Below are 115343 nucleotides of genomic sequence, written 5' to 3' on the forward strand. Positions count from 1 at the left end.
TGCCACCGGTGATCTTGAGCGTCGCTTCGGAATTTGCCCAGCGAGCTGTCAGATTGCGGGCATGTGATCCTGGCCCTGATGAGTGCGTGACCTTGAATGTCAGGTCATCTTCAAAGGCTTCGCCTTGTCGTCACCTTCAGGCGGTCGGCATTGATCGGTTTGACCTTGGCAATCGGCCAGGTGCCTGTCATTTGCTCGAGTAGTGCCTGGACAGCAGGCGTGTAGGGAATCTCAACGGTGCGCCACTTCTTCGTCAAACCGGTGAACGGTTCGCCAATCAGCTGAACTATCTCGGTCGCTTCTGCTGGTGTGACCGTGCGCCGGTTCTGGGCTAGCAACACGAACAACGAGCGAGGCGAGGCAGATGTGGTCACTAGGTGCCTGAATTGGAGATCGGTGCATCTGCGATTGCGCCGAACCGCCCACTCCACGAGCGCGGGATAGGCCGGGTTGGAATCGCCGAGGATGTCTTCCATCTGAGAAAAGACGGCATCGCGAACTGTGTGTGACAAGACTCGACTTTGAAAGAAGCGGATCCAGTCGGCTCTACTCAGAAGGTCCGACGAGACGATTGACGGAAATGATTTTGACGAAACCTTGATCGCTCGCTCCTTTACGGACCACTCAGCCGAGGCGAGATGTTCGAATAGGAGAGCGTCAAGCTTGACGAGGTGGGTCCGAAGGGCCTCACCTATCAGCGCTGGTGGTCCCAGCGGCAGAGTTGACGCCGGCATCGGGCGAGAAGGTTGCGCAGAGCGGGCTAGCCGAACCACGACCCGCGCGCCACCGCGTATGCGGCCGTCAGATTGCAGGACGGCTCGTGCGAAGGTGTTTCGCACGTCGGGGTCGATCGCTGAAACGCCGATGTCGCTCGGGCGCCCGCCGTTCAAGAACTTGATGATCGTGTCATCTAGACCAAATCGATGCACGTAGAGGGCTGCATTCGCGACAGTGAATCGGAGGCGGGAGTGTTCGACTAGCGCCGGCCAATACGTCGAGTCGACGGCGGTGAGTCGACCAACTTGGCAACGATGATTTGAGTAGCGGACGATGGCGTCGACCTCGGGCGCGACCCGCCGGATGTCGGAGAGCACTGACTCGAATTCCTTCGGGTCTCGAATCGAGTGCCAGCGTGGATTGAGACTGCGAGCCGACTTTATGAACGACGAAAGATCTTCGAGGATGACCGAATACACGGCGGGCTTCTTGTCGCGAATTGTTTCGAGGGCGAGGTCGGAGTGCTCTCCGAGGGCATACGTCAAGTTTGACGGGTTGATCTCGTAATGCCCCGAGTCGACGAGGCCATCTGCGATCGCAGCGTCAAGGCGCGCGAGCTCTAGTGGTTTCAGGTCCAAAATCTGGATCATCTGAAGCAGCGATTGGGAATCGGCCCCACCGTCAGCTTCCGGTGGAGATGGGACGGCGATATCCGGCAGCATGCGCGAGAGCAGGTCGCGGGTGGGATCGCCCAACTCGTACGCTGTTTCGGCTGCGGCGCCGGCGAGCAATGCGCCGAGGAACTCTGTTCGGCGAGGTTCCGCGACACCGTCGGAGTGAGCGAGGAATTCGAATCCGGCGGCCCACCTCGGCGCTAGGGCAGTGACGAGAGCCAATGGTCGGGCACCATTTCTCAAATAGTCTGTGGTGAAACCCGATTCACGTTCACCGCCCGCGCACAGCCGGTCCGCGGCCATTTCCAAGAGCCTGGATTGGGGTTGACTGAGGAGCTGATCGAAGATCGAAACGTTCAAGACCCCGTCACCATCGTCCTCCTGACGCTCCATTCGCTCGATAACGGCTGCGGCATCAGCCGGAGTAAGTTCGAAGAATGGGTCGAAAAGGTTCTGACGCACGTTGTGGATGAGGTATCGCTTCGCAGTGGTACTTACCCGGCTGTCGTTGTATCGAGAGACGTACAGCGTGAAGTTGTCGTCGATGTAGCCTCGCGCGAGGAGTTCGAAAGCCAATGAGTCGGGCAGCGTTCGGCGGCAATACTCCGCGTAGGTGATCTGCTCACCTTCGTGCTCAGCGTCGGGATCCTCAGTGGTGATCGAAAGGGTGCTGTCGCCGATCAGGTCGCGCATCGCGGAGTGGGACAGCTTCGCTTTGCGAGCAACGAGCTTCTCTCGCTCCTCAATCCAATCGGTCTCCTCCGCGGCGGTTGGGGCCAGGGACCGCGGGTCGAATCCGAGCAAGTCGACCATGTCGTCCACTGTGATCGAAAGGGATGCTTCATCATCTCCCAGGGTGACTCCGAGCAGACCCTCATTCGTGACGCCCTCCCAGAACGCGGTGGTATCGGTGTCGTCCGGCTCGAACGTTTGGTCTCCGACCGTGAACTCGATCTGGGAGTCCGAATCGAGCCCGAGTTGGCGCTTCATCCGGACCAGATGGGTGTGCAGTTCGTCGCTGAACGTCACAGCGCGATCACGAGACGTTTCAGCGTTCTGGATCGATGCGAGGTCTCGATCGATCCGACGGATCGCTGCGCCGGAAACGATACGGCTCATCCTGTACACCTCGTCGAGGTCTGACGTTCCGTTGCGGATTTGTTCGTAGTCGGACAAATAGAGGTTCTTGTACACGACCATTGCGAACAAGCCGGCCGAAGTGAGGGTGGTAAGCGCCTGTGTACCGGAACTCGTGACTTCACGGAACATCAGAAATTCGTTTCGGATGTTCTTGATAAGCCGCATGTCGACCAGACTGGACGACACGAGATCGATCAGGTCGTTAGGTATATCCGAGGCCGCCTGGCGGACAGTTGCCCATACGTGGTCGGTTGAACTCTCGTGCGTCAAGAAGGGAACGACCGGCACTATCAAGTCAAAGAACTTCGCTCTATCGACCGCAGCGCCTTGACTGGCGGATCCCCTTTCGAAATCAAAAACGCTGTCTCGGATTGCATAGACGAACTGGACTCGCCTAGCCCTCCTTAGGCGGCTGCCGCCATGCACCTGTTGAGCGTTGTTGAGCACCGTGTTCAAGTCTCGAAGATCATCAAAGATCGCAGGGTTGTCGAATCGGTCGAGGTCTTCGAAAATAACGAGTTCTGTCTTGCTGATCTCGAAGATGTAGACGATTTCGTCGAGCCAATCATCGAAGTAGTTCCCTGCGGGGTCCTCAAGCTTGAGTGTCGCAGGGCCAGCGCGAAACTGGACTGATCGATTCCGGTATGCGATGAAGCCTGAGAGAGAAACGAGGGCGTTGGCGCCAAGCAGGAACGCCCCAGCGATGGCGGCAGCCTGAAACCTTTTCGGCCAATCGTCGATGATTTGGGTCGGGTCGTAATTGCGGAGTAGGCATGTGAGTCCTGCAGCCAAGGTGCCTATGGAGAGGACGTCCCTCGCCAGACGCCAGGAGGACTGACGTCCGGGCCTGCGAAATCTCGACGCCGGTGCCTTTCTCGGAGCGATTCGAAATAGGAGCTGTTTGAGGATCTCCTTCTGGAGGAGATTGGTTGGGTACCGAGGGGGACCCGTGTCTTCAGTTAAACCAACGGACGCCAGCGAGACCGTGAACGCCCGCTTCGATTCCCTCCTCGCGACTTCGCGAAGGATGCTGCTCTTGCCGCTGCCATACGAACCTGAGAGCGCGATATTTCGAAGGAGTTCGTCGTCGCTCTTGGTCGCATCAACGAGCGCTTTCACGTAGGGCTCGTGATCGTCGGAACTGAACGACGGTGTCAGTGGGTCCAGTGCGGGCGCGTTGGGATCTCGTTCGTTGCCGAGAAACGTCAGCTTGGCTCGAATACCTGACACTCGGTGATCATAGGGAATGTGCGCGACCAATTGTGAGAATAACGCGTTGATGGATCGCTCCATCGGCCGCGACCAAGGCGCCTTTGTAGCGCTAGCGACCCGTGGCGCGCGTTCCTCTATGCGCGAATGGCCTTCGCGGCCGGCTTCGGGTTGAATCTCGAACCGCTACTAGAAGCGGCGGGCTGACTTATACACCGCATCGAAGAGCCCATTTCGTACTGCGCTCAATGTTGAATCCCACTTCGGCTCTGACTGCAGTGTTCCTTTCCGGGCTAGCCTGGCCAGCTCGTACACCACACGACGGCACCCGGCCGGTGACGCCAGCGTTCGGTCGACGCAGGTGCCGATCGGGTGCTCGAGGGTCTGAATACGGTCGACTACTTCGACTGCGATCGCACCTTGAGCGGACGCGCGGCGTTCCTCGTACGCGGCTCTCCGGCATGCCTGCGAGCACCAGATTCGCGGTCGCCCGATGGGCTTCCTCTGCACATCGTTGCCGCATCGGGGGCATGTTCCCCCTGCGAGCTTCCGGCGATTCTCCTCGCGCATTTCGCGCTTCTCGTATGCACTCATGCCCCCTAAGGCCTTTCGTACGGACGCAAGGGGACACCGAGAATGCAAGAGGTGTGTGGATGTTGGCGGACACTTCGCGTTGAGGGGGAACGTCGTCGATCGTCTCTACGGACAGGCTTTTGGCAATGACGGACACGGGTCCGCCGTTCACGACCTCAAGGAGACCCATTGTGGCTCCGGAGCGGCGTCCCAGCTGGGCTCGCTGGCCTCGCGCTTGACGAAGCCGCTACGACGTACTCGGACACCACGCGCCCACTGGACGCGATCGCGCGCGGGCCCAGAAAGCAGCGGTTCTCAATACGAACGACAAGCGGGCGAGTACCAAGTTCACCCGGCACGTAGGTGGGCGTCCAGAGCCTTGAGCGCCCAGCGAGAATCTGCTCGAACGTCCTGGTGCAGCATATGGACGGCCAACCCGTCGAGCAACGCGTGCAGGCGCGCCACCTCGACGTGTGAGGCCGGCCGGCCCAGCGACCTCAAGGCCTTGGCACAGACCTTGCGAGTCGCCGCGAAGGCGCGTTCGAACGCCGCACCCAGATCCTCGCTCGTGAGAGCCGCCGCTCCGAGAGAGACGAACACCCGGACCTCAAGACGACGCTCGTCATCCAAGGGCAGCAGTTCCGCCAAGGCCGCTCTCGCCCAGTCCTCCCGAGAGCGGTCTAGAGCGTTGATCCGCTCGGAAAATCGTTCGACCACCAGCTCGATCGCGTGAACTCGAACGCTGGCCTGCGTCGGCAGCACGTACCGCAGCGAGCTGGGGGCGAGACCCGCTTCGGCAGCGACGTTGCGCACCGAGAGGGCTTCGATGCCTTGCCGCGACAAGACCCTCCATGCTGCCTGAGAAACGGCAGCCAGCCTTTCGTCTCTGTCCAGGGAGCGAGGCATGGATTGATTGTGGCACACCTGTACGGTTACACTGCCGAACGAATTCGTACAGTCGTGCGAAAATAAGTGGGAGCCGATATGAGTTGGACGATCCTTCTGTTGTCCGGAGTGCTGGAAGCTGTTTGGGCGACCGCGATTGCGGCATCCGATGGCTTCCGGCGCATCGTCCCCACGATCGTGTTCCTGACGGCCGGCGGACTGAGCATGGCAGGACTGGCGTACGCGATGCAGGAGATCTCCGTAGGCACTGCCTATGCAGTCTGGGTCGGGGTCGGTGCGGTTCTGACGGTCTTGGTCGCCGTATGTCGTGGTGAGGAGCGTCTGACGGCTGTGAGGACCGCCCTCTTGGCTGGTCTCATCGTGTGTGTCATCGGCCTGAAGGCGGTTGCCTGATGCCATGGCTGGTGCTGTTGGTGAGCGCCGTGCTCGAGGCTGTATGGGCCACGGCGCTCGACCACAGCGACGGACTGACACAACTCAGTCCGTCGATCGTCTTTGCTGTTGCTTGCCTGGCGAGCATGGGTGCCCTTGCCTACGTCGCCCGGCACATACCGATGAGCGTTGCCTACGCCTCCTGGGCTGGCCTGGGTGCCGGGTTCACAGTTGTGTGGTCGATGATCAGTGGAGTTGAGTCCGTCTCGCCAGCAAAGGTGGTGCTTCTTGCCGGTTTGATCGGCTGTGTGGTCGGCCTCAAGTTGGTGCATCTCCCGGCATCCGACGGACGCTAGGGAAAATCGAGGACACGATTACCGCCGAACCACTTGACGAACCTACTAGACACTCGTAGGTTCCGGGGAAGTCATGGAGGTCCCGTGGCCGTACGAGCCCCCAAGGGGATGCGATGTCGAACCAAGCACCGCGGCAGCTGAACGCCGCACATCTGTTGTTCTTCGTGATTGCGGCAGCGGCTCCTCTGGGCTTCTCGGTCGGAACCATTCCCCTGGCCCTGGGACGGGGAAGCACCGCGTACGCCCTGGCCATCGCCGTCACCGCGGTAGTCCTTGCCATCTTCGCCGTGGGCTATGTCGCGATGTCACGGCACATCGACCGGCGCGGAGGCCTGTACGAGTTCGTGAGGGCGGGGCTCGGACGAAGTGCCGGGACCGGGGCCGCTTTCATGGCGGCGCTGACCTACGCGGCGGCAGGCACTGGGGCGATCGGTGTTCTTGCGGTGCTGGCGGATGGATTCGCCACTGACACCCTTCACGTGAACGCGCCTTGGTGGGTGTGGGGGCTCATCGGGACGGCGCTTATGGGACTTCTCGGAGTTCTCAACGTCGAGCTCAACGCGCGGGTTCTTGGTGTGGTCATCGTGATCGAGGTTGTCATTCTGCTCACGGTCTGCACGGCGGTGCTTGTCCAAGGTGGCGCAAGCGGTCTGACCCTCGAGCCGTTCAAACCGAGCGTGCTCCTTGATGGATCGGTCGGGACTGCATTTGCCCTCGCAATCGTCGCCTTTGCCGGGTTCGAGGCAAGCGTCATCTATTCGTCTGAGACCAAGGACCGCGAGCGGTCGATCCGCCGCGCCGCCATCGGTGCGCTGGTGCTCATGGCGGTCATGTACGCGTTCGTGAGCTGGGCGATCGTGGTGGCCTTGGGAAGCGGCCAGACCGTCGAGATGGCGAATGCCAATCCAGTGGCTGTGTTCTTCGCTGTCACCCAGGAGTATGTCGGCAGCTGGATGCGGCACGTCGTCGAGCTGATGGTGGTGTTCAGCTGGTTCGCATCGGTCCTGGCTTTCCACAACGCGACATCCCGCTATCTCGCCGCGATGGGATCGGACGGCATGATTCCGCGCTGGTTCAGCGTGGCCAATGCGAAGACGCGGGCACCGTGGCACGCCAGTGTGGCCCACACGGCACTGACCGCGGCCGCTGTGCTGCTCACCATCATCATCGGCGCAGATCCCTACCTCGATCTGTTCGTTCTGGGCAGCACTCCGGCGCTGATGGGCATTCCAGCCCTGGAGATCGCGGCCAGCGTGGCCATCTTCGTCTTCTTTGCCAGGAATCGACGTGGCCACAGCGTGTGGGAGGTCTCAGTGGCGCCGGCGTTGGCGGCAATCCTGCTGTCGGTGTTCCTCTGGCAGATCGTCGCTCAGCTCGACTTGTTCACCGGGCGCGGCGCAGGTGTGAACACCGTCCTCTGGGGATCTGTGGCCAGCGCCTTCGTCATCGGTTTGATGCGCGGGGCATGGCTGAATCGGCATGAGCCGCACGACGAGGAGCTCGTCGACGCAGTCTGAAGGTCACCGACCGGCCTGGTTCCTTGATGAGCCGGGCCGGGTCGGCGGCGCATGCCGGACCTCCCAGCGCTGGGCCACGCGTGGGAGCGACGACCTCGGCCTACGGGAGCTGAGCGCGTGTCTCGAGTTCCTGGACGTGCGGATCCGACCACGACCCTGGCGCAATCGTCTCCACCCAGATGATCCGCGCCTCCGTCTTGGCTGGGTTGGACCACGAGAATCGGGTTCTGGTCGGCACCAGCAGAGAGTCCTCCTCGTCAAGAATCACGTCGCGCCCCGCGACCGTGAACCGGACCTGCCCGGCGAGTACGAAGGCGAAGGTGTCACCGCCGCGCGAGTACTCGCCGCCGCTGTCCTCTCCGGGTGGCACGGTGACGAGGGACGGGGCAATGCCGTGCCCGGGATAGGCTAGTTCCTCCCACGTGACATTGCCACGGCCGGTCGGACGCTCATCTCGCCGCATGACCATCTGATCCGACGGTCCGTAGGCAGTCAGCGCGGCCATGGGCATCTCATAGGCGTCGGCGATACGTGAGAACAGCTCGGTCGAGACCGCTGCCTGTCCTCGCTCGACAGACGACAAGAGAGCGGGGGACACCCCGATGGCAGCGGCGGCTTTTCGAAGGCTGAGCCCACGTCGATTGCGGGCTGCGCGGAGCATGCGGTTCTCGCGATCAAACTCCGGTTGCGTTGTGCCGCCCGAATCGCCGAGCGCTGTGCGTATCGCGGCAGGATTCCACCCGTGCTGGCGGCGCAGTGCGGCGATGTGAGCGGCCCGCTCGGCCTGGGACTTCGAATAGCGTCGCTGCCCGCCCGTGGTGCGCTCCGACGTGATCAGACCCTGGGTCTCCCATGTCCGAAGTGTCTGCGGGCTCACTCCGACCCGGGTGGCTAACTCGCCGACGCCCACCACGTCGAGAGCATTCTGTTCGCTCATGCCGCTCAAACTAGCGCATGCCGCCGACAAAGCCTCATGGACAAATGTAGGGACAGCTCTCGACAAACCTACTAGAACTATGTAGGTTTCTGGAATGTCGTACTCACACCGGAGTGCGGATCGATACGGAGGCGTTACCGATGACCGATGCAGCGAAGATCTGGACCCACGAACGAGGTACTCGGGCTGTGACGGTCCGTCGTCCCTTCGCAGTGGTTGCCAGGCTTCTGGCTGATCCGTCGCGGTACTCGGAGTGGGCGATCGACTACTTCACGAGTCCAGTTGCGAAGGTCGACGTCTCGACCTATCGCGTCTCGACTCCTCCGGGCGACCGCCGTTTCCGCGTCGACGCCGATGTCGATCGCGGGACGTTCGATCTCTACCTCGCGCCGCTGGACGGGCCCTTCAGCTATCCGATTCCGATCCGCGTCCTTCACAACGGCGAGGGAGCCGACGTCATCTTCACAGTGACGCGGGAACCAGAGCTTTCGGACGAGGACTGGCGCCTGTCTCTGCTGTCACTCGAGAACGAGCTGAACGCCCTCAAGCGTCTGCTCGAGTCCTGACCACACCCTGCGTCTCATCGCACTTCCACAAGGAGCACCCATGTCATACAGGCTAGGAATCGATGTCGGCGGCACGTTCACTGACTTCGTCGCAACCGATGGGGACCATCCCTTCAAGGGCAAGGTCCCGACTGTACGCGGTGACGAGTCAGTCAGCGTCCTTCAGGCCGTCGACGCCGCGGCGGCGCACTACGGTCTGACGCGACCAGATCTGCTGGCGGACATGGAACTGATCGTGCTCGGCACCACGGTCGTCACCAACACGATGCTCGAGTACAACGGATGCAAGACCGGTCTGATCACGACTGAGGGCTTCCGCGACGTCATCGAGCTTCGTCGCGGCTACCGGGAGAGTCTGTTCGATCTCAGTCTGCCTGCGCCCCACCCGATCGTTCCGCGTCGTTTCCGTGTCGGCGTGCCCGAGCGAATCGACGAGAACGGGTTGATCGTGAAGGCCCTCGACGAGGAAGCGGTTCGCCAGACCCTCCGGGAGTTCGGCGAAGCCGGCGTCGAGGCGATCGCCGTCATGCTCCTGTTCTCCTTCGTCAATCCAGAACACGAACGCCGGGTGAAGGAAATCGCCGCCGAGGAGCTGCCGGACGTCTTCGTGACACTGTCCTCCGACGTGCTGCCGCAGATCCGCGAATTCGAGCGGGTCAGCACGACGGTCGTCAACGCGTACACCAGCCCCCAGCTGAAGGAGTACCTGAACAAGCTCGAGGGCAGCCTTCGCGACGCAGGCCTGGCTGGGTCCCTCCTGATCATGCAGTCAAACGGCGGCGTGATGGATGTGGCCTATTCGGGTGACCACGGCGTGGATGCCGTGCTGTCCGGCCCTGCCGGCGGTGTGGTGGCGGCGACCCGTCTGGGCGAGCAGTCGGGCTACCGGAACGTGATCACAGCCGACATGGGCGGCACCAGCTACGACGTGTGCTTGATCCACGACGGACGCCCGGAAGTGGCGACGGACCAGTGGCTCAGCCGCTACCGCATCGCCGTGCCGCTGATCGACGTCCACACGATCGGTTCCGGCGGTGGCTCTGTCGCTTGGGTCGACAGCGCGGGAGCACTGCGCGTCGGTCCGGAAAGTGCCGGGGCCTTCCCCGGACCAGCCTGCTACGGCCGAGGTGGCGAGCGTCCGACCATCACGGACGCGAATGTCGTGCTCGGTTACATCGAGCCCAGCTTCTTTGTCGGCGGCGCGATCGAGCTGGACGTCGAAGCCGCTCGGAGCGCCATCGAGGAGCACGTCGCCAAGCCGCTCGGCATGTCGATCGAGGAGGCGGCGGTTGGCATCAGTCGCATCGCGAACCATGCCATGTCCGACGCGCTTCGATTCGTGTCGGTGTCCCGCGGACGGGATCCTCGTGACTACGCCCTCATGGCTTTCGGTGGCGGCGGTGCCATCAGCGCTGGAGTTCAGGCACTCGACGTCGGCATCAAGACGATCCTGGTGCCCAAGAACGCTTCCGTGCTCAGCGCGCAAGGCGGGCTGATGGCTGACTTCAAGGTGTCGAGGATTCGAACGGTGCTGCAGAACAGCGAGAAGCTCGAGCTGGACCTCCTCAGCGACGTGCTAGTCGGGATGCAGGACGAAGCTGAAGGTCTGCTGGACAAGGCCGGATCGACGCTGGGTGTGCAGGTCGACCGATTCCTCGACATTCGCTACCCGGGACAGGTTCAGGAGGTGATCGTCCCGCTCAAGAGCCGGACGCGTCGGATCACCAAGGTGAACCTGTCGCGGGCCATTCGCGACTTCCACGATCTGCACCACCAGCTGTACAAGTTCTCCCGTCCCGGCGAGCCGGTCGAGATCGTGTCGGCACGTCTGGAGCTCACCGGCGAGCGTGAACCAGTCGTTCGCAAGGCGCTCCCATTCGATGGGGAGAGCTCGGACGCGGCGCTCGTTGGAGAGCGAACGGTCTACTTCGAGAGCCTGGGGTTCAACGACACTCGGGTGTACGACGGCAGCAAGCTGAAGCCAGGCAACCTCATCCTCGGACCTGCGGTCATCCATGAGCCTGACACCACAATCGTCGTGCTGCCCAACCAAGAAGCAGTGCTCGACCAGTTCGAGACGTACGTCATCGAGGTCGTGGAGTGACCACGTCCGCGAACGGGGTCGTCGACCTGGAGATCCTGCGGCACAAGCTGCAGGCGGTCACCGTGGAGATGGCGGCGACGCTGTCGAGTGGTGCACTTGCACCGAGCATCAATGAAGAGCGTGACTTCGCTGTCGGGATCGTCAGCCCAGCTGGCGAGGTGGTGGCCCTCGACAACCCGATGCGACTCGGCGCGCTGGAGCACACTGCCCGCGGCCTGACGCGGTACTTCAAGTTCGACATGCAGGACGGTGACGTGGCTCTGGCGAGCGATCCGCACCGCGGACCGCGAACCGTGCATGACTGGACCGTCCTGATGCCACTCATCATCAACAGCACGACAGTTCTTCACCTGATCGCCGTCGGGCATGTGCGAGATGTCGGCGGCATGTTGGGCGGCAGCTACTACCCGCCGGCCGAAGACGTGTGGGGGGAGGGTGTCCCCGTATCCCCGGTCAAGGTGCGTCGTTACGGGCAACCGGTGCGCGACATCGTGCAGACGGTGCTGCTGAACAGCCGACTGGAGGACGAGGTCGCCCGTGATCTGGAGACCCTCGTGGCCAGCCTGCACGTCGGGCGCGACAGGCTGAATGACCTCGTCCAGACGTATGGGCTTGAGCTCGTCAGGGCGGCTGCCGACTACACCCTGGACTACACCGAGCGTCGGGTGCGGTCGTTGGTCGCTGACTGGCCGGACGCCTCAGGTCGGGGGGAGGCTGTCCTGACCCACAACGGTGTGGACTCCATTCGGGCGAGCGTCAAGGCACAGTGCACGATCGACGGCGACACCATGACGATCGATCTCACGGACACAGATCCGCAGCAGATCGGCTTCGTCAACAGCACGGCAGGCAATACGACCGGCCTTGCGCTGGTGCCGTTGCTCTCGGTCCTGGACCGTGACATCGGGGTGAACTCTGGATTGACCCGCGCGGTCAAGATCGTCTTGGTGCCGGGCTCCCTGGTCAACGCGGATCACCCCGCTGCTGTGGGTTGGTCCCCGTATCACTGTGGATCCGAGATCGTCGAAGCGGTCTCCGAGGCGTTCGCAGGTGCTCTGTCTGCTGTGGCCGTGAATCCCGGTGCCTCGCGCCCGCTGGTCGTCATCGCACCGAATGTCGATGTGATGCAGCGCGTCGACCCGGGGCAGTTCGCCATTGGACGCGGTTGCGCGATCGAGGGCGTCGACGGCTGGGGCAGCGCTGCGACATTGGCCCGTGCTTCCTTCCCGTCGATCGAGGCGTGGAACTCCACCTGCGATCTGCCGATCCGGCGTATGGAGATGGTGGAAGACAGCGCGGGATCGGGTGAATGGCGAGGAGCGGCGGCGGTCGAGGTCGTCATCGACATCCCAGTCAACCGCCCCATCACGTTGTTCGCGCCGGCCTCCGACTCTGGCGAACGTCGAGGAACTGGGGGCTTCGTTCACTTCTCGGACGACGGGGTCGACCTGCCGACACCCGCAGTAGTTGTCAACGAGCCGATGCAATACCAGTCGTTGAGGCTGGTGTCCGCCGGCGGGTCCGGCTACGGAGATCCTCTCCTTCGTGATCAATCGGCTGTACGAGACGACGTCCTGGACGGGCTCGTCTCATCGGAGGCCGCAACCCGCACGTACGGACTCAACTCATCTGACCCCATACCGTCTGCCTCGAACGATCGAGCGGCGACGTCGACCCCGAGGGGGAATCATGGCCGCTGATCCGGTGACAACGGAGATCATCCGAAACTACATGGAAACCGTCGCTGCAGAGGTCGTGCAGACCATGGTGCGCACGGCAGTTCAGCCGATCTTCAACGAGGCGCACGACTGCTCCGGAGGACTCTTCTACTACAACAACGACGAGGTCAGCCTGATCGCTCGAGCAGACGCCGTCCCCAACCAGGTCTTCCCGAGCCTCCAGTCGGTCGAGGAATGCCTTCGATTCTTCGCCGGTGACCTGAGCGAGGGCGACGTCATCATCGTCAGCGATCCGTACTACGGGGGAAGTCACATTCCCGACTACACCGTGGTCAAGCCAGTCTTCTTCGACGGCGAGCCGCTGTTCTTCCCAGCGGTTCGTGGCCACGTGCTCGACGCGGGCGGTCCGGTCGCCAGCTCCATGAATCCCAATGCCACCGAGATCTGGCAGGAGGGCTTCCGGTTCGCTCCGCTCAAGCTCTACGAGAAGGGCCATCTGCGGCGCGAGGTCTGGTCGTTGATGCTGTCCAACACGCGCATGCCCAAGATGATGGAAGGCGATTTCGGCGCCATGATCGGCGGCTGCGCCGTGGGGGAGACCCGTCTGAGGGAGCTGGTCGGAAAGTACGGCGTCGAGACCGTTCGCGACTCGGTCGAGGACCTCCTCGACTACACGGAGCGACGATTTCGCGACATCGTCCGAGAATGGCCCGACGGCGTCTATCACGGCGAAAGCTCACTCGACACGGACTACCAGGGGAATGAAAACATCACTGTCCGGGTGACCGTCGAGATCGACGGTGATCGGATCCGAGCAGACTTCTCCGGCAGCGATCTGCAGACACCGAGCGTCATCAACAGCACCCGGGCAAACACCCTGTCCTACCTTTACAGCGGGTTGTCCGCGCTGGCGCCGGATCTGCCGATCAACTCAGGCGTCTACCGGTCCGTCGAATCGGTGACGGTGCCCGGTTCCGTCGTGCACTCCCTGCCGCCTGTTGGAGCGGGTCTTGCGACGACAGCGATCGGTGCCGACGTGGGCGAGGCCGTCATGGCCGCGTTCGAGCAGTTCGCGCCACGAAGTGTGGCGACCACTGTCATCGACCTCGCGGATCTCTGGTCTGTCGGCAAGGACGGTCGCAGTGGCGAGGACGAGGACTTCATCCAGTTCGACTACCACGCGTCGCCGTGCTCCGCCGGGGGCACGTACGGCGTGGATGGCTGGGGGGCGTGGACGCCGATCTTCTCTGCACTCCAGATCAACTCGATCGAGATGAGCGAGATCCAGTACCCGTGCCTGTACTGGCAGGCTGAGTACACCACGGACACCGCTGCGCCAGGACAGTGGCGAGGGAGCCCGGCCTACATGTTGCGGCGCCAGCCGTACAAGGCCAGCGGATCGACGTTCCACACGGGCATCGTGCAGGCGACGATCAATCCGCTCAGGGGCTTCCAGGGTGGGAGCCCGGGCGTCGGCAACTACATGGTGTTCCGTGACGGCGCAGACGACGAGCTGATGATCTCCAGCGCCGAGATGCAGATCGCGGTCGAGGAAGGCGAGATGGTCGTCGCCCAGAGCGGCGGTGGAGGCGGGTGGGGCGACCCACTCGATCGCGATGTCGACATGGTGCTGTCGGACGTCGTCGACGGGTACGTTTCGGTTGACGGAGCGCGGCACGACTACGGCGTGGTGATCGACGATTCACAGGATGTTGATGTTGCCGCCACGCTGGAGGAGCGCGAGAAATTGAAGATCCAGCGCGCTGACCAACCCTGGACGTCACTGGGTCGTCAGCAGACGCTCAAGCGAATCGGCCTGTTGCCGGAAACGGTCGAATAGGTCCACCCATGTCTCACGACGAGAGGCCGGTGGTTCGAGAGCCGTGCGACCTGCTGATCCATGGCGCGGTGATCGTCACGGCCAACCCACAGCAACACGTCTTCCACGACGGGGCCGTGGCGATCACCGCGGGGCGGATCGCGGCGGTCGGGGCGACGGCCGACGTCGAGGCTCACTTCGACGCCGTCGATCAGATCGACGGGCGAGGGAAGGTGGTCACCCCTGGTCTGGTGAACGGTCATCTCCACGCCAGCCAGCACCTGCTACGAGGATTCGTCCCAGTCTCCGTGACTGACAACAGTGCCTATCTGTTCCAGTGGGTCTTCCCGTACTACCGCACGCTGTCGGCGAAGGATGAATCGATCGCCGCAACGCTTGCGGGCTGCGATCTGCTTCGACGGGGCATCACAGTGATGGCCGATGGCGGGACGGTTCGCCACCCGGCAACTGTCGCTGACGGATTGGCGATGACAGGTATCCGCGCCCACGTCGGGTCGTGGTGCTGGGATCATCCCGACGTTCCCGAGGGCCTCGCCATGGGTACGAAGGAAGCGTTGAGCCGGGCAGCCGACGCGATGGACGAGATCGCGGGACGGCACCCTCGGGTCAGTCCTCTGGCGTCGACCATCGGCCTGGGTCTGAGCTCGGATGCCCTGTTGCAGGGCGTGAAGGCGTTGGCCGATCGTCACGGCTCCTTCATGGACTTCCATCAGTCGTTCGACGATGAGGAGGTCGACGAGCACAACGCTGCGGCTCGCGGTGTCACACCAGTCGAGCACCTCGACCGGCTCGGGATCCTTGACGACAATGCGCGGCTCATCCACCAGCTGGTCACGACGGACCCCGAGTGGGAGATCATCGCTCGATCCGGCGCCTCGGTGGTCCGCTGCACCGGCCCACGAGCTGCGCACGACCTCGCCACGCTTCGTGAGCACGGAATTACCGTCGGTGTGGGTTCTGACACCGTCAACGTGTCGAACACGAGCGATGTGCTGCGGGTGCTGCAGGGTTTCGCCGCCGAGCTGCGAGAGCCAGGTCCGCGGGGCAGTTCCTACGAGATCACTGCGGACGATCTGTTCGACATGTGCACGCTCGGTGGCGCCCGGACGTTGGGTGTTGAAAGCTTCACCGGATCGCTCGAGCCCGGCAAGAGCGCCGATCTGGTCATCTTCGATGCCTGCCGACCTGAATGGACGCCGCTACTGGATCCGGTCAACCAGCTCGTCCTCTCGGCAGATGGCGGAAGTGTCGAAACCGTGCTGATCGACGGTGAGTTCGTTGTCGAGCACGGACGCGTCGTTGGAGTCGACGAAGTCGCCTTGTACGAGCAGGCAGAAGAAGCCGCAGCCGGCGTGTTGAAGCGCATGGGTGCACAGGCGCGCATGGCGAGGAGACGTCTGTCATGAATCTGAAGATCGAGCTGCCTGACTTCGAGGTCACGGCGACCCTGGAGCTGTACAGCGAGCGGGCTCCCCGTGTGTGCCAGGCAATCTACGATTCCCTGGCTGTTCCGCTGGAGACCAGGACGCAGCATGCCTGCTTCGACGGGCACGAGATCTACTGCTTCCTGCCTGAGATGGCAGAGCCGCCACCGATCGAGAATCGGACCATGCGGCCGCGTCCCGGTGAGGTCATGTTCTTTCATGCAGCCAAGAACGACTTCGCCGTTCTCGACTCGGACCGTCTCGCTCCGGGGCAGGGTCCGATGTTCGAGCTCGCCTTGATCTACGGGGAGGTGGACCTGCGTCACCTGTGGGAGGAAGGGCTGCACGGCTCGCTCGTGGGCCGGGTCACCACCAACTTCGCCGCATTCGCCGAGGCTGCCGGACGCACCCTCAACGAAGGAGCAACGCCCCTGCGGATCAGTCGTGAAATTGCCGAGGCGCCAAGTCTCCGGATGAGCGATGAAGGGCAGGACAGTGAGCACCGCGCCTGATGACCGTAGGGGCGCAATCGCCCAGGCTTTCCACAACATCCGCTACGGACATGCCGAGCGCTTCGGCCCCGCCGAGCTGGTGCCGTTCGTGGATGCGGATCCGCTCGCTGCGCGGGGACCGATCTCGCCCCAGCTGCCGTCGCGCCTCGCGATCGCGCTGGGCCCCCAGGCCCCGCTCCTGCAGTCCGAGGACTGCCAGGTTCTCTCCGTCTACACGCCTGAGTGTGCCGGCCGGCGACCCGTGCTCGTCTGGTTCCACGGCGGCGCTCACGTCTCGGGCGGCGGGGAGCTGCCATGGTATGACGGCACTCTTCTGGCCGCCGAGCAGGACATCGTGGTCGTCACGATCACCTCTCGCCTCGGGCTCCTCGGCAACTACTACGACGAGGGTCACCAGGGCCCGAGTCCGTCCACCACCGATCACCTGACCGCAATCGAATGGGTCCGCCGCCACATCGCCGAGTTCGGGGGAGACCCCGGTCGCGTCACTCTGGCGGGCCAATCAGCTGGCGCGTTCTCCGTCGAGGTGCTGCTGCGATGGGGGGTTGGGCCGCATGTTGTCGGCGCGATCCTCCAGAGCGGGAACCTGCGGGATCCGGATCTCTCCCGCACACCGGCCGCGGCGAGGGAGCATTCCCTGCGTTTCGAGAGGATGCTGGCGGGGTTGGCCCTGCGCGACCTCTCAGTCGAGCAGCTGCTCGAGCACCAGCGTGAGTTCGCAGAGCTGACCAAGAGCTTGACGTGGGCTCCCGCCAGGCCAGACGACGAACGACCGCTCGACATACCTATCGTCGGCGGATGGAACGCGGATGACGACCTGCCGTTCACGATGCTGAGTCGTGGACTCGAGACCCTGACGTGGCGCGACCGCGACACGCTCGATGACCAGGTCCAGGCCGACACGGAGAGTCTGTACGTCCTCCCGACGACTGACGCCCTTCGCGAAGCTCACGACAACGGCGCGCAAACCTGGGCCTACCGGTTCGCGTGGCGAACTCCCCACTCACCATGGGGCTCACCGCACTGCATGGAGATTCCTCTTCTTCTTGGCGACTGGCCTGCGTGGAAGGCCGCGCCGATGTTGCAAGGGGTGGCACCCGAGGAGATCGACGTCACCGGCCGCGGCATGCGACACGCTTGGGCAGAGTTCGCCAGGAACAGTTGTCCTGGCGCCGGGTGGTCGCCGTGGGACACCCAGACGGGGTCGATCAACGACCTCCCACATCTCGTCAGGCTGGAGGACCAGCGGTGACTGGCCGCGCCGTGGTGTCGATCGTCCGTCGCGTTGCGTTCGCGGAGACCGATGCAAGTGGGCGGATCCATTTCACGGCGCCGCTTCGGTGGGTTGAGGAAGCAGAGCACCTGCTTCTGCTCCGCGGGGGTGTGCGGGACGTGGCGTGCTTCCCTCGCGTGGACGTTCGCTCGCAGTACCTCGTGTCGTTGGGCTTTGACGACGAGGTCACCGTCGAGCTCGCGGTCGTGCACGTCGGTCGAACCTCCATCGGATACGAGTGGCGCGGGAGTCGTCGCGCCGAGACGTGCTTCGAGGGTCGCCACACTGTGGTGCATGTCGATTTACAAGGTTCGCCGACGGCGTTGCCGGAAGCGCTACGAGACCTGCTCAATGATGTCGAACGTTGACCTGCCGAGCGCAGCCTCGTATGGCCCCGCCGGCAATACAAACGGTCAACGCCGTGGACTCACGTCAGCATATATTGAACGCTTGACGGCCGTTTTGAATCCGATATACTGATCCCAAGGATCCAGAATGAACTGCACCGGAGGCTGACATGGCCCGCACGCCTTGCCGGATGTGGTGTCGTGCTCTAGCGCGATGAAGTCAACCGCAGACGGAGTGAGAGCAGCAATGAAAACAGTCGTGATCGTGGGTAACCCGAAGCCGCAGTCGCGGACCGCCCATGCGGCCACTCTGTTGGCTGCCGCTTTGGGCGGCAAGGATCCCTATGTGATCGATGTGGTTGATCTCGGGCCGGGCGTGCTCAGCTGGGGTGATTCCACCGTGGAAGGAGCGGTTCGCACGGCGGCTGAGGCGGACCTGCTCATCGTGGCGAGCCCCACGTTCAAGGCAACCTACTCAGGCCTCCTCAAGGTATTTCTTGATCAGTTCGCGGGGGGCCACGGGCTGGAGGGATGCGTGACCGTGCCTCTGATGCTCGGCGCGGGACCCGTTCACGCGATGGCGCCCGAAGTGCACCTGAAGCCGTTGCTCGTCGAACTGGGCGCGACGTGTCCCGCTCCTGGCCTCTATTTGTCAGAGCAGACCTACGAGGATGGTGCCGTGATCTCACAGTTTGTTGAACGATGGGGTCCGAGCCTCACAAGACTGATCGACGAGAAGAGGGCCCGATGATGGACGACCCGTTCCGCATGGATCTAGAAGCAGACCCGCCGTTCGAGCGGCTTGGTGGGGCGCCCGAGGATTCGGGTCAACTGCGCAGTGCTTTCGGGTGTTTTCCCACTGGTGTTGTCGCCGTCAGCGCGATGTCTGAGGGAAACCCGATCTGCATGGTTGCCAGCAGCTTCGTCGGTGTCTCAATCTCGCCGCCGCTGGTCGCCTTCTGCGTCCAATGGGAGTCACAGACATGGGCGCGTTTGAAGGACCTGCCTCGTCTCGGCATCAGTGTCCTTGGTGCCGAGCATGACCAGTCCGTTCGTCGGCTGGCCTCTCGCGCGGAGGACAAATTTCATGAGTTGGGGCTCTGCGTGCGCGAAGAGGGCAGCGTCTTCGTCGACGGTGCAACCGCGTGGCTGGACTGCAGTACCCAAGACGTCATGCCTGCTGGAGACCACGGGATCGTGTTGCTGCGGATCCATGAGCTGACTCTCAGACCCGAGGCCGAGCCGCTGGTCTTCCATGGCAGCGCCTTCAGGCAGCTCGGCGTGTCAACACCGGATCAGTCGGCTTCGCCACCGCAACCCTGAGTCTCAGTCAGACTTCGCCCCAAAGGTCCGGCACTAGGTTGATTGCGCCTTCGTGCGGCGTCCAAGGGCGCCACTCTCCGCCTGGATTGGCATGGCGAGCGAACTCAGCCCAAGCCTGGCGCATCTGGCGGCCATATGTCTCGAGTTGATCCGATGGCACACCATGCAACATGGGTGCATGCCTCCACGCATATTGAGCACCGAGGACGAAAGGAATCTCGATGCAGTGGCAAGCGCCCCACGGCGACCCGGGCGCGCTCCACGTGAACTGATATGCCCAGGCAGGTCGGCCGTTCGCATACGACTCACCGAGTGCTTCGAGCGTCGGTTCGGCGTACAGGGAGGCGGTATCTGCATGAGCCTGCGCCTCCAGTAACTCGCGGTGGTGCCACGTAAGCGCGTCGAGGTTGTGGGACATCACGGTGAACGGCAGATCGTCGTCCGTGTTCCAGCCGCCGAGGAGTGCGAGGTCCAGCGGTTGTTCGATGTCTGGCCTCGCCGGTGCCCAGGTCGGTCCGGCGTTCAACCTAGTGAACTCGTCCTGATATTGCAGGAGTGCGCTCACGGGTAGGCCGCGCGGGTCAACCGATTTCATGAGGACGTCAAATGACGCTGAGTGTTCCCTCGCCTGTACGAGGGAGCGAGAGATGCTGGGATCACAGAGGTTGCCGCTTTGCAGGATCGCCCCAGTAACGTGTGGTCCCAGCCCCCATCGAAGCATCACCTCGATGGACGAGGCGCCAGCAGACTGGCCGACCAGCGTGATCCGGTTGGGGTCGCCGCCCAGTTCCTGTATATGTCGGTGGACCCACTCGATCGCGGTGGTCTGGTCGGTGGTTGCCGGGCTCGGCCCCGTGTGATCATCGGGATGGTAGTGGCCAAGAACGCCAAGGCGGTAGGTGACTGTCACGACTACCACGTCCTGTTCCTCAGCGAGACGTACACCGTCGTACCACGGCAGTTCGCCGCCGCCGGTGACGTGCGCGCCGCCATGGAACCAGACCAGTACGGGTCGGTGACCATTCGTATCGGGAGTGAACACCGACACGACGTGGCAACTCTCAGACTGCTCGAGATCGGCTTGCGGCCCCAAGACGGACGCAAGACGCGAAGGTCCCTGAGGCGACAGCGGACCACGCGGGGCGTTGGGATCAGCATCCCGGAGTGGAACGATCTCCGCAGGGCCGAACCGTTCGGCTCGCGCATACTGAATGCCCCGAAAAGCCTGGCTCGTCGGACGCTCACGCGCCGCGGCGGTGCTCAAGTCGATCTCCTACCGGCTGGTGCCCTACTCAAGGAACGCGATCCCCTCAATCTCAATCACGTACCCGGGCTCGATCAGCGAGACGACTTGCACCCCAGTGCTGGCCGGACGATGGGAACCGAAGTATCTCCGCCGCACCGACCAGTACTCCTGAGCCAGCTGCTCACTCAAAGGCACGCTGAAGTAGGTCACCAGTTTTACGACATTCTGGAGTGTGGCTCCGTGCTCAGCCAAGATCCCGCTCATTGTTTCGAATATGCGCTCGCTCTGCGCGACAAGATCTCCAGGCGCGAACGGGCCGCCGTTCTCATCATCAGCCAGCTGACCTGCGATGTAGATCGTGTTGCCGACCCTGACCGCGTGGGCGATGGGAGGAGTCAGTCCCTTGTCGTGCCCGTCGGACTCTGATGATGGGGTCATCCTGCGCTCCCCGCTGTGGATCGATCATGGTTCACGGCGATGTTGGAGGTGATCCCGTTCTCAGCCAGGCGCGGAAAGACCTCATCGGCCACCACGCGCAGGTCGTTGATGAAATCGGGAACGATCACCATGATTCCGTCGAGGTCGCCGCCTTGCACCGCAGTGGTGATGCGCTGGGCGATCGTGTCATAGGAGCCGGCGAGATATCCGTCCATGATCGACTCACGTCGATCGACCTGACGCGCGAAGTGCTTCCGGGCCTCATTGTTGGTGTCGTCCTTGTAGGGAGCCAGAAGTCCGTTCAGCCACTCCATGTCGGTGCCTGCGTTGTAGTAGTCGACTCGCGACTGTGCGCGTTCGTCGGTCGATTCGGGAATCAGCGTGAAGAGGGCCATCGTCCTGAGCCCGGCGTTGCCGGCCTCGCGCGCCATCTGCTTGGCGAGAAGCATCCGCTCGATCGCCTTCTGGTCGTCGCTTCCGACGAAGAAGGCATAATCGCAACTCTCGGCGGTGAACTTGAACCCCGCGCTCGATTGACCAGCACAGGCGATCTTGGGCGCCGAGTAGGGCTTCGGACTCGCCCATGCGCCGCTCGCAGTGAAGTACTTGCCGTTGTGCACGATGGTTTCATCGGACCAGTACTTGCGAGCGACCTCGACCCATTCGGCCGCCAGGCCGTACTTGCCGTCCGTTGGGTCGGGATTCCACTGAGTGAGTTGGGCCAACGACTCCGGCAGATCTCCCGTGACGACGTTGAGCCCTGCTCGGCCGTGAGAGATCTGATCGATGGTCGCGATGACTTTCGCGGCTACGACAGGGTGCCATGCGAGCACCTGGGCGGTGCCCCACAGCTTGATACGAGACGTTGCCTCGGCCAGGCCGGCCATCAGGCTCAAGGACTCGAGCTGGTGGGACCAGTGGCGTGACTCGCTGTCCTTGCCAGACCACTGCATCATCGAGAGTGCAATGTCGAAGCCGAGTTCTTCGGCCAGGAGCGTGACCTGCCGATTGTGGTCATATGTCCCAGGTGTGTCGGGGGCGTTCTCAGAGAAGACCCACCCACCGTTCGCTATGGGGATGAAGACTCCCGCCTCAATGTGCTTGCGGTACGAGTCTGCGGTCATAGGCGATTGCTCCATGGCTGTGTCCTTTCGTGTCAGTCATGCGTCGTGGAATGTGACGCGATTTTCGTTCTTTGGTTGCATCCGGCAGTGCCCGAACGGCTCACGACGTAGCTGGGAGCACGCTGAGAAGTTCGTAGGCGACATGCGCCGCGGCGACTCCGGTGATCTCGGCGTGGTCGTACGCGGGCGATACCTCAACGATGTCGACTCCGACGACGTTGAGGCCCTCAAGGCCCCTCAGGATCTCCAGCAGTTGGGCGCTGCTCATTCCGCCCGCCTCAGGAGTCCCGGTCCCGGGCGCAAAGGCGGGATCCAACACGTCGATGTCTAGCGAGACGTACACGGGGCGCTGGCCGAGGCGCTCGCGCATCCTGTCGATGATGTCGTCTATCGAGTGACGAAGCAGGTCGCGGCAGTGGATCACGGAGAAGCCCATGCGGGCTGATTCCTCGAGGTCCAAGCCGCCGTAGAGAGGTCCTCGGATGCCGACATGCATCGAGTGGTCGAAATCGATGAGGCCTTCCTCGGCTGCTCGCCTGAACGGCGTGCCGTGGGTGTAGGGAGCGCCGAAATAGGAATCCCAAGTGTCAAGGTGGGCGTCGAAGTGCAGCACCGCGACAGGGCCGTGCAGGGAATGCTGGACGCGGAGAAGCGGCAACGCGATGGTGTGGTCGCCGCCCAGGGTCAACAACGTCCGTCCGGAAGAGGTCAGGCTTGTCGCCGCAGACTCGATCGTCTTGATCGCTGCTTCGATGTCGAACGGGTTGACCCCCACGTCGCCGGCGTCGGCGACGTTCCGGCGGCTGAATGGCATGACCTCGAGAGCGGGGTTGTACGGCCTGAGCAATCGGGATGACTGCCGTATGTGGGCTGGCCCGAAGCGCGCTCCCGGTCGGTAGCTGACCCCAGCATCGAAGGGCACTCCCCAGATGACGACATCGGCGTCGGGAAGTTGTTCGAGTCGGGGAAGGCGAGCGAACGTTCCTTCCCCGGCGAAGCGAGGCACCACGGTTGCGTCCACTGGGTCACCGGGTCTCTGACGCGGATGCGACATGCCCGTCTCGGCGGTCTTTCCAGCTTCGGGGTGCGGCACGGTCAAGCCTTTCGCGAATTCGTCGATTGTGCGGTCGGTAGGGACCCGAGACACATCCGTGGACACGGCTGGGATGTTGTGAGTATCGGATGTCGCGGTACTATCGATCGATAGTATCGCACGCTCAGTCGAGACTCACGAAGTCGGCTGAGATACTTTGACACTCCTAGGGAGGGATCCACGGTGATTCAAACCGGTTCGGGGTCGACGAGGGAGAGGATCCTCGTCGAGGCGTCTCGCCTGTTTGCGTCTCGGGGGTATCACGGCACCTCGACACGAGATATCGCTCAGGTGGTCGGGATTCGACAGCCATCGCTCTACAACCACTTCTCGAGCAAGGAGTCCATCTTGGCGACGCTGCTGGATGCAGACCTCGTTCGGGCGACGGGTCGCGTTGACAAGGTTCTTGCGATGGAGGGCCCTGCCGCCGCACGTCTTCACGCCTACCTGCAAGCTGATATCGCTGCCGTGCTGACGCTGTCTTACGACGTGCGCGGCCTTTACAACGATGTGGTTCTTGAGCTCCCCGAGCTGCGGACTCAGGCGCAACGTAGATCGGCTATTCACGACGGCACTGCTCGCCTTGTGGCGCAGGGTGTTGAGAGCGGCGACCTCGACGTCGATCTTGACCCTGAGTTCGTGCAACATGCGATCACAGGCTTGCTTCTGGAAGCGGTACGGCAGCGTGGATCGCAGCCGGCTGGTGGCTCTGAAGAGAGGGCTCTTGCCATTGCCGACTTCGTTCTGCGGGCTACGCTCGCGGTTCCTTCGGACCTTCCGCGCATCAGGGCCGTGGCAGGCAGTCTCGTGGCGGCTCTGGACCCGGGTGTCGCCGGTCAATCGCTTTTGGCGCCCGGCCAGGCTCACTAGCCCAGCCGGACGCCTGAATCAGATCTGTCCCTCGACCTCGTTGACCAACGCTTCCTCGAGGTCATCCTCTGATTGCCTGTGCAGGTAGAGAGAACGAATCAGTCCGCCGACGAAGGCCGCGATCAGCGGCACGTTGATGAGGAAGTTGCCTAGTGGACCGAGTCCGGTCAGCACCGACATCTTCGAGCAGATCAGATAGAGGACCACTCCCAACGAAGCTGTGGAGAGGATTGGTGCGACCAGGCCTCGCCAATGATCTGTCGTGCCTGGGCGCTGCCCGAAGAACCGGATCACCGACACCGAGGTCAAGATCTGGAGTATGAGAACTGCGACCAATGTCGGTGTGCTCATCCAGATCACGACCTGGGTGTAGGGATCAGCCCCCGACATCGCAAAGATGGAGAGCAGTCCCAACAGGAAGACGGCCTGGACAATCACGGCTGTGATGGGACTGCCGCTCCGGGGGTCGGTGTGCGCCAGTCCGGCGGGCAGGAGCTTGGCCCGGCCCATTGCGAACAAGTATCGGGAGGCAGCATTGTGCATAGCCAGCACGCCGGCAAAGAAGCTCGTGACGATCAGCACCTGCATGGTGTCTGTCATCGTCTTGCCGAGGTATTCATGCGTCAGACCAAAGACCAGCATCGCGGGGTCGCCGGACTGTAGTTTGTCGCCAAGCGCGTTCGGGCCTATCGCCATGAGAATCACCCACGAGGCGAAGGTGAACACCGTGGCCAATAGTCCGACGGCTATGTAAGTGGCTCGCGGCACCATGCGCTCGGGGTCTTTGACCTCTTCTCCGTAAACGGCCGTCTGCTCGAATCCGATGTACACGATGAAGGTGATGACGAACAAGGACGACAGGGCCGAGGATTCCCATGCGCTGGGATTGAAGCTGTCGAAGGAGTATCCCTCTGGTGTGCCCTGGATGAAGATCGCGACGATGAGCGCTCCCAGGACCGCGAATTCGCAGAGCAGGAGGAACGCCAGGACTTTGGCGCCTACGCTCACGCGAAAGTATGCAACGACGCCAACAAGCGCACCGATGAGAAGAGCGCAAACCTGCCATGACACCTGAACCCCGGCGATCGTGTCCAGGGCTGAGGATGCGAATAGTCCTGCGGCGGCACAGAATCCAACCTCGCCGAGTGCGTATCCGGCGTAACCTGTTAGTGCTGCGGCCGCGCCGGTCTGCCGTCCCAAGCCCAAGGTGATGTAGGCGTAGAACGCTCCCGCGTTCCGCACGTGCTTGCTCATGGCCGAGAATCCCACGGCAAAAAGCGCGTAGACCAAGCCAGCGATGAGATAGCCGGACGGGGTGGCGATGCCCCCGATCAAGAATGCGAGTGCCACGAATCCCACCATCGTGGTGAGGGGCGCGGCGGCCGAGAGAACAAAGAAGACCAGGTGGCGTGAACTGAGTGCACCGGAGCGCAAGCGACCCGGTGTAGGCGCTGCCTGAGTCTGAGGAACATTCGTCATAGTGCTGACCTCCGGCGTACTATCGATTGATAGTTACGCAACTTAGGGCATTCTCTGGCACGTGTATAGGGGTTTGGGACCAATTCGAATCCATCAGGCGGTGTGTAGCCGACTTGACGCACGTCAGCCAGTCACGGTGACCGTCGAGCTCGCGGTTGCCCTGGTCGCTGCTCGATCACGTACGAGTGGCGGGGGAGCCGCCCCGGGACGACCCTGTTCGAGGGCCGCCACGCGGTCGCTGATGTCAATCCAGCGGGCACACCTGCTCCTGTGGAAACTACCCTGCGTCTGCGGCTGACGGACGGGGGCCAGCCACCCATTGAGAGAACTCCACGGGCTGACGGCAGTCGCCGCCGATCGTAGTGGCAGTGTGTGTCGAAATCTTGACTGACGTCACTATAACGACATAACATGAGGCGAGAATCCGGAAGAGAGAGCGCCATGAACCTGTCACCGTCCGCGCATGTGGATCCGTTCTGTCGCACTCACCTGCCGGATCGGGCCGACTGGCCCGAACTCCTGCTCGACGGAGCGGGACCGGACCGACTGAACTGCGCGACGGCTCTGTTGGACGACGTCATCAGAGAGCTTGGCGGCGACCGTCCGTGCCTGCTGGCGCCCGGACAGACGACGTGGACCTACGAGGGCTTGCGGCAGACCGCCAGTCGCATCGCGCACGTACTCACCGAGGAGTTCGCTATCGTCCCGGGCAACCGGGTGCTGCTGCGAGGGCCCAACAACCCATGGTTGGTGGCTTGCTGGTTCGGCGTGCTGAAAGCCGGTGCCGTGGTAGTTGCGACGATGCCCATGCTGCGGGCCGGCGAGCTGCGGGACATCCACGAGATCGCCGACATCGACCTTGCAATATGCGACCACCGGTTTCTCGCCGACCTGGTTGCTGCCGAACTCGTGGACGTCCCGACGTTGTCCTACGGGAGCTCCTCAGACACGGATCTGCAGTCGCGGATCCTTGGCCACTCGGACTCGTACGACGATGTTGTCACTGCGGCTGATGACGTCGCCTTGTTGGCCTTCACCTCCGGCACCACCGGCCGGCCGAAGTCGACCATGCACTTTCACCGGGACGTCCTGGCCATCGCGGACACCTTCTCGCATCACATCGTCAAGCCCACATCTGCGGACGTCTTCACCGGAACGCCGCCTCTGGCGTTCACGTTCGGTCTCGGTGGTCTGGTGATCTTCCCGCTTCGAGTGGGTGCCAGCACCCTGCTGATCGAGAAGGCCACGCCTGCCGAGCTCGCTCGTCTCATCGCCGAGCACCAGGTCTCCATCTGCTTCACGGCCCCGACGGCATATCGCGCGATGCTCGCCTCCGGGGACGCCTCCTCCCTCTCGACGCTGCGCCGAGCGGTCTCGGCGGGGGAGCACCTGGACGTGACGACCTGGCACGCGTTCCACGACGCAACCGGCATCGCCCTCATTGATGGGATCGGTGCCACCGAGATGCTGCACGTCTTCATCTCCGCTGCGGACGACGACATCCGACCGGGCTCAACGGGGCGGGCCGTACCGGGATACGTCGCGGCGATCGTCGACGACAGCGGTGTCCAGGTGCCGGACGGGACCCCGGGGCGACTTGCCGTGAAGGGGCCGACCGGATGCCGCTATCTGGCGGACCCGAGGCAGAAGGTGTACGTCGAGGGCGGATGGAACATCACGGGCGACACGTTCACCCGGGACGCCGACGGCTATTACTGGTACCACGCACGCAACGACGACATGATCGTCTCTTCTGGCTACAACATCTCCGGACCGGAGGTCGAGGAGGCGGTCGTGTCGCACCCGGTAGTGCTCGAGTGCGCAGTGGTCGGCCTGCCGGATCAGTCTCGGGGTCAGCTGGTCACGGCCTTTGTCGTCCTCAAGCCCGACGAAGCGGCGAGCGACGACACGGTGACGAGCATCCAGAGTCACGTCAAGGCCATGATCGCGCCGTACAAGTATCCGCGTCGCGTCGAGTTCGTCGCTGCGCTTCCACGCACGGCCACGGGAAAGCTGCAAAGATTTCGCTTACGTGCTCCGGAAACGCCGTCATGATGACGCCATAGAGTTGGCGCCATGCCAGAGATCGCGCCACGCCAGCTGATCATCACGCTGTTCGGGCTGTACGCCCGCGACGAGCATCACTGGCTGTCAGTGAAGTCTGTCGTCAAGCTGCTCGGCGACCTTGGAGTCGAGTCGGCAGGCGTCCGCTCGTCGATCTCACGCCTGAAACGTCGCGGGATCCTACTGGCGATGAAGGACCATGGCGCAGCTGGATATGCGCTTTCTGATGAGATCCTCGAGGTCCTGCGCGAGGGAGATGTCCGGATCTTCGAGCGCCGCCGGGCGAGCAAGGCGGACGGCTTCGTCCTCGTCGTCTACTCGATTCCCGAGTCCGAACGCGAAAAGCGGCACGAGCTGAGGACGGCGCTGACCCGGATGGGATTCGGCACGGCAGCTCCTGGCGTCTGGGTGGCGCCGGAGCACCTCCACGACGAAGTCGCCAGGACGCTCGGCCGCCTCGGGATGCAGTCGTACGTCGAGCTGTTCACGGCGCGCTACGACGCATTTGGCTCGATCGCCGACAAGGTTGCCCAGTGGTGGGACCTCGGGGCCATCGACGCCGCATACGCGGATTTCATCGATCGCTACTCGGGTGCACGACAGCGGTGGAAGGAAGCGGGAGACTCGACACGCACTGCCTTCGAGATCTACGTGCCCATGCTGACCGAGTGGCGCCGTCTCCCATTCCTGGACCCAGGACTCTCCCTCGATCTGCTGCCGAGCTCGTGGCATGGCATCAAGGCGGCAGAGCTCTTCGCCGACCTCGACGCACTGCTGCGAACACCGGCCCGCGAGCACGCAGTGGGCACCATCCACGCCTGAGGGACACGTCAATCGAGCGACGCGATCCCCTGGATCTCGACTAGCGCCTCGACATCCCAGAGGCGTGGCACACCGATGCCGGCCATCGCCGGGTACTCGGTGCCAGCTAGGCGGCGCCACACCTGCCCGATCTCCCGTGCGTGCGCAAGGTAGTCCTCCATGTCGACGATGTAGATCGTGACAGTGACCAGGTCATCGGGTGTCCCGCCGGACGCATTCAAGGCACGCAGGAGGTTGGCGAAGGCCTGCTCGAACTGCTCGACGATGCCGCCTTGGATGATGGCACCTGAGGCGTCCAGAGCGGTCTGTCCCGCAAGGAACACGGTGCGTGCGCGGTTGGACACGACTGCGTGGCTGAACCCGCGGGGCGCCCCCATGTCGGGTGGATTGATGCGTTCGAAGGTCATGACTGGACGGCCCCTCCATCGACATTGATGCCTTGTCCGTTGATGGCCCCATTGTCGATCAGCGACAGCACAGCTGCTGCGACCTCATCGGGGTCGATCAGACGGCCGATCGGCTGTCTGCGTGCAAGAAGCTGGGTCGCCTTCTCAGGTGTGACGTCGAGCCGCGCGCTCATCTCGGCGATCGTGGCGTGAGTCATCGGGGTGTCGACGTAACCCGGGCACACCGAGTTGACGGTCACGCCGGTGCGGGCGACTTCGTCCGCAGCCGCGCGAACGAGGCCCTGCACGCCGTGCTTGCTGGCCGTGTAGGCGCTGACCTGCCGCTCGCCGCGCTTGGCCACGACCGATGCGATCACCACGATGCGGCCCCAGCCATGCTCGGTCATCGCTGGCAGCGCGCGCCGCATGCACCGAAACGGTGCCGTGAGGTTGACGTCGAGCATCGCCTGCCACTGCTCGTCAGTGGTCTCGGTCACGGGGGCGGCCATCGAGCTGCCGGCATTCGCCACGAGCACCCCGACAGGGCCCCACGTGTCCTCGACCGTGGAGAAGAGGTCATCCACCTGCTGTGAATCGGTGACATCGGCGACGAGGCACAGTGCCGGGCCATCCAAGAGATCAGAGGTCGCCTGCAGCTTGCCGAGGTCCCGACCGACCAGGACAACGCGGTGCCCTGCATCGGATAGCCGGATGGCTATGGCGCGACCGACGCCTTGACCCGCGCCGGTGACGACACTGACGAGGTCGCTCATCGGAAGCTCGGGATTCCGGTCAGCTCGGCACCGATACTGAGGGAGTGCATCTCCTCGGTCCCTTCGTACGTCGAGACGGTCTCGAGATTGCTCATGTGGCGCATGACTGAATGATCCAGGGTGATGCCGGCAGCGCCCAGCATGCCCCGCGCGGTCCTTGCGACCTCGAGGGCAGAGCGGACGTTGGCAAGCTTGCCGTAGCTCACCTGTACCGGCGTGATCGTGCCGGCGTCCTTGAGGCGTCCGAGCTGGACCGCGACGAGGGAGGCATTGTTGACGGCGATCGTCATGTCCGCCAGCTTGCGTTGCGTGAGCTGGAATGCAGCGAGAGGCTTGCCGAACTGCTGACGTTCGAGGGTGTAGGAGAGCGCCTCCTCCAGGCAGCTGCGGGCGGCGCCGACCACGCCCCACAGGATTCCGTACCGCGCCTCGTTGAGGCATGACAACGGTCCTTTGAGACCGCGTGCGTCCGGGAACGCCGCCTCGGCGGGAACACGGACGTTGTCGAGCACGAGCTCTGCGGTGATCGACGCACGCAGCGAGAGCTTGCGGGGGATCTCGTTGGCGGTGAATCCGGCAGTGTCGGTTGGCACTGCGAAGCCACGGATCCCTTCATCGGTCTGTGCCCAGATGACCGCGACGTCGGCGAGCGTGCCGTTCGTGATCCACATCTTGGAGCCGTTCAGCACCCAGTCGGTGCCGTCGCGCTTCGCGGTCGAGCGCATGGAGCCGGGGTCGCTTCCTGCGTCAGACTCGGTCAGGCCGAAGCAGCCGATAGCGTCGCCCGCAGCCATCCGCGGCAGCCACAGCTCGCGCTGCTCCTCGGCGCCCCAACGGTGGATCGCGAACATGGCGAGGGAACCTTGAACCGACACGAGGCTGCGGAGACCCGAATCGATCGCCTCCAGCTCCCGGCACGCCACGCCGTAGGCGGTCGCGGTGGTGCCGGAGCAGCCGTAGCCCTCGAGGTGCATGCCGAGGACGCCGAGCTTGCCGAGGCCGCGAGCGATCTCGATCGGGACGGTGCCCTGCTCGTACCAGGCGGACACGTGCGGAGCCAGCTCAGATCGAACGTAGTCTCGGACCGTGTCACGGATGGCTCGTTCTTCGTCGCTGAGCTGGGCATCGATGTCGAGCAAGTCGTGCGCGTTCACTAGCGTCCCTTCCATGCGGGCAGTCGCCCGGCGTTGAAGGCCGAGTGGAACTCGGCATGGTCCTCGGTGGTCATCAGGAGAGCTTGAGTCATGGCGTCCAGCTCGACGGCAGCCGAAAGGGGCATGTCGAGCTCGCGCGTCAAGAGGGACTTGGTCTGGGCGTAGGCGAGGGTCGGTCCGCTCACGAGGCGCTCTGCCAGGGCGAGGACAGCGCTGTCGAGGTCTTCGTCGGCCACGAGCTCGGACACCAGGCCGTATCGGTCCGCCGTCGCGGCGTCGACGGTGTCGCCGAGCATGAGCAACTTGGTCGCGTGGCCGAGACCGACGACACGTGGGAGCAGGTAGGCCGCGCCCATGTCGCCTCCCGACAACCCGACCTTGGTAAACAGAAAGGCGAAGCGTCCGGACGCCCCGACGACGCGGAAGTCGGATGCGAGCGCGATGACCGAGCCTGCGCCCGCGGCGATGCCCTGGATCTTGGTGATGATCGGGATGGGGCACTCGCGCATCGCACGGATGACGTCCCCCGTCATCTTGGTGAACGTCATCAGCTCGTCGGCCTTCATCATCAGGAGCTCGCCGATGATCTCGTTGACATCACCTCCGCCGCAGAACGCACGACCTTCGCCCTGGATCACCAGAGCCTTGATGTCCGGGTGATGGGGAAGCTCGAACAGCAGATCGCGAAGATCGGCGTACGACTCGAACGTGAGCGGGTTGAGCTTCTCGGGCCGGGTCAGAGTCACCGTGGCGACGGACCCGTCGACGGTGAAGTTGAAGTGGTCCCATGTGGTGGTCAGAGGGGCTGAGGCGCGAAACCGGCTCATCGAGTGCTCCTTTGCTTGAGGACTTCCCGGGCGATGATGGAGAGCTGCACTTCCGAGGCGCCCTCATAGATCCGGGGCGCGCGCACGTCACGATAGAGGTGCTCGAGCAGGTGTCCGCGCTGAAGCGCTCGCGCGCCGTGCAGCTGGACGCACTGATCGACGATCTGTTGAGCGGCCTCGGTCGCAAACAGCTTGGCCATGGCCGCGGTACGGCTGATCGTGCTCCGGTCTGCGCCGGCGTCGTATGCGCTCGCGGCGGCGTAGACGAGTAGCCGTGACGCCTCGAGCTGCATCGACATCGAGGCTACCGAGTGTGCAACAGATTGTTGGGCGACGAGCGAGTCGCCGTAGGCCTGACGGTCAACCACGTGGTCGATCGTCGCGTCGAGTGCCGCGCGCGCCATCCCGGTCGCGAAGGCGCCGACGCTGGGCCTGAAGAGGTCGAGTGTCCGCATGGCCACCCGGAACCCTGCATCGACATCGCCGAGGACGTCCACGGGACTGACACGTACGCCATCGAAGACGAGGCGCCCGATCGGATGGGGTGACAGCAGATCGAGGTGCTCGCCGGTGAGGCCGGCCGAGGCGCCGTCGACGGCGAACGCCGTGACGCCCCGCGCACCTGCGTCGGCTGTCGTGCGAGCGAACACGGTGTAGACGTCGGCCTCTGGTGCGTTTGAGATCCACACCTTCTCGCCAGAGAGTCTCCAGTCCTCTCCGTCCTGCTCGGCGACGAGCGAAAGGGCGGCGGCGTCCGACCCCGCACCGGGTTCAGTGAGAGCGAACGCGGCGACCGTTGTCCCAGCCACGACGCCGGGGATCCACCGCTCGATCGTCTCGGCGTTGCCGGACTGAAGGATCGGATAGCTGCCGAGGCCCTGGAGTGCCAACGCGGTCTCGGCCTCGGTGCTGACGGATGCGATGGTCTCGCGCAACAGGCACAGCTGCATGGCTGCGGCATCGGTTGGCGGCTGCTTGGGGTCTCCACCGAACAGGTCACGCAACAAACCAAGCTCTCCGAGCCGGGTCAGCAATGGCCGGTTGATCCGACCTTCCTCTTCGATTCCCGCCATGGGGAGGAGGTGTTCTGTCGCCAACGCGCGCACGCGCTCGACATAGTCGAGCTGGTCTGCGCTCAGAGCGAACCCGCTCATTGATTCCTCCTAGATTCAGTGACATCACAATATATCGAGTTGACAACGGACGTCAAGAAGGCAATATACTGGGAGGACTCAACAACCTGGGAGGACCCGTGCGCATCGCAGTCATCGGTGGAGGACCGGGTGGTCTCTACTTCTCGGCGCTCGCCAAGCAGCTCGGCCCGGAGCACGAGATCACCGTGTGGGAGCGCAACGCTGCCGACGACACCTTCGGGTTCGGCGTCGTCTTCTCTGACGAGACGCTGGGCGGCATCGAGCACGCCGATCCAGTCATCCACGCCCAGATGGAACGAGAGTTCGCTCGCTGGGACGACATCGACGTCCACTACGGCGGTCAGGTGATCACCAGCGGCGGACACGGTTTCGCCGCGATGGGCCGCAAGCGACTGCTCGAGATCCTGCAGGAGCGCTGCCTGGAGCTCGGCGTCGACGTGCTCTTCCAGACCCAAGCTCCGCCCACCGAGGTCCTCAGGCGGGAGTACGACCTCGTTCTTGCTGCCGATGGTTTGAACTCCGCGATCCGAACCGAGCTGGCCGACGAGTTCCAGCCGACCCTCGATGTTCGACAGAGCCGTTACATGTGGCTCGGGACCGACAAGGTCTTCGAGGCATTCACGTTCGACATCCGCGAGACGCCGCACGGAGTCATGCAGATCCACGGTTACCCCTTCGACGCCAACGGCAGCACCTTCATCGTCGAGATGCACGAGGACGTGTGGCACCGGGCTGGGCTCGACGCGCATGACGTGACCGATTTGAAGGCGGGGGAGTCCGATGAGAAGTCTGTCGACTTCGTCCGGGAGCAGTTCTCCGACGTGCTCGGCGGTCACGAGGTGCTAGCCAACAACTCGCGCTGGACCAGCTTCACGACGGTCAGCAATGTGAGCTGGTTCCACGAGAACGTCGTGCTGCTGGGCGATGCCGCGCACACGGCTCACTTCTCGATCGGCTCTGGAACCAAGCTGGCCATGGAGGACGCGCTGTCGCTGGCCGCCTGTCTGCACGAGGAAGTGGACGTGCCCACCGCGCTTGCGGCGTACGAGGAGGAGCGCAAGGCTGTCGTGCTCTCGACGCAACGTGCTGCGCAGGCGAGCCTCGAGTGGTTCGAGAACATCGACCAGTACGTCCATCAGGACCCTGAACAGTTCGCGTTCAACATCCTCACCAGGAGCCGGCGGATCACGTACGACAATCTTCGGCTGCGCGATCCCGAGTACGTGGCTGGAGTCGACCGCTGGTTCGCGCAGCACGAGAAGCTCGCGGGGCGGGGCGACGGCCACGCGCGCCCGCCGATGTTCCACCCATACCGACTTGGCGAGCTCGAACTGGCGAATCGCGTCGTCGTCTCACCCATGGACATGTATGTGGCCGTTGACGGCCTGCCTGGTGACTTCCACCTCGCGCATCTGGGTGGCAAGGCGCTCGGTGGAGCCGGCCTGGTCATGACCGAGATGGTCTGCGTCTCACCGGAGGCGCGGATCACCCCGGGTTGCGCTGGCCTGTGGACCGACGAGCAAGGTGCGGCGTGGGGGCGCATCACCGACTTCGTGCACGCGTCCTCACAGGCCAAGATCGGCGTCCAGATCGGGCACTCGGGTCCCAAGGGTTCGACCAAGCTGATGTGGGAAGGGATCGACCAGCCGCTCGATGACGGGAACTGGCCCGTTGTCTCGGCATCCGAGGTGGCCTATCGGGACGGCGTCAACCAGGTTCCGCGGGCACTCGACCGAAGCGACATGGACGCCATCGTTGCCGAGTTCGTCGCCTCGACCGTCCGAGCGGACCGTGCGGGATTCGATCTGGCTGAGCTGCACTGCGCTCACGGCTACCTGCTGTCGTCCTTCCTTTCGCCGGTCACCAATCAACGCACGGACGAGTACGGCGGCGATGTGGAGTCCCGGCTGCGCTTCCCGTTGGAGGTCTTCTCGGCGATGCGGGACGCGTGGCCGGCCCACAAGCCGATGACGGTGCGCATCTCCGCGACGGACTGGGTCGAGGGAGGAACAACGCGCGAAGACGCACTGCACATGGCGCGTATGTTCGAGAAGGCCGGCGCCGCAGCCATTGACGTCTCTACCGGTCAGGTCACGTCCGAAGAGCGTCCTGCGTTCGGACGTTCGTACCAGACACCCTTTGCCGATGCCGTTCGTAACGTGGTGAACGTCCCGACAATTGCGGTGGGCGTGATCTCGTCGGCCGACGACGTCAACACCATCGTGCTGTCAGGCCGCGCCGACCTGTGCGCGCTCGGACGGGTGCACCTCTATGACCCGAGCTGGACGTTGCACGCGGCCCTCGACCAGGACTACGACGGGCCGGGCGCCGAGTGGCCTGTCCCATGGCGGGCAGGACGTCGCAAGCCCCAGACCGGACGCCTCGATGGCCCGAAGCCTCGCCTTGAGCTCATCAGGTCGGGTGTCGAGGTTGACGGCCACCGTCGGTGGCGGCCCGCCCAAGCCGTGTGAAAGCGGAGACGTTGTGAGGCGTCAGACAGTCTTCGAACGCCACATGCCCGATGCTCGTGCCGTGGCACACTCGCTCAGCGATACGGACCACAGAGTGTTCTGGCTCGATGGAATCGAAGCGGTCGCGTACGAGCCGCTGCAGGGTGGGACGCGAGGTGATCTGACCATCGTCGGCGCCGGCCATACGGGGTTGTGGGCGGCGGTGCAGGCCAAGCGGCGAGATCCGTCAGCGCGAGTCGTGCTCCTGGAGTCCGGCCTGGTCGGATCGGGTGCGTCAGTCCGCAACGGGGGCTTTGCTGAGTCGAGCCTCGGCGACCACGGCGACGGTCGTCGTCGGTGGCCGCATGAATTCGAGGCGCTGGAGCGCGTGGGCCTCGAGAACTTGTGCGGTCTGGAGCGCGACATCTGCGACCTCGGTATCGACGCCGAGATCGAACCCACAGGCATTCTTTCCGTGGCGTACGACGCTGACCAGGTCCGCCGCCTCAAGCAGGCAGAACACGGATTCTGGTATGACGCGGATTCGATCAGGAGCGAGATCGCCAGCCCCATCTTTCGAGCAGGGCGATGGAGGACCGATGTCTGCGTCCTGGTGAATCCGGGGAAGCTCAGCACAGGTCTGGCTCGCGCGGCGACAGAGCTCGGCGTCGTGATTCACGAACAATCGGCTGTCACCGGTGTCGACACCCAAGCCGGCGGCGCGGTGCGCGTCCGCACCGCGAGCGGCCATGTCGACAGCCAACAGGTCGCGCTCTGCACCAACGCGTTTCGACCGCTCCTTCATCGCGCTCGATACCTGAGGGCTTCCGCGAACGAATACCTGATGACGACGGAGCCGCTCACGGACGAGCAGCTCGCGTCGGTGGGATGGCGCAACAGGCAGGGTCTCGTGGATATGGACACCCACGTCCACCGCGCTCGTCTCACGGCAGACAATCGCATCTTGTGCGCTGCCATGCACCTTCCTCAACGTCGCTTCGGGTACTCGTTCGCGCCCGAGCCGTTCACCAGCCTGGCGTCATCCTTCATGGCGACGTTTCCTCAACTCGAGGGCGTGCGCTTCAGCCATCGGTGGGCCGGGGCGATCGACACCCTCAATCAGTCGTTCGCATTCAATGGCCTCGCGCACAGCAGGAGCGTGGCACACGCCGACGGATTCGCCGGGCGAGGCGTGGCCGGATCTCGCCTTGTTGCCGGGATCATGCTGAAACACTTGTACGGGCAAACGACGCCAACGCGCCGCGGGTCCGTAGCAGGTTGAGCTAGTCGGTGAATCACACGCCAAATGCGTCGCTGGTGGTTGTCGAGGCGTCGGCGACGGTTCAGGCGAGGATCTGGGTGATCGCAGCGCGACCATCGAGTGGGACGCGGTCGGCGACGTAGCCGGGTTCACATGGTCTGTCTCCAGTCTGGGCCGGCGGCACGTTCCGATGCCATGTCACACGATGCGGCGATCCTTCCACGCCGTGGTCGCGGGGCGGCACTGGCACAGGGCAACTAACACGTGTTAGGGTCCCAGCACTGAAGAAGGCCCCAGTGTCCTTCGACCCCACACAGCGAGGTGGCCAGCATGCCGATAGACCCGTACTTCGCCGCGAGATTCAGGATGCTCGACGGGCTGGAGTCGATGGCGGAGCTCCTCGCCGACCCAGCCAAGATGAGCCAGTTCGAGGCGGCCATGACTCCGCCTGTCGGATATGTCCCGCCGGTGTGCGTCACGGATGAAGTGACAGCGCCGGGTCCGCATGGCCCGATCCCCTTGCGGATCTACTCTCCCGACGATGCCTCTGGTGTGAGCCCTGGACTGGTCTGGGCGCACGGAGGCGGCTGGCAAGCGGGCGATCTGGACATGCCGGAATCCGACATGGTGGCCCGCGAGCTGTGCCGCCAAGCCGGGGCGGTCGTCGTGTCCGTCGACTACCGGCTCGCGGTCGACGGCGTGACCTTTCCCGTTCCACTCGACGACGTGGTCGCGGCGTGGCGCTGGGTCGCCAACAGCGCCCATCTGCTCGGCATCGGCCCTGGGATGCTGTCCCTGGGCGGCGCCAGCGCAGGTGGCAACCTGGCCGCGTCGGCCGCGTTGCGCATTCGCGACGAAGGAGGCGTTGTTCCCGCAGGGCTCTTGCTGGCCTACCCCGCGGTGCACCACCCGTTGGTCCCAGCGGATCCGGAACGGGCGTCACTGCTTGCCGAGCTGCCGCGGCTATTGCGTCTCCTGCCCGAAGAGTACGACCAGCTCGTCGAGAACTTCCTCGGAAGCCTGACCGACGTCCCTGCATACGCGATGGCTGCCGACATGGATCTCGGTGGCTTGCCGCCGACCGTCATCATCGCGTCGGAGTACGACGACCTGCGGGTCTCCGCAGAGGACTTTGCCGGTCAGCTGGAGGTCGCTGGAGTGCCCACGCACTATCGCGTGGAAGCTGGAATGCCGCACGGCCACCTGAACTTCAATCCCAAGATCGCCGGGACCGATCGTTCGCTGCGGGTCCTTGCCGACTTCCTTGCGGTTCGCGCGCTCGAAGGAGTCACGCCATGATCGCGAGGACTAGCGAGACGATCGTCGCACCTGGGTTCGAGCCGGTCGCGCAAGCCTTCGAGAGCATCCTGTCGGAGGCTCCCTCCTACAGCGCAGCCCTGTGCGTCTACGTCGACAGTGTTCCGTGCCTCGACATCTGGGGCGGGCCAGCACAGAGCCACGAGGGCGTTCAGGTCCTCTTCTCGGCGACCAAGGGTGCGGTTGCTCTCTGCGTGGCGCGCCTGGTCCAACACGGGCTCCTGGATCTCGATGCTCCGGTCGCCTCCATCTGGCCAGAGTTCGGCCAGGCCGGCAAGTCTGAAGCGCCCATTCGATGGCTGCTCAGCCACCGGATGGGACTGCCGACGGTGGACGTGCCCCTGGCCGGGATGGCCGATCTGGCGAACACGCCGATGCTGGTCCACGCACTCGAGCAGCAAGAGCCCTATTGGGAGCCGGGAACGACCCACGGCTATCACCCATGGACCTACGGGACGTTGATCGGCGAAGTCGTGCGTCGGGTGACCGGCGTGTCGATCGGTCAGTTCTTCGCCACCGAGATCGCCGGGCCCTTGGGTCTGGACTTCTGGATCGGGCTGCCCGAACCGGTCGAGCCGCGGGTGGTGCCCCTGCGATCCGACGCGCTCAGCCTGACGCACGAGTCCGACGCGCTGGACGCCGAGGCGCGCGATCCTGCCAGCCTGACCTCCAGGACTGTCTCCAACGGGCTTCAGGACATAACCACGGGTTGCAACCAGCGTGAGTTCCGAGCAGCTGAGATTCCAGGAGCCAACGGGGTGGCGAGCGCGCGGGCGTTGGCGCGAATGTATGCGAGCTGTCTGGGGCCCGTCGATGGCTTCAGGCTCCTGGACGACGCGATTCTGAAGCAGTTCTGCGAGCAGGAGTCCGGGGGTGTGGACCGGATCTTCATGGAGGAGACGCGGTACGGTCTGGGCTTCATGCTCCCGTTCCCACGGAAGCCATTCGCCGGTCCGATGTCGTTCGGTCATGACGGCGCCGCCGGTGCGTTGGCCTTCGCCGATCGTGAGCACGGCTTCTCGTTCGCGTTCCTGCCGGACCTGTTTCCGGTTCTCGGCGGCGTCGACCCCCATGCGAACGCATTGGTTGCCGAGGTGCTGAAGGTCTTGCGGTGACTGTCCCTGCATGCGTAGCAACATCAGACTTCCAGGAGGCGTTGGGCGCCGCGGCGCCGTTTCCTGGAGCCACCCGGCTCGTGTCCGGCCCAGCCTCTCTTCCTGGGTCGGGCATGAGTCGGTTAGGACTGAAAAGACACAGCTGAGGACGTTCGATCGACGGGAGTCACTGACATGAAGTCTCATGAGAAGGCTGGGTCCGGTTCGCCACTGCTGGAAGACACGATCGGGGCGAACTTCGAGGCGACGGTGGCCGCGCACGGCGATCGTGAAGCGCTCGTCGAGGTTGCCACGGGGCGGCGTTGGACATACAACGAGCTGAACCATGATGTCGACGGACTGGCGCGGGGATTGATCGCGGCTGGCATCGAGAAGGGTGACCGGGTCGGGATCTGGGCGCCGAACTGCGCCGAGTGGACGATCACCCAGTTCGCGGCAGCCAAGGTCGGGGCGATCTTGGTCAACGTCAACCCGGCGTACCGGACGCATGAGTTCGCCTATGCGGTGCAGCAGTCGGGCATGAGGATGCTGGTCAGCGCGACGGAGTTCAAGTCCAGCAACTATCGGGAGATGGTCGAGCAGACGGCGCTGGTGAACATCGATCTGGAGCGGGTCGTCTACCTCGACTCGGACGACTGGAGTGTCCTGATGGCCGAGGGGGAGGGGCTGCCGGAGTCGGCGGTCACCGAGCGGATGGCGACGTTGGTCAACACCGATCCGATCAACATCCAGTACACCTCAGGAACCACCGGCTACCCCAAGGGTGCGACCTTGTCGCACCGCAACATCCTGAACAACGGATTCTTCGCCACCGAGCTGATCAACTTCACCGAGCTGGACCGGCTGTGCATACCGGTGCCGTTCTACCACTGCTTCGGGATGGTGATGGCGAACCTCGGTTGCACGACGCACGGTGCCGCCATGGTGATTCCGTCGCCTGGGTTCGATCCGTCGATGACGTTGCGGTCGATCGCCGAGGAGCGGTGCACGGGTGTGTATGGCGTGCCGACGATGTTCATCGCGATGCAGAACGCCCCCGACTTCGTCGACCATGACCTGTCCAGCTTGCGGACCGGGGTGATGGCCGGTTCTGTCTGTCCGGTCGAGGTGATGAAGAGGTGCATCGATGACATGCACATGGCCGAGGTGTCGATCGCGTACGGGATGACCGAGACGAGTCCCGTGTCGTGCCAGACCCGGGCCGATGACGACCTGGATCGCAGGACCGCGACGATCGGCCGGGTGCACCCGCACGTGGAGATCAAGATCGTCGACCCCGTCACCGGCGACACCGTCGAACGGGGGCAGGCCGGCGAGTTCTGCACTCGTGGCTACTCGGTCATGCTCGGCTACTGGGACGACCCGGCCAAGACGGCCGAGGCGATCGACGCGGATGGGTGGATGCACACCGGCGACCTCGCCGAGATGCGCGAGGACGGTTACTGCAACATCGTCGGGCGGATCAAGGACATGGTGATCCGAGGTGGCGAGAACATCTACCCACGCGAGATCGAGGAGTTCCTCTACGCCCACCCCGACATCGAGGAGGTCCAGGCGATCGGCGTGCCCGACCAGAAATATGGCGAGGAACTGTGCGCGTGGATCAAGCTCCGCACCGGAGCCGAACCGCTCGACGCCGAAGCCGTACGGGCATACTCGGCCGGCAAGCTCGCGCACTACAAGATTCCGCGCTACGTCCTGCTCGTCGACGAGTTCCCGATGACCGTCACCGGCAAGATCCGCAAGGTTCAGATGCGCGAGGAGAGCGCGGTGCGTCTGGGGCTCGCGACCTGATGCCAGCGTCTCGCTCAGAGCTTGCGTACGGACTCCCTGCGCTGCAGGGTGAGCGGATCCGCGGCTGACTGCTGCGTCTGGTCGGCCTGCGTGTCCGTGATGATGGCCACGAGCTGTTCGGCTTGGTGTGCCAGCTCGAAGCTGATGGTCGTGATCGTCGGTCGGGTCAGTCGGCTGAGGGCGGAATCGTCGACGCCAATCAGCGAGATGTCGTCAGGAACGGCCAGGCCCTCATCAGCAGCGGCCATCATGAGCGCGAATGCTGCCTCGTCGTTGAACGCGCAGATGCCGGTGACCCCTTCGGCGACGGCCTGGTTCAGCCAGCCGCGAACCGCGGGGCGATCGTCTGCCGGCAGCCGGAAGTGGGACAGCTGAACGTCACGCTTGCTGGCCTCCTGCTGCGCCCCGGCGAGGCGGGGTGCACTGAACCAGTCGATCCGGCGATCGTGCGGCGAGACATACGCGAGGACGTGGTGACCGTCGTCGACGAGCGTGCTGGCTTGAAGCCTGCCGATCTCGGTCTGCTTGAGTGCTGAAACGTCGTCGTGCTCTGGCACCCGACCCATGTATGCCGTGATCGGTATGTCGCGTTGCTCTGCGAGCTTGACCTCAGAAACGCTGAGGTCGCACATCGCGACGACGGCGGTGGGCGTGAGCGCCCCCAGCACGTTGCTGAGGTCGTCACCTGCGCCGCGCTGATGAGCGAGCATCGTCAGGCCCGCCTTGTCGAGCTCGGCGCTCAGACGCTGCAGCAGCTCTCCGAACGGCCCGGCGATCGGCCAGTCGGGCAAGAGGCACAGGACCACGGCGCTCCGGCCAAGGCGCAGTGCCCGGGCCTCCGGTGAAGGAGTGAAACCGAGCTCGCGCGCGGCAGCCCACACCCGCTCGCGGGTGCTCTCGGGGATGCCCGCGTTCGGTCTGTCGTTCAGGACAAAGCTCACGGTCGTCCGCGAGACACCTGCGGCGTCCGCGACGTCCTGGCTGCTCACGCGTCGTCCCTTGGCTACGGGCACGCCTGCGCCTCCTCTTGTCGACTGGAGCTGACGTCCACAACATACGCGACTACTCCATTTAGTAACTCGATTGATCGATGCCCGCGCGGCACGCCATCTTCAGCCGTCTCGGCCTTGCGCGGAACGACAAAAGTGCATAAAGTACCCAGTTACGTACCTATCGCTGCAATGTCTGCAATGGCAGGGCATATTCACCAAGAAAGGCTCATGACGGCACGAGATCACGGGTTATGTCTTGACAAGATTTTGGCGCCGACCCTTGCTACTCAAGCTCTTGAGCGTTATGTTGCTCACACTTAATAACTCGTGTTAGTAAATCGAGAATCGATTCTTCGACGCACCTCCGTGGTGAGCCGCAGAATGGGTGAAGCCGACTTCAGGGGGATGGCGGCCGGAGATTTGCGACCAGGCCAAGGAGAAATCGATGTTCCGGAAAAAACTGATTGCGTCGCTCGCTGCGGCGGTGATGGCCTTGGGGATTGCTGGCTGCGGCGGAGGTTCCGACGGCAAGGGTGGTGCGAAGCCTGATGTCTTGCGCATCGGTCTCGGCGTCGGCCCGGTCACCCTGGATCCCGCCAAGGACGCCGCGGGGCTTCCGAACGTCATGCGATCCCTCACGAATGAAGCTCTCTTCCACCTCAACGCCGACAAGTCAGCCAGCCCGGCACTGGTGAGCGACTCCGGTTATGTGGGCAAGGGCAACACGACGTTCGAGCTCACGCTCAAGAAGGGCATCCGCTTCACCGACGGTGAGCCTCTGAACGCGGCAGCGGTGAAGACGTGGCTCCTGTACTTCGCGAAGGCCGGTGGCCCATTCGCATCAAACCTCTCGATCAAGTCGATCGAGACGCAAGGCGACTACAAGCTCACGCTGCATCTCGCTTCGCCCAATCCGATTGTCCCGGTGATCCTCTCGCAGTACGGGAACGGCGGGGCGGTCTCCAGTCCCAAGGCGGTGGCCCACCCGGCGGACCTGGCGAAGACGACATACGGCGTGGGCCCCTACGTGATCGACTCGTCGCAGACCGTGGCGGGAGATCACTACACGCTGGTCCCGAGCAAGTACTACTACGACAAGTCCGCCATCCGCTTCAAGAAGGTCACGGTCAAGGTGATTTCGGACAAGTCGGCCATGCTCAGGGCGTTCCAGGCCGGGCAGCTTGATTTTGGCAGTCTCGACCCGACCGTCGCTGCGGCCGCCGCGAAGTCCGGCGTCAAGGTGATGCATTGGGCCTCAGGCACGGTCATCGTGTCGCTTCTTGACTCCAAGGGAAGTCTTGCGCCGGCTCTGGGCGACGTCCGCGTCCGTCAAGCCCTCAACTACGCCGTCAACCGCAAGGCCATCGCCAAGGCGATGGTGGGAGAGTTCGGCGCTCCGACGTCTCAGCTTCAGATGTCTGACACGGACCCTGCTCTGAACGACCGCTATCCCTATGACCCCCAGAAGGCGAAGACACTCCTCGCCGAGGCGGGCTACAAGGACGGGTTCAGCATGAAGGTCGTCGATGGCGGGACCGCGTCCGTCATTGGAGACGCCACCATGCAGGCCGTGGCCAAGGACTGGGAGGCCATCGGCGTGAAGGTCCAGGTCAAGGCAGCGACGACAGACTTCGTTGCGTTGGCGCTGTCGAAGAAGTTCAGTGGCATTGAATGGCCGCCTGATGCAGTGCCGACCTGGATGGGGTACTCGCTCTTCTGGGGCCCGAAGGCATCGCTCAACCCATTCGGCGTGGTCAATCCCGAGCTGGATCGGCTGTTCGAGCTCGGCCGGTCCCAGAGCGGCGATGAGGCAGCCGAGACCTTCGCCAAGCTGAGCAGCACGGTGACTGAGCAGGCGCTGAACGTGCCGATCTACACCGCCGACACCATCTGGGGCATGAACAAGCACCTGACCGGTATCGACAAGGGCACATGGATGCCGTTCGCGGCGGACTTCGGCTGGAAGAGCTGATCTCTCCGTGACCACACTTCACGCCAAGGTGACCGGGACGCCCCTGGGGCGTCCCGGTCCGGGGCTGCGTCTCCGCCGGTGGCGCCTGACCCGAGGGTCGATGGTCTCGATGGTCATCCGTCGTGTGTTCACGGCGGTCCCGCTGCTGCTCCTGGTCTCCAGCCTGAGCTTTGTGCTGCTCTCGCTGACGCCGGGTGACGCAGCGCGGCAGATCCTCGGAACCCGAGGTACTCCGGAACAGTATGAGGCGCTCCGCCAGCAGCTCGGGCTTGACCAACCGGTGTACGAACAGTTCTGGCATTGGCTGAGTCGCGCCGTCACCGGTGACTTCGGGACGTCAATCATCAACGGGACATCCGTTGCGGGTGAGATCTGGGCTCGACTCCCGGTGACCTTGTCACTCATCAGCGGAGCCATCCTGGTGAGCGTCGTCGTGGGAGTCGCTGGCGGCGTCTTCAGTGCCGTCAAGGATGGCTGGCTCGCCAGAGCGATTGATGCACTGGTGCTCGTCGTGTGGGCTCTGCCGGTCTTCTGGGTGGGCTCGATGCTCGTGGTCGTTTTCGCCATCAAGCTCGAGTGGCTCCCTGCGGTCGGGTACGTCCCGCTCTCGGAGTCACCCACCGCCTGGGCTCGCTCGTTGGCGTTGCCGGTGTTCGCGCTGTCCCTCGGATCTGTTGCCGCCGTGGTCAAGCAGACCCGTGAAGCGATGCTCGACGTGTTGGGCAGTGACTACATCCGCATGGCGGCTGCGAACGGAATCCCACCGCGATCCCTCATCTTCCGACACGCGTTGAAGAACGCGGCCATCCCAGTGGTCACCGTTGTCGGACTGCAGACGATCGGGTTGTTCGGAGGAGCGGTCCTCATCGAGAACTTGTTCGCCGTGCCCGGCCTGGGCTCGCTGCTTGTCACGTCCGCTCTGTCCAACGACATTCCCGCAGTGCAAGCCGTCGCAGTCGTCTTCACCCTCGTCGTGATCATCGTGAACTTCGCCGTCGACATCGCATACGGCCTGCTCAACCCCAAGCTGAGGTCATCATGACGCTCGTCGCACCGTTCACCGAGATCACAGACGTCTCCGGTTCGTCATCGGCGGACTCGCGCTTCGTACGCCGACTGCTCCGCCGACCGCAGGCCGTCGCCTGCCTCGTGTACCTCGCTGTCCTTGCGGTCGTCGCGATCGCCAGTCCAATCCTGCTGCCAGACGTCGCCGCTGAACGTGCCGGCGATCTTGCCGACTCGCTCCAGGGGCCGAGCTCGCAGCACTGGCTGGGCACCGACAGCTTGGGCAGGGATGTCCTGCAGCGATTGCTCGTGGGTTCTCAGGACACGCTGATCGGGGTCGGAGTGGCTCTCGTGGTTGTCATGCTGCTGGGCATCCCGCTCGGTCTGCTCGCAGGGTATGTGGGCGGTCGACTTGATCGCACGCTCTGCTGGATTGCCGACTTGGTGCTGTCGCTTCCCGCCATGGTTCTGGTCATCGTGGTGTTGTCGGTCTTCTCGCAGAATCTGGTCGCGGCGATGGTGACGATGGGAGTTCTGACGGCGCCAGCGCTCTTCCGGGTGGTGCGCGCTGCGACGCTGCCGGTTCGGGAACAGCTGTACATCGCTGCGGCGGTCGTGGCCGGCCTGTCACCGTCATACATCGTCAGGCGTCACGTGCTGCCCCGAATCGTCGGACCGATCATTGTGCAGCTCTCATTGCTGGCGGCAGGCGCGCTGCTTCTCCAGACCGGCCTGGCGTTTCTCTCGCTCATTGCCGGCCCGCCCGCGCCGAGCTGGGGAGGAATGGTCGCCGATGGCGTCGGGGTGATGTTCCAGCAAGGGTGGCTGATCTGGCCACCCGGAATCGCGATCGCGCTGACGGTGCTCGCACTCGGGCTCCTCGGTGATGCGGTGCGAGACGTGAGCACCGAAGGGTGGTCGCCGAAGAGGAGCCCGTCTCGCTCGACGAAGCAGCGCGAGAAGAAGAAGGGCGCGGATGCGCCGGCGATTTCGGTCGACGATGATGTCCTGCTCGGCATCCGGAACCTCACCGTCTCCTTCGCGTCGTCAGGCGGGAATGTCCGGGCGGCCGAACGAGTCTCCTTCGAGGTCGGCCCGGGCGAGACGGTTGGCGTCGTCGGTGAATCCGGCTGCGGGAAGACCACGACAGCTCTTGCGATCCTGGGCATGCTTGGACACGGCGGCCATGTGGAAGACGGCGAGGCACATTTCGCCGGACAGGACCTTCTCACGCTTTCGGAGCGCGACATCCAAGAGGTGCGCGGCAGCGAGATCGCCTACATCTCCCAGGAGCCGATGGTCAGCCTGGATCCGGCATTCCGCATCGGCTGGCAGCTGGAAGAAGCGGTGCGGGCGAACACCCCGCTTCGGGGCGCCGACGCGAAACGTCGGGTGCAGGAACTCCTGGAACAGGTGCAGCTGCCGGATCCAACGAGGGCGGCGCGGATGTATCCTCACGAGCTCTCGGGTGGCATGGCGCAACGGGTGGTCATCGCGCGGGCGCTGGCTGGCGAACCACGACTCTTGATCGCGGATGAGCCCACCACAGCCCTCGACGTGACGATGCAGGTCGAGATCCTCGAGCTCCTGCGTTCGTTGCAGCGAGACCACGGGATGGCGATCCTCTTGGTCACCCATGACCTGGGTGTCGTGGCCGACATCTGCGATCGGGTGGTCGTGATGTACGCGGGTGAGGTGGTCGAGACGGCCAGTGTGGCGGATCTGTTCGCGCGCCCCGGTCATCCGTACACACAGGCGCTTCTGGCCTCCAATCCCCACAACCAGCATGCCGCCGGGATGCTGCCGACCATCCCCGGATCCGTGCCCGAGCTCGGAGCCATGCCGCCCGGGTGCCGCTTCCTCCCGAGATGCACCCAGTCCACGCCGGCGTGCGAGCTCGGGACGATCCCGCTCCTCCAGATCGGCGAACGACACGAAAGTCGCTGCGTCCACGCCCGAGAGGTTCGATCGACATGAAGACGATGAACAGCGACGAACAGGTCCTTGCGGTCAGGGAGCTGACCGTGGAGTACCCGCAGGGACGCGGACGCGATCCGCTGCGTGCAGTTGACAAGGTGACATTCGACATCGCCCAAGGTGAGACGCTGGGGCTCGTTGGTGAGTCCGGGTCCGGCAAGTCGACGATCGGCCGGGCCATCCTGGGGCTTGTCTCGCCGACGGCAGGGTCGATCGAGTTCGGCGGCCAGGACATCACTCGTGCCGGCAACCGGGAGCGACGAGCCCTCAGCCAGGACCTGCAGGTGATCTTCCAGGATCCCTACAGCTCGCTGAATCCAAGCCGCACCATCGGGACGACCCTGGCAGAGTCGCTTCGACTCCACCCGGAGCTGTCCAAGGGCCAGGTCCGGGATCGGGCGGCAGAGGTTCTGGGTCGGGTCGGTCTGCCGCGAACTGCGATCGACCGCTTTCCGTCCAACTTCTCCGGTGGACAGCGGCAGCGGATCGCGATTGCCAGGGCACTGATGGTCGAGCCACGACTGGTCATCTGCGACGAACCTGTCAGCGCCTTGGACCTGTCTGTGCAGGCTCAGGTTCTGAACCTGCTCAGCGAGCTTCAGCGCGAGTTCAACCTCGGCTATCTCTTTGTGGCTCATGACCTGGACGTCGTTCGCCATCTGTCGCATCGGATCATCGTGCTGTTCGGCGGTCAGGTCATGGAGGAAGGGCCCGCAGAGGCCGTCTACTCCAAGCCGTTGCATCCCTACACCAAGGCGCTGCTCGATGCGGCGCCGGTGCCCGATCCTGTCCTCCAGGCTGCCCGCCGCACACGGCGCGAGCAATTGCCCATCGTCAGCGGTGCCGGCCAGCCGGCGGGATGCCCCTTCGCGACTCGGTGCCCCCACGCGCTTCCGGTGTGCCATTCCGAACGGCCAACGATGGAGGTGACGCCCGCCGGGACATCGGTGGCGTGTCATCGCTGGCGAGATCTCAACTCCGTTCCAACCCTCGAACTACCAGACAGGAAAATCTCACATGCCCGTTGACCCGTTCCTCGAGCCTCTTCTCTCGCAGTTCCAGCCGATGCCGGACGACGTTGCGGAGCACATGCCAGAATTTCGTGCACAGGCCATTGCGATGGTCGAAGGTCTGGTCGATGCGTTGGCTGAGCCCGGTCCGGAGGTGCGCGAGCGCCGAGCACACCTGGTTGACGTGGCCGGAGGTGCCATCGAGGTCCTCGTCTATCAGCCCTTCGAGCCTGGACCTCATCCCGTCCATCTGTACTTCCACGGCGGTGGCTGGGTGGCTGGATCAGCTGGCGAGCCGGGAGTGGACATCCTGGCGAGGGAGCGGTGCATCGGAGCTTCGTGTGTGGTTGTGTCTGTGGACTATCGGTTGGCGCCAGAGCACAAGTTCCCGGTGGCACTCAACGATTGCCATGCCGTCCTCGACTGGGTCGTCGCGAACGCCGATGAGCTCGAGGTGCGTACTGACGCGATCACCATCGGTGGGGGATCTGCCGGGGCCAACCTCGCAGCTGCCCTGGCGCTGAAGGTTCGCGACGAAGGTGGACCGTCGATCGCGTTCCAGCTCCTCGAGGTACCCAGCCTCGACCTCACGTTGAGCCTGCCGTCGCACACGGAGTACGACGGCTATGCCCTCCACAAGAAGGATGTCGAGGCACTGCGCATCATGTACCTCCCCGACCCGGAGCTGGTCACGAACCCGTACGTGTCGCCACTGCACTCGTCGGACCTGTCGGGCCTGCCTGCCGCGCACATCATGACGGCCGAGTACGACATGCTTCGCGACGACGGAGCGGAGTACGCCCGCAAGTTGCGGGAGGCCGGCGTACCAGTGACCGTTGCGATGCATGCCGGTCACGTGCACTCGTCCGCCGGGATCACGAAGACGATGGAGATCGCGCGCATCTGGCGTGACGAAGCCATTGCCACGCTGCGGCTGGCCAACAGCGACGCGATCGAGACCGCAGAAGCAGCGCACGTTGAGTGACGCGCAGCGGGACCTGGCGGCGAGGTCCGAGACGCCTCGTCGAATCTTTCCACCCGGCTTCGTTCTCGGGGCAGCCACCGCGGCCTATCAGATCGAGGGCGCTCACGATGCCGACGGTCGGGGCGCTTCGATATGGGACGTCTTCAGTCACACGCCTGGCCGGACGATGGGCGGCGACACCGGCGACGTCGCGGCGGACCACTACAACCGGTTGAACGACGATCTCGATCTCATGCAGTCCTTGGGGCTGCAGGCCTATCGGTTCTCCGTCTCGTGGCCGCGCATCCAGGCCGACGGGTCAGGCCCGGCCAATCTGCTGGGCATCGACTTCTATTCTCGTCTGATCGACGGCCTGCGCGAACGCGACATCACGCCCATTGCCACCCTCTATCACTGGGACCTGCCGCAAGCGCTCGAGGACGCGGGCGGCTGGCCGGAGCGCGACACGTCGTACCGGTTCGCCGAGTACGCCTCGATCATGGGCAATGCGCTGGGCGATCGAGTGGCGATGTGGACGACCCTCAACGAACCGTGGTGCTCCGCCTTCATGGGATACGCGTCGGGGGAGCACGCTCCCGGTCGCACCGACGATCTCGCTGCGCTGACGGCGAGTCACCACCTCAACCTCGCGCACGGGCTGGCCTTGAGCGCACTGCGCGATTCGGTCTCCGATCCGTCGGCGCAGTACTCGGTCACGCTCAACTTCCATGGCTTGGAGCCCGTCGACTCGACCTCGCCGGAGGCCATCGCACGCATCGACGCGCTCACACACCGGACCTTCCTCGACCCGATGCTGAACGGCCGGCTCTCCGATCGGCTTGTGAGCGACACGCAGGGCATCACCGACTGGTCCTTCGTCGAGCCGGGTGACCTTGCGCTCATCAACCAGCCCATCGATGTGCTGGGCCTGAACTACTACTCCTCCGACGAGGTCCGGATGCGAGACCATGCCGGCGACGACAACCCGACTGCGTGGCCCGGGAGCCGCAACGTCGAATTCGTACCCACGCGACGGTCACGCACTGCGATGGGGTGGGGGATCGTGCCTGAGGGGCTGGAGACGCTGCTCGTGTCACTGAGCACGGAATTCCCCGACCTGCCACTGATGGTCACCGAGAACGGGGCTGCCTTCGATGATGTCGAGGAGCGGGGGGCGGTCCACGACGAGGACCGCGTCGCCTACCTCAGCCAGCACTTCGACGCGGCTCTGCGAGCCATCGACCGCGGCGTCGACCTGCGGGGCTATCTCGTGTGGTCCCTGATCGACAACTTCGAGTGGGCCTTGGGATACGCAAAGCGGTTCGGCATCATCCGAGTCGACTACGAGACCCTGGAGCGCACCGTCAAGGACAGCGGCACGTGGCTGGCAGATGTCATCTCGTCACAGCCTCGCAGCCGGCCCCTCGTCGAACACAACTAGCCATCGGGCACCCACATTCTGGGCGGCGCCGTCTCTTCCTCCAGTGGGGTGGCGCCGCCCGACTTCATAGGGCACGAATAGCACTGTGAGTCGCGCAGCCGGCTACCCATCGGTCGGCCCGAAAGGTGGGATCGGCGACCCGCGTCCGAGTTCCGCTCAGGGTGTGGCCGACAGGTCTTGCACCGATTGCCGGATCTGGAGCTGCAGGATCTCGTCGGACCCACGGACCTCAGTTCCGGATTCAGTGATCAGGGCGGCGAGTCGCTGAACCTCGACGCCGAGGCCGAATCCGACGGAGCTGAGCGGCGGCCGGGTCATCCGAGTGAAGCAGGAGTCGTCCACGCCGATCAGTGAGACATCCTCTGGCACGGCGATTCCGGCTCCGTGGGCAGCCATCAGGATGGAGAGGGCCACCTCGTCGTTGTAGGCACATATCCCGGTGACCCGATCCCGTGCCGCAGAGATGACCCATGTGGCGAGGCGGGCGCCGCCGTTGTCGACGTCGCGGTACTCGATGAGATCCGCATTTCGTCGCTGCGCCTCCTCGCGCGCCCCTTCGAGGCGAGGTTCGCTGAACCAATCCAGGTTCCGGTCGTGCGGAAGGACGTAGGCCACCGACGCGTGCCCGCGATCCACGAGAGCCGCGACCTGCAGTCGGCCGATGTCCGACTGTCGTAGCCCGGCAAGGTCTGGCCGGCCAGGCACGTCGCCCATGAACGCGACGAGTGAAATGCCGCGGGCTTCAGCGTAGGAGACCTCGATCTCGCTCAGGTCGCACATGGCGACGATCGTCGTCGGCGTGAGGGCGCCAAGCACCTGGCTCAGATCGTCGTCGGGCCTTCGCTGATGAGCCAGCATCGTCAACCCGGAGTCCGCGAGGCGTGCACTGAGGCTCTCGAGCAGGACGCCGAGCGGCCCGGTGATGGGCCAGTCAGGAAGGAGGCACAGCACGACGTCACTGTGACCCATTTTCAGGGCTCTGGCCTCAGGTAACGGCGCGTACCCGAGCGCCTCGGCGGCTGTCAGGACGCGGCGGCGGGTCTCCTCCGGGATCGCGCTGTTGGGTCGATCATTGAGGACGAAGCTCACGGTCGTACGCGAGACGCCAGCCGCCTCGGCGACGTCCTTGCCGCTGACCTTGCGGTGCTGCCTTGGGGGCACGGCACGCCCTTCTGCTCGATGCAGCCTTGCCAGACTGCATGTCCCAGACTACATTGCTGACACGAGTTACTAACTCGTATCGTCGTTGTCGGCCAGATGCGGTGAAGGAGTCCGATGCCCGAGATGATCAAGAAGGACGGGGGCGTCACCTTCTTCGATGCTCGCGGTCCGCTCGACGGCACGCCCGTCGTGCTCATCGAGGGTCTCGGCGCCCATCTGCACGGATGGCGTGATGGGTTCTGTCAGTCATTGCTCGATGAAGGATTTCGAGTCATTCGGTTCGACAACCGAGATGTGGGTCTCTCGCAGCACTACCCCGACCAAACGTACGGACTGGGCGACATGGCCGATGACGTGCATGAGCTCATCGAGCACCTCGGCGCTGGACCTGTTCACATCGTCGGTCAGTCCCTGGGCGGCATGCTGGCTCAGCATCTCGTGACGCGTCACCCGCACGACGTGGCGAGCATGGCGCTGCTCTACACCGCGACTTCGGCTCGGCATCTCGCGGGATCTGACCGCGGTGTCGAGACCCTGCAAGCCGTCCGACATGCCTCGAGTCGCGATGAGGCGATCGAGGTGCACATCGAGCAGGAGCGCACCTGTGCGTCGAGGAGCTACTCGTTCGACGAGGCATGGAAGCGCGAGCTGGGTGGGCTGATGTGGGATCGCTGCTACGACCCGGATGGGGTCGTCCGACAGGCCCGCGCCTTGTTCGGTGACACGATGGATCTTGCGGGTATCGCCGCGGTAGCAGTGCCGACACTCCTGATCCACGGCACCAGCGACCGGCTGATTGCCGAGACCGGATCGATCGAGCTGCACGAGCTGATCCGCGACAGTGAGCTGTGGCTGGTCGACGGAATGGGTCATGACCTTCCGCGAGAGCTCTGGCCCGAGATCACCAACCGCATTCTGGCAAACATCCAGCGTGCTCGGGTACTCTAGCCAGTACAACATACAGGCTTGTGGGCTCCATAAAAGTCTCACGGTCCGACTCAGGAGGCCCGTTGACGAACGCAGCGAATCGCGTCGGCTCATCTGCCATTCGGACCCCTCGTCGCCGATCCGTCGACAACGGCCGGCAGGAGGAGTTGTTGCGTGACGTCGCCGAGATCTTCTTCCAGGAGGGCTTCACCAGCGTCGGCGTGGACGACCTCTCGAAGCGTCTCCGCTGTTCGAAGGCAACCCTCTACGCGATCGCTGGCTCCAAGGAACAGCTCGTCCTGAGGATCACCAAGCGCTTCTTCGCCTCATCGGCCGCCAAGATCGAAGAGGCGATCGCCGTGGAGAATGACTCGAGGAAGTTGATTCAGCGATACCTGGAGGGCGTCGGTGAAGCAATGGGCTCGATGTCCCCCCGCTTCTATGAGGACATGATTTCCTACAAGCCGACAGCTGACGTCTATTCCGACAACGCGGCAACGGCAACCAAGCGTGTCCGCGAATTCATCGCAGCCGGCGTCGAGGATGGATATTTCCGTCAGGTGCACGGCGTCTTCGCAGCTCAGCTCGTCGGCCTCGCGATCGAGGGGATCCACTCCGGTCAGCTTCTCGAAGGCTCGGACTTGACGCCTGGGCAGGCCTTTTCCGAGCTCGGCGACCTGATCCTGAACGGCCTGCAGACCACGGACTGACGTCGATCAGTGGGGTGGATTGGAATAGTTCGTACTCTTGTGCGGAACAAGAGACACTCATATAGTACCCATGTACGTACCCACTGTTTGCGACGTCAGCCCCGGCCGGTCGCAGTCTCGAAAGAAGACACATGACCACGAAATCGCGCGTCGAGTTCGATGTACCGGTACCGATGAGAGATGGCACCGTTCTTCGCGCGGACGTGTATCGGCCCGACGAGGAGGGCGAGTTCCCGGTACTCCTGCATCGCACCCCGTATGGGAAGCGGAACGTCGCCCTCTTGTTGGACATCTGGACCGCGAACGCTCGCGGCTACGTCGTGATTCACCAAGACACCCGTGGACGGTTCGCCTCCGAGGGCGACTGGATGCCGTGGGAGCATGAGCGGGCTGACGGCTTCGACTCCGTGGCGTGGGCGGCAGACCTTCCGTACAGCACCGGTGATGTCGGCATGATCGGCGGCAGCTACACGGGCAGCACGCAGTGGAGCGCGGCCATTGCCGGGGCTCCCGCGTTGCGTGCGATCGCGCCGATGGTCACGTGGCGAGACCCGCTTGACGGCCTCTTTCAGCGTGGGGGCGCACTCGAGCTCGGCCTCAGCGTTCCGTGGACCCTCCTGACCGGCGCAGCCCACCTGCCCCGGCAGCATGAGGGTGAAGATCTCGCTGCCGCGAGCCGAACGTTGCTCTCGGACTTCGACGAGCTCGCGAGCCGCGCATACTGGGAGCTGCCGTCGGGCGCGATGCCCGCGATCGCACGGTATGCAGGCCCAGACCTGGGCTCTGAGCGAGTGCTCAAGGAGCCTCACACCGTGGAGTTCAGCCGCATCGCCGGGCAGGACGCCGAGGTCAACGTCCCGTCGCTGAACTTCGCGGGCTGGTACGACATCTTCCTGCAGGGTTCGCTCGACAACTACGAAGCCATGGCGGCCAAGGGTGTGCCGGCCCAGCTGGTTGTCGGTCCCTGGTCGCATGAGTCCATCAGCGGCGTCGCGCTCGGCAAGACGGGCGATGTCAACTTCGGTCTCACCTCGTCCCCGATGATGGTTCAGGGACACACGAACACCACCGAGCTTCAGCTCGGGTGGTTCGACCGTTGGTTGAAGCCGTCTGACAGCGGCGAGCTCGATCAGCTTCCGGTCAAGATCTTCGTGATGGGAAAGAACGTCTGGCGAGATGAGTCCGAATGGCCGCTCGGCCGGGCGGTCGAGACGCCCTGGTACCTGCATCCTGACGGTCACCTCGACCAAGGGACACCTCCGGAGGGCGACGAGGGCGACGAGTACGACTTCGACCCGAGCGATCCGGTCATCACCCGAGGCGGGACGCTGGTCATGGTTCCGGAGTTTCCAGCCGGCCCATTCGACCAGAGTGTCGCCGAGCAGAGAGACGATGTGCTCGTCTACACAACGGAACCCCTTGACGCCGATCTGGAGGTCACCGGACGGGTTCGCGTTCGGCTCTGGGCGGCCACAGATGGTCCGAGCACGGACTGGGTCGTACGACTGTGCGACGTCGATGAAGCTGGTGTCTCCCGCAACATCGCCGACGGCATCCTTCGGGTGACGACCCGGCCCGGCGAGGCTGCCGAACACGACATCGACCTGTGGTCGACCAGCAACGTCTTCCTGGCAGGGCACCGAATCCGCGTGCACGTGACGTCGAGCAACTTCCCTCGCTGGGATCGCAATCCCAATACGGGTGAGAAGCCCGAGGAGGCCACGACCTTCCGCGTGGCGCACCAAACGATCTTCCGTGACGCGGTGCGGCCCTCGCGGATCATCCTGCCGGTCGTGCCGTCATGACCTCATCTGTTGCTGGAGCAACCCTGCATCCACGCGCTGCAGAGATCCTGTCGGAGTTCGGCTCTCCGGCGGCGTCGGCTGCATGGCTGCTGTGCGATCGTCATCCCGCCGAGGGGATCGCCTTTCGATTCATCCGTGAGGACCTCTCGGAGGAGGTCATGACGTACGGCGATCTCAAGGATCGGTCGCAGCGAGCAGCTGCCGTCCTCGTGAGCCATGGGGTCCAGGCAGGCGATCGTGTCGCGAGCCTGTTGGGCAAGGGGCCTGAGCTGCCGGTGCTGATCCTGGGGATCTGGCGACTGGGCGCCGTCTACGTGCCGCTGTTCACAGCCTTCGCGGCGACCACGGTGGCTGATCGCGTCGCCGAATCCGAGGCGCGCGTCATCGTCACCGATTCATCCCAGCTGGCCAAGACTTTCGGGCTTCCTTGCACAGTGCTGCTCGCCCACGTGGAGGAGTCCACCGACGTTCCGCCAGGCGTGCACAACTTCACGGCAGAGCTCGAGGCTCAGCCGAACGTCACACTCGCGGAACCTGTTGGCGGGCCCGAGGCGCCGATCGTGCACATGTTCACGTCCGGAACGACGGGCAAGCCGAAGGCTGTGGTGCACCCGCTGGGCTACGCGGCGGGCTGGCAGTCGTACCTCGAGCTGGCACTTGCACCGGGCGAGAACTTCTGGTGCGCAGCCGATCCCGGCTGGGCGTACGGACTCTATGTGGCCATCGTCGGGCCGCTGGCGACGGGGATCCCGAGCATCATGACCTGCGGTACGTTCAAGCCGGAGCTGACCTGGGAGGTGTTGCGGGCCGTCAACGTCACTGACTTCGCCGCGGCACCCACGGTCTATCGCGCACTGCGCGCGGCGGACCCCGGCCATGAGCTCCCCAGCCTCCGCCAGCTGTCGAGTGCTGGCGAGCCGCTCACGCCCGAGGTCGGTGCCTGGACCCGGTACCGGTTCGATGCTGACGTCCACGACCACTTCGGTCAGACCGAGGTCGGAATGCCAGCCGGTTTCGCACATCATCCGGATCTGCGCACGGAACCGGTCCCGAGCGCCATGGGAAGCGCATTGCCGGGCTGGACGTTGGCCGTACTGAAGCCTGACAGCGAGCAGGTCGCTGCGATCGACGAGGTCGGACGGCTGGCCGTCGATGTCCACGCCAGCCCGTACCTGACATTCACCGGGTATGGCGTGCAGCGAGACGTTCTCGGGGGCAAGTTCACCGGAGATGGTCGCTACTACCTGAGCGGAGACCTGGCCTCAGTCGACATCGACGGACTGATGCACTTCTCGTCGCGCGATGACGACGTCATCCTCATGGCCGGCTATCGCATCGGCCCGTTCGACGTCGAGAGCGTCCTGCTCACCCACTCTGCAGTCGCGGAGGTCGCGGTTGTCGCCAGCCCCGACGAGGTGAGGGGTGAGGTCATCCACGCGTTTGTCGTACGTGCGGCGCCCGGACGCCTCGATGATGAGTTGGCGGCGCTGCTCACGGCCGAGCTGCAGGACTGGGTCAAGGAGAACTACGGCGCTCACGCGTACCCGCGGCGCATCAGCTTCGTCGAGGCGCTGCCCAAGACACCCAGCGGCAAGGTGCAGCGCTCGGTCCTGCGGAACCAGCTCGCTCTCGCGCAGAACCCGCCCGAATGACGCGCGAGCTTCTGGTGGAGGGCCTTGCCCTGTCACCTTTGGTCGGCACGACCGTGCCTCATACGGCCCAGGTATGGACACTGAATCGGCCGGAGTCGAGAAACTCCCTCAACCCGGCGCTGGTCGATGCCCTTCACGACGCGCTCCGAAAGGCTGAGGCCGACGGAACACAGGTGGTCGTCATCGCCGGCAACGGACTCAGTTTTTGCGCGGGTGCCGATCTCCGCTTCCTTCAATCTCACGATGCCTCAAAGGGCGAGACGCCGCGCGAGTTGTTGGAGAGCATCTGGAACCTCACGATCGCGATGGAGCAGTCTCCCATTGCCTTCGTGGCGGCGCTCCACGGGCACGCGGTTGCCGGCGGACTTGAGCTCGCGCTCGCCTGTGACGTGGTGATCGCGGCTGCCGACACTCGGATTGGCGACGGGCACGTGACCAACAACCTCATCCCGGGCGGCGGGGCCAGCGCGAGACTTGAACGAGCGATCGGGCGCGGCCCGTCTGCGTGGCTTGCATTGACCGGGGAGCTGTTGCCCGCCACCGACCAGGTGTTTGTCACCTGGTTGAAGCGCGTCGTGCCCGCCAGCGAGCTCTCATTCGAATACTCCACGGTTGCCGAGGCCCTCGTCCGGGCGTCGCCGGTGGCCAGCTCGACGTACAAGCAGCTGTTGCACCGTCATGTTCCGGCTCCCTCTGCAGCTGACCGTGACGCTGAGCTCGATGCGTTCGTCGAGCACTGGATCGACCAGAACCTCTCCGAGACGCTTCGAGTGCTGCTCGACAAGAATGGAAAGGCGTCGTGATGGACAGTCGTTTCACTGGGCAGGTCGTATTGGTGACCGGTGGCGCTCAAGGTCTGGGCCGCGCGATGGTCGAGCGCTTCGCGTCTGAGGGGGCGTCCGTTCATTTCGCCGACCTCAACGACCAGGTGGCGCAGGAGGTCGTCGCATCGCACCCGGATGCGATCTCGTACGACCGCGTCGATGTGTCCGACCCGGCTGCCGCCCGGATCTGGGTCGACCGGGTTGCCGGCGATAAGGGGCGGATCGACGTCCTCGTCAACAATGCCGGTGTGATCCGCGACAACCGCGTCGAGAACATCACTGTCGAGGACTGGCGGGCCGTCATGGCGGTCAGTCTCGACGCTGCGTTCTACTGCTCCCAAGCTGCTTTCGCGCACATGAAGACGCGCTCATACGGCCGCGTGCTCTCCTTCTCGTCGATGAGCTGGCGAGGGAACTTCGGGCAGCTCAACTACGTCGCCGCGAAGGCGGGAGTCGTGGGCTTCACGCGCGGCTTTGCGTTGGAGGGCGCCAAGCATGGCGTGACAGCGAACGCCATTGCGCCAGGACTGATCGAGACCCCCATGCTCGCCTCGATGAATGACCGGGCCAGGGAGAAGCTCGTCGCCAAGGTTCCACTCGGCACGACCGGCGCACCGTCCGACATCGCAACAGCCGCTGCATTTCTGTGCTCGGCTGAAGCCGGCTACATCACGGGCGTCGTGCTCGACGTCGACGGCGGCATCGGCATCGGCTCGTCGATCCGCTGACTCGGCGTCTGGACCATGCGACCGGACGGTCAGCGGGCGAGGTCGCGGGCGATGACGAGGCGCTGGATCTGGTTGGTGCCCTCGAAGATCTGCATGACCTTGGCCTCGCGCATGTAGCGCTCGACCGGGAAGTCGCGGGTGTAGCCGGCGCCGCCGAACACCTGCACGGCGTCGGTGGTGACCTTCATGGCGTTGTCGGTGCACACCAGCTTGGCGATCGACGCCTGCCGGGAGAACTTCTGTCCGGCGTCCTTCATCCGGGCCGCCGCCAGATAGGTCGCCCGCGCCGACTCGACCGCGGCGGACATGTCGGCGAGCACGAAGCCCAGCCCTTGATGGTCGATGATCGCCTTGCCGAACGTCTGGCGATCCTTGGCGTACGCGATCGCGGCGTCCAGGGCACCCTGCGCCAGTCCGGTCGCGACGGCGGCGATGCCCAGGCGTCCCGAGTCCAGGCCCGCCAGGGCGATCGGCAGGCCCTGGCCCTCGTCGCCGAGCCGGCGCTCGGCCGGGATGCGGACGTCATCGAACAGCATCGTCGCGGTGGTCGAGCCCATCAGGCCCATCTTCTGCTCCGGGTGGTCCGCGGTCAGCCCCGGTGTGTCCGCCGGCACGAGGAAGCAGGAGATCCCGCGACCGCCATCGTCGGACGTACGAGCCATGACCTTGTAGAAGTCGGCCTTGCCGCCGTGCGTGGTCCACGCCTTCGCACCGTTGAGCACGTACGAGTCGCCGTCGCGGACCGCACGTGTCCTCATCGCCGCCGGGTCCGATCCCGCGTGCGCCTCCGACAGGCAGTACGCCCCGAGCTGCTCACCCGACAGCATCTCGGGCAGCCACTGCTTGCGCTGCTCGTCGGTGCCGGCGGTGAACAGCCCGAAGCACGACAACGCGTGCACGCTGACGCCCACGCCGACCGACGCCGACACCGCTGCGATCTCCTCCAGAACCTGCAGGTAGACCTCGTACGGCTGGCCGCCCCCGCCGAACTCCTCGGGATAGGGCAGCGACAGCAGGCCGGCGCGGCCCAGAGTCCGGAACACCTCGCGCGGGAACTCCCCCGACGCCTCGATCTGCGCGACCTTGGGTGCCAGCTCCTTGGCGACGATGTCGCGGGTCAACGCGATCAGGTCGGAGGCTTCCTCGGACGGCATCAGACGAGTGGCAGGCATGGACTTCCTCGGTCGATCTCGATGGACCTAGACGACGGACTTGAGCTCGGGAAACTGGTCGTCTCGCCACTCGCGGGGTGCTGATTGCCCCGAATCCGCGAGCTCCTGTTCGCGCCCGCGTAGCTCGACTCGGCGAATCTTCCCGGAGATGGTCTTCGGCAGCTCGTAGAACTCCACCCGGCGCACCCGGAGATAGGGCGGCAGCTTCTCGCGAGCGTGCTTCAGGATCTCGAAGGCAGTCTCCTCGTTGGCTTCGTACCCGTGCGCCAAGGCGATGTAGGCCTTGGGAACGGCAAGGCGGACAGGATCTGGCGCGGGGACGACGGCCGCCTCTGCCACGGCGGGGTGCTCGATCAATACGCTCTCGAGCTCGAACGGACTGACCTTGTAGTCCGACGCCTTGAAGACGTCGTCGGTTCGCCCGACATACGTGATGTAGCCGTCTTCATCGCGGTTCGCGACGTCTCCGGTGTGATAGAGCCCGTTCACCATCGCCTCGGCATTGCGCTCCGCATCACCCAAGTAGCCGGTCATCAACGGCAGCGGGCGTCCTCCGGGCCCCTCGAGTTCCAGGCAGATCTCGCCTTCTGTGCCGGGCCTGTCGACTCGCTCTCCCGACACGGGGTCGACGAGTACGACAGGCACGCCGGGCAGTGGCTTGCCCATTGACCCAGGCTTCACTGAAACGCCCGGGCTGTTGCCGACAGCTGCCGTCGTCTCCGTCTGACCGAATCCGTCACGAAGGGTCAGCCCCCACGCATCGCGCACTCTGGAGATCACTTCTGGGTTGAGCGGCTCGCCGGCCCCGATGACCTCTCGCAATGCGGGCGGGCGGTCACCCATCTGGCTGCCGATCAGCATGCGCCAGACGGTCGGCGGAGCGCAGAAGGTGGAGACCTCGCTGGTCCTCAGCTGGTTCATCAACGCTGCAGGCTCGAAGCGGTCGTAGTTGTAGACGAAGATCGTTGCCTCGGCGATCCACGGTGCGAAGAAGCACGACCATGCGTGCTTGGCCCAACCGGGTGACGAGATGTTCAGGTGAGTGTCGCCCGGGCGAAGGCCCAACCAGTACATCGTCGTGAGGTGGCCCACGGGGTAGGAGACCTGCGTGTGCTCCACAAGCTTCGGGCGGCTCGTGGTGCCCGATGTGAAATAGAGCAAGAGACGATCGTCTGGTGCCGTTCCGGGATGCGGCAAAGGTGAGTCATCGAATGACCGGCCGGCGCACAGGTCCAGCCAGCCGTCCTGCGGTCCCACCGCGATGCGCGTGTAGTCGCCGACGAGGTCAGCGAACTTCGGTGTGTCCTCGACATTGCAGATGACATGCTTCGCGTCGCCGCGGGTGATCCGATCGGTCAGTTCTGCCGGTCCGACCGCAGTCGTGGTGGGCATGATGACGGCACCGAGCTTCATCAGCGACAGCATCGACTCCCACAGCTCGACCTGGTTGCCGAGCATGACGATGACTGAGTCACCGTGTTGGATCCCCTGTGCGCTGAACCATCGCCCTATCGCGTTGGTCCGTCGGCGCATCTCGTCGAATGACACGCGGTCCTCAGACCCGTCCGTCTCTGCGATCACGAGGGCCGGACCGTCGTTGCCGAGCGCTATCTGGTCGAACCAGTCGATGGCCCAGTTGAAGGTTGGTCCAACATCCGGCCATGCGAAGTCGCTTATCGCGGACTCGTAGTCGCCAGCGAGGTCGACGAGCTGGTCACGAGCGGCGCGATAGTTCTCGAAGTTGGTGGACATCCGCACAGTCTGCGCCACACCCGGGTGCAAATGGACCCCCGAATGGGGGTGGCCGTCGTCGCCTCGGTGAGCTAGCTGCCGAGTACAGCTAGCGGTTGCTGATGAGACCGTACGATCGGGCCGCGGAAACGGCGGCTGTGCGGTTGCTCGCGTCCAGCTTCCGCATCGCGGATCCAAGGTACGACTTGACGGTCTCGCTCCCGATGCCGAGCTCAGCGGCAATGACCAGGTTGGTGGCACCGATCGCAGCGAGCTCCAGCACTTCCGCCTCACGTACGGTCAGCGTCGGCGCCAGGATTCGCAGTTCGGACGCCTCAGAGCCGCTGAGCTCTCGATGTACGCGGACGAGCCGATTTCGCAAGAACTCGTCGTCCGTGTCGCGAATGATGGCCGCGAGCTCCGTCAGGGCATCGGTCTTAAGAGGCGGACGATGACCAAACCTCGCCGCCATACGCTCCTCCACGTCGCGGCCGAGCAGATCTGCCACCACCTCCGCAGCCCGAAGGGAACGATCGCCGATCGGGCCGCGGTCGCGGACTGCGCCGTAGATGATGCCCTCGACTCTGCCATGACGATGACGGGAACGGCAACGATGGAGGTGAGGTGCTCCTGGTCGACCACGATGCGGTCATAGTCGTGAGTGATGGTGCTGGCCGACGCATAGTCATCGACGCGCCGAGTCTCGCCCAGGCTCAGAACGGCTCCACCCAGTCCTGCGCCGGGACGTACGACCAATGTGCTGAGCGAGTTGCCCACCGTCCCGGACAGCCGACTGATGACCAGCCTGTTGCCAGCGCGATCGCGCCGTCGAGTGCCTCCGAAAACGACTGGCAGTCCACTCACGCGCTGCAATCGATCGAGGCGTTCGGGCAGCAGCTCGTCGATGATGCCGCACGCCGCGCTGATGTCACTCATGCCCTCGGCCGCCTTTCCTTTGCCATCAGCGTGGACCCCCGGTTCAAGCCTTCACGCGCGGCAGCCTGAGACTCGGCTCGGCAGCCACACAGTGGTCCAACTCACACGTGTTAGTGCTGCGACGCTACGTCATGGCTGCCGGGGAAACAAGGTCGATGCCGACGCGCGGAGATGTCAATTCATTCCTCACGCGCCCTACCGCCAGTGGGCGTCTTCCAGGCGGCTGCGACGGTGATCGAGTCCCGGCTCGCGCTGACGTCGTGTACTCGTACGCAGGCGATACCGGCGGCAGCAGCGAATGCGGTTACCGCGGCCGTGAGGTGATCCCGCTCGGCGGGCAGGGGTAGGGCGGCGCTTGGCGAGGCTGCGGCCCGACCGAGAAAGGACTTTCGCGAGGCACCGATCAGCACTGGTTGACCGAGGTCGAGGATGCGGTCCAAGCCGCGCAGCAGCGTCCAGTTGTGTTCGGCGTCCTTCGCGAAGCCAAGGCCAGGATCCAGCACGAGTCGGCCCGGTTTGATTCCGCTGTCGACCAGGGCCTCCATGCGGCGCGTGAGCGCGTCGCGGACGTCTTCGACGACATCGTCGTAGGAGGTGTGCTGTTGCATGTGAACGCTGTGCGCCCGCCAGTGCATCGCGACGTAGGTCGCTTCGGTCTCGGCGACGCTGCGAGCCATGTCCGGGTCGGCGAGGCCGCCGCTGACGTCGTTGACGACTGTAGCTCCGGCCTCGATGGCAGCGGCGGCGACATGTGCGCGCATCGTGTCGATGCTGACTTCCACGCCTGATGCTGCGAGCGCCCTGACAACCGGCAGTACCCGGCGCAGCTCCTCGTGCGCCGGGACCCGTATGGCACCGGGCCGAGTGGACTCGCCTCCCACGTCGACGAGGTCCGCGCCCGACCGTGACATCGCGAGGCCGTGATCAATGGCCTTGTCGAGGGCGAGGTATCGCCGACCGTCGGAGAAGGAGTCGGGTGTGACGTTGAGGATCCCCATGACGAGGCATCGGCCGCCCGCAGACCCGGGGAAGGGTGGCGCGACCGGGGACCGGCTGGCCACCTCGGCGGGCGCGAGCTGGAGTGTCGGGTCCATCGGGCCGCCTTCGGGGTGTGGTGTCGGATCGGGGGATCGGTCAGCCGAGGGAGCGCTCTGCGGCCTCGACGACGTTCGACATCAGCAACGCCACCGTCATCGGACCGACACCGCCGGGGTTCGGCGAGATCCATCCGGCCACCTCGGCAACGTCCGGATGGACGTCGCCGTGGACACGCTGACGTCCGGTTTCAGGATCGAGCTCGCGGGTGACGCCCACGTCCACGACCGCAGCCCCGGGGGATACGTCAGCGGGGCCGACCAGATGCTTCACGCCGGCGGCTGCCACGATCACGTCCGCCGCGCGCAGGTGTCGATGCAGGTCGACGGTGGCGGTATGGGTCAACGTCACGGTTGCGTTGATGTCGCGGCGGGTGAGCAGCAAGCCGATCGAGCGGCCGACCGTCACTCCTCGACCCACGACTGTGACGTGCTTGCCGGAAAGGTCGTAGCCGTTTCGCTCCAACAGCTCGATGACCCCGCGCGGCGTGCATGGTTGCGGTGTTGTTGCGGGCTGGCCGACGTTGAGCAGCAGTCGCCCGAGGTTGGTGGGGTGAAGCCCGTCGGCGTCCTTGGCGGGATCGATCCTCGCAAGGATGGCGTCGGTGTCCACGTGGTCTGGCAGGGGTAGCTGCACGATGTAGCCGTCGCAGGCCGGATCGCCGTTCAGCTCGTCTAGCACGTCCTCGACCTGTCGCTGCGTGGCGTTCGCAGGCAGTTCTCGTTGTATGGAGTGCATGCCGATCGACTGGCATTGCCGGTGCTTCATGGAGACGTACAGCTGGGAGGCGGGATCATCGCCGACCAGCACGGTCGCGATCCCCACCGACACGCCGCGGGCAGCGAGGGCCGCAACCCTGAGGCGCAGGTCCTCGGTGATCCCGGCGGCCGTTTCGACGCCGTCCAACGTGCGTGCGGTCATGTGATCCGTGCTCCCTGTCGTCGGCGGTGCAGCACGTAGGCTCGGCGAAGAACCGAACCTACGTGCAACGTCAATTGGTCGTGTGTCACTTGCCGGTCTTGATGACCTTCTCGTAGTACGGCGACGGCGCGACCCGCACTCGGATGGGCCGGACCTCGTGCGCGTCGACGGTCGGACGCTGCGTGTCGGGCTCGCCCCACTGCAGGACGAGCTCGGTTCCGGGCACAGCAACGGACAGATCCACCAGGGCCGTGGACACGAGGCGGTTGGCGTTCGCTGTGAACGATGCCCACTGGGACACGCCGACATTCTCGTCGCCCTTGAGGATCGAGTCCGACTCGAAGGTTGCGTACATCGGAGTCGGCAGCGCAAGAAAGCGCGGCCGAGGGCCGGCGTCAAAGAGGGAGCCACTGATGATTGCTGCGACGTCCTCGTCGTTCCACTCCAGCGTCACCTTGGTGCGTCGCTGTTCGGCTGCCTTCGCCTTGAGGGCGTCGCGCCCGACGAAGTCGCGGTCCCAGTCGACCAAGCGGCCGTAGCCGACCTCTATCGGGTCGACGTAGTAGTCCTCGATGTCGGAGGACACCAAGCTGCCGCCCAATGACGCGATCGACTCGAGGAAGTAGTTGTTGAGCCACTCGCGGTACGGGCGCATTCGCTCGTCGCCGTAGATGGCGGGCAAGGGCATCGGCATCCAGCCGGATTCCTGAGCCGTCGTCGAGTACGCCAAGGCGCCGACCTTCCGCAGACCGTGCTGGGCCCCGATGCGCTCGAGCTCGGCGCGTACGGCCTCCTGGTCGTCCCATGCACCGTAGATCTCGAACCCCGGCGTCCCCGCCATCCCGTGGCGCAGGGCGCGGACGGACTTGCCGGCGATGGTCAGTTCACCGATGCCGAAGAATGACACCTCGGGAACCGAGCCCTTGTTCGCCTCGGCCACGAGATCCAGCGCCTGCGGTCCCTGGATCTGGACCCGGAACACGTCGCGCGATTCCTGGCGGACCGACCAGTTGTCGTTCTTCTCCGCGGACACGTCGTGATCGGTCGACTCAGCGTTGAACAGGAGCCAATCACTGGCGAAGGGTGCGCCCACGACGCGGTAGAAATCGTCCTCCTCGTGGAAAATGATCGCGTCGGCAATGAGGTTTCCATCTGGTGCTGCCAGGACCAGCTGCTTACCTCGGCCAACGGGAAACACATCCAGCTTGTTGACGGCAAGTTCCTTGAGGAATGGGATGACACCCGATCCGCGCAGGTGGAGCTCGGTCATGTGGTACGACTGCTCCAGAAGGGCCACGCCGTCCTTCCATGCGCGCACCTCGTCACGCCAGTTGGTGAACTCTGGTGGGATCCCGGGGAACTGGTATGGCCCCAGTGCCGAGCTGCGCAGCAGGGGCACGGGCCCGCCGGCCTCATCGATCATGGACTGCAGGCTCGTCACAGCTGGGGCGTCGTTGCTCATCGTTCGTCCGATCGTCGTTCGTTCGCGGATCGCGCCGTCGCGTCCGGATCGCTGTGTCGGCTCCGTCGTGGACCGATTACTGCGATACCGAGAAGTATTCGGAATCTGGTCCGAATGTCAAGGGTCACCTCCATGACCATTGACAGGACGTCGTAGTACTGGTGTACTGCCGGGCATGTGAATACCGGTCAGTATCTGAATCTGGATTCGGCCGGGCTCAGCGCAGGCAACGAGAGACCTACGCGGGCACCGAAACTGTGGAGGCGATCCCCATGCGTGCACGTAGGTCCCAAGTTCTGGTCGTGTCGTTGGCCCTGGCGGCAGCGATGGGGCTCGCCGGGTGTTCTGCCGGCGACAGCTCCTCAGGAAGCTCGAAAGGCTCCTCTAAGGTGTCCTACCCAGACGCTGACGGAAAGTGCTCGGCGCAGCCGGCCAAGGGCGTCAACCACGACGCTGCGAAGTCCCTCATCTCGACCTTCGAGGAGAAGGCGACCAGCCTGCCGGTCACGTCGCCGCTCCCGAAGCCGATCGACCCCGGCACGACGGTTGCCTACCTCGACAACGGCACTCCGGTGGCCTCGATCATCTGGGGCAGCCTGAAGCAGGCGGGCAAGGTGGCCGGCGTGCAGCTGCAGCGGGTCGACACCGGAACCGATGCCCAGAGCATCAACGCCGCGGTGGGCACAGTGGCCGACGACGCCCCCGACATCCTGATCGCGGCCGCGGTGGACGCGACGTTCTTCCGCAGCCAGCTCGCTGCGCTGAAGAAGGCTGGTACCACCGTCGTGTACGCGGGCTCGACCAACGCGGACAAGTTCGGGCTGCTGGACTCCCAGTCCGGTCACGGTGCGTCAGAGGTCAACGGGAAGGTGCTGGCCGCCGCAGCGATCACCTTCACATGCGGCACCGGGACCCACTTCGTGTTCTACAACATCCCGGAGTTCTCCTTCTCTGGGGTACAGCTGGACGCCGCGAAGGCCTATCTGGCCAAGAACTGCCCTGACTGCTCGCTGCGAGTCGTCGACATCCCCGTCGCCACGATGGACACGACGGCCAGCGACGCGATCATCAGTGACCTCCAGGCGCACCCCGACACCGACTTCTTCATCTCCCCGGCCGACCAGATGCAGATCGGTCTGAAGGCGAAGATGGATCTCGCCGGCATCGATGTGCCGGGCATGGGGCAGTCCTCGCTGCCGCCCAACATCGAGCAGATCGCCAAGGGGTTGCAGGTCGCCGGTTACGCGGTCGATTACAACGAATACACCTGGCTGATGCTCGACGAGGGCCTTCGCCGCAGCCAAGGGGTCACGGTCACGTACGACGACTGGGAGCCGTGGGTCAAGGCGATCTCGCGAGTTCTGACCAAGAAGTCGGCAGCGGAGTACCCCAAGGGCTTTGTCGCCTACCCGGGCATGCGGGCCGACTTCGCCAAGCTGTGGGGCAAGGGATGACCACTGCCTCTCCGGAGTCGCCGGCGGGGGGCGGGCCGCATGCGGTCCGCCTCCTGCGGGTCACCGACCTCGTCAGGGACTTTCCCGGCCTCCGCGCGCTCGACGGCGTCTCTGTTGAGATTGCCAGCGGCGAGATCGTCGCGATCGTCGGGCACAACGGGTCAGGCAAGTCCACGCTCGTCAAGATCCTGGCGGGCGTGGACGCGGCTGACGGTGGCCGGGTCGAGCTCGCTGAGCACGAGGGGACGAGGACCGAGCTGCACGTCATCCACCAGGACCTGGGGCTGGTGTCGGAGCTCACCGCTGTCGAGAACCTCAGGCTTGCGCCCGACCCCAGCCGATCGAGGCTGGCACCTCATCACCGGTCTCGCGAGCGCGACCACGCCCAGACCCTGATCTCCCGCTTCGGGATACCATTTGAGGTCGATGTGCCGATCGCGCGGCTGGCGCCGGCTCAACGTTCCGTCGTCGCCATCGCCCGGGCCTTGGACGGGTGGAAGCACGATCGGAACGTGCTGATCCTCGACGAACCCACCGAAGCTCTGCACGCCAACGAGGTCGACGTCCTGTTTGGGGCCGTGCGCCGCGCGGCCGCGACCGGGGCAGGCGTCTTGTTCATCTCCCACCGGCTCGACGAGGTCCTCGAGCTCGCCGATCGTGTGATCGTGCTGCGCAACGGCCGCAAGGTCGCAGACCTGCCGACCCGCGACCTGGACCACGAGACTCTGGTCACGCACGTCACCGGATCCGACCTGCACCATCGTCCAGAATCCGGCCCGAAACGCGTGCTCGGAAAAATCGCTCTCGACATCGTGGGGCTGACGGGGCCGCATGTCCACGGGTTCGACCTGGCCCTGCGCGAAGGGGAGGTCGTCGGCGTCGCCGGGGTGCTCGGGTCTGGCCGAGACACGCTGCCGTCGTTGGTGTTCGGGGCCGTTCCCGCATCAGCTGAATCGTTCCGCGTGGCCGGTCGGGACTACCTCAGGCGATCGCCCCGGGAGAGCGTGCGACGAGGGGTCGCCTTCGTCGCCGGTGACCGGGTCACTCTCGGCGCCGTAGCCACGATGAACGCTCGGGAGAACATGACATTGCCGGATCTCCGCCCGTTCACGGGCCGATTCGGAGCGCTGCGGCGTCGTGCCGAGCGGGCGACCGCAGGCGACCTGGCCCGAAGATACGACGTACGCCCCCCGGCACCTGAGCAGCGGTTCGCACAGTTCAGCGGTGGCAACCAGCAGAAGATCGTCTTCGCGAAATGGCTGCGCAACGAACCGCGCGTCCTGCTGCTCGAGGAGCCGACCCAGGGCGTGGACATCGGCGCGAAGCAGTTCATTTACAGCGAGATCGATGCCGCGGCATCGAGGGGAATGGCCGTCCTGGTCTGCTCCTCAGACGCCAAGGAACTGGTCCGCCTGTGCGACCGCGTCGCGGTGATGCGCAACGGAGAGGTGGTCAACGAGCTGTCCGGAGAAGGACTCACCGAGTCCGCACTGGTGGCCGAGGGATACGGCCTCACGACCACGATCACCCCTAACCGAGGAGCTCCACATGTCCAGCACTGATTCGATCGCCACGCGGTGGCGTCGCGCCCTGTCATTCCGGAACATCAGCGCCATCTATATCTTCATCGTCATCTTCGCGACGTTCTCGATCGTGACCCCTGAGACCTTTCTCCAGGAGGGAGTGTGGCGCACGTTGCTCGACGCCCAGGCGATTACCGTCATCGCCGCGATCGGTGTGATGATCCCCCTGACCACGGGCTCCTTCAACCTAGCCATCGGCGCTGAGATCGGATTCGCCGGAATACTGGTGGCGGTGCTGCAGGTGAAGCAGGACATGCCGTTCATCGTTGCCATCTCCCTCACCCTCCTGGCGGGGGCGTTCATCGGCCTGGTCTCCGGACTGATCATCACCAAAGGGCGGATCGACTCTTTCGTGGCCACCCTCGGTCTCAGCTCCATCCTGCTGGCCGGACTGGCATGGATGTCCTCGAGCAAGCAGGTGATCGGTCTGCAGGACGGATTCCGTGAGATCGCCACCAGTACGTACTTCGGCATCACGGTCCCGACGTATCTCATGGTCGTGCTCGCCTTGGTGGTCTGGTACGTGTTGGAGCGAACTCCCGTAGGTCGTCGGATGTATGCCGCCGGGTACAACCCCGCCGGTGCACGCCTGGCGGGGGTGAACGTGGTCGTGCTGCGCATCAGTGCGCTGGTCGCAGGCGGGATCATCGCGGCAATGGCGGGGGTGCTGCTGACCTCGCGTCTCAACACGGGGGAACCGACCGTGGGGCCGGGGCTGCTGCTGCCCGCCTTGACCGCGGTCTTCCTGGGGTCCACGCAGCTCGCAGGCGGTCGGTTCAACGTCTGGGGAACCGTGCTCGCGGTCTACGTCCTGGCGACTGGCATCAAGGGACTCCAGCTTGTCGGCGCCCAGCCCTGGATCAGTGACCTGTTCAACGGCGTCGCGCTCCTGAGCGCCGTCGGCCTGTCACAGTGGGAGAAGACGGCTGCTCGTACGGCCGCCGTGCGACGCGCGCTGCCGTTCACGCGGCAGGGTGACGATACCGAGCCGCCGGCCGAGCCGGGCGATCGGTCGCCATCAGTCGTCGCCCACCGCTGACCGGGGTCGACGCGCGTTTGACAGTCGCAAAGACTATCCTGACTTCAGATACCAATCCGTTCACTCGGGAGTACGAAGGTACCTTTCGGGTGCCGGCGGAGCTGGTGTGAGATCAAGGAGACGAAGGTATGCGACTGACCCGTGAACAGAGCCAGGCACTGACGCGCGAGCGCATTCTCGAAGCGGCGGGCGATGTCGTGGCTCGGGACGGCTTTGACGGAGCCTCGGTTGAGAAGATCGCCGAGACGGCGGGCTACTCGAAGGGCGCGTTCTACTCGAACTTCGCCTCGAAGGAGGATGTGCTCGACCACCTTCTCGAGGGGCAGACCGGCAAGGTCGTCGCTGAGCTTGAGGCGAGACTGGCCGAAGCGCAGACTCCCACGGACGTGATCGACGCCGTTGCTCGATGGAGCGACGAGCGCGCTGCCGAGATGAAGTGGGGTCTCATCGCCATCGAGTACCTCCGCAGGCTCCGACGCGAGAATGCCCTCGAACAGCACCACCGCGATGTCTTCATCAGCCAGTGGCGCGAGGTTGGGACGCTGTTGTTGGCGGCCCTGTTTCCGGGCCAGCCTGAGCCGATCGACCCACTCGACCTCGGAGGTCTGGTGCTCGACCTGACGTTCGGAGGCATCGCTACCTTCCTCGAGGCCAACAGCTCCGGGCAGATGCTGCGCCACGTGCTCGAGGCGCTTGTGGAGGCCCACACCGCACCCGCGTCTCGCTGACACGCTGCCCCGTGAGCTCGCCGTAGACCGCGGGCTCTGAAGCACGCCCAAAACTGGACGCCGCTGTCGATGCTTGGTGACGCGTTGTGGTGCTCGTCGAGGCATCGGCAATGACCGGGAGCACGTGGTTTCAGCCAAGCCGTTGACATCTGGTGGAGTTTGCGAATACTGTGCCGTATCCAAAGACTGAAGGGTATGTCGCACTTTCCGGCCTTGGTGAGCGACTCGGCTCGACGCCGCCTGGCGGTGTCCTCTTCTGGAAGGGAGGCGTGCAACGATGGTTGAGGCAGAACGTGCACCCGGCGTCAAGCCGACGGTCTCGTCGTTGCCGCCCTTCACGTTGCGTCAGCTCGAGTATCTGGTCGCGGCCGCCGACATGGGCACGATCATCAAGGCAGCCGAGCGGATGCACGTCTCGCCGTCAACCATGTCAGATGCCATCACCCAGTTGGAGAGACTGGTGCACACGCGCCTGTGCATCCGCCGCAAGGCGCAGGGCCTCACGCTCACCAGCACCGGGGAACAGGTCGTCGCCGACGCTCGTGCGCTCCTTCGTGGCGCGCACGAGCTGTATGCCTCTCTCGTCTCGTCGACGGACGAGCTGTCGGGCCCGGTCTCGATCGGGTGCTTTCCGACCCTGGCCCCGACCGTGCTGCCGCCGCTGCTCACGGCCTTCGCCGACAGCCACCCACGTCTGGACGTCGAGGTCATCGAGGCCTCGCAGGACCGGCTGGCCGACCTGCTGGCCTCCGGTCGTGTCGACGTGGCCTTCGTCTACGACGTCCAGCTCCCCAGCCGCGTGCGGAGGCAGCGACTGTTCACGCTCGCGCCCCACGTGCTGCTGCCGGCAGGCCACCGTCTGGCTGCCGAGCCGCACGTGCGTCTGGAGGATCTCGCCGACGAGGACTTCATCATGCTCGACAGCCCGCCATCGAGCACGCATGCGCTGTCGATCTTCGACGCTCGAGGGGTGACCCCCAGGATCCGGCACAGGACGGGCAACCCAGATGTCGTACGAACCCTGGTCGGCCGGGGTCTGGGATACGGGATGCTGGTCCAGCGGCACATGGACCCCGGAGCGGTGCGCGGATTCCCGCTGGTCATGAAGGACATCGAGCCAGCAGTCCCGCCGCTGTCCATCGACGTGGTGTGGCCGGCGGAGTACGAGCCGACGCCGCGCACTCAAGCTGTCATCGCGTTCGCGCAGGGCGTCGAGTGGCCTCGCGTCGACCATGAAGGTGCCCAGTGACCGCCGCATGGCGGCGGCGGTCCAACGCGGTGAGGGGTTGTTTGGTCCACAGCGACGTCAGGAGGCGGCGAGCATGGCGAGAGTACTAACGGGTCAGCCGAGCACAGATCAGGCGCTCGCCGATGCCTTCAGGGATCTCGGAGTCGCGACGACCCACGAGGCGCTGGGACGCGTGGGTCTCATGAGCGCGCGTCTGTGCCCGAGGCAGAGCGACACTGCGATCTCGGGCGTCGCGGTGACCTGTGAGGTGCCGCCGGGTGACAACTGGATGCTGCACGTCGCCGTCGACCTTGCTGGCCCGGGGGACATCCTCGTCGTCACCCCGACCTCGCCATGTGACGACGGCTATTTCGGCGATCTGCTTGCCACCGCCGCGCAGGCGCGGGGGGTGCGGGGCCTCGTGATCGACGCAGGCGTGCGCGACGTCCGCACGTTGCGCAGCATGGGCTTTTCTGTGTGGAGCAAGACGGTCAGCGCCCAGGGCACGGTCAAGGAGACGCTTGCCAATGTCCAGGTGCCTGTCGTCTGTGGCGATCAGCTCGTCAATCCGGGCGACGTCGTGGTGGCCGACGACGACGGTGTGTGCATCGTGCCCCGCCTGGACGCCGAGGTCGTCCTCGAGGCGGCGCGCTCGCGGGCGGCCGACGAGGAACTCAAGCGTCAGCTGTACACCTCAGGACGTTCGAGCCTGGACATTGACCCGGCGCTGCGACGCCGCCTGGAGGAGAAGGGACTGATCTATGAGTGACGGTTTGTTCGAGCGTCCTCGTACCCCGCGACGCGTCGTCACGACGACGCGTGACGGACGGTCGGGCGTCGCGAGCGACGGCCCCGTACCCAATGCGCTGCACCATGAAGCCATCCCGGGGATGCTGAGCAGCGTCGTCTACCGGACGGCCGCGCCCCTGCTGCCGGCGTCCGAGCAGGAAACCGCGCCGCCTCAGGGTCCGCTCGTTCCCGGACCGGGGGAGACCTCCCTGGTGATCGTGCAGTTCCCTCCGGACAGTGTGTTTGCCGAGCCTGGGTTCGACGGAGCCGCGGCCGGCGCGGAGACGTTCGCGTTCGCCGCCGACTTCGCCAGTCGTTTCGAGCCGGATGCGCCCGGCTTCCACACCACCGACAGCGTCGACTACGACATCGTCCTCGACGGCGAGGTCTGGCTCGAGCTCGACGACGAGACCGTCCATCTCCGGCAGGGCGACGTCGTCGTGCAGAACGGAACCAGGCACGCCTGGCGGAACCAGGGCGACCGCCCTGCCACGTTGGCCTTCGTTCTGATCGGAGCGACCAGGCACTGACGCCTCGTCGTACGCAACACGAGTGCCCACGAGGGCAGACGGGAACACTTCATGACGACTACCTCCTCCCCGAGGACCCCCACATCCGACACCGCCGACCTCGGTGCGTCCTCGGCCCCGCCGGCGACCATGCTCGCCGCGCGACAGCACGAACGCGGTGAGCCGTTGCTCATCGACCGCGTCGATCGCCCCCGCGCCACTGGCACCGACGTCATCGTCGAGGTCAAGGCCTGCGGAATGGTGCCCAACCTGGCGAACGTGCTGGCCAACTGGGAGACGTGGTTCCCTCATGAGCCGTTGCCGCCCCGACCGGCCACCTTCGGGCTGGACCCGGTGGGAGTGGTGCACGAGGTGGGCGAAAAGGTCATCGGCGTCCGACCTGGCGACCGTGTCTACGTCAACCCCACCCGCTCCTGCGGTGCATGCCACCCGTGTGCCGACGGGCGCCTCCAGGAGTGCCATTACTGGGTGTTCGCCGGCTACTTCGCGTTCCATCCCGACGGTGTCGCGATGTTCGAGAAGTATCCCCACGGGGGCTTCTGCGAGTACATGTTGGCTCCGCAGGCAGCGCTCGTGAAGCTGCCCGACTCCCTCGACTTCCGGCACGCGACGCGCCTGGGGTATCTCGGCACCGCCTATGCCGCCGTCAAGAAGCTCGGCCCGCTCGGAGGCAAGTCGCTGCTCGTGCACGGAGCCACGGGCACCCTCGGTGTCGGGGTGACCCTTGTGGCACTCGCGCTGGGAGCTTCGAGGGTCTACGCAGTGGCGCGTGGAGTGCCGCTGCTCGAGCGACTGCAGGCTCTTGCGCCTGGCCGGATCGAGATCTTCAGCAACACCGAAGGAGGGACCGCGGAATGGGTCCGCTCGCGCACCGGGGGACTGGGGGCCGATTTCCACGTCGACACCCTCGCAGCCGTCGGGTCCCTGGACTCGTTCAAGGATGCCGTGCACGCCGTGAAGCGTGGCGGCACGATCGTCAACATCGGAGGTGCTGCCGGTGAGGTCGGGCTCGATCCGAAGTACTTCATGGACAACGCCCTGTCGTTCATCGGGTCCGCCTGGTTCACGACGGCCGAGTGCATGGAACTCGTGGGGCTGATCGAATCGGGGGTCGTCGACATCCAGTCGGTGCTGGAGCCCAAGGCCTGGCCCTTCGAGCAGATCAACGACGCGATCAACGGCGTGACCAGCGGCGACGGAGGCTTCACCAGCTATCTCGTCGAGCTATGACGCCCGCTCGGCACGACGAGGCCCTCCGGATCCTTTCCGGACGGCTTCGTCACGCCGGGCCAGCTCAGTCCTTGACGGGTCGGCCGAGGACGTGGGCGAGCACGGCGGCCAGCCGGTCCCGCGCGCCGGGCTCGGCCGTCGCAGCGCGCCATACGACGTAGCCGTCGGGGCGCACAAGGACGGCCCCGTCCTCGGCGACCTCCCGCACCCGAGCCCAGTCGAAGTACAGATCCTGTGCCTCTTCGTCGCCCACCACCACGGCCTTCAGGTAGGGCAGTGCGAGGTCCACTGCCGCTTTCGCCCAGGGGCGGCCACTTGGCCCAGTCAGGAGGGTGAAGACCCCGTCCCCGACAAGGTCGAGCGTGGACACCCGGCGACCGCGGTCGTCGACGAGCCACACGTGCGGAAGCTTCGCACCCGGGCGCGTGGTGTGCTGGGCATGCACCTCCCGGTCGAGATGGAACACCTCGGGAGCCTCGGCGTCGAGCACGACCGCGTCGGAGTCGTAGCGGTGGTTCAGCTCGATCCCCAACGCGTTGTACTCGTTGTCCTTGAGGTGGAGCACCGCGGCCAGGTCGGCGCGGGCGCGCGCACCCTCGGGCGTCTGCGCGGTGAGCTTGGCCGCTCCCGACGGGCCGCCGGCGCGCTCCGCGGCAAGTGCGCTGTGGAGCCCTGCGTATTCCCGGCGCGACTGGTTGGCCCGCCGCACGACCTGTTCGCCCACCGGCGCCCGCTCTGCAGAGTAGGAGTCCAACAGGCTCTCGCCAGCACGGCCGAGGATCACGTACGCGAGCTTCCAGGCGAGGTTGAACCCGTCCTGGATGCTCGTGTTCGACCCGAGTCCGTTCGACGGCGGATGTCGGTGCACGGCGTCGCCGCCGCAGAAGACCCGCCCCCGCGAGTACGCCGGCGCCCAGGCCTCGTTGACGTACCAGGGGCTCACCGCCGTCACGACCGCCTCGAAGTCGGGGTCTCCGACGAATCGGCGGATCCGTTCCTGGGCGGTGTCCACGCTGAGGTCCGGCGCCCCCGCTTCGGGGTCGAAGCCCCACCCCGCGATCCACCGGTCCCATGGCCGGACGGCGCGGAGCAGGCCGAGCCCGATCTCGCCCACGGTCACGTCCTGGTTGACGATCCAGGTCAGCACGCTCGGCCGGTGCGACATGTACTTGGACAGGTCTCCCTCGAACTGGGCGTACACGGTGCCTCCGCGGTGCATCTGGCCCTCGACCGCCAGTCCGGCGTCAGCCATGACCTTCGATCGGGCACCGTCGGCACCGACGAGGTAGCGCACGCGCACGGTATGCACCCGCCCGGTCAGCCGGTCCTCGAGCTCGACATCCACCCCTTCGGGGTCTTGAGAGCTCGACAGGTACTGGGTGTTGAACCACACGACGGCCCCGCGCGCGGCCGCAGTCTCCACAAGGAGAGGCTCGAGCAGGGGTTGGGGTAGGTCGGCCATCCGGCAGGGGCTCGCCGCCCGGTACTCGCCATACCTCTGGTCGCCGAGACCGAAGCTGGCGATACGTGCGAGCTCCCAGCCGGCCAGGCTGGTGGTGAACGAGGTGTCACCCATCAGCTCCCACGGTGTTGCTCGGGCCAGGGCCTCGTGCTCGAGACCCAAGCTGCGCAGGATCTCCATCGTCCTCAGGTTGGTGACGTGCGCGCGGGGAGAATCCGCGAGCCAGTTCTGCCGGTTCACCGCGATGACTCGGAGACCGTACGTGGCCAGGGTCAGGGCCGTGGTGGCTCCCATGGGACCGGTGCCGACGACCAGGACGTCGGCGTCGAAGTCGGCGTCCGCGATCTCCAGGGACGTCATCGGTCGTCTGGCTCCGCGGCACGGTCACGGGCCGGCCAGATGCCGTGGCGGCCGGGGGCGAGGACGCCGTTCGGGTCGACCGCGTCCTTGAGGCGTTCGACGAACCTGCGGTAGGCGTGGTCGTTGAATGACGCGAAGGACGCGGCGAGGTCCATGAGGGCGAGGTGGGGACGGGCATCGAGATAGCCCATCTCGCCCAGCGCGGTCACCATCCTCCGACCGGTTTCCACCGCTGCCCGGACGCTGGCCGGATCGGTGCGGTCGTACCGGATTCCGGCGATGGGGACGGCCGACCGCTCGCCGGTGACCATGATGCCCGCACCGAAGTTCAGTCCGGCGACGGCGTACTGACGGCGGAGCTCTTCGACCACGGCGCGCACGGCGGAGCCAAGTAGGGGGACGACGGGGGAGACGTCGAGGTGGGCCACATGAGCAGGCATCGACTCGATGGCCTTCATCGTCGGGATGCCGGCGGTGATCAGCTCGGCTGAACGGGTGAAGTCATCCCACTCATCGCGAGCGTAGACACGAACCGGGTGCACCCGGCCGCTGGGGATGTCGTCCCAGGCGGCCTGGATGCGTCGCAACCGGAGGTCCACCAGCTCGCGATCGCCCCAGACGGCGGCGCGAACAGCCCAGGAGCCGATCCCCCTCTCGGAGCCGATTCGCTGGAGCTCCTCGTCGGTGAACGGCGTGGGGCGGGCGGGCACAGGGTCGTCCAGCACCATGTGCGCGGCGCGCAGGGTCGAGTACATCGCGACGATCCCCTCGAGGTGTCCGGCGAGCCGCAGCTCCCGGATCGTGTCGATCGCCTGCTCGAGATCGGCGTCGTCGTCGACCACGAGCACGAGAGGTGCGTAGGCGTCTGGACGTCGTTGGAGCCACACGCCCATGCGTACGACGATGCCGAGGTTGGACTGCACGAACAGCTCGTCCAGCGACGGTCCTAGGCTGCGTCGGTAGACGTGCCCTGAGGCACTGTCAGGAAGTGCGCCTTGGCCGGTGCGCAGCAGGTCGCCGTCGGGAAGCACCACCTCGAAGCCGGCATGCAGTCGGTAGTCGGCGCCATAGCGCTGGTAGGTGTGACCCGAGTCCATCGTGTTGCCGATGACCGAGCCCCAGGACAGGTCGGGGACCGGCGTCATCAGGTCGAGCCCGCGCTCGGCGATGGCGTCGTGAAGATCCTGCCAGGTCACTCCCGGCTCGACGACCGCGTACGCGAGATCCTCGTTGATCTCGATCACGCGGTCGAGTCGCTGGAAGCCGAGCTGGATCGCGCCACGGCGACTGGGGGAGGCGCCACCGTGACCAAGGTTGCGCCCTTGGCTGTGCGGGGAGACCGGGACGCCCCAGCGATTCGCGATGCGCATGACCTCCTGTACCTGAGCCACGGACCCCGGCTGCACGACAGCCGACGCGGCGAACGTGTCGTCGCCGGGGATCCAGTACGGGTCCTTGAACTCGTCGACGGCCTCGCGTTCGGTGCGAACCCATTCCGCTCCGACGACGGACACCAGCTCCGCCACCATCCCGGGCTCGAGCGTGGTGTCACCCGCTGAGCCGGGCGCGGAAGTCTCCAGCCGGTCGCCCTCGTGAGCCAGGCTCATGTTCGCCCCCTTCTGTCCCGCGCCCGCTCTGGACGCTAGGGACTCAGTCATGGTGCCGCTTCGGCGATGTTGGGGAAAAGCGGAGAACATCGCCGTTCCAACTCGGCTTTGTCGAAGTGTCGCGGGCCATCAGGTTCTTCGCCAAAACCGAATTGCAGAGGAGTTTTTCTCCGCTTTTCCAATCGTTGAGGCGCTGCGACGCTGTGACGACCGCCGCACCTGATCGACACCTGATCGGGACGGACGGGCGCCGAGCTCACGAGCGATGAGCTCGATCAGGCGTCCAAACATCAACGACGCCACCGGAGGTAGGACTCGCACATGATCATCGACTGCCACGGGCACTTCACGAGCGAGCCGGCCGCGTTCCGGGATCACCGCGACGCCCAGGTGGCGTACGCCGAGGGGTGTGCGTCGAAGCCCGAGCCGTATCAGGGCGTCCCGGATGACGAGCTCCGGACGATCGTGGAGGCCAACCAGCTGCGCCTCCAGCGCGAACGGGGCACCGACGTGACGATTCTGTCGCCGCGGGCCTCCGGCATGGGTCACCACGTGCCCGGCGAGGCCGCAGCCATCGCCTGGGCGCAGTTGTCGAACGACACCGTGGGTCGCATCGCCGATCTCTTCCCCGATCATTTCGTCGCTGCGTGCCAGCTCCCGCAGACCGTGGACGGTGGGCTTGACGCCGCCGTCGCCGAGGTGGAGCGCTGTGTCGAGGCCGGATTCGTGGCATGCAATGTCAATCCCGACCCTTCGGGTGGTGCGTGGACCGCTCCGCCCCTGCCGGATCCGTGGTGGGACCCGCTGTGGAACGCTCTCGAACGGCTCGACGTACCGGCAATGATCCACGCCTCGGCGTCGACCCGTCCCGCGGTGCACACGACCGGTGCCCACTACCTCGCCGCCGACACCGCCGTCTTCATGCAGTTGATCGGCAGCGATCTCTTCCAGCGTCATCCGGGTCTGCGGCTCGTCATCCCGCACGGCGGCGGAGCCGTGCCCTACCACTGGGGGCGGTACCGCGGGATCGCACACAAGAACGACGTCCTGGACGGCTTCGAGCGGTTGCGGGACAACGTCTTCTTCGACTCGTGCGTCTATCACCAGGCCGGCATCGACCTGCTGCTTCGGGTGATCGGGCCCGGCAACGTCCTGTTCGGATCGGAGCTGCTGGGTGCAGTGGCGGGCGAGGACCCGGAGACCGGTGGCGCGTTCGACGACACCCGGCGCTACCTCGAGGCCGCCGGGCTGGACGAGCCCGACCTCCGCCGCGTCTTCGAGGGCAACGCGCGGCGCGTCTACCCGCGGCTGGACACGCGGCTGGTTGCCCGAGCGACGGCGCGCGCGGAAGGAGCACGAGTATGAGTGCCACCACGACCATTCGGCTCGCCGGCGCTGCCCAGGGCTTCAACTGGTTGCCCGTCTTCGTGGCTGAGGAGCGAGGCCTGTTCGCGCAGCACGGCCTGAGCATCGTGTTCCACAAGGTCGGCTCCGTCGAGAAGGCGACCGCCGCGGTGCGCGACGGCGACGCGGACCTGGCCATCACTCCTCCGGAGGGCGCAGTCGCCGACCACCTGGCCGGTGGCAACCTGCGCATCATCGGCTCCAACGCCGAGCGTCTGCCGATGTCCATGGTGGCGCGCCCGGGCATCGCCGAGCTGGCAGAGCTGCGCGGCGCCACGATCGGGACGTCGTCGCTGACCGAGGGGACATCGATCTATACGCGGCGGCTCCTCAGCCGCGCCGGCGTCGAGCCGGACGCCTACACGTTCTCGCTGGCAGGGATTCACACCGCGCGCTGGACCGCCCTGCAGAACGGCGAGATCGACGCTGCTCCCCAGCCGCTCCCTTGGAGTCTGCTCGCCCAACGTGAGGGTTACGGCCTGCTCGGCGACATCTGGGAGGTCATCCCGGAGATCGTGTTCGCCGCATTGATCGGCAGGGCTGACTGGCTCGACGCCGATGAGGACGCTGCCGGGCGCTTGGTCCGCGCCTTGGCAGAGGCCCACGACATCGTCAACGACCCCGGTGCCGATGCCACGACCGTGCCGGTCTACCAACGCATCACGACGCCCGAAGAGCCCGAGCTCGCCGCCGAGGGGTTCACCATCACCCGCGACCTTGGCATGTGGTCCCGGGGGCTGCAGGTTTCCGAAACGGCTCTGACCACGTCGATCGACCTGATGATCGAGGCCGAGCTTGTCCCCGAACAGAGCCGCGATGACGCCGTCGGCGTCGTCGACACCCGTTTCACCGACCAGATCACCGACTAGTGGTTGGTCCGCCGGACGCGGACCCACCTCGACCACCCATCCGAACGAAATCACATCCCGCACAGCAGAAGGAACCGACCATGGCCAAGAACCTCGAAGAGTCCATCGCAGCAGCCGGCAGCGCCCACACCCTCCTGTGGGAGTCGCAGTCACCGCCGATCGTCAGCACGCCGGTGACTCCTGAGTTCACCAACTGGCGCGACGAGCAGCTTGCCTGGCGCCGTACCTCTGTGCTGTTCGACCAGTCGCACCACCTGGCGGACCTCAACATCAAAGGCCCGGACGCCCTGAAGCTCATCCAGGACACCGCGGTGAACAGCGTCGAGTACTTCCCGGTCGATGCGGCGAAGCAGTACGTTGCGGTCACCGAGGAGGGAAACCTGATCGGCGACAACATCCTCTTCCGCAACGAGGAGGACGAGTTCCAGGCCGTCGGCATCCCGCCGACCATCAACTGGCTGCAGTACCACGCGGAGACCGGCGGATACGACGTGGAGATCTGGCGGGACAACCCGTCATACGCCCGAACCGGCGACCCGGTCGTCTACCGCTACGAGGTGCAGGGGCCGGGTGCCATCGACGTCATCCGGGACGTGCTCGGCGAGGAGCCGCCCACCGTCAAGTTCTTCCACGGCGCCCGCTTCACGATCGCGGGCAAGACCGTGCGCGCCCTTCGGCACGGGATGGCAGCCGAGCCCGGCTTCGAGTTCGTCGGACCCTGGGCGGACCGCGATGCGGTCGTGGGCGCGATCCTCGAGGCAGGAAGCAGGCACGGGCTCGTGCAGGTCGGCGGCCGCGCCTATCTGACCAACTCGCTGGAGTCCGGCTGGCTGCCCCGGCCGCTGCCGGCCTTCTACGCCGGCGAGAGCAGCGCTGGCTTCCGGAGCTGGCTGGACGCCGACGAGATCGACGCCACCGTCTCCCTCGGGGGCAGCTTCTACTCCCCGCAGGTCGAGGACTACTTCTTCTCGCCCTATGACGTGGGCTACGGCCGCATCGTGAAGTTCGACCACGACTTCATCGGTCGAGCCGCGCTCGAGCAGCAGGTCGCCGCCGGACGTTCCGAGCAGAACCGCAAGGTGACGCTCGTGTGGAACAGCGACGACGTCGAGAAGGCCTTCGGGTCGATGTTCCGCCCCGGCATCGGCGCCAAGTTCATCAACCAGCCGATCGCCCACTACGCGACCTACCACTACGACCGGGTCGAGTCCGAGACCGGAGCCTATCTGGGTCGCTCCTTGCACACCGGATACTCCGCGAACGAGCGCTCGATGCTGTCGGTCGCCGTCGTCGACGCCTCGGTCGCCGAGCCGGGCACCGAGGTCACCCTCGTGTGGGGCGAGCCGACTCCGTCGTCGAAGCCGGCTGTCGAGGAGCACGTCCAGGTGAAGATCCGCGCGACGGTCCAGCCGGCGCCGCTCGTGGCCAAGGCGCGCGGGGAGTACCGATCCAACACCACCGTCGCCGGCTGACGGCCTTCGTCCCTCGTCAACGCGCAGAGGCGTCGCCTCCCGCAACTGGAAAGGAATAGGAACGTGTCACACATCCCATCCGCTGAACACGCCACCGCCGCCCTGCGCCTGATGGACGGCTTCTCCCTGGAGATGACCGGCAAGGACCTCGCTGGGCTCGAGGAGGCGCGCGTCTCCGTTCCCCCGGGGACCCGGGTCAACGTGACCTTCCTCGGCAACGAGGATCTCGAGATGAGGGTTGCGGCCGCCGCCGCTGTCGCCCGTGCCGGGTTCGTCCCGGTCCCGCACATCTCCGCCCGCCGGCTTGTCTCGCAAGCCCAGCTGGAGGGGTTCCTCGATCGGCTGCAGGCGGTGGGGGCCACGGATCACGTGTTCGCCGTCGGTGGGGACCCGTCCATTCCCGAGGGTCCCTACCCCGACGCGTTGTCGGTCATCCGTTCCGGAGTGCTGCAGCGCCATGGAGTGCAGGAGGTGGCGATAGCCGGCTACCCCGAAGGCCATCCCGAGATCGCCGACGAGGTGCTGTGGGAGCACCTGGAGGCGAAGCACGCCGCGCTGACGGAGCAGGGTCTGGCGACCGTGCTGCTCACGCAGTTCGCCTTCGACACCGGCCCTGTCACGGCGTGGATCCGCGAGGTGCGCTCGCGAGGCATCGATGCCCAGATCCGGATCGGGACTCCTGGCCCAGCCGGCGTGAGGCGGCTGATCTCGTTCGCGCGCCGCTTCGGTATCGGCGCGAACGCCATGATCGTCAAGAAGTATGGGTTCTCCCTGACCAACCTCATGGGAACCGCAGGACCTGAGCGCTTCATCGGAGGTCTGTCGACCGAGCTGGACGCCGAGCCGGCTGCGGGCGACGTCAAGCTGCACTTCTACACCTTCGGCGGCCTGCCGGCGACGTCGGAGTGGGCCCGGTCGTACGTCGCAGACATCCAGCGGCAGGAGACGGCATGACGCTGCACACGACCGAGATGCGCGATCACGCGTGCCTCATCGTCCACGGTCCTGACCAGCTCGGCCTCGTCGCCGCGATCTCGAGCGTGCTGACCGGCAACAAGGCGAACATCGTCTCGCTCGACCAGTACACCGACGATCCCGATGGGGGAGCGTTCTTCCAGCGCGTCGTCTTCCACCTGGACGGACTCACGGCCGTGATGCCGGACCTCGAAGCGGAGATGGACGAGACGCTCCGTCCGTACGGCATGACGTGGACGCTCACCGACCAGTCCGTACCGAAGCGCATGGCCATCCTGGCCTCGACCAGCGACCACTGCCTGCTCGACCTGCTGTGGCGGCACCGGCGAGGGGAGCTGCCGGTGACCATCCCCATGGTGATCTCGAACCACACCAACACCGCCGAGGATGTCCGTTCCTTCGGCGTTCCCTTCCACCACGTTCCGTCGCAGGGGCCGGACAAGACCCAGGCCGAATCCGAGATCCTGCGACTGCTCACCGGCAACGTCGACTTCGTGGTCCTGGCGCGCTACATGCAGATCCTGTCCGAGGACTTCATCGACGCACTCGGCGTCCCCGTGATCAACATTCACCACTCCTTCCTGCCTGCCTTCATCGGGGCCGGACCCTACAAGGCGGCCAAGGAACGTGGGGTGAAGCTCATCGGCGCCACCAGCCACTACGTCACGGCCGAGCTCGACGAGGGACCGATCATCGAGCAGGACGTCGTGCGGGTGACGCACGTCGACACCGCAACCGACCTTCAGCGGCGAGGCGCCGACGTCGAGCGAGCCGTCCTGTCCCGTGCGGTGACGTGGCATGCGCAGAACCGCGTCGTCCGGCACAGCAACCAGACAATCGTCTTCCAGTGATCCCACGCCGACCCTGCAGCGGCGCAGTGACACCGGAAGTGTCCCAGGGAGCATGAGCCGTGCTCGATGTCTTGGTGCTCGACAACCACGACTCGTTCACGTGGAACCTCGTAGACCTCCTCGAGTCGTGCCCGGACACCCGGTGCCACGTTGTTACCAACGACCAAGCCGGGTGGACGGCTGCTGAGCTGGCGCACGTCGACGCCGTCGTCATCTCCCCGGGGCCCGGCCATCCTGCGAACCTGCGCGACTTCGGCCATGGAGGCGCCGTCATCCGTGCGGTGGAGGAGATGGCGATCCCGACCCTGGGGGTGTGCCTGGGTCACCAAGGGATCTGCTCTGCTCACGGGGCTGAAGTCGTCACCTACCCTGAGCCTCACCATGGCCGGCGTAGCGACATTGAGCACGATGGCACGTCGCCGTTGTTCCACGCGATTCCTCGGCAGTTCGGCGCAGTCCGCTACAACTCGCTGACAGCCATGGGGGTCACGAGCCCACTGCGTGTCACGGCCTGGTGCGGGGACCTCGTCATGGCCGTCGAGCACGAGTCGCTCCCCATCTACGGTGTCCAGTTCCACCCCGAGTCGGCTGGCAGCGACGACGCGGGACGGCAGGTCGTGCACAACTTCCTCGCCCTGGCCCGGGCGCGCCAAACCCAGGGACAGCCCTGGCGCCGTGAGCGCAAGGTCCGTGTCGAGGCGTCGACCGTCGACTTCGACGGTGATCTCTCAAGGCTGCAAGAGCGCTTCGCCGAGGGAGCGCCGTCGTACCTCCTCGAGAGTGCTGCTCCGCGAACGGACGAGCCGATGCGGTCCCACGTCGGCGTCTGCGGGCCGCACTGGATGCAGGCCGTCGCCGAAGTCTCCGGGTTCCGGCTGGAGTCCGCGCAGGGGGTGCGGGACCTCCCGGGCGGTCTCCTCGACTGGGTCGAGGACCACGCGACTTCCTGGAAGGCCAGCCACACATCGGGGACCATTCGGTGGGCGATCGCCGTCCCGTACGAGACCACGGACCCGACGTGTCCTACGAGGGCCCTGTACTGCGACCGCACGATGGACTACGACCACGAGACCGGTCGACTCATCCTTCAGGCCGTCTGCAACGACGACACCGCGGCGGCAGCCCGGCGGTGGATCGAGGAGGTGATCCGCTTTTGCACACGACCCGAGAGTGCTGCGCGGAAGGACACCACAACGCTGGCCGGTTACCGCCTTGAGCTTCGCGACAGCGAGCAGGACTACATGCAGAAGGTGGCAGAGGCGAAAGAGCACATCCGCAAGGGGGAGTCCTATGAGCTCTGCCTCACCAGCAAGGTCGAGATCGTGGGGGAGCGGCGGCCCTTCGAGCTCTACCGCGCGCTGCGCGAAGTCTCGCCGAGCTTTTTCGCGGCTCACCTACGCTTCGGGGACTTCTCCATTGTCTCCAGCTCGCCCGAGCGGTTCCTGCGTGTCGACGATGGGCGCTGCATAGCCGAGCCCATCAAGGGCACGCGACCGCGCGGGCGCACACCTCAGGAGGATCGGGCGCACCGTGATGCCTTGCTGGCCAGCGAGAAGGACCAAGCGGAGAACCTGATGATCGTCGACCTCACCCGCAACGACCTGCGCCGCGTGTCCGTGCCGGACAGTGTCGTGGTCGAGCGTTTGTGCGACGTCGAGGCACACCCGACCGTGTTTCAGCTGACCAGCTCGGTGGCCTCGGTGCTCCGGGAGGGGACGACGATCTCGGAGCTGCTCGAAGCCGCGTTCCCTCCCGGCTCAATGACCGGTGCGCCCAAGGTCCGCTCGATCGAGCTCTTGTCGGAGCTGGAGGACGGCCACCGCCGGGGGTACTACTCCGGGACAATCGGGCATCTCTGTTCCGACGGCCGCCTAGACCTGTCAGTCGTGATCCGCGCCATCGTCGACGACGGCGAGACCATGTCGTACGGCGTCGGCGGTGCGGTGACCGCCCTGTCGGATCCGTGGGAGGAGTTCGCCGAGCTGCTCGCCAAGTCGGCGGCGCTCGCGCAGGCGCTTCGCTGCTCGTTACCCGGTTGATCAACTCATGGATCGTGTGAGGGATGGTGACAGCGCGTGACGCCGAGAGAAATGTGCATTATTCTGCGCATCGAGTGTACGATGGTGCACATCGGATGCCATCGATTCCACAGGAGCTCTCCATGACCGACGCACATCGCCCGCCGTTCCACCTGGCCATCCCGGTGCACGACATCGAGGCTGCACGCCACTTCTACGGTCGGGTGCTGGGCTTCGAAGCCGGGCGCTCGGACACGCGGTGGACGGACTGGAACGTCGAGGGCCATCAGGTCGTGACTCACGAGGTCGACCATCATCAAAATGCCGTTGCTGGCACGAACCCGGTGGACGGCCATCAGGTGCCTGTACCTCACTTCGGCCTCGTGCTGGAGGTCGACCGCTTTCAGGAGCTGGCGGCTCGTCTTGGCGACGCAGGCGTCGAGTTCGTGATCAAGCCGTACGTCCGGTTCGAGGGCGAGCCGGGGGAGCAGTGGACGATGTTCTTCCTCGACCCGTCGGGGAATGCTTTGGAGTTCAAGGCATTCCGAGACCTGTCCCAGCTGTTCGCAGTCTGACCTGTCAGGGCTCCAGAAGGTGACGAGTTGAACTCCCCAGAGCAGTTGCCCGACGATGCCGCGAGCCTGACTGGCGACGGGTCGATCGCCGAGGACTTCCTGGCACAGATCGGATCGCGGATCCGCGCACTGCGACAACAGCGAGGGTTGACGATGCAGCAACTCGCCGACAACGCGTCGATCAGTCGGCGTCTGTTGACCCAGATCGAGCACGGGCAGGCCAACCCCAGCCTCGTGGCGATCACACGGATCGCCCGCCAGCTGGGTACGGACTTCACGTCCTTGCTCGACGGCGCAGCTGACTCGCCGGGCCCCGTCGAGGTGTTCGGCTCACAGGATCGAGTCCTGGTCTGGACCAGCGCGGCGGGCAGCACCTCGCACCTGCTCGTGGCAACCAGCCCCCGACGCACCGCAGACCTGTGGCTGTGGCACCTCTTGCCAGATGACGCCTACCAGGGGCGCGCCGATCCGAGTCATTCCCAGGAGCTCTTCTACGTGATGGACGGGGTGCTGACCATCAGGACCGGAGATGTTGAAGTCGATGTTCCCGCAGGCAGCGCCAGTCGCCTGCAGAGCGATCGGACGTACTCCTATCACAACCACGGGAGCGACCCCGTCGTGTTCGTCCGGACCGTCTCACTCAGCGCCAGCTGACCCTACAAATCTCCGCCTGCCGCATGCGGAGGAAGGAATGTGTCATGAAGGTCTTCCAGATCGGTGCTGCCGGCGGTATCGGCCGCCGGCTGTCCGAGCTCCTCATCGCCCGCGGAGACGTGGTGACGGGAATGCATCGCAAGCCGGAGCAAGCCGCCACCATCACGCAATCAGGCGCCGATGCCGTCGTCGGCGATCTGATCGCCGATTCGGTTGAGGAGCTTGCCGCCAAGCTCGAGGGGCACGATGCCGTGGTGTTTTCCGCGGGGGCGCACGGTACGGGCCGGGAGAACACGACCCTGATCGATGGTCGCGGCGTCGAGAAGGCTTCGGCCGCTGCGCAGATCGCCGGCGCCACGCGCTTCATCCTCGTCTCAGTCTTCCCGGACGCCGAGCGCGATGCGCCTCCCAGCGACGGATTCGAGCACTACATGCGGGTCAAGAAGGCAGCCGACGTCCATCTGGCCGGCACGCCGCTCGACTGGGTCATCGTGCGGCCGGGTGTCCTCAAGGACGAGCCCGGTGATGGCCGCGTCACGGCCGGGCCGGCGGTCGAGTATGGAGACGTTCATAGAGACAACGTCGCAGCGTTGATCGACGCGATCTTGCACGAGCCTCGGATCAGCCGCACGATTCTCGAGGTGACGGACGGTCCGGTGCCCGTCGCCGCCGCCGTCTCCGCACTTCTCCAGATCTGACCCTCAGGAGGAGGCCGGGCGTGTCCGCACGCCCGCGGACCGGCGGGCACGGCGCCCTCGTTCTTGTCCGACATCGCGTAATACCGTATGCTCAATAAGCGCGTAATACGGTATGCCGACCGATTTCGATGTGACCTTGCCGCTCGGCCGCACGACAGGAGTGAATGTATGGACGTATCTATCGCTGAGGAAGAGACCACGATCCGGCCGGTGGACTTCAGCGGCCCGTACGGCGTGCTCATCGACGGCGCCGTCGTGGCGACGGACGAGGCGTTCGACGTGCTCAACCCGGCCGACAACGAGGTCATCGCACGGGCGCCACTCGCGACTACGGACCACATGGAGCAGGCCGTCGGCGCTGCCAAACGCGCGTTCCCGGCCTGGGCCAAGCTGACAGCTGATCAACGCGAGGCGTACATCGTCGAGTTCTTCGAGGCCCTCGAGGCCCAGAAGGAGGATTTCATCACCCTTCTCTCACTCGAACAGGGAAAGCCGCGCTACAGCCAGGCGGACTTCGAAGTGAACCTTGCGAACCCGTGGGTCCCCGAGACTGCGAAGTCGAGGTTGAAGGACGTCGTTCTCGAGGAGGATGACGATCGCCGAGTCGAGCTCCGTCGGACTCCCCTGGGAGTGGTCGGAGCGATCATTCCCTGGAACTACCCGTACCTCCACGTCCTCTGGAAGACAGTGCCGGCACTGATCACCGGCAACACGGTCGTCCTGAAGCCGTCGCCGTACACGCCGCTCTGCGCACTGAGGATTGGTGAGCTGGCCGCTCAGGTCTTTCCCGCGGGAGTGTTCAACATCGTGACAGGTGGCAACGAGCTCGGACAGGTCCTGACCGAGCACCCGGACGTGGACATGATCACCTTCACCGGCTCAACCGCAACGGGGGCTAAGATCATGGCCGCCTGCGCCCGCAGCATCAAGCGTGTGACACTGGAGCTGGGCGGAAACGATCCCGCAATCCTGCTGCCTGACGCCGACTGGAGAGATGCGGTCCCCAAGGTCTTCTGGGCCGCCTTCGGAAACTCGGGGCAGTGGTGCATCGCCGCAAAGCGCATCTACGTACACCGTTCGTTCCATGCGGACTTCGTCAACGCGATGGTGGAGTATGCGAAGACGCAGAAGGTCGGAGACGGGATGGACCCGTCCAGCGATCTTGGACCGGTCAACAACCGCATGCAGTACGACAAGCTCCGGGACCTGTTCGCCGACATCAAGAAGAACGAGTACAGCGTGCCGCTCGGCGGCATCATCGACGAGACACATGCGGGCAACTTTGTTCCGATCACGCTCGTCGACAACCCCCCGGACGACAGCCGAGTCGTCCAGGAAGAGCCGTTCGGCCCGGTCGTGCCGATACTCGCGTACGACGACGTGGACGAAGTCGTCGAGCGAGCCAACGACAGCGTCTTCGGTCTCGGCGCCACGGTGTGGGGAAGAGACCTCCAGGGTGCACTGGACGTGGCCGACCGCATCGCGTCGGGCAATGTGTGGATCAATGGCGGACAGAGCCACCCGACCAATGCTCCGTTCGGGGGCCACAAGCAGTCCGGCCTGAGCGTGGAGCACGGGGACGAGGGGCTCGCCTCACACACCAACAACAAGACGGTTGTGATCCTCAAGCGACCCGCGTCGTAACGAGACAAAGCCCTGTACGAGCTGTGAGCTCCCGACCTCAAGCGGTCGGGAGCTCACTTTCACAACTGAGTCTCGGGAGACCAGACAGGACCAACATGAGTTCGACAGCCACCACGACGACGCCCCACATCGACCCGGTCGGATACGTCGGCCCGTCCGCGCCGTTCAGATGGGTCAAGCAGAGCGGCCTGGGCAGGGAAGGGGCACGTGAGGGAATGCGTGAGTTCTGCGAGACCCAGTACGCCTCTGTCGACTGGTGCACGGCATGACTCGGCGGGTCGTCGTCGTTGGTGGCGGCTACGCGGGAATCACCGCAGCAGGACGTCTGCGTAGGAAGCTGCGCGCCGACGTCGAGGTGGTCCTGGTCAACCCACACGGTTACATGACCTACCAGCCGCTGCTGCCCGAGGTGGCCGCAGGCACGGTTGCACCTGGGCACGTGGTCGTTCCCCTCCGAAGCGCGTTGCCCGGCGTCAGCGTCGTGAGGGGGCTGCTCCAGGGTCTCGACCTCCGGACCAGGACGGCGACCGTGAGCTCACGCCATGGCGATGTTGCGCTTCGCTATGACGAGCTCCTGCTGGCCGTTGGGGGAGTCACCCGCACGTTTCCCGTTCCGGGGCTCCTCGAGCATGCGATCGGCTTCCGCACCGTGGAAGAGGCGCTCCACCTCGGCAACCGAATCCTCGGGCAACTGGAGCTGGCCGCCGCCTCGAAGGATCAGGAAACGCGCCTGCGCCATCTGACCTTTGTGTTCGTGGGAGCGGGCTATGCGGGAGTTGAGGCCTTGGCCGAGCTCGAAGACATGGTCCGCAGAGAGATCAAGCATTATCCCGAGCTCGACGCCGAACCCCTTCGCTGGGTTCTGGTCGAAGCCGGTGAGCGGATCCTGGGTCAGCTACCAGAACGTCTCGGGAAGTACGTCGACGCCCAGCTGAGGAGACGTGGCGTTTCGGTGCGAACCGGAACGACGATCGAGACCATGGCCGGCGGCCGCGTGCAGCTCAGCGATGGCAGCACGTTGACCACCGACACAGTCGTCTGGACGGCGGGCGTGGTTGCCCCACCCTTGCTCAAGCGACTTGGCCTGCCTGTCGATCCGGCGGGTCGGGTCCGGACCGATGCCACCCTCCGAGTCCACGGGATCGACAACCTCTGGGCGCTCGGCGACTGCGCGTCGGTCCCGGATGTCCACTCCGGGGAGATGTGTGCGCCCACCGCGCAGCACGCTGTGCGCCAGGCGGTACGTGCGGCCGACAATGTGGTGGCAGCGCTGCGGGCGCGTACCCCGCGTCCTTACCGGCACAAGGACGCGGGCGCTGTGGCGTCGCTCGGCTTGGGCAAAGGTGTCGCCGAGCTCTACGGCGTACCCCTTCGGGGATACGCGGCTTGGCTGGTGCACCGCCTCTATCACGGTCTGCGGCTGCCGAACCGTCGGCGCCGTCTTCTCGTGGTGCTCAACTGGATGCTGGGGTCCTTCTCCCGCGATCCCGTGGCGATGCCCGCCTTGGAGTCTCCGCGTCAGCCGCTGCGTGAAGCCCACGAACAGCAGGCAGTTCAGTAGGAGCAAAGGGCGCTCACTGTGAGGCGCGTCAGCGCCCGTGAAGACTCAAAGGACTGACGATGAGTCAGTCCTCCGTTCCAGGCACTGCGGCCGCGTCGATCGCCGCCAGCGCCCACGCCAGGTGCTGGGCAAACACAGGCGGATTCTCGGCGTGGGGAAAGTGGCCGAGCTCCGGCATGGGGCGGTAGATCGCCGAAGGTATCTGTGCGGCGAGCTCGCGTGTGGCCGCGCTGGGTACCGAGTAGTCATAGGCCCCGGACATCAGCACGATCGGCGGAGCTTCGTTCTCCAGCATCTCGCGGACGTTGTCGATGTCCCAGCAGTCGGTGTAGTACCTGATGTCGCGTTCGTAGACGCCGAACCCGCCCTGCGAATATCCCCACCACACTCGGTCCCGATCGATCTTCGGTGAGTGGGGCGACATCAGGCCGCAGGTCCACTCGGGTACGAACAGCGTCTGGTTGACGAGGGGACTGCGCTGCCAAGCGTTGTGGCGATTCGCGACCCTCGGCCCGGCCTGACAGCTCACCACACCGGCGATGCTGCTCGGATGGCGCGCGGCCATCTCGATGACTGCCGCGCCGGCCATGGAGGCCCCGACGATCACCGGCGGCTCCGGCAGGTCGAGCGCGGAGATGACTGCGGCGACGCACGCGGTGTAGCTCTCGCTCGTCAATGAGTAGTCCAGGTTGTCCGACTCGTACGAAGGGTTGGAGCGCCCGTGCCAAGGCAAGTCGAAGGCGATGAGCTGCCGGCCCGGGAACAACTCGGCGAGGGTGAACAGTCCGTGGTACTGCCGACCGTCGGCGCCAGCGGTATGGAGCAACAGGACCGGCCGGCCCGAGCCGACGGTCTCGACGAAGACGTCGCAAGCGCCCCACGGATCGACGTCGATGCGGACGTAGCGGCCAGTGACAGCGGCAAGGGATCCGGAAGCCCTCTCCCGCGTTGCTGCGGCCCGATTGCTGAGCATCTCGACGGCCCGGCGGACGAGCTGCACATGCTGCGCGAACACCGTCGTGTCTCCGAGCACCGTTCCAGTGCCACGCGGGGCCAGATGTGCCAGGACGTGTTGGGTGCCAGGGGTCGGAGACTGAGACGCTGCCTCGAGCCAATCGGCGTGGTCGAGCTCGACGTTGAACACTGGATCGTCCCCAGCATCTACGCCGCCGCCGGCCACGCGCATGACGATTCCGGTGCCATCGCGAGACGTCAGAGCGAACGTGGTGTCGACGCCCTCGGCAAGGGCCAGGAACTCATGGTCTGTGTTCAGCATCGCGGGGAGCGAGTGCCAACGGAGGGACGTCGGTGGGTCGCTCTCGTGGGTCGATGCAGCGAACACGCGATTTTCTGCGGTCATCGAGAGTGTCCCGGACGTCCGGCGAAACGCGCTCCGGTCATTCGGCGTCCGGCTTGCCGCTGTGCACGGCGACGCTTGGCTGGAGTGGTTCGATGCCCACGACGTCCTGCCAGGCCTGGACGCCCCATTGGAAGGCCACAATCCCGGCCTCGGGGAGGGCGATCTCGATAGCCTCCAGAATTTCCTGCGACGTGACGCCGAGATCAAGGGCGACCATGATGTGACTGCGAATCTGCGGTAGAGGGGCGCGCATCACGGTCAGGCTCAGAATGAACAGCAGTTCCTTGGTGCGACGATCGAGGGAACGCTCGTCGAGATAGGCCGCGCTCACGACGTCGTTCGCAGCCTTCAGCACGGGGAAGTCGGCCGCGGCCATCACCTGGTGATAGTCCAGCACGTAGCCACGTTTGGCAGCCATGTCATCGATGTACGTTTGTGCGGTGGTCATAGTGCCTCATTTTCATTGGGACGGCTGGGCCAGCGAACCTGAAACCCGGGCTGTGATCGTTCGTGCTGTGGTCAGGTGGTCAGGGAGGGTTGCGAGCCATCGCCCGGTTGGGACAGCGCGACGTGGCGCAGCGCGATCTGTCGGGCGGATTCGACATGATCCTCGGAGGCTTGCACGGCACCGGCCGGATCTCTCGCCTCGATGCATTCGACGACCTTCCGTAGCTCGGCGAGCATGTGCGGAGTCCGGTCGGTCGACGCGAGGGTGATGGAGCGTAGCTGAGCGATACGAGCCTGGACGTTGCCAAGCATCTCGCCGATGATGGGGTTGCCACTGGCCTCGATCAGCGCCTCGTAGAACCGGTTCTTCTCCTTGATCATCTCAGCGATGGGGAGTGTTCCAGCCGAGGTCACCAGGTGCTCGAACGCGGCCCGCAAGTCGTTGACCTGGGAGGCCGACGCTCCCTGAGCGGCGAAGCGGCTTGCCGCCGACTCAAGTGTCGATCTGACCTCGTACAGGTTGACGATCTCGTCGTAGCTGAGGGCTCGAACGCGTGGCCCGACGTTGGGCACGATCTCAACGAGCCGCTCACTTTCGAGCTGTCGCAGAGACTCCCTCACGACCGTACGGGAAACTCCGTACTCGGCTTCGAGGCTCCGCTCAAGCAGACGATCGCCGGCGCCGTAGCGGCCCGTCACGATGTCTTCGCGCAGTTTCTCGACCAACTGAGCCCGCAAAGGGGCGGCTTGCCGTTGGAGCATCACTTCCTCCTCGACGGTCGCCGTTGCCGACTGGCCCTCGGTACGGCCGTGCTGCGGATCGTGGTCATGGCTTCACCAAACTTTCCGAGACGTTGAGAACTTAGGGCTAGTAGGCTAGCGCACTCCGTGATATAAACATACCGTATTACGGTCATCCAGTCCAAACACATTCTGGATTGCGCCGAATCGTTCCAGGCATCCCGAAAGAGAGAGGCACGTCGTGAAAGTGAAGGCAGCAGTCCTCAACGAGGTCGGCGCGGTGCGGCCGTACCGAGACTCCGAGCCCATCTCGGTCCGTGAGGTCAGTCTGGCCAGTCCCGGCAGCGGCGAAGTGCTTGTCCGGATGGAGTCGGCGGGCGTCTGCCACTCCGACTTGTCACGCGTCTCGGGTGTCCGGGATTGCCGAACCCCGATGGTCCTCGGCCACGAGGGTTGCGGAATCGTGGAGGAGGTCGGCCAGGACGTTCGCGATGTCAAGGTCGGTGACAAGGTCACCATGACGTTCATGCCCCGGTGTGGGGAGTGCCCCTCCTGCCAGGCCCCAGGCTGGAGTCTGTGCGAGCGCGGCGTGGCGGCAAACGCAGCCGGAACGATGTTGGCCGGAGGCCGACGGCTGTCGAGCAATGGTGTGGCGCTCGATCACCACGGTGGCGTCTCGGCGTTCGCCGAGTACGCCGTCGTCGACGCCCACTCAGTTGTGGTGATTCCGGCTGAGATCCCCTCCCCGGTCGGTGCACTGCTGGGCTGCGCCGTCCTCACGGGAGGCGGAGCCCTGATCAACGCCGGCCGTGCGACCGCGGGTCAACGAGTCGCTGTGGTCGGGCTGGGGGGCGTCGGACTGGCCGCAGCTCTCGTCGCACGCGCGATCGACGCCGCGACGGTCACCGCGATCGACACCAACATGGCCAAGCTCGCCGCGGCGTCGGAGTTCGGCGCCGACGACGCGTACACGCCCGATGAGGCGCTCGATGCCGGACTCAGGTTCGACATTGTCGTCGAGTGCGTCGGGCATCCGTTAGCCCTTGAGTCGGCTGTGAAGCTGACCGCGGTGGGCGGCACGACCGTGACGGTCGGACTGGCCGGACGCGGATCGACCCTGAACGTCGACATGCTCAGTCTCGTCATTGAAGCGCGCTCCATCGTCGGGTCCTACATGGGATCGGGGATCCCGAAGGGCGACATCGGACGCTATGTCGGCATGTACCTCGACGGGCGCCTGCCCATCGAAAAGCTCATCACCGGGCACACCTCGCTCGAGGGAATCAACCGCGCCATGGACAGGCTCGACGAGGGCCTCGAGATCCGCCAGATCGTCGATCTGGACCCGGCCGCGTCAACAGAGGACCGGACGCTCACTGCTGGGAGACGGCCATGACTGAGTTCGGCGACGATGTCGCCGTCGTCACGGGGGCCGGTAGCGGGATCGGACGGGCCACTGCAGGCCTGCTCCATTCACGTGGGGCGCGTGTCGTAGTTGCTGACATCAATGGGAGCTCGGCCCGAGATGTTGCTGCCGAGCTAGGTGGTGGCAGCCTTGCCGTCGAGGTCGATGTTTCGGACGGGCGATCGGTCAAGTCCATGATCGACTCCGCGGTCGAGGCATTCGGCCGAATCGACGTCCTGTGCAACAACGCGGGCTTCGGTATGCGCGGCACGGTCGTCACGTTGCAGGAAGCGGAATGGGACCGGCTGATGGCGGTCAACGTCAAGGGTGTGTTCCTGTGCTCCAAGTTTGCGATGCCGCACCTCATCTCGTCGGGTCGCGGACGCATCGTGAACACGTCGTCGTACACCTCCTCGGTGGGCATCGCTGACCGCGCCGCCTACGTCGCTTCCAAAGGGGCGATCAGTGCATTGACTCGAGCGATGGCACTCGACCATGTCGCCGACGGCGTACGCGTCAATGCCGTTGCTCCAGGCACCGTGGACTCGCCCTACTTCGCCGCCATGATCGCCGCCGCCGACAATCCCAGCGCGCTCCGGGACGAGCTCGCGTCACGGTCTCCGATGCACCGCATGGGCGAGCCGGCGGAGATCGCGGAAGCAATCGCCTGGCTCGCGTCCACGCGTTCGTCCTTCGCCACCGGATCTCTCCTCGTCGTCGACGGGGGCACCTCAGCATGGTGAGCGCCGTCGGGTTGCCCGTTCTGATCGAACCTCAATATTTCCGCAACATCACAACGAAGGGAATCTCCACATGAACCTCGACGGCCATTGTCTTTGCGGCAACGTGACCTACACCTGTGAGACCGAGCCGAGGTTCACCGCGCTCTGTCACTGCACCGACTGCCAGCGGCAGACTGGCGGCGCAGCGTCGCTTGTCGTCGGGGTCAACGACGAAGATCTTCGCATCGAGGGCGACAGCGTCTCGGTGTTCGTCACGAGAGGCGACGAGCACAACACCAATACCAATCGAACGTTCTGCTCCAACTGCGGCTCGCCCATCGTCGGCCGCATTGACGCGTTCCCGGGCCTGGCGTTCGTCAAGGCGGGGACCCTCAACGACACCTCCTGGCTGAAGCCGACGATCGAGGTCTGGACTCGATCTGCCCAGCCGTGGATGACCCCCATTCCGGGCGCCGACCGCTACGAAGGCGACCTGCGCGAGTAGGTGCCCGGTTCCCGTTCACCTACCACCACCTCTGGAAACCCCCTCAGAAGGAGCAGCAAACATGACAACGAACATCAAGGTCGTACCCACACAGGAGTACGACGACGTGGTCGCCGCCGTCGCGCAGTACGTCGACGGCCTTCGCGTGGGAAGCGCTGACGATGTTGCGCGCGCGTTCCACCAGGACGCCGTGATGTACGGATTCACCAACGGTGAGCTCCTCGGCGGTCCGATCTCCAACCTCTACGACTTCGTGTCTTCGAACGGAGACGCACCTTCCATCAAGACTCGCCTCGACGTCATCGGCATCACACCCACCACCGCCGTCGTGCGCGTGGACATGGAGAGCGACGCCATCGGGGCCGACTACACGGACTTCCACACGCTCCTGAAGCAAGACGGCGCGTGGAAAGTCATCGCAAAGGTCTATCACCAGTACGAAGGCTGAGCTTTCCGCTCTGTCGCAGCACGTTCTCGACTGGCTGTGCACCCGCACAGCCTGCTCCATCGACCCATCCCTACTGACTCCAAGGAGTCCCCATGACGACATCCCAAATGGTGCCCGAACAGGCACCCGAGCCCGCTGAGGCCCTGGCCAAGGGGACAGTCACCCTCGCCGAAGTCCTCTTCGTGTCCATCGCCGCCATGGCTCCCGGTGCCGGCGCTGCGTACGCCATCATGTCGGGGACGTCCTTTGGTGGTGGAGGGCTCCCGCTGAGCGTGCTCATCGCTCTGGTCGGTTGTTTGCTCGTTGCCCTGGCCGTTGGTCAGCTTGCCAAACACATGTCGTCGGCTGCTGGTTTTGCGGCCTATGTCGGAACCGCGTTCCACCCACTGGCCGGCTTCGTCACAGCCTGGGTCTACCCGCTCGTGTACATCTTCGCCAACGGGTACCTCTGCCTGGTGTTCGGCGACCTCCTTGCCGGGTCGATCGTGTCGGGAGGCGAGGGGAAGGCATTCACCTTCTGGTGGGTCACGGGAACCGCAGCATGCATGTTGGGGGCGTTCTTGATGAACTACTTCGGAGCGAAGATCGGAACGTCCATCGGTCTGGTCCTCGGTGCCATCGAGATCGTGGTCTTCGTCGTTCTCGCCATCTGGATGATCGTTTCCGCCGGCGACCAGAACTCGGCATCGGTCCTGACGACCAAGCACGCCACGGTCCCAGGATTCGAAGGGATGTCCGGCGTCATCGCAGCCTCGGTGTACGCGTTCCTCGCCTTCATCGGCTTCGAGGCGGCCGCTCCTCTGGCTGCCGAGACCAAGGATCCGCGACGGAACATCCCTCGAGCCATCATTGGTTCGACGCTCATCGTGGGTGTCTTCTACGTCTTCACCACCTACGCTGTCGACGTCTACTTCGGCTCGTCGAAGTTCGCCGACTTCCTCAGCTACGAGAACGGCAATGGCTGGATCGCCATTTCCCGGCATCTCTGGGGCGCGGGCTGGATCATCCTGCTCATCACCCTCCTGAACTCGTGCCTCGCATGTGCCAACAGTGGCGCCATGGCCGGGACGCGTTCCATCTGGGCCATGGCACACGCCAGGACCCTGCCGAAGGGCCTTTCGCAGACTCACCCCCGTTGGCGCTCGCCCATCACGGCCATCTACGCCTTCTTCGGATTCGCGGCGATCATCACCTTCGGCAGCTCAGCCGCTTGGGGGCCGGTCACGGCCTACCTCGTGCTCGGTCAGGTGCTCACGGTGGCGGTGCTTCCGATCTACATCGTCGGCGCCTTGGCCTGCACTGTGTACTACTACCGGTTCCGCCGCAGCGAGATGAATCTGCTCATGCACGTCGTGATCCCTGTGGTCGCAGCAGCCGCGCTCGTGCCTTCGTTCCTTGCCGGGGCGGGAATCGCGGTGTTCAGCTTCATTGCACCCTTGTCGTGGCCGTTGAACATTGCCGGACCCCTTGTCGCCATCTGGTATGTCGTTGGGGCGGTGATCGCAGTGCGCATTCACCGTCGTCGCCCTGAGGACCTCGAGGCGCTCTGCGCCGAAGGTTCCGATCTGGTTCCGACTGTCTGACGCCGGAAGTCCGAGTCCAATGGTGAATCACGATGTCGCGGTACTGACCGAGTCCGAGGCGGAGTCCTGGCTTACGCGGACGTGTTTCACCATTGGACCGGCCGGACGGCTCGGCCTTGAGCTGGAACTTCTCGTGGGTGACCGCGAAGCAGGCAATCTCCGCCGTCACCACTCGCCGGAGGAGTATGCGAGGCTGCTTCAGCGGCTGTCCGATGCTGGGCTCGATGGGCAGGTGACTCTGGAGCCGGGCGGACAGGTCGAACTGAGCTCGAACGTCGGGCAGTCCCTGGCCGAGACTGTTCCTATCGTTCATCGCGACGTTGCGCTCCTGCGCGACCGTGCTGCAAGCATGGGGATGATGCTGTGTGGTCTCGGCCTCGATCCGATGCGGGTCCCGCGCCGGCTCACCCAACAGAACAGGTACACAACAATGGCTGGTTACCTGGCCCGTTGGGGGGAAGCTGCCGAGGCGATGATGTGCTCGACAGCATCGATACAGGTGAACGTCGAGGCGGCCACCTCGCAGCAGACGGCCGAGGAGCGCTGGGACCTCCTGCACGCCGTTGGTCCAGCGCTTGTCGCGGCGTTCGCGAACTCACCGACCTTTCGTGGCCGGCCGACCGGTTGGAAGAGCGCAAGACAGCGGGCGTGGCAGAGGCTGGACCCCGCACGGACAGGCGCCCCGATCCGCCGACAGGGAGAAGGTGTCGCGAGTACGTACGCCAGGTGGGCACTCGACGCTCCATTGATGCTGGTGCGACGGGACACGGGCAGCTGGAGTGTCCCGCCCGGTGTGACCTTTCGTGACTGGCTTCGACTAGGACGGCGCGCCGGTATCGGCTCGGAAGAGCCCACCTTGGACGACCTCGCGTGTCACATGACGACGCTGTTCCCGCACGTGCGAGCACGCGGCCACCTGGAAGCCCGGTTCATCGACGCGCTGCCGGGTTGTTGGTGGATCGTCCCGACCGCCGTGATCGCCGCATTGCTCGAGACCCCCTCGGTTGCGGATCGGGCTCGGGAGGTGTGTGAGGCGACCGAAGGTCGGTGGGTGCTCGCAGCTCGTGTCGGTCTTGAGAACCGCGAGCTGCAGCGTTCGGCGGAGGCCATCTTGGCCATTGCCGCCGGCCAGTTGCGTGGCCATCCTTCCAACGCCGTCTTTGCTGATCACGTCGAGGCATTCCTGGACCGGTGGACACTGCGCGGCCGCTCCCCGGCAGACGATGTTCGGGTCTCGTCGGGGGGCAGTCGAGACCGCTGTGGGCTCGACTCGTGAACCGGCTCGGACAGCTTCGGACACAGCGGGCAGGACTGAGATCGCGGCAATGTTCAAGATGGGGCGAATGATGATCAGCAATCGAGCACGTGTTTCTATGGGGATCGCTGCGGCCGCCCGGAGGAAGCCATGAGCGGCTCGACGGTGCGCGGACGAATTTCGACGCGCGTCGGCAGCATCGCCGAGTCCGCGACGCTGAAGGTGGATGCGAGAGCCAAGGCCCTCAAGGCCGAGGGTCGCGCCGTGATCGGTTTTGGCGCGGGCGAGCCCGACTTTGCAACGCCGGACTACATCGTCGACGCTGCGGTAGAAGCGTGTCGCGACCCGCAGAATCATCGCTACAGCCCCGCAGGCGGGCTGCCGGCGCTGAAGGTCGCGATCGCCGAGAAGACCCGGCGCGACAGCGGCTACGACGTGCTGCCGAGCCAGGTGCTCGTCACCAACGGTGGCAAGCAGGCCGTGTACGAGGCGTTCGCGACGTTGCTCGATCCGGGCGACGAGGTGATCCTTCCAGCGCCGTACTGGACCACCTACCCCGAGGCGATCCGACTGGCCGGCGGAGTGCCTGTCGAGGTGTTCGCCGACGAGACTCAGGAGTACCTGGTCACCGTTGAGCAGCTCGAGGGCGCGCGCACCGAGCGCACGAAGGTGCTGCTGTTCTGCTCACCCTCGAATCCGACCGGCGCTGTGTACCCGCGCGACCAGGTTGCCGCGATAGGTGAGTGGGCCGATGACAACGGTCTCTGGGTGGTGACCGACGAGATCTATGAGCACTTGACCTATGACGGTGCCGAGGCCGTCTCCATGCCCGTGGTGGTGCCCTCCCTCACTGACCGTTGCGTCGTCCTCAACGGAGTCGCGAAGACCTACGCCATGACCGGATGGCGGGTCGGGTGGGTCATCGGTCCGTCCGACGTGATCAAGGCGGCGACGAACCTGCAGTCGCATGCGACCTCGAACGTCGCCAACGTGTCTCAGCACGCGGCCATCGCAGCGGTGACCGGAGACCTCGAGCCGGTGGCGCAGATGGGTGTTGCCTTCGATCGTCGGCGCAGGCTCATCGTGTCCATGTTGAACGAGATCGACGGTGTCATGTGCCCGATGCCCACGGGCGCGTTCTACGTGTACCCGCAAGTCAAGGGGTTGCTCAACCGCGAGTTCGACGGATTCACGGCGAAGACCTCGGCCGAGCTAGCCGAGCTCATCCTTGACAGGGCCGAAGTGGCCGTCGTACCGGGTGAGGCCTTCGGGTCGGCGGGCTACCTGCGGTTGTCCTATGCGTTGGGCGACGACGACCTGACCGAGGGCGTCACGCGCCTTCAGAAACTCTTCGAGGCCTCGAACAGCCGGTAGAACGTGTTGCTGTACGCATTGCGACGTACGTCACCTTGAGTTCGCGTCGTGCAGTTGGCAACCTCGGGGCCTTCCAGACGTCTTTAGGGATGAAGGTTCATCCCTACGACCGATGAGGATCACGTGTCCGTCCCGACATTCCGTTCCCGAACACCGACACCGCTCAGCCCACGACGAACACCGTCCGAGATGCCACCATTGCGCATGGAGGCCGCCCGACCCACCGCCGAGCTGCCCACGCTCGACGAGCTCTACCGCACGAACCGGCTGCACATGGTCCGGCTCGCGCTGCTCCTGGTCGACGACGTCGCCACCGCCGAGGACGTCGTTCAGGATGCGTTCGCGGGCGTGGTCAAGGCGTGGGACCGGCTCGAGACTGAAGCCGCGATGCGGGCCTATCTCCGTACGTGCGTCGTCAACGCGTCCCGGTCCGTGCTGCGACGGCGGCGCACCGCGCGGTCGTACGTCCCGCCGTTGAGCCCGACCGCACCCGGCGCCGATGAGGCGGCGGTGCTGAGCGAAGAGCACCGTGAGGTGATCACGGCGCTCGGCAGCCTGCCACAACGCCAGCGCGAGATCCTGGTGCTGCGCTACTGGTCGTCGCTCACGGAGGCCGAGGTCGCCGAGACCCTCGGCATCTCGCCGGGCACGGTCAAGTCCAGCAGCAGCCGCGGCCTCGCGGCGCTGCGCCTCGCGATGGCGGTGAGACCTCATGGCTGACCGCCGCTCCTCCGCCACCCTCCCTGACTTCAGAAACGAGCACTGACATGACCCCCACCGACCTCTCCAACCGCGAGATCGAAGAGCTCCTCACGTCCGCACTGACCGCCCGGTCCGCGCAGATCGGCGCGGACGACCTGCGCACGTACGCTCCCCTCGCAGAGCCGCAGCCCCGACGCGATCGCCTCGCCCCCGTACGCCGCATCGGATCCTCGCGCTGGATCAGGCCCCTGCCGATCGCCGCGATGGTCGCTACGGCAGCCGCGTTCGCTGTCGCGATCGGCGGCGTGCCGTCGATCCCCGGCACGTCGAGCCCCGACACCACACCGGTCGCGTATGTCGTGACGTTCAACGGCGGTGCCGACGAGAACGCCCACCTGAAGGCGTCGTTCACGCCGCACGACGTGCCGATCGACGGCGGCACCAAGGCGACGAGCACCTACCCTCTGGTGGTCGTCACGGGTGGCACTCCGAAGCTGGAGAAGCAGGTGATGGACGCCGCGAACGCCAAGATCGTCGCGGAGATCGACGCCTACCGCAAGCAGCTCCGCGCGCTCGGCCTGGCCTCGCGAAAGCTCACCCAGACGATCACCGTCAGGTCAGACGCCCAGGCCGGCCACGCCGTGTCGATCGTGTTCGATGTCGTCAACGACTTCGGCGGAGCGGTGCCGACCAGCACCTCCACGGCGGCGGTCATCGACAAGCGCACCGGGCGCGCGGTCCGGGCCACCGACCTGTTCAACGACGTGCCGGCGGTCGACCGGATCATGCGGCGGGCGATCCAGCGCGCCACCCAGCCGGCGCCGGCCACGTCCGAGGACCTCGCGTCGCTCAGCATGGACGACACGACGACGGGGCTGACGTCGCCGCTCACCTGGTACCCGACGAAGTCAGGCCTCCACTGGGTCGTCGAACGCGGTGCCGTGGCCTCCGACGCGCAAGGCGAGCCGGCAGCCACCGTCTCCTGGAGGCGGCTCGCAGGCGAGATCGCCGCTCAGCAAGGTTTCTGAGTCGTCAGGACACTCCGACGGGGGCCGGTCACCCAAGTGTGGGTGGCCGGCCTTCAACCAATCAAGGCGCTGCGGCGTTCAACAACATGCTGCGTGATTCGCGAGTTGCCGGCGCGTAGGACGCAGGAAGGTGGAGCAGGTTCGCTGGACCTGACCAACTAGTGTCTGCACTGAGATGACGTCATGCCTCAGCGCCGTCACCGCGAGTCGCAGCACGGAGCAGGCGGTCGAGGAACTGCTTGGCCTTCGGTGCGCCGCGGTGATTGCGATGGGTGGAAGCTTGAACCACAACGCTCTTCGCGCCATCGCGGAGCGTGTTCCGATGCCTTTGGTCGATGTCTGCTTCGGTCAAGACGTAGTCCGTCGCTCATGCGAACATCGCAGACTGGCCCAGGTCAGCAGCAGAGCACATCGGCTCCTCAAAGTTCTGACCAGTGAAACAGCGCTACAAGTCACCCCGGAGGAGGGCCACATGCGTGAACCGACTGTCGGAGAGGGCGCCATGCTCCGACCACGCCACGACTACACGCGGCCTCCAACGCTCGGCTTGGCGGTCCCCTCTCGCGCGCGGCGCCGCAGATGACGGCTGCGGCGTACGCCGACGATCAGGTGGCAAAGGTCCGCGGGGACCCGCGGGCACGACTGGATCTGCTGCGTCAGCTGTACAAGGTGCCGGCCGAGGTCGATCGCGGATACCTGCCCTACCGGCGCGCGGCGACGGCCTTCATGCGCTGGCAATTGGGGCGAGGGCTTCTGAACCCGGATTCGCATGCACAACCAGGCAGCCCGTGGTGGCGTCACGTGAACGAGGCACTGCTGCTCGACACCAGTGAGGCGTCGGCGCTGGCTTTCGGTCATCCGGGGGAGCCTCGAACCCTTGGCGCAGCGGCGACACTGGAGTTCATCCGCGAGCCCTCGGCACGGTCTTGGTACCGAGCCCACAACCTGACCATCGCGACGGCATACCTGGCCAACGAGGAGCTCGCGCGCCAAGAAAGCCAGGTGGAGCGGTTCTTCATCAATCTCGTCCTGGTTCGGGTCCTGTACGCGCACGCGATGGTCGCAGCGCCTCGGCTGGCGCTCGGCCGGCTTTCGCCGGTGAGTCGGCCGCTCGGTGATCCGCGACTCGGCATGACGGCCATCTTCATGTCGCTGTCGCGCGTGCTCCCCGACCGGTATCCACTCGCCGGGGACCTGACGCAATACGTCGAGGCTGAGCACAGCATCGGTCACCTGTTGGACGTTGGCATCATCATGCCGCGAGCGGCACAGCTCTACGGCTGGTCGGCGGAAACCCTCGGCCTCCCGGAGGTGGACCGGCTGATCGCCGACGGAACCCCGCGCTACGCGTGGGGCAATGACGAGCCCGATGTCTGGGACCCCGCTCCGTCTCGACTCGCCCGGGCGGCTCGTCGATTGATTCCCGTTTAGCCCCGACATGGTCCACGCATCCGGATGACGATCGTCGTGGACGCAGCCACCGCGGTCGGCTGCTCGCTAGGGCGGCCAAATTTGAGCGAGTGACCTTGCTTGGGGCGCCGGACCCTTGATCAGGCCGCAAGCACGGTGATCGTCGCGTCGGTGAGGACGGGTCGACCGCCGCGCGAATCGAACGCGGCGCTCAGCTCTCCGACAACCGACAACCGACAACCGTCAGCGGGCGACGACCGACAGCGGGAGGTCGCGGCACGGGGCGACCTCGGCGTATGCCGAGAGGTCGAAAAGGTTCCCGGTCGCGAGGTGGGGGTCGGCGGAGATCACGGTGCGGCCCTGATCGTTGACGAGCGTCGCACCCGCCGATCGCAGGGCCGGCAGCATCAGGCTCTCCAACGTCTCCACGAGGGTGTCGGCGCCGACGACGCCGACCATCTTTCCGTGTGAGATCACGGGCGCGGTCGAGGTCATGACATACTCATCAGTGCACACGAAGTCGACGTAGGGTCCGGTGACATACGGCTGGCCCGTGCGCTCGGGCGTGCGGAACCAGGGGTGGCGGGTGTAGTCGAGGGGGTCCCCGGTGCCGGGCGCGTCCGACTCGGCGAGCAGCTGCTGGTCGTCCCCCTGCCACCAAGCGAGATAGAGCGGCTCATCGCTCAATGCTCCGCGTGCGGCGACGTATCCGGCGCCGACGATGTCGGTCGTGTCGAGGAACCTGCGGACGTGTGGCTCGATCCGGGCTCGGGCGACCGCCGAGTCGACGGGCCCTCGATCGAACAGCTCGACGAGAAGTCCTTGCATCGTCTCGAGCTCGGCGCGGATGCCGTGGAAGTACGTCTCGATGCTCTCGACGCACGAGGAGAGTTCTGCGGTGTGGACCTTCATGCCGGTCCTCCTTGGTGGCGTGGGAGTCGAGCCCTTGGGTTGATCATGGCACCGCTGCGTGGAGATCGGCCAGACGTTCCAAGGAATCTGCGACGTGCATGCGGACACATCGCCGGGCTGCGTCGGACGCGTGCGCCTCGATCGCGTCGACGAGTGCGCGGTGCCTCGAAGCCGCGGCGACGCGGAAGTCCGGATCGGTGAGTGGGAGCCGCAGCAACGCGCCGAAGTCGGCCTCGAGTCGTACGACCTCGCGCGTCATGCGGGCCGACTGTGTCAGTGCCGCGACCGACAGGTAGAGCTCGGAGTCGGCGTGCCGCCAAAGCCCCACGTCGGTCTCGTCCCGGTCGATCAGGAGGTCACGAAGCCCTTCGATATCAGTCGCATCGGCGCGCTCGGCAGCGAGCTCAGCACATCCCGCGAGGATCACACCGTAGATCGTGCCGCGGTCCCGCAGCTCTACGCGGGACATCGAGGCGAGGCGACTGCTCAGCTCAGCAGGGCCGCTCGGCGCGGGCTGCGTGACGAAGCTTCCGCCACCCCGTCCTCGGGTCGTCGTGACGAGCCCTTGGGCGCGGAGGGCGACCAGTGCCTCGCGTGCCGTGACCGTCGCGACGCCGAGCATGGCGGCGAGCTCGGGTTCGCTGGGAAGGCGTTCCCCGTCGGCCAGGACGCCGGAGCGGATCGCCTCAGCCAGACGGTTCTCGACCCGCACGGCCCGGCCCTCGTCACCGAGGGGCGCGAAGATCGCCGAACGAGCACGCGTCGCGGGTCTACGCACCGTCGCCATGGCCCAACCACTCCCGTCCTGTTCACAGGATCGTTTCAAATACGGTGTAGCAATTTAATATCTGGTCCCATATGATTATGCATCACGTGGCCCGGGTCACACCTTGGAATACGCCCGAACTTGCACCCCGAAGGAACAGGACACCGATGACCGTCAGTACGTCCGCCGGCTCAACGTCGAGCGTAGCCGCGCCTCCCGGGACGGCGATCTCGCTACGCGGCCTCAGCAAGCACTTCGGTGACGTCAAGGCTGTCGACGGGGTCGACCTCGACATCGCCGACGGCGAGTTCTTCTCGATGCTCGGCCCATCGGGATCGGGCAAGACCACGGTCCTGCGGCTGATTGCCGGTTTCGAGCAGGCGACCGAGGGCACGATCGACCTCGCCGGTGAGGACGTCACCTCGAAGGCGCCGTTCGATCGTGACGTCAACACGGTCTTCCAGGACTACGCCCTGTTTCCGCACATGAGCGTGCTGGACAACGTGGCATATGGGCTGCGGGTCCGCGGCGTCAAGAAGGCCGCCCGCCGCAAGCAGGCCGAGGAGGCCCTGGCAACGGTCCAGCTCGCCAACCTCGGCAGCCGGCGACCGGGTCAGCTGTCGGGAGGGCAGCGCCAGCGCGTCGCCTTGGCCCGCTCGATCGTCGTACGCCCGAAGGTCCTGCTGCTCGACGAGCCGCTCGGTGCCCTTGACCTCAAGCTGCGTGAGCAGATGCAGGTCGAGCTCAAGCAGTTGCAACGCGAGCTCGGCATCACGTTCGTGTTCGTGACGCACGACCAGGAGGAGGCGCTGACTCTGAGCGATCGCGTCGCGGTGTTCAGCGATGGCAAGATCGTGCAGCTCGGCACGCCGCAGGAGATCTACGAACAGCCTTCGTCGGAGTACGTCGCCAAGTTCGTCGGGACCTCGAACATCTTCGACAGCGCCACCTCGTCGCGACTGCTCGGCCGCGAGGGCAACCATGCCCTGCGCCCCGAGAAGATCACGCTTCGGGCGCCCGGATCGCCAGTGCCCGAAGGCACGATCCATGCCGAAGGTGTGATCACCGAGTCGATCTACCTCGGCACAGGCCACCGCATCCACGTCCGCCTGCACGACGGCACCGGGATCGTCGTGCTTGAGCAGAGCACCGGCGGCAAATCCGACGAGCAGCGCGGCGACGAGGTCCTCGCCACGTGGTCCGTCGACGATCTCGTACCGCTCGCCTGACCCCGACCGCTCCCACCACCAGAAGATGGAGACAACGATGAGAATCACCACCCGCAAGAGGAGGGCCGCAGGGGCGATCCTCGCCAGCAGCGCGCTCGTCGTGCTCGCCGCCTGTGGAGGCAGCGACTCCGGCAGCAGCGGCAAGGCCGTCGACAAGCTCGGCAAGACCGAGGGGAAGGTCTCGATCCTGGCGTGGCCCGGCTACGTCGAGGACGGCAGCAACGATCCCAAGGTCGACTGGGTCAGCGCATTCGAGGACAAGACCAAGTGCCAGGTGACCAGCAAGACGTACGGCACGTCGGATGAGGCCTTCAACCTGGCCAAGACCGGCGACTACGACGTCGTGGTGGCATCGGGCGACCTCACGGCGCGCATGGTCGCGTCGAAGGAGGCCGCAGAAGTCAACACCGACCTCATCCCCAACTACGCCAAGGTCTACGACTTCCTGAAGGACCAGGACTGGAACACGTTCGACGGCAAGCACTACGGCGTCCCGCACGGCTACGGGGCCAACCTGCTGATGTACAACGAGGACGAGGTCTCTCCGGCCCCGACATCATGGTCCGCGGTGTTCGACCCGGCCGAGATGGCGAAGTACAAGGGCAAGATCACGTCGTACGACTCGCCGATCTACATCGCCGACGCGGCGCTCTACCTCATGAAGCACCAGCCGGACCTCAAGATCGAGAACCCCTACGCATTGGACGAGAAGCAGTTCAACGCTGCCGTCGACCTGCTCAAGGGACAGCGCAAGAACGTCGGCGAGTACTGGTCCGACTACCTCAAGGAGATCTCCGCGTTCGAGACCGGCGACTCGGTCCTCGGCACGACGTGGCAGGTCATCGTCAACTCGGTCGAGAAGGCCAAGGTCAAGGCGATCCTGCCCGAGGAGGGTGCGACCGGCTGGTCGGACACCTGGATGATCTCGTCCAAGGCGAAGCACCCCAACTGTGCCTACAAGTGGCTTGACTACATCGAGTCGCCCAAGGCCAACGCCCAGGCCACCGAGTACTTCGGGGAGGCGCCCAACAGCGCCGAGGCGTGCGACTTCGCCAGTGACCCGTCGTTCTGCGACACGTACAAAGCCGGTGACAAGGACTTCGCTTCGAAGCTCTGGTACTGGCGCACTCCGGTCGCTGAATGCCTCGACGGCCGCAAGGACGTGAAGTGCATGGACTACTCGGAGTGGACCAAAGCCTGGACCGAGATCAAGGGCTAGGTAGAGGACCACATGTCGGTCGACACCGCACGCGCAGCCGTCCCCGAAACCCGGAGGACGGCTGCGCGTCGCGTCTCCTCGTCACTGAGCGCAAGGCCTCGTGCCCGGCTCGCCCTGCTGCTGGCAGCCCCGTTGACCTGGCTCGTCCTGGTCTATGTCGTGGCGCTCGCTGCGTTGCTGGTCTCGGCGCTGTGGACCGTCGACAGCTTCACCGGCGAGATCAATCGAAGCCTGACGTTCGACAACCTCAAGGAGATCGCAACCGAGTCGCTGTATCGCACCGTGACGCTGCGCACGGTCGGCGTCGCGGTGCTCGTCACGGTGGTCGACGTCGCGATCGCACTGCCGATCGCGTTCTACATGGCCAAGCTGGCCTCCCAGCGGATGCAGCGAATCCTCGTCATCGCGGTACTGACGCCGCTGTGGGCGAGCTACCTGGTCAAGGCTTTCGCGTGGCGATCGGTGCTCTCCGACGGTGGCATCTTTCAGTGGGCCGCGAGCCGAATCGGCCTCGACACTCCCGGTTACGGCCTCACAGCTGTCGTCATCACGCAGGCGTACATCTGGTTGCCGTATGTCATCCTGCCGATCTTCGCGGGGCTGGAGCGGGTGCCGAACTCACTCCTGGACGCGTCGGGTGACCTCGGAGCGTCGACGTGGCAGACCATGCGCACGATCGTGCTTCCCATGCTGACGCCGGCGATCATCGCGGGATCGATCTTCAGCTTCTCGCTGACGCTCGGCGACTACATCACGGTCAACATCGTGGGTGGCGCCAACCAGATGCTCGGCAACCTCGTCTACACGAACGTCGGCGCGGCCAACAACCTCCCGCTGGCCGCGGCGATCGCCCTGATTCCCATCGTCATCATGATCGGCTACCTGACGGCTGTCCGCCGTACGGGTGCCCTCGAGAACCTATAGGCGTACCCAATGATTCTGAGTGCTTCCGTCCGTCGCCTGCTGGCGGCGCTGACCGGCCTGACCCTGCTGCTGTTGTACCTACCGCTCGCGGTCGTGGTGCTCAACTCGTTCAACACCAGCAAGTCGTTGACGTGGCCGCCGCCGGGACTCACGTTCGACTGGTGGGAGCGCGCCTTCCACAGCGCCGGAGCCCGCGATGCCGTCGGGACAAGCGTCGAAGTCGCGCTGACCGCGACCGCCATCGCACTGGTGCTGGGCACGCTGATGTCTCTGGCGCTTCAGCGTCACGACTTCTTCGGCAAGAGCTCGGTCAACCTGCTGGTCATCCTGCCGATTGCTCTGCCCGGGATCGTCACCGGCATCGCGCTCAACAATGCGTTCCGGGGGATCCTCAGTCTTCAGCTGTCGATCATGACGGTCATCGTTGCGCACGCGACGTTCTGCATCGTCACGGTCTTCAACAACGTGCAGGCCAGGTTGCGCCGCATGGGCAGCAACTTCGAGGAGGCATCTGCCGACCTCGGCGCCGGGCTGTGGACCACGTTTCGACTCGTCACGTTCCCGCAGCTGCGTTCAGCCCTGCTCGCCGGTGGACTGCTGGCTTTCGCGCTGAGCTTCGACGAGATCATCGTCACGACCTTCACTGCGGGTGCGGGTGTCAACACGCTCCCGATCTGGATCCTCGACAACTTGTTCCGTCCGAACCAGGCACCAGTCGTGAACGTGGTGGCAGTCGTGCTGATCCTGCTGTCGGTGGTACCCATCTGGATCGCGCAGAAGATCAGCGGGGACATCGACAACCTCCGGTGATCGACAAACCGTGAACACCTCCTGACCACGTGGAGTCGGTCAGGAGGTGTTCACGGTGGGGCCGGCTACTCAGGGATGGCGTCTGCTGCCGGCGCGTCGCTTTGCTGGTGCGGCCTGACCAGGGCCACGTAGATCACACCGACACCGACCACGATGCCCAGCGACAGCAGGACGAGGTAGTTGTCGTACCACGCGGCGTCGGGCGTCCGGGGCCATGCCATGTTCACCGCAGCCGCGAGCTGGTAGGTCAGTGCGGCCACGGTCACCGGGAGTCCCCACCGACCAAGGGTGAACCTCCCGGAGGGTGCCCAGCCCTTGATCCGAGCTCTCAGGGCTGCGAGAACAACCATCATGAAGCCGGTGTAGATCCCGAGCGACGCGAACGACACGATGCGCGTGAGTGCGTTGTCCGAGATCTGCGACACGAGGATGATGATGATCGGGATGGCTGCTGACAGGAGCAGCGCGTACGGAGGCACTGCCCGTGCAATCGAGAACCGCTTGAACAGCGAGCTGCCCGGCATCATGTTGTCCCGCGCGTACGAGTAGATCAACCGACTCGAGGCTGCCTGCAGGCTGAGGGCGCACGACAGGAATGAGATCAGGACAACGGCCACGACGATCCGGAACCCGACGGTTCCGAAGGCGTCCGACAGCACGGCCGTGACGGGGTCGGCATCCTTGCCAGATATCACGGCTCCGATGTCCGGGACCGCCAGGATGAGCGCAAGCGTGATGAAGATCGAGGCCGCGGCACCGATGTAGATCGTCATGCGCATGGCGCGAGGGATCTGGGTTCCCGGATCGATGACCTCTTCGGCAACGTCACCGCAGGCCTCGAACCCGAAGTAGAGGTAGACGCCGATCAAGGATGCAGCGAAGAACGCCGGGAGATAGGCGCTGCCGCTCGACGCGCCGGAGGAGTCGAAGATGACGCCGAGACCGTGATGCCTCTCGGCGAGCAACAACCACCCGCCGACCACGAGGGCACCAACGAGCTCGGCGACGAAGCCGAAGAAGGCCACCTTGGCGAGGAGATTGGTCCCACCGAGATTGAGCACCGTGACGAGCACGATCAGAGCAATCGCGCAAACGACGGTGACGTGGGTCGACGGGTCGATGCCGAGGAGCATGGCAACGAAGGGTCCCGCGCCGTATGCGACGCTGGAGATCGTGGCGACCAGGGCCAGCATGTAGACCCAGCCAGTCATCCAGGCCCACTTCTTGCCCCACAGTCGGCGGGCCCAGGGGTAGACACCGCCCGAGACGGGGAACTGCGAGACAACCTCGCCGAACACGAGTGCAACCAGCATCTGACCAACCGCCGCGAGGACGACTGCCCAGATCATCGGTGGTCCACCCGTGCCCAGCGCGAACGCAAACAGCGAGTACACGCCGACGACCGGCGAGAGGTAGGTGAAGCCGAGTGCGAAATTGCCCCAGAAGGACATCTCGCGTTTGTAGTCGGAGTCGTAGCCGAGGGACGCGAGCTGGTTGGCGTCGCTCTGAGATTCCGGGGGAGTGGGTGCTGATACGGTCATGCGATTCTCCTGCGTGTAGTACGGGGTGAAGGGGGCGTGGCAAGGGGCAGGGGCATCACCAGCCGCCCTCGGCGCGCCGGTTGTTCCGGACTTCGCCGTCTCCGAGGTCGAACACGATGAGCTTGGCCTCGGTGAATGCGTCGAGGAACCATTGCGAAAGCTCGCGCCCCACACCGCTACGTCCGGTTCCTCCGAACGGCGCGAGCTGGTCCCAGTAGTTGCTCGTCTCGTTGATGTTCACCGAGCCGTGCGGCAGCGCCTCGGCGACCCGCCACGCAGTCGACAGGTCGCGCGTCCACAAGGATGCGATCAGGCCGAGCTCGCTCTCGTTGGCGATCGCGACCGCCTCCTCGGCCGACGAGATCTTGAGGATCGGAGCGACAGGACCGAATGTCTCCTCCTGCATGATCCGCATGTCGGTCGTGACGTTCGTGAGGAGCGTGGCGGGGAAGTACAAGCCGTCAGAGCGACCGTGCTGTTCGATCGTGGCACCCTTCGACCTGGCGTCCTCGACGTGCTCGGCGATGCGCGCGCGAGTTGTCTCGGTGCACACCGGGCCCATGTCGGTGGCCTCGTCCATCGGGTCACCCACCGTCAGGGCCATCATCTTGGTGCGGAACTTCTCGACGAACTCGTCGTACACGTTCTCGTGGACCAGAACTCGCTCGGCGGACGTGCACACCTGGCCCGAGTAGTAGAAGCATCCTTGGATGGCGCCGTCAACGGCGGCATCCACGTCTGCGTCGTCGAGAATGATGAATGGCCCGTCGCCGCCCAGCTCGAGGAGCATCGGCTTCAGTGGGATCGACGACGCAATGCGCTCGCCCGTCGCGGTCGAACCGGTGAAGAAGACGCCGTCCACGTGGCGGTGGCCGACGAGCGCCGCGCCCACATCTCCCTCGCCGTGAACCACGTTGATGACACCGGGAGGAAGTCCGGCCTCCTCGAACAGCTCGGCGACCATGGTGCAGCTGACTGCGGCGTGCTCGGAAGGCTTCCAGATCGCGGTGTTCCCGGCAGCGATGATGTGCGCAAGGGCGATCGATGAGATGTCGGTCGGGAAGTTGTACGGCGTGATTGCTGCGATGACACCGACGGGGCGGTGGCTGAGCACGAGGCGCTTGTTGTTGGTCTGCTCCTGCGTCGAAGGGAAGGAGAGCCCGCGATGGCGGAGCACTTCTTCGCCGGCCTTCTGCCATGACGGTGCCGAGTACTCGATGACCTCTTCCCGCGAGTCGTTGATCGGCTTGCCGATCTCGTTCGCGAGCACCTGCGCGATCTTCTCGGCGTCGCGCCTGAACAGCTCATTGATGCGACGCAACACTTTCACGCGCTCGATGACGGGCGTGGCAGCCCACGCGGGCTGAGCGCGCCTGGCCGACTCGACGGCCTTGTCGACGTCTGCCGAGCTGCACTTGGCCACCTCCGCGATGACCTCGTCCGAGTGCGGGGACCTCGCGTAGAACGTGCCGTTCTCTCCGTCCACCCACTCGCCGTGGATCAGAGCACGGGTGGTGGTTCGCGTCGTGGTTGTCGTCATGGGCAGTCCTTTGATCGAGATATTTGCGGTCGGAAAGGTGACCGCGGTCACGTAATTTGCATTAACATATGTTTTTATAGGTAATAGCGCAAGTGAAAGACTAGGATTTGTTCACCACCTGGAGGAGGTTGATGCCATGTCACAGCCGTGGCCGCCGAGCCTGAGCGTCACCCTCTTCGACGAGATCGGTACGGGCGGCGGGCTGGCCCCCGCCGTTGCGCAACGACTCGCCGAGGCCATCTCAATGGGGCTCATCGCCGACGGGGAACAGCTGCCGTCGGAGACTGACCTGGCGGCTCAGCTCGCCATCTCCACGGTGTCTCTCCGTGCGGCTCTCGCGATCCTGCGGCAGGAAGGCCTCGTCGAGACACGCCGCGGACGAAACGGGGGCAGTTTCATCCGCGCCCCGCGGGACTACTCCGCCCGCAAGTCCACGGCTCGGCTCGGGCACCTCAGCCCGTCACAACTCCGCGATCTCGGTTATGAGGTGTTGGCCATCACGGGCATCGTCGCAAGTCTCGCGGCACGCCGTTTCGATGATGACAACATCGCCCGACTTGAGGACCTGGCCTCGCAGCTGGCGGCTGCCGGGTCGGCGGCTCAGTGTCTGAGGCTCGACAGCCGCCTGCGCATCGAGCTGGCGGTGAGCAGTCAGTCGGAGCGGCTCATGCGGCGAATGGTGTCGCTGCAGGCTGAGTACAGCGAGCTGCTGTGGATCCCAGCTGTCGGGATCGACCAGGTCGAATGCGCGGAGCAGCATCAGGAACTCACCAAGGCGATTCAGGCCGGCGATCCGGACTTGGCGAGATCCCTTGCGGAGACTCAAGTGCGCGACAGCACACGCCGGATCGTTGATCTCAGGTTGGGAATGGACTGATGACGGGCGCAGAGAAGACAACTGCTGGCGCAATCGCTTCTGAGATCGAGGCGATGCTCGACGGCGTATACGGCCACATCGATCGCCTGCGCTCGATGGTCATCGGCACCGTCGAGCCGCAACACACAGCACTCAGCGATGCGGCACTGGCGCGAATTGAAGGAGTCGCCCGGGACCTGGTCACAACGATCCCGTGGGTCGGCGGCGCCGGATTCGTGGCTGCCCTGGACACTGTCGATCGCGAGCACAGGTACTGGAACTGGTGGATGCGGTCCGCGGAGGGTGTGAGTCGTCTCCATCCGCCCCGCAATGCCTCGGCGAGCGCCGAGTACGCCTACGAGTCGATGCAGTGGTTCCGCGACGGCCAAGCCGGGATGCCGAGCGTCTTCGGTCCCTTCGTCGACTTCGCGGGAGTCAATCAGCTGGTCATCCTGTGCGCGCAGCCAGTCATGGAAAGAGGGGTGTTTCTCGGGGTCGTGGGAGCGGACTTGGTCATCGACCGGGTGGAGATCCACCTCGTCCGGATCTTGCGAAAGCTGGAGGACGTAGCGGTGCTGGTGGGGTCGTCAGGACGGGTGGTGGCATCCAGTCTGGCGACGTTCGCACCAGGGGAGCGGTTCGACCCGGCCGGATGGGTGGTGACCGCGGTGGATGGGGCGCGTGCGGAATGGAAGCTCTGCACACGTCCGATCGTGGGCTCCTCGATATCCCACGAGGCGAGCTGATGCTCACTCGGACGCCAGACACGGTCCAGGAGTGCTCCACCGCCGTGAACCGCTTGTTCACGGAGATCGACGCCAGCTTGTGCGCGGGTCGGGACCGCCTGTACCGCAAGCTCGAGAGGCGAGACCTCACGGCGGCAAGTATCGGTTCGGCGCTTCGACCGGTGGCCGAGAAGTTGCTGCGTTCGGGCCCGGTGTCGGGGATGGGGTTCGCAGGGATCTCCGGCGCCATCGTCGACAGTGGATTCGACGCGGTCTGGTGGGTGGCTGACGAGGCGAGAACGATCACCCGTGATGAGCTGCGTCCCGCGGACTACACCCAGTTCGAGTGGCTCAGCACTCCTGTGAGGACCATGCGGTCTCACGTCACCGGACCGTATGTCGACACGGTCTGTGCAGTCGATTATGTGATGACCTGCAGCGCCCCCGTAGTCGTGGATGGCGAAGTCGTGGGGATCGTGGGGGCAGACGTCACCGTCGAAGCCCTCGAGCGAGATCTGCTGGCCGACTTCTGCCGGGCTGGGGCGACGCTGGTGAACGGGCGGGGTCGGGTGGTCCTTTCTGCCGATCCGAGGGTCTCTACGGGGGACCTCATGCCGGTGGAGGAGGAAGCTGGTGGTCGCCGATGCGGTTCGCTGCCCCTGTATGTCCTGGCTGGTCATCGGTCGGTGGCTCAGGCGAACCCATTGTCCCGGAGATAGAGCCACGTCGTGGCTGCGACGTCGGGGTCCTCGAGGTCGGCTCCCAGCAGCTCGCGGATCGTCCCCATGCGATGGCGGACGGTGTTGCGGTGTACGCCGACCTCGCGGGCGGCGGCATCCCACTGACCTCGGTTCCGCAGGTAGGCGACGAGGGTGCCGACAAGGTCGACCCGGCCGTACTCGAGCACGCGGCGGACACCGTCGCGGATCGTGCCTGTGTCCTGCGACAGGCCGGTCGGCGCTGCAAGGGCGCCGACCGGAATCGAACCGACACGGTCGAACATCCCAATGCGTATTCGGTGAACCGTGGCTGGGGCGGTCGCTTCCGAGAGGACGGCTGCGAATTCGGGGTCTACCTCGATCAAGAGCTTCTGGAGCCTCGCGACTTCAGGATGGACCTCGGGAACGATGAACCATGCCAACCCTGCTTCGGAGGGCCCGGGCAGGGCATCGCGAACCCATCGGTGCACAGCTTCTGTGACATCGGCAGTCCGGGTTGATCGGACCACGAGCACCCGCATGGCGTCGCCCAGGGCCGTGAGACCGGCACGGGAGATCAAGCGTCTCGCAGGTTCGACGAACCCCATGTCGAGCAGGGTCGCGATGTCCTGCATGCGCGCCTGCGTCGCTGCGTCCGCGCGATGGCGTTGGACCGAGTCCAGGCTCAGCAAGGCGCCGGCGGTGAGGACGAGGCGGCGGGCCGTGGCGCCCAAGGGCTCGGCGGAACCGATGGCGATGTAGCCGACGACGCGATCCTCAAGTGGTAGAGGGAAGACCGCGACGACGTCGTCGCCTGACGGGAACGTGGCCGACGAATGCATTCCGGCGACCTTGAGGGCCGCAAGCTGCTCGGCGATGGCGAGAGCATCCGAGACGCGGGCAGTCGGAAATACGTGCTCGACAACGCCCGACGCATCGAGCCGAGCCACCCACGCTCCGATGGCACGTGACAAGGCTTTGAGGGTCTCGCCGACCGGATTCCGAGAGACCATCGCGTCAACCAGCGATCGGTGCGCTGTGATGGCGTCAGTCAGCTCCTGCTGCGTCGATCGAGACCGCGCCGTCCAGTA

The 115343-nt window shown here is 65.1% G+C and carries 102 protein-coding genes and 1 pseudogene (1 of these 103 cut by a window edge); 72 read left to right on the forward strand and 31 right to left on the reverse strand.

Annotated elements, in window-relative coordinates:
• Positions 1–110: 110 nt before the first annotated feature.
• Positions 111–3824 carry a YobI family P-loop NTPase gene (locus tag ASC61_RS10320; protein WP_157439445.1) on the reverse strand — a complete coding sequence of 1238 codons (3714 nt, stop codon included), beginning with the start codon at positions 3822–3824 and terminating at the stop codon, positions 111–113.
• 837 nt (positions 3825–4661) lie between these two features.
• Positions 4662–5219 carry a TetR/AcrR family transcriptional regulator gene (locus tag ASC61_RS10325; RefSeq protein WP_056211585.1) on the reverse strand — a complete coding sequence of 186 codons (558 nt, stop codon included), beginning with the start codon at positions 5217–5219 and terminating at the stop codon, positions 4662–4664.
• Between the two features lie 78 nt (positions 5220–5297).
• Here ASC61_RS10325 and ASC61_RS10330 point away from each other — a divergent pair, with 78 nt between their 5' ends.
• The 3 genes from ASC61_RS10330 (at position 5298) to ASC61_RS10340 (ending at position 7464) form a co-directional block, all read left to right on the forward strand.
• Positions 5298–5612 (forward strand): DMT family transporter, encoded by a 315-nt coding sequence (locus tag ASC61_RS10330; RefSeq protein WP_056211587.1) that lies wholly within the window; start codon positions 5298–5300, stop codon positions 5610–5612.
• Positions 5612–5947 carry a DMT family transporter gene (locus tag ASC61_RS10335; RefSeq protein WP_056211589.1) on the forward strand — a complete coding sequence of 112 codons (336 nt, stop codon included), beginning with the start codon at positions 5612–5614 and terminating at the stop codon, positions 5945–5947. Before ASC61_RS10330 ends, ASC61_RS10335 begins: the two co-directional genes overlap by 1 nt.
• 113 nt (positions 5948–6060) lie before the next feature.
• The gene (locus ASC61_RS10340) at positions 6061–7464 is read left to right on the forward strand and encodes an APC family permease (RefSeq protein ID WP_056211591.1); all 1404 of its coding nucleotides are present in this window, start codon (positions 6061–6063) and stop codon (positions 7462–7464) included.
• Between the two features lie 100 nt (positions 7465–7564).
• Here ASC61_RS10340 and ASC61_RS10345 read toward each other — a convergent pair whose 3' ends face one another.
• Entirely contained in the window at positions 7565–8401 is an 837-nt protein-coding gene (locus tag ASC61_RS10345; protein WP_056211593.1) for a MerR family transcriptional regulator, read from the reverse strand.
• A gap of 113 nt (positions 8402–8514) precedes the next feature.
• Between ASC61_RS10345 and ASC61_RS10350 the strand changes: the two genes are divergently transcribed.
• The 10 genes from ASC61_RS10350 (at position 8515) to ASC61_RS10395 (ending at position 19469) form a co-directional block, all read left to right on the forward strand.
• Positions 8515–8967, forward strand: coding sequence for a hypothetical protein (locus tag ASC61_RS10350; protein WP_235503533.1), 453 nt, complete (start codon positions 8515–8517; stop codon positions 8965–8967).
• A 40-nt stretch (positions 8968–9007) separates the two neighbouring features.
• Positions 9008–11071: a hydantoinase/oxoprolinase family protein gene (locus ASC61_RS10355; RefSeq protein WP_056211598.1), complete on the forward strand. Its 2064-nt coding sequence runs from the start codon at positions 9008–9010 to the stop codon at positions 11069–11071.
• Positions 11068–12771 carry a hydantoinase B/oxoprolinase family protein gene (locus tag ASC61_RS10360; protein ID WP_056211600.1) on the forward strand — a complete coding sequence of 568 codons (1704 nt, stop codon included), beginning with the start codon at positions 11068–11070 and terminating at the stop codon, positions 12769–12771. Before ASC61_RS10355 ends, ASC61_RS10360 begins: the two co-directional genes overlap by 4 nt.
• On the forward strand, positions 12761–14590 hold the full coding sequence (locus ASC61_RS10365; RefSeq protein WP_056211602.1) for a hydantoinase B/oxoprolinase family protein: 1830 nt from the start codon (positions 12761–12763) through the stop codon (positions 14588–14590). The genes ASC61_RS10360 and ASC61_RS10365 overlap by 11 nt, the downstream gene beginning before the upstream one ends.
• Before the next feature lie 8 nt (positions 14591–14598).
• On the forward strand, positions 14599–15996 hold the full coding sequence (locus ASC61_RS10370; RefSeq protein ID WP_082530585.1) for an amidohydrolase family protein: 1398 nt from the start codon (positions 14599–14601) through the stop codon (positions 15994–15996).
• Positions 15993–16526 carry a DUF3830 family protein gene (locus tag ASC61_RS10375; protein ID WP_056211606.1) on the forward strand — a complete coding sequence of 178 codons (534 nt, stop codon included), beginning with the start codon at positions 15993–15995 and terminating at the stop codon, positions 16524–16526. The genes ASC61_RS10370 and ASC61_RS10375 overlap by 4 nt, the downstream gene beginning before the upstream one ends.
• Entirely contained in the window at positions 16510–17778 is a 1269-nt protein-coding gene (locus tag ASC61_RS10380) for a carboxylesterase family protein (protein WP_056211609.1), read from the forward strand. Before ASC61_RS10375 ends, ASC61_RS10380 begins: the two co-directional genes overlap by 17 nt.
• Positions 17775–18167, forward strand: coding sequence for an acyl-CoA thioesterase (locus tag ASC61_RS19390; RefSeq protein WP_056211610.1), 393 nt, complete (start codon positions 17775–17777; stop codon positions 18165–18167). The genes ASC61_RS10380 and ASC61_RS19390 overlap by 4 nt, the downstream gene beginning before the upstream one ends.
• A gap of 226 nt (positions 18168–18393) precedes the next feature.
• On the forward strand, positions 18394–18897 hold the full coding sequence (locus tag ASC61_RS10390) for an NADPH-dependent FMN reductase (protein ID WP_056211612.1): 504 nt from the start codon (positions 18394–18396) through the stop codon (positions 18895–18897).
• On the forward strand, positions 18894–19469 hold the full coding sequence (locus tag ASC61_RS10395) for a flavin reductase family protein (RefSeq protein WP_235503534.1): 576 nt from the start codon (positions 18894–18896) through the stop codon (positions 19467–19469). The genes ASC61_RS10390 and ASC61_RS10395 overlap by 4 nt, the downstream gene beginning before the upstream one ends.
• Before the next feature lie 7 nt (positions 19470–19476).
• Here ASC61_RS10395 and ASC61_RS10400 read toward each other — a convergent pair whose 3' ends face one another.
• The 4 genes from ASC61_RS10400 to speB all read right to left on the reverse strand — a co-directional run bounded on the left by ASC61_RS10400 (position 19477) and on the right by speB (position 23436).
• Positions 19477–20733 (reverse strand): carboxylesterase family protein, encoded by a 1257-nt coding sequence (locus ASC61_RS10400; protein ID WP_157439448.1) that lies wholly within the window; start codon positions 20731–20733, stop codon positions 19477–19479.
• A 24-nt stretch (positions 20734–20757) separates the two neighbouring features.
• The gene (locus ASC61_RS10405) at positions 20758–21153 is read right to left on the reverse strand and encodes a RidA family protein (protein ID WP_056211616.1); all 396 of its coding nucleotides are present in this window, start codon (positions 21151–21153) and stop codon (positions 20758–20760) included.
• Positions 21150–22277: an LLM class flavin-dependent oxidoreductase gene (locus ASC61_RS10410; RefSeq protein ID WP_056211618.1), complete on the reverse strand. Its 1128-nt coding sequence runs from the start codon at positions 22275–22277 to the stop codon at positions 21150–21152. The genes ASC61_RS10405 and ASC61_RS10410 overlap by 4 nt, the downstream gene beginning before the upstream one ends.
• Positions 22278–22377: 100 nt before the next feature.
• Positions 22378–23436 carry an agmatinase gene (speB, locus tag ASC61_RS10415; RefSeq protein ID WP_235503535.1) on the reverse strand — a complete coding sequence of 353 codons (1059 nt, stop codon included), beginning with the start codon at positions 23434–23436 and terminating at the stop codon, positions 22378–22380.
• A gap of 117 nt (positions 23437–23553) precedes the next feature.
• Between speB and ASC61_RS20470 the strand changes: the two are divergent.
• Positions 23554–23712, forward strand: a pseudogene (locus ASC61_RS20470) (TetR/AcrR family transcriptional regulator); the annotation flags it as partial.
• A gap of 6 nt (positions 23713–23718) precedes the next feature.
• On the forward strand, positions 23719–24240 hold the full coding sequence (locus tag ASC61_RS10420; protein WP_235503536.1) for a hypothetical protein: 522 nt from the start codon (positions 23719–23721) through the stop codon (positions 24238–24240).
• An 18-nt stretch (positions 24241–24258) separates the two neighbouring features.
• Here ASC61_RS10420 and ASC61_RS10425 read toward each other — a convergent pair whose 3' ends face one another.
• Entirely contained in the window at positions 24259–25719 is a 1461-nt protein-coding gene (locus ASC61_RS10425) for an APC family permease (RefSeq protein WP_056211622.1), read from the reverse strand.
• A 567-nt stretch (positions 25720–26286) separates the two neighbouring features.
• On the opposite strand from ASC61_RS10425, the gene ASC61_RS10430 reads away from it, so the two are divergent.
• Positions 26287–27774, forward strand: coding sequence for an AMP-binding protein (locus tag ASC61_RS10430; protein WP_235503538.1), 1488 nt, complete (start codon positions 26287–26289; stop codon positions 27772–27774).
• Between the two features lie 21 nt (positions 27775–27795).
• Positions 27796–28605 carry a PaaX family transcriptional regulator gene (locus ASC61_RS10435; RefSeq protein ID WP_056211626.1) on the forward strand — a complete coding sequence of 270 codons (810 nt, stop codon included), beginning with the start codon at positions 27796–27798 and terminating at the stop codon, positions 28603–28605.
• A gap of 8 nt (positions 28606–28613) precedes the next feature.
• Here the strand turns inward: ASC61_RS10435 and ASC61_RS10440 are convergent, their stop codons facing one another.
• The 5 genes from ASC61_RS10440 to ASC61_RS10460 are packed head-to-tail and all read right to left on the reverse strand — an operon-like array spanning position 28614 to position 32899.
• A complete protein-coding gene (locus tag ASC61_RS10440; protein WP_056211628.1) occupies positions 28614–29012 on the reverse strand; it encodes a RidA family protein in 399 nt (132 codons plus the stop codon).
• Positions 29009–29764 (reverse strand): SDR family NAD(P)-dependent oxidoreductase, encoded by a 756-nt coding sequence (locus ASC61_RS10445; RefSeq protein WP_056211630.1) that lies wholly within the window; start codon positions 29762–29764, stop codon positions 29009–29011. Before ASC61_RS10445 ends, ASC61_RS10440 begins: the two co-directional genes overlap by 4 nt.
• Complete coding sequence (locus ASC61_RS10450) at positions 29761–30918, reverse strand: acyl-CoA dehydrogenase family protein (RefSeq protein ID WP_442854211.1); 1158 nt, start codon at positions 30916–30918, stop codon at positions 29761–29763. The genes ASC61_RS10445 and ASC61_RS10450 overlap by 4 nt, the downstream gene beginning before the upstream one ends.
• Complete coding sequence (locus tag ASC61_RS10455) at positions 30918–31745, reverse strand: enoyl-CoA hydratase family protein (protein ID WP_056211635.1); 828 nt, start codon at positions 31743–31745, stop codon at positions 30918–30920. The genes ASC61_RS10450 and ASC61_RS10455 overlap by 1 nt, the downstream gene beginning before the upstream one ends.
• Entirely contained in the window at positions 31742–32899 is a 1158-nt protein-coding gene (locus tag ASC61_RS10460) for an acyl-CoA dehydrogenase family protein (protein ID WP_056211637.1), read from the reverse strand. Before ASC61_RS10460 ends, ASC61_RS10455 begins: the two co-directional genes overlap by 4 nt.
• 98 nt (positions 32900–32997) lie before the next feature.
• Between ASC61_RS10460 and ASC61_RS10465 the strand changes: the two genes are divergently transcribed.
• The 5 genes from ASC61_RS10465 to ASC61_RS10485 all read left to right on the forward strand — a co-directional run bounded on the left by ASC61_RS10465 (position 32998) and on the right by ASC61_RS10485 (position 40836).
• On the forward strand, positions 32998–35370 hold the full coding sequence (locus ASC61_RS10465) for a bifunctional salicylyl-CoA 5-hydroxylase/oxidoreductase (RefSeq protein ID WP_056211639.1): 2373 nt from the start codon (positions 32998–33000) through the stop codon (positions 35368–35370).
• Between the two features lie 61 nt (positions 35371–35431).
• Positions 35432–36631 (forward strand): NAD(P)/FAD-dependent oxidoreductase, encoded by a 1200-nt coding sequence (locus ASC61_RS10470; protein WP_162243665.1) that lies wholly within the window; start codon positions 35432–35434, stop codon positions 36629–36631.
• A 345-nt stretch (positions 36632–36976) separates the two neighbouring features.
• A complete protein-coding gene (locus ASC61_RS10475; protein ID WP_162243666.1) occupies positions 36977–37909 on the forward strand; it encodes an alpha/beta hydrolase in 933 nt (310 codons plus the stop codon).
• The gene (locus ASC61_RS10480) at positions 37906–39042 is read left to right on the forward strand and encodes a serine hydrolase domain-containing protein (protein WP_056211645.1); all 1137 of its coding nucleotides are present in this window, start codon (positions 37906–37908) and stop codon (positions 39040–39042) included. The genes ASC61_RS10475 and ASC61_RS10480 overlap by 4 nt, the downstream gene beginning before the upstream one ends.
• A 174-nt stretch (positions 39043–39216) precedes the next feature.
• Positions 39217–40836 (forward strand): AMP-binding protein, encoded by a 1620-nt coding sequence (locus ASC61_RS10485; protein ID WP_056211647.1) that lies wholly within the window; start codon positions 39217–39219, stop codon positions 40834–40836.
• 14 nt (positions 40837–40850) lie between these two features.
• Here the strand turns inward: ASC61_RS10485 and ASC61_RS10490 are convergent, their stop codons facing one another.
• Complete coding sequence (locus ASC61_RS10490) at positions 40851–41825, reverse strand: LacI family DNA-binding transcriptional regulator (RefSeq protein WP_056211649.1); 975 nt, start codon at positions 41823–41825, stop codon at positions 40851–40853.
• Positions 41826–42273: 448 nt separating this feature from the next.
• On the opposite strand from ASC61_RS10490, the gene ASC61_RS10495 reads away from it, so the two are divergent.
• From ASC61_RS10495 to ASC61_RS10520, 6 genes are all read left to right on the forward strand, one after another.
• Complete coding sequence (locus ASC61_RS10495; RefSeq protein ID WP_082530593.1) at positions 42274–43800, forward strand: ABC transporter substrate-binding protein; 1527 nt, start codon at positions 42274–42276, stop codon at positions 43798–43800.
• A 7-nt stretch (positions 43801–43807) separates the two neighbouring features.
• Positions 43808–44842: an ABC transporter permease gene (locus ASC61_RS10500; RefSeq protein WP_200935431.1), complete on the forward strand. Its 1035-nt coding sequence runs from the start codon at positions 43808–43810 to the stop codon at positions 44840–44842.
• The gene (locus tag ASC61_RS10505) at positions 44839–46782 is read left to right on the forward strand and encodes a dipeptide/oligopeptide/nickel ABC transporter permease/ATP-binding protein (RefSeq protein ID WP_056211654.1); all 1944 of its coding nucleotides are present in this window, start codon (positions 44839–44841) and stop codon (positions 46780–46782) included. The genes ASC61_RS10500 and ASC61_RS10505 overlap by 4 nt, the downstream gene beginning before the upstream one ends.
• Positions 46779–47810 (forward strand): ABC transporter ATP-binding protein, encoded by a 1032-nt coding sequence (locus ASC61_RS10510; protein ID WP_056211656.1) that lies wholly within the window; start codon positions 46779–46781, stop codon positions 47808–47810. Before ASC61_RS10505 ends, ASC61_RS10510 begins: the two co-directional genes overlap by 4 nt.
• Before the next feature lie 91 nt (positions 47811–47901).
• Complete coding sequence (locus tag ASC61_RS20265) at positions 47902–48777, forward strand: alpha/beta hydrolase (RefSeq protein ID WP_235503614.1); 876 nt, start codon at positions 47902–47904, stop codon at positions 48775–48777.
• On the forward strand, positions 48770–50197 hold the full coding sequence (locus ASC61_RS10520) for a GH1 family beta-glucosidase (RefSeq protein WP_327019492.1): 1428 nt from the start codon (positions 48770–48772) through the stop codon (positions 50195–50197). Before ASC61_RS20265 ends, ASC61_RS10520 begins: the two co-directional genes overlap by 8 nt.
• Positions 50198–50353: 156 nt before the next feature.
• Here ASC61_RS10520 and ASC61_RS10525 read toward each other — a convergent pair whose 3' ends face one another.
• Complete coding sequence (locus tag ASC61_RS10525) at positions 50354–51358, reverse strand: LacI family DNA-binding transcriptional regulator (protein ID WP_056211661.1); 1005 nt, start codon at positions 51356–51358, stop codon at positions 50354–50356.
• 114 nt (positions 51359–51472) lie between these two features.
• Between ASC61_RS10525 and ASC61_RS10530 the strand changes: the two genes are divergently transcribed.
• The 6 genes from ASC61_RS10530 to ASC61_RS10555 all read left to right on the forward strand — a co-directional run bounded on the left by ASC61_RS10530 (position 51473) and on the right by ASC61_RS10555 (position 58004).
• Positions 51473–52306, forward strand: a complete 834-nt coding sequence (locus ASC61_RS10530; protein ID WP_056211662.1) for an alpha/beta fold hydrolase — start codon at positions 51473–51475, stop codon at positions 52304–52306.
• A 62-nt stretch (positions 52307–52368) separates the two neighbouring features.
• On the forward strand, positions 52369–52995 hold the full coding sequence (locus ASC61_RS10535; RefSeq protein ID WP_056211664.1) for a TetR/AcrR family transcriptional regulator: 627 nt from the start codon (positions 52369–52371) through the stop codon (positions 52993–52995).
• Positions 52996–53168: 173 nt separating this feature from the next.
• Positions 53169–54800, forward strand: a complete 1632-nt coding sequence (locus ASC61_RS10540) for a CocE/NonD family hydrolase (protein WP_235503615.1) — start codon at positions 53169–53171, stop codon at positions 54798–54800.
• Positions 54797–56452 (forward strand): AMP-binding protein, encoded by a 1656-nt coding sequence (locus tag ASC61_RS10545; protein WP_056211669.1) that lies wholly within the window; start codon positions 54797–54799, stop codon positions 56450–56452. Before ASC61_RS10540 ends, ASC61_RS10545 begins: the two co-directional genes overlap by 4 nt.
• On the forward strand, positions 56449–57255 hold the full coding sequence (locus ASC61_RS10550) for an enoyl-CoA hydratase/isomerase family protein (protein ID WP_056211670.1): 807 nt from the start codon (positions 56449–56451) through the stop codon (positions 57253–57255). The genes ASC61_RS10545 and ASC61_RS10550 overlap by 4 nt, the downstream gene beginning before the upstream one ends.
• On the forward strand, positions 57255–58004 hold the full coding sequence (locus ASC61_RS10555) for an SDR family NAD(P)-dependent oxidoreductase (RefSeq protein WP_056211672.1): 750 nt from the start codon (positions 57255–57257) through the stop codon (positions 58002–58004). The genes ASC61_RS10550 and ASC61_RS10555 overlap by 1 nt, the downstream gene beginning before the upstream one ends.
• 29 nt (positions 58005–58033) lie before the next feature.
• Here the strand turns inward: ASC61_RS10555 and ASC61_RS10560 are convergent, their stop codons facing one another.
• From ASC61_RS10560 to ASC61_RS10570, 3 genes are all read right to left on the reverse strand, one after another.
• A complete protein-coding gene (locus ASC61_RS10560; RefSeq protein WP_056211674.1) occupies positions 58034–59176 on the reverse strand; it encodes an acyl-CoA dehydrogenase family protein in 1143 nt (380 codons plus the stop codon).
• Positions 59177–59203: 27 nt separating this feature from the next.
• Complete coding sequence (locus tag ASC61_RS10565) at positions 59204–60928, reverse strand: AMP-binding protein (RefSeq protein WP_056211676.1); 1725 nt, start codon at positions 60926–60928, stop codon at positions 59204–59206.
• Between the two features lie 88 nt (positions 60929–61016).
• Positions 61017–61415, reverse strand: a complete 399-nt coding sequence (locus tag ASC61_RS10570; RefSeq protein ID WP_157439449.1) for a helix-turn-helix transcriptional regulator — start codon at positions 61413–61415, stop codon at positions 61017–61019.
• 116 nt (positions 61416–61531) lie between these two features.
• Here ASC61_RS10570 and ASC61_RS19395 point away from each other — a divergent pair, with 116 nt between their 5' ends.
• Positions 61532–61912: a hypothetical protein gene (locus ASC61_RS19395; protein WP_082530596.1), complete on the forward strand. Its 381-nt coding sequence runs from the start codon at positions 61532–61534 to the stop codon at positions 61910–61912.
• A 110-nt stretch (positions 61913–62022) separates the two neighbouring features.
• Here ASC61_RS19395 and folP read toward each other — a convergent pair whose 3' ends face one another.
• The 3 genes from folP to ASC61_RS10590 all read right to left on the reverse strand — a co-directional run bounded on the left by folP (position 62023) and on the right by ASC61_RS10590 (position 65321).
• Complete coding sequence (gene folP / locus ASC61_RS10580; protein ID WP_056215555.1) at positions 62023–62841, reverse strand: dihydropteroate synthase; 819 nt, start codon at positions 62839–62841, stop codon at positions 62023–62025.
• Positions 62842–62977: 136 nt separating this feature from the next.
• Positions 62978–63859, reverse strand: a complete 882-nt coding sequence (locus tag ASC61_RS10585; RefSeq protein ID WP_056211683.1) for a bifunctional methylenetetrahydrofolate dehydrogenase/methenyltetrahydrofolate cyclohydrolase — start codon at positions 63857–63859, stop codon at positions 62978–62980.
• 85 nt (positions 63860–63944) lie between these two features.
• Positions 63945–65321, reverse strand: coding sequence for an aminomethyltransferase family protein (locus ASC61_RS10590; RefSeq protein WP_056211685.1), 1377 nt, complete (start codon positions 65319–65321; stop codon positions 63945–63947).
• Positions 65322–65710: 389 nt separating this feature from the next.
• Between ASC61_RS10590 and ASC61_RS10595 the strand changes: the two genes are divergently transcribed.
• From ASC61_RS10595 to ASC61_RS10630, 8 genes are all read left to right on the forward strand, one after another.
• Positions 65711–66775, forward strand: a complete 1065-nt coding sequence (locus ASC61_RS10595; protein WP_056211687.1) for a sugar ABC transporter substrate-binding protein — start codon at positions 65711–65713, stop codon at positions 66773–66775.
• The gene (locus ASC61_RS10600; RefSeq protein ID WP_056211688.1) at positions 66772–68337 is read left to right on the forward strand and encodes a sugar ABC transporter ATP-binding protein; all 1566 of its coding nucleotides are present in this window, start codon (positions 66772–66774) and stop codon (positions 68335–68337) included. Before ASC61_RS10595 ends, ASC61_RS10600 begins: the two co-directional genes overlap by 4 nt.
• Positions 68324–69397: an ABC transporter permease gene (locus tag ASC61_RS10605; protein WP_056211690.1), complete on the forward strand. Its 1074-nt coding sequence runs from the start codon at positions 68324–68326 to the stop codon at positions 69395–69397. The genes ASC61_RS10600 and ASC61_RS10605 overlap by 14 nt, the downstream gene beginning before the upstream one ends.
• A 128-nt stretch (positions 69398–69525) precedes the next feature.
• Positions 69526–70125, forward strand: a complete 600-nt coding sequence (locus ASC61_RS10610) for a TetR/AcrR family transcriptional regulator (RefSeq protein WP_056211692.1) — start codon at positions 69526–69528, stop codon at positions 70123–70125.
• Between the two features lie 277 nt (positions 70126–70402).
• Positions 70403–71374, forward strand: coding sequence for a LysR substrate-binding domain-containing protein (locus ASC61_RS10615; protein WP_056211694.1), 972 nt, complete (start codon positions 70403–70405; stop codon positions 71372–71374).
• Complete coding sequence (locus ASC61_RS10620) at positions 71358–72122, forward strand: 4-carboxy-4-hydroxy-2-oxoadipate aldolase/oxaloacetate decarboxylase (protein ID WP_327019493.1); 765 nt, start codon at positions 71358–71360, stop codon at positions 72120–72122. Before ASC61_RS10615 ends, ASC61_RS10620 begins: the two co-directional genes overlap by 17 nt.
• A complete protein-coding gene (locus tag ASC61_RS10625) occupies positions 72115–72672 on the forward strand; it encodes a cupin domain-containing protein (RefSeq protein WP_056211696.1) in 558 nt (185 codons plus the stop codon). Before ASC61_RS10620 ends, ASC61_RS10625 begins: the two co-directional genes overlap by 8 nt.
• A 51-nt stretch (positions 72673–72723) precedes the next feature.
• Positions 72724–73902: an alcohol dehydrogenase catalytic domain-containing protein gene (locus ASC61_RS10630; protein WP_200935435.1), complete on the forward strand. Its 1179-nt coding sequence runs from the start codon at positions 72724–72726 to the stop codon at positions 73900–73902.
• 64 nt (positions 73903–73966) lie between these two features.
• On the opposite strand, the gene ASC61_RS10635 is transcribed toward ASC61_RS10630, so the two are convergent.
• The gene (locus tag ASC61_RS10635; RefSeq protein WP_056211699.1) at positions 73967–75724 is read right to left on the reverse strand and encodes an FAD-dependent monooxygenase; all 1758 of its coding nucleotides are present in this window, start codon (positions 75722–75724) and stop codon (positions 73967–73969) included.
• A complete protein-coding gene (locus ASC61_RS10640; protein WP_056211701.1) occupies positions 75721–77331 on the reverse strand; it encodes an FAD-binding oxidoreductase in 1611 nt (536 codons plus the stop codon). Before ASC61_RS10640 ends, ASC61_RS10635 begins: the two co-directional genes overlap by 4 nt.
• A gap of 321 nt (positions 77332–77652) precedes the next feature.
• On the opposite strand from ASC61_RS10640, the gene ASC61_RS10645 reads away from it, so the two are divergent.
• The 12 genes from ASC61_RS10645 to ASC61_RS10695 all read left to right on the forward strand — a co-directional run bounded on the left by ASC61_RS10645 (position 77653) and on the right by ASC61_RS10695 (position 90052).
• Entirely contained in the window at positions 77653–78696 is a 1044-nt protein-coding gene (locus tag ASC61_RS10645) for an amidohydrolase family protein (RefSeq protein ID WP_056211703.1), read from the forward strand.
• Positions 78693–79604, forward strand: coding sequence for an ABC transporter substrate-binding protein (locus ASC61_RS10650; protein WP_056211705.1), 912 nt, complete (start codon positions 78693–78695; stop codon positions 79602–79604). Before ASC61_RS10645 ends, ASC61_RS10650 begins: the two co-directional genes overlap by 4 nt.
• Before the next feature lie 80 nt (positions 79605–79684).
• Positions 79685–81076: a glycine cleavage system protein T gene (locus ASC61_RS10655; RefSeq protein WP_056211708.1), complete on the forward strand. Its 1392-nt coding sequence runs from the start codon at positions 79685–79687 to the stop codon at positions 81074–81076.
• Between the two features lie 63 nt (positions 81077–81139).
• A complete protein-coding gene (locus ASC61_RS10660; RefSeq protein WP_200935436.1) occupies positions 81140–82030 on the forward strand; it encodes a methylenetetrahydrofolate reductase in 891 nt (296 codons plus the stop codon).
• A complete protein-coding gene (gene purU, locus ASC61_RS10665) occupies positions 82027–82902 on the forward strand; it encodes a formyltetrahydrofolate deformylase (protein ID WP_056211712.1) in 876 nt (291 codons plus the stop codon). The genes ASC61_RS10660 and purU overlap by 4 nt, the downstream gene beginning before the upstream one ends.
• 59 nt (positions 82903–82961) lie before the next feature.
• A complete protein-coding gene (locus ASC61_RS10670) occupies positions 82962–84941 on the forward strand; it encodes a chorismate-binding protein (protein ID WP_056211714.1) in 1980 nt (659 codons plus the stop codon).
• 122 nt (positions 84942–85063) lie between these two features.
• Positions 85064–85495 (forward strand): VOC family protein, encoded by a 432-nt coding sequence (locus tag ASC61_RS10675; protein ID WP_157439451.1) that lies wholly within the window; start codon positions 85064–85066, stop codon positions 85493–85495.
• A 27-nt stretch (positions 85496–85522) separates the two neighbouring features.
• On the forward strand, positions 85523–86149 hold the full coding sequence (locus tag ASC61_RS10680) for a helix-turn-helix domain-containing protein (protein WP_082530599.1): 627 nt from the start codon (positions 85523–85525) through the stop codon (positions 86147–86149).
• A gap of 44 nt (positions 86150–86193) precedes the next feature.
• On the forward strand, positions 86194–86847 hold the full coding sequence (locus ASC61_RS10685; RefSeq protein WP_056211719.1) for an NAD(P)H-binding protein: 654 nt from the start codon (positions 86194–86196) through the stop codon (positions 86845–86847).
• Positions 86848–87015: 168 nt separating this feature from the next.
• Positions 87016–88491: an aldehyde dehydrogenase family protein gene (locus ASC61_RS10690; protein WP_056211720.1), complete on the forward strand. Its 1476-nt coding sequence runs from the start codon at positions 87016–87018 to the stop codon at positions 88489–88491.
• 95 nt (positions 88492–88586) lie between these two features.
• Complete coding sequence (locus ASC61_RS19725; protein ID WP_157439452.1) at positions 88587–88760, forward strand: hypothetical protein; 174 nt, start codon at positions 88587–88589, stop codon at positions 88758–88760.
• Entirely contained in the window at positions 88757–90052 is a 1296-nt protein-coding gene (locus ASC61_RS10695) for an NAD(P)/FAD-dependent oxidoreductase (RefSeq protein WP_056215563.1), read from the forward strand. The genes ASC61_RS19725 and ASC61_RS10695 overlap by 4 nt, the downstream gene beginning before the upstream one ends.
• A gap of 64 nt (positions 90053–90116) precedes the next feature.
• Here the strand turns inward: ASC61_RS10695 and ASC61_RS10700 are convergent, their stop codons facing one another.
• From ASC61_RS10700 to ASC61_RS10710, 3 genes are all read right to left on the reverse strand, one after another.
• Positions 90117–91328: an alpha/beta fold hydrolase gene (locus tag ASC61_RS10700; RefSeq protein ID WP_162243667.1), complete on the reverse strand. Its 1212-nt coding sequence runs from the start codon at positions 91326–91328 to the stop codon at positions 90117–90119.
• Positions 91329–91449: 121 nt separating this feature from the next.
• Positions 91450–91860 (reverse strand): carboxymuconolactone decarboxylase family protein, encoded by a 411-nt coding sequence (locus ASC61_RS10705; RefSeq protein WP_056211725.1) that lies wholly within the window; start codon positions 91858–91860, stop codon positions 91450–91452.
• Between the two features lie 71 nt (positions 91861–91931).
• On the reverse strand, positions 91932–92621 hold the full coding sequence (locus ASC61_RS10710; protein WP_056211727.1) for a GntR family transcriptional regulator: 690 nt from the start codon (positions 92619–92621) through the stop codon (positions 91932–91934).
• Between the two features lie 220 nt (positions 92622–92841).
• Between ASC61_RS10710 and ASC61_RS10715 the strand changes: the two genes are divergently transcribed.
• The 10 genes from ASC61_RS10715 to ASC61_RS10760 all read left to right on the forward strand — a co-directional run bounded on the left by ASC61_RS10715 (position 92842) and on the right by ASC61_RS10760 (position 103053).
• Positions 92842–93996 carry an alcohol dehydrogenase catalytic domain-containing protein gene (locus ASC61_RS10715; RefSeq protein ID WP_082530601.1) on the forward strand — a complete coding sequence of 385 codons (1155 nt, stop codon included), beginning with the start codon at positions 92842–92844 and terminating at the stop codon, positions 93994–93996.
• Positions 93993–94748 carry an SDR family oxidoreductase gene (locus ASC61_RS10720; protein WP_056211731.1) on the forward strand — a complete coding sequence of 252 codons (756 nt, stop codon included), beginning with the start codon at positions 93993–93995 and terminating at the stop codon, positions 94746–94748. The genes ASC61_RS10715 and ASC61_RS10720 overlap by 4 nt, the downstream gene beginning before the upstream one ends.
• Positions 94749–94818: 70 nt before the next feature.
• Positions 94819–95232: a GFA family protein gene (locus ASC61_RS10725; protein WP_056211733.1), complete on the forward strand. Its 414-nt coding sequence runs from the start codon at positions 94819–94821 to the stop codon at positions 95230–95232.
• 61 nt (positions 95233–95293) lie between these two features.
• Positions 95294–95680, forward strand: coding sequence for a nuclear transport factor 2 family protein (locus tag ASC61_RS10730; protein ID WP_056211735.1), 387 nt, complete (start codon positions 95294–95296; stop codon positions 95678–95680).
• 92 nt (positions 95681–95772) lie between these two features.
• A complete protein-coding gene (locus ASC61_RS10735; protein ID WP_082530602.1) occupies positions 95773–97263 on the forward strand; it encodes an APC family permease in 1491 nt (496 codons plus the stop codon).
• Between the two features lie 19 nt (positions 97264–97282).
• Positions 97283–98539: a glutamate-cysteine ligase family protein gene (locus ASC61_RS10740; protein WP_056211740.1), complete on the forward strand. Its 1257-nt coding sequence runs from the start codon at positions 97283–97285 to the stop codon at positions 98537–98539.
• A 129-nt stretch (positions 98540–98668) separates the two neighbouring features.
• On the forward strand, positions 98669–99892 hold the full coding sequence (locus ASC61_RS10745) for a pyridoxal phosphate-dependent aminotransferase (protein ID WP_056211742.1): 1224 nt from the start codon (positions 98669–98671) through the stop codon (positions 99890–99892).
• Between the two features lie 189 nt (positions 99893–100081).
• Entirely contained in the window at positions 100082–100612 is a 531-nt protein-coding gene (locus tag ASC61_RS10750; RefSeq protein ID WP_056211744.1) for an RNA polymerase sigma factor, read from the forward strand.
• A gap of 47 nt (positions 100613–100659) precedes the next feature.
• Positions 100660–101622 (forward strand): DUF3298 domain-containing protein, encoded by a 963-nt coding sequence (locus tag ASC61_RS10755; protein WP_056211746.1) that lies wholly within the window; start codon positions 100660–100662, stop codon positions 101620–101622.
• A gap of 579 nt (positions 101623–102201) precedes the next feature.
• Complete coding sequence (locus ASC61_RS10760) at positions 102202–103053, forward strand: hypothetical protein (protein ID WP_056211748.1); 852 nt, start codon at positions 102202–102204, stop codon at positions 103051–103053.
• Between the two features lie 222 nt (positions 103054–103275).
• Here the strand turns inward: ASC61_RS10760 and ASC61_RS10765 are convergent, their stop codons facing one another.
• Together ASC61_RS10765 and ASC61_RS10770 are read right to left on the reverse strand one after the other, a co-directional pair.
• On the reverse strand, positions 103276–103944 hold the full coding sequence (locus tag ASC61_RS10765) for a cache domain-containing protein (RefSeq protein WP_056211750.1): 669 nt from the start codon (positions 103942–103944) through the stop codon (positions 103276–103278).
• A gap of 43 nt (positions 103945–103987) precedes the next feature.
• Entirely contained in the window at positions 103988–104731 is a 744-nt protein-coding gene (locus tag ASC61_RS10770; protein WP_056211752.1) for a FadR/GntR family transcriptional regulator, read from the reverse strand.
• A gap of 146 nt (positions 104732–104877) precedes the next feature.
• On the opposite strand from ASC61_RS10770, the gene ASC61_RS10775 reads away from it, so the two are divergent.
• The 4 genes from ASC61_RS10775 to ASC61_RS10790 are packed head-to-tail and all read left to right on the forward strand — an operon-like array spanning position 104878 to position 108892.
• Positions 104878–105939 carry an ABC transporter ATP-binding protein gene (locus ASC61_RS10775; RefSeq protein ID WP_056211754.1) on the forward strand — a complete coding sequence of 354 codons (1062 nt, stop codon included), beginning with the start codon at positions 104878–104880 and terminating at the stop codon, positions 105937–105939.
• Positions 105940–105976: 37 nt separating this feature from the next.
• Positions 105977–107158: an ABC transporter substrate-binding protein gene (locus tag ASC61_RS10780; protein ID WP_056211756.1), complete on the forward strand. Its 1182-nt coding sequence runs from the start codon at positions 105977–105979 to the stop codon at positions 107156–107158.
• A 12-nt stretch (positions 107159–107170) separates the two neighbouring features.
• Positions 107171–108082 (forward strand): ABC transporter permease, encoded by a 912-nt coding sequence (locus ASC61_RS10785; protein ID WP_056211759.1) that lies wholly within the window; start codon positions 107171–107173, stop codon positions 108080–108082.
• A gap of 9 nt (positions 108083–108091) precedes the next feature.
• Positions 108092–108892, forward strand: coding sequence for an ABC transporter permease (locus ASC61_RS10790; RefSeq protein WP_056211761.1), 801 nt, complete (start codon positions 108092–108094; stop codon positions 108890–108892).
• Between the two features lie 65 nt (positions 108893–108957).
• Here ASC61_RS10790 and ASC61_RS10795 read toward each other — a convergent pair whose 3' ends face one another.
• A complete protein-coding gene (locus tag ASC61_RS10795) occupies positions 108958–110433 on the reverse strand; it encodes an APC family permease (RefSeq protein ID WP_056211763.1) in 1476 nt (491 codons plus the stop codon).
• 55 nt (positions 110434–110488) lie between these two features.
• A complete protein-coding gene (locus ASC61_RS10800; RefSeq protein WP_056211765.1) occupies positions 110489–111973 on the reverse strand; it encodes an aldehyde dehydrogenase family protein in 1485 nt (494 codons plus the stop codon).
• A gap of 136 nt (positions 111974–112109) precedes the next feature.
• On the opposite strand from ASC61_RS10800, the gene ASC61_RS10805 reads away from it, so the two are divergent.
• Genes ASC61_RS10805 through ASC61_RS10815 form a run of 3 tightly spaced genes read left to right on the forward strand, consistent with a single transcriptional unit; the run spans position 112110 to position 114273 of the window.
• Complete coding sequence (locus tag ASC61_RS10805) at positions 112110–112850, forward strand: FadR/GntR family transcriptional regulator (RefSeq protein ID WP_056211767.1); 741 nt, start codon at positions 112110–112112, stop codon at positions 112848–112850.
• Positions 112850–113575 (forward strand): cache domain-containing protein, encoded by a 726-nt coding sequence (locus ASC61_RS10810; RefSeq protein ID WP_056211768.1) that lies wholly within the window; start codon positions 112850–112852, stop codon positions 113573–113575. Before ASC61_RS10805 ends, ASC61_RS10810 begins: the two co-directional genes overlap by 1 nt.
• Complete coding sequence (locus ASC61_RS10815; protein ID WP_056211770.1) at positions 113575–114273, forward strand: cache domain-containing protein; 699 nt, start codon at positions 113575–113577, stop codon at positions 114271–114273. The genes ASC61_RS10810 and ASC61_RS10815 overlap by 1 nt, the downstream gene beginning before the upstream one ends.
• Here the strand turns inward: ASC61_RS10815 and ASC61_RS10820 are convergent.
• A protein-coding gene (locus ASC61_RS10820) for a PucR family transcriptional regulator (RefSeq protein ID WP_056211772.1) crosses the window boundary here: on the reverse strand, positions 114246–115343 show its 3' portion. It continues 363 nt past the right edge of the window; only the last 1098 of its 1461 coding nucleotides appear in the window; its start codon lies off the right edge, out of view — the gene reads right to left on this strand; its stop codon occupies positions 114246–114248. The genes ASC61_RS10815 and ASC61_RS10820 overlap by 28 nt on opposite strands.

Source organism: Aeromicrobium sp. Root344, assembly GCF_001425755.1.
GTDB lineage: Bacteria > Actinomycetota > Actinomycetes > Propionibacteriales > Nocardioidaceae > Aeromicrobium.

Bases quoted from the DNA above. Each gene is read 5' to 3' on its own strand.
- ASC61_RS10320 (WP_157439445.1), bottom strand. From the start codon at position 3,824: ATGGAGCGATCCATCAACGCGTTATTCTCACAATTGGTCGCGCACATT.
- ASC61_RS10325 (WP_056211585.1), bottom strand. From the start codon at position 5,219: ATGCCTCGCTCCCTGGACAGAGACGAAAGGCTGGCTGCCGTTTCTCAG.
- ASC61_RS10330 (WP_056211587.1), top strand. From the start codon at position 5,298: ATGAGTTGGACGATCCTTCTGTTGTCCGGAGTGCTGGAAGCTGTTTGG.
- ASC61_RS10335 (WP_056211589.1), top strand. From the start codon at position 5,612: ATGCCATGGCTGGTGCTGTTGGTGAGCGCCGTGCTCGAGGCTGTATGG.
- ASC61_RS10340 (WP_056211591.1), top strand. From the start codon at position 6,061: ATGTCGAACCAAGCACCGCGGCAGCTGAACGCCGCACATCTGTTGTTC.
- ASC61_RS10345 (WP_056211593.1), bottom strand. From the start codon at position 8,401: ATGAGCGAACAGAATGCTCTCGACGTGGTGGGCGTCGGCGAGTTAGCC.
- ASC61_RS10355 (WP_056211598.1), top strand. From the start codon at position 9,008: ATGTCATACAGGCTAGGAATCGATGTCGGCGGCACGTTCACTGACTTC.
- ASC61_RS10365 (WP_056211602.1), top strand. From the start codon at position 12,761: ATGGCCGCTGATCCGGTGACAACGGAGATCATCCGAAACTACATGGAA.
- ASC61_RS10370 (WP_082530585.1), top strand. From the start codon at position 14,599: ATGTCTCACGACGAGAGGCCGGTGGTTCGAGAGCCGTGCGACCTGCTG.
- ASC61_RS10375 (WP_056211606.1), top strand. From the start codon at position 15,993: ATGAATCTGAAGATCGAGCTGCCTGACTTCGAGGTCACGGCGACCCTG.
- ASC61_RS10390 (WP_056211612.1), top strand. From the start codon at position 18,394: ATGAAAACAGTCGTGATCGTGGGTAACCCGAAGCCGCAGTCGCGGACC.
- ASC61_RS10395 (WP_235503534.1), top strand. From the start codon at position 18,894: ATGATGGACGACCCGTTCCGCATGGATCTAGAAGCAGACCCGCCGTTC.
- ASC61_RS10405 (WP_056211616.1), bottom strand. From the start codon at position 21,153: ATGACCCCATCATCAGAGTCCGACGGGCACGACAAGGGACTGACTCCT.
- ASC61_RS10410 (WP_056211618.1), bottom strand. From the start codon at position 22,277: ATGACCGCAGACTCGTACCGCAAGCACATTGAGGCGGGAGTCTTCATC.
- ASC61_RS10425 (WP_056211622.1), bottom strand. From the start codon at position 25,719: ATGACGAATGTTCCTCAGACTCAGGCAGCGCCTACACCGGGTCGCTTG.
- ASC61_RS10435 (WP_056211626.1), top strand. From the start codon at position 27,796: ATGCCAGAGATCGCGCCACGCCAGCTGATCATCACGCTGTTCGGGCTG.
- ASC61_RS10440 (WP_056211628.1), bottom strand. From the start codon at position 29,012: ATGACCTTCGAACGCATCAATCCACCCGACATGGGGGCGCCCCGCGGG.
- ASC61_RS10445 (WP_056211630.1), bottom strand. From the start codon at position 29,764: ATGAGCGACCTCGTCAGTGTCGTCACCGGCGCGGGTCAAGGCGTCGGT.
- ASC61_RS10455 (WP_056211635.1), bottom strand. From the start codon at position 31,745: ATGAGCCGGTTTCGCGCCTCAGCCCCTCTGACCACCACATGGGACCAC.
- ASC61_RS10460 (WP_056211637.1), bottom strand. From the start codon at position 32,899: ATGAGCGGGTTCGCTCTGAGCGCAGACCAGCTCGACTATGTCGAGCGC.
- ASC61_RS10475 (WP_162243666.1), top strand. From the start codon at position 36,977: ATGCTCGACGGGCTGGAGTCGATGGCGGAGCTCCTCGCCGACCCAGCC.
- ASC61_RS10480 (WP_056211645.1), top strand. From the start codon at position 37,906: ATGATCGCGAGGACTAGCGAGACGATCGTCGCACCTGGGTTCGAGCCG.
- ASC61_RS10485 (WP_056211647.1), top strand. From the start codon at position 39,217: ATGAAGTCTCATGAGAAGGCTGGGTCCGGTTCGCCACTGCTGGAAGAC.
- ASC61_RS10495 (WP_082530593.1), top strand. From the start codon at position 42,274: ATGTTCCGGAAAAAACTGATTGCGTCGCTCGCTGCGGCGGTGATGGCC.
- ASC61_RS10505 (WP_056211654.1), top strand. From the start codon at position 44,839: ATGACGCTCGTCGCACCGTTCACCGAGATCACAGACGTCTCCGGTTCG.
- ASC61_RS10510 (WP_056211656.1), top strand. From the start codon at position 46,779: ATGAAGACGATGAACAGCGACGAACAGGTCCTTGCGGTCAGGGAGCTG.
- ASC61_RS20265 (WP_235503614.1), top strand. From the start codon at position 47,902: ATGGTCGAAGGTCTGGTCGATGCGTTGGCTGAGCCCGGTCCGGAGGTG.
- ASC61_RS10530 (WP_056211662.1), top strand. From the start codon at position 51,473: ATGCCCGAGATGATCAAGAAGGACGGGGGCGTCACCTTCTTCGATGCT.
- ASC61_RS10540 (WP_235503615.1), top strand. From the start codon at position 53,169: ATGAGAGATGGCACCGTTCTTCGCGCGGACGTGTATCGGCCCGACGAG.
- ASC61_RS10545 (WP_056211669.1), top strand. From the start codon at position 54,797: ATGACCTCATCTGTTGCTGGAGCAACCCTGCATCCACGCGCTGCAGAG.
- ASC61_RS10550 (WP_056211670.1), top strand. From the start codon at position 56,449: ATGACGCGCGAGCTTCTGGTGGAGGGCCTTGCCCTGTCACCTTTGGTC.
- ASC61_RS10555 (WP_056211672.1), top strand. From the start codon at position 57,255: ATGGACAGTCGTTTCACTGGGCAGGTCGTATTGGTGACCGGTGGCGCT.
- ASC61_RS10560 (WP_056211674.1), bottom strand. From the start codon at position 59,176: ATGCCTGCCACTCGTCTGATGCCGTCCGAGGAAGCCTCCGACCTGATC.
- ASC61_RS10565 (WP_056211676.1), bottom strand. From the start codon at position 60,928: ATGTCCACCAACTTCGAGAACTATCGCGCCGCTCGTGACCAGCTCGTC.
- folP (WP_056215555.1), bottom strand. From the start codon at position 62,841: ATGGGGATCCTCAACGTCACACCCGACTCCTTCTCCGACGGTCGGCGA.
- ASC61_RS10585 (WP_056211683.1), bottom strand. From the start codon at position 63,859: ATGACCGCACGCACGTTGGACGGCGTCGAAACGGCCGCCGGGATCACC.
- ASC61_RS10590 (WP_056211685.1), bottom strand. From the start codon at position 65,321: ATGAGCAACGACGCCCCAGCTGTGACGAGCCTGCAGTCCATGATCGAT.
- ASC61_RS10600 (WP_056211688.1), top strand. From the start codon at position 66,772: ATGACCACTGCCTCTCCGGAGTCGCCGGCGGGGGGCGGGCCGCATGCG.
- ASC61_RS10605 (WP_056211690.1), top strand. From the start codon at position 68,324: ATGTCCAGCACTGATTCGATCGCCACGCGGTGGCGTCGCGCCCTGTCA.
- ASC61_RS10610 (WP_056211692.1), top strand. From the start codon at position 69,526: ATGCGACTGACCCGTGAACAGAGCCAGGCACTGACGCGCGAGCGCATT.
- ASC61_RS10615 (WP_056211694.1), top strand. From the start codon at position 70,403: ATGGTTGAGGCAGAACGTGCACCCGGCGTCAAGCCGACGGTCTCGTCG.
- ASC61_RS10620 (WP_327019493.1), top strand. From the start codon at position 71,358: ATGAAGGTGCCCAGTGACCGCCGCATGGCGGCGGCGGTCCAACGCGGT.
- ASC61_RS10625 (WP_056211696.1), top strand. From the start codon at position 72,115: ATGAGTGACGGTTTGTTCGAGCGTCCTCGTACCCCGCGACGCGTCGTC.
- ASC61_RS10630 (WP_200935435.1), top strand. From the start codon at position 72,724: ATGACGACTACCTCCTCCCCGAGGACCCCCACATCCGACACCGCCGAC.
- ASC61_RS10635 (WP_056211699.1), bottom strand. From the start codon at position 75,724: ATGACGTCCCTGGAGATCGCGGACGCCGACTTCGACGCCGACGTCCTG.
- ASC61_RS10640 (WP_056211701.1), bottom strand. From the start codon at position 77,331: ATGAGCCTGGCTCACGAGGGCGACCGGCTGGAGACTTCCGCGCCCGGC.
- ASC61_RS10645 (WP_056211703.1), top strand. From the start codon at position 77,653: ATGATCATCGACTGCCACGGGCACTTCACGAGCGAGCCGGCCGCGTTC.
- ASC61_RS10650 (WP_056211705.1), top strand. From the start codon at position 78,693: ATGAGTGCCACCACGACCATTCGGCTCGCCGGCGCTGCCCAGGGCTTC.
- ASC61_RS10655 (WP_056211708.1), top strand. From the start codon at position 79,685: ATGGCCAAGAACCTCGAAGAGTCCATCGCAGCAGCCGGCAGCGCCCAC.
- purU (WP_056211712.1), top strand. From the start codon at position 82,027: ATGACGCTGCACACGACCGAGATGCGCGATCACGCGTGCCTCATCGTC.
- ASC61_RS10675 (WP_157439451.1), top strand. From the start codon at position 85,064: ATGACCGACGCACATCGCCCGCCGTTCCACCTGGCCATCCCGGTGCAC.
- ASC61_RS10685 (WP_056211719.1), top strand. From the start codon at position 86,194: ATGAAGGTCTTCCAGATCGGTGCTGCCGGCGGTATCGGCCGCCGGCTG.
- ASC61_RS10690 (WP_056211720.1), top strand. From the start codon at position 87,016: ATGGACGTATCTATCGCTGAGGAAGAGACCACGATCCGGCCGGTGGAC.
- ASC61_RS19725 (WP_157439452.1), top strand. From the start codon at position 88,587: ATGAGTTCGACAGCCACCACGACGACGCCCCACATCGACCCGGTCGGA.
- ASC61_RS10695 (WP_056215563.1), top strand. From the start codon at position 88,757: ATGACTCGGCGGGTCGTCGTCGTTGGTGGCGGCTACGCGGGAATCACC.
- ASC61_RS10700 (WP_162243667.1), bottom strand. From the start codon at position 91,328: ATGCTGAACACAGACCATGAGTTCCTGGCCCTTGCCGAGGGCGTCGAC.
- ASC61_RS10705 (WP_056211725.1), bottom strand. From the start codon at position 91,860: ATGACCACCGCACAAACGTACATCGATGACATGGCTGCCAAACGTGGC.
- ASC61_RS10710 (WP_056211727.1), bottom strand. From the start codon at position 92,621: ATGCTCCAACGGCAAGCCGCCCCTTTGCGGGCTCAGTTGGTCGAGAAA.
- ASC61_RS10720 (WP_056211731.1), top strand. From the start codon at position 93,993: ATGACTGAGTTCGGCGACGATGTCGCCGTCGTCACGGGGGCCGGTAGC.
- ASC61_RS10725 (WP_056211733.1), top strand. From the start codon at position 94,819: ATGAACCTCGACGGCCATTGTCTTTGCGGCAACGTGACCTACACCTGT.
- ASC61_RS10730 (WP_056211735.1), top strand. From the start codon at position 95,294: ATGACAACGAACATCAAGGTCGTACCCACACAGGAGTACGACGACGTG.
- ASC61_RS10735 (WP_082530602.1), top strand. From the start codon at position 95,773: ATGACGACATCCCAAATGGTGCCCGAACAGGCACCCGAGCCCGCTGAG.
- ASC61_RS10740 (WP_056211740.1), top strand. From the start codon at position 97,283: ATGGTGAATCACGATGTCGCGGTACTGACCGAGTCCGAGGCGGAGTCC.
- ASC61_RS10745 (WP_056211742.1), top strand. From the start codon at position 98,669: ATGAGCGGCTCGACGGTGCGCGGACGAATTTCGACGCGCGTCGGCAGC.
- ASC61_RS10750 (WP_056211744.1), top strand. From the start codon at position 100,082: ATGCCACCATTGCGCATGGAGGCCGCCCGACCCACCGCCGAGCTGCCC.
- ASC61_RS10755 (WP_056211746.1), top strand. From the start codon at position 100,660: ATGACCCCCACCGACCTCTCCAACCGCGAGATCGAAGAGCTCCTCACG.
- ASC61_RS10760 (WP_056211748.1), top strand. From the start codon at position 102,202: ATGACGGCTGCGGCGTACGCCGACGATCAGGTGGCAAAGGTCCGCGGG.
- ASC61_RS10765 (WP_056211750.1), bottom strand. From the start codon at position 103,944: ATGAAGGTCCACACCGCAGAACTCTCCTCGTGCGTCGAGAGCATCGAG.
- ASC61_RS10770 (WP_056211752.1), bottom strand. From the start codon at position 104,731: ATGGCGACGGTGCGTAGACCCGCGACGCGTGCTCGTTCGGCGATCTTC.
- ASC61_RS10775 (WP_056211754.1), top strand. From the start codon at position 104,878: ATGACCGTCAGTACGTCCGCCGGCTCAACGTCGAGCGTAGCCGCGCCT.
- ASC61_RS10780 (WP_056211756.1), top strand. From the start codon at position 105,977: ATGAGAATCACCACCCGCAAGAGGAGGGCCGCAGGGGCGATCCTCGCC.
- ASC61_RS10785 (WP_056211759.1), top strand. From the start codon at position 107,171: ATGTCGGTCGACACCGCACGCGCAGCCGTCCCCGAAACCCGGAGGACG.
- ASC61_RS10790 (WP_056211761.1), top strand. From the start codon at position 108,092: ATGATTCTGAGTGCTTCCGTCCGTCGCCTGCTGGCGGCGCTGACCGGC.
- ASC61_RS10795 (WP_056211763.1), bottom strand. From the start codon at position 110,433: ATGACCGTATCAGCACCCACTCCCCCGGAATCTCAGAGCGACGCCAAC.
- ASC61_RS10800 (WP_056211765.1), bottom strand. From the start codon at position 111,973: ATGACGACAACCACGACGCGAACCACCACCCGTGCTCTGATCCACGGC.
- ASC61_RS10805 (WP_056211767.1), top strand. From the start codon at position 112,110: ATGTCACAGCCGTGGCCGCCGAGCCTGAGCGTCACCCTCTTCGACGAG.
- ASC61_RS10810 (WP_056211768.1), top strand. From the start codon at position 112,850: ATGACGGGCGCAGAGAAGACAACTGCTGGCGCAATCGCTTCTGAGATC.
- ASC61_RS10815 (WP_056211770.1), top strand. From the start codon at position 113,575: ATGCTCACTCGGACGCCAGACACGGTCCAGGAGTGCTCCACCGCCGTG.